Origin of the sequence: Nocardioides oleivorans (assembly GCF_004137255.1) — a bacterium.
GTDB classification, from domain to species: Bacteria; Actinomycetota; Actinomycetes; order Propionibacteriales; family Nocardioidaceae; genus Nocardioides; species Nocardioides oleivorans.
The window spans coordinates 733,165-846,814 of the sequence record NZ_SDWT01000001.1 but is presented as its reverse complement, the minus strand read 5'-3'; the positions used below and the strand labels follow the sequence as shown (position 1 = coordinate 846,814).

General features: G+C 71.8%; 108 protein-coding genes, 1 tRNA gene and 1 pseudogene (2 of these 110 running past the window's edge). 72 read left to right on the top strand and 38 right to left on the bottom strand.

The annotated features are described in order from the left end of the window. Window positions 1-599, bottom strand: partial view of an ankyrin repeat domain-containing protein gene (locus EUA93_RS04090; protein ID WP_207208599.1) — the 5' portion only. It extends 169 nt beyond the left edge of the window; 599 of the gene's 768 nt are visible here — the first part of the coding sequence; its start codon is at window positions 597-599; its stop codon lies off the left edge, out of view. 682 nt (window positions 600-1,281) lie between these two features. Between EUA93_RS04090 and EUA93_RS04080 the strand changes: the two genes are divergently transcribed. Next, a complete protein-coding gene (locus EUA93_RS04080; protein ID WP_129398951.1) occupies window positions 1,282-2,328 on the top strand; it encodes a LacI family DNA-binding transcriptional regulator in 1,047 nt (348 codons plus the stop codon). A gap of 8 nt (window positions 2,329-2,336) precedes the next feature. Beyond that, the gene (locus EUA93_RS04075; RefSeq protein ID WP_129398949.1) at window positions 2,337-2,726 is read left to right on the top strand and encodes a GFA family protein; all 390 of its coding nucleotides are present in this window, start codon (window positions 2,337-2,339) and stop codon (window positions 2,724-2,726) included. Here EUA93_RS04075 and EUA93_RS04070 read toward each other — a convergent pair. The 3 genes from EUA93_RS04070 to EUA93_RS04060 form a co-directional block, all read right to left on the bottom strand. Continuing rightward, entirely contained in the window at window positions 2,723-3,406 is a 684-nt protein-coding gene (locus tag EUA93_RS04070) for a class I SAM-dependent methyltransferase (RefSeq protein WP_129398947.1), read from the bottom strand. The two genes, EUA93_RS04075 and EUA93_RS04070, sit on opposite strands and share 4 nt — an antisense overlap. A gap of 105 nt (window positions 3,407-3,511) precedes the next feature. Further along, a complete protein-coding gene (locus tag EUA93_RS04065; RefSeq protein ID WP_129398945.1) occupies window positions 3,512-4,150 on the bottom strand; it encodes a VOC family protein in 639 nt (212 codons plus the stop codon). 81 nt (window positions 4,151-4,231) lie between these two features. Beyond that, entirely contained in the window at window positions 4,232-5,008 is a 777-nt protein-coding gene (locus EUA93_RS04060) for a DUF3109 family protein (RefSeq protein ID WP_129398943.1), read from the bottom strand. Window positions 5,009-5,034: 26 nt separating this feature from the next. On the opposite strand from EUA93_RS04060, the gene EUA93_RS04055 reads away from it, so the two are divergent. From EUA93_RS04055 to proC, 8 genes are all read left to right on the top strand, one after another. Next, window positions 5,035-5,979: a Ppx/GppA family phosphatase gene (locus EUA93_RS04055; RefSeq protein ID WP_129401070.1), complete on the top strand. Its 945-nt coding sequence runs from the start codon at window positions 5,035-5,037 to the stop codon at window positions 5,977-5,979. A 2-nt stretch (window positions 5,980-5,981) separates the two neighbouring features. Next, the gene (locus EUA93_RS04050) at window positions 5,982-6,797 is read left to right on the top strand and encodes a sugar phosphate isomerase/epimerase family protein (RefSeq protein ID WP_129398941.1); all 816 of its coding nucleotides are present in this window, start codon (window positions 5,982-5,984) and stop codon (window positions 6,795-6,797) included. Between the two features lie 10 nt (window positions 6,798-6,807). Then, entirely contained in the window at window positions 6,808-7,395 is a 588-nt protein-coding gene (locus EUA93_RS04045) for a TetR/AcrR family transcriptional regulator (protein WP_129398939.1), read from the top strand. A 116-nt stretch (window positions 7,396-7,511) separates the two neighbouring features. Beyond that, window positions 7,512-9,137, top strand: coding sequence for a peroxidase family protein (locus EUA93_RS04040; protein ID WP_129398937.1), 1,626 nt, complete (start codon window positions 7,512-7,514; stop codon window positions 9,135-9,137). A 47-nt stretch (window positions 9,138-9,184) separates the two neighbouring features. After that, window positions 9,185-9,892: an ABC transporter ATP-binding protein gene (locus EUA93_RS04035; RefSeq protein WP_129398935.1), complete on the top strand. Its 708-nt coding sequence runs from the start codon at window positions 9,185-9,187 to the stop codon at window positions 9,890-9,892. Beyond that, window positions 9,889-10,632, top strand: a complete 744-nt coding sequence (locus EUA93_RS04030) for an ABC transporter permease (RefSeq protein ID WP_129398933.1) — start codon at window positions 9,889-9,891, stop codon at window positions 10,630-10,632. Before EUA93_RS04035 ends, EUA93_RS04030 begins: the two co-directional genes overlap by 4 nt. Before the next feature lie 92 nt (window positions 10,633-10,724). Next, a complete protein-coding gene (locus EUA93_RS04025; RefSeq protein WP_242497230.1) occupies window positions 10,725-11,660 on the top strand; it encodes a proline dehydrogenase family protein in 936 nt (311 codons plus the stop codon). A 28-nt stretch (window positions 11,661-11,688) separates the two neighbouring features. Next, window positions 11,689-12,489 (top strand): pyrroline-5-carboxylate reductase, encoded by an 801-nt coding sequence (gene proC, locus EUA93_RS04020; protein WP_129398931.1) that lies wholly within the window; start codon window positions 11,689-11,691, stop codon window positions 12,487-12,489. Window positions 12,490-12,526: 37 nt separating this feature from the next. Here proC and EUA93_RS04015 read toward each other — a convergent pair whose 3' ends face one another. Genes EUA93_RS04015 through EUA93_RS04000 form a run of 4 tightly spaced genes read right to left on the bottom strand, consistent with a single transcriptional unit; the run spans window position 12,527 to window position 14,976 of the window. Beyond that, window positions 12,527-13,456, bottom strand: coding sequence for a phosphotransferase (locus EUA93_RS04015; protein WP_129398929.1), 930 nt, complete (start codon window positions 13,454-13,456; stop codon window positions 12,527-12,529). Between the two features lie 8 nt (window positions 13,457-13,464). Continuing rightward, window positions 13,465-14,145, bottom strand: a complete 681-nt coding sequence (locus tag EUA93_RS04010) for a TetR/AcrR family transcriptional regulator (RefSeq protein WP_129398927.1) — start codon at window positions 14,143-14,145, stop codon at window positions 13,465-13,467. A 10-nt stretch (window positions 14,146-14,155) separates the two neighbouring features. Then, window positions 14,156-14,557, bottom strand: coding sequence for a DCC1-like thiol-disulfide oxidoreductase family protein (locus EUA93_RS04005; protein WP_207208598.1), 402 nt, complete (start codon window positions 14,555-14,557; stop codon window positions 14,156-14,158). 5 nt (window positions 14,558-14,562) lie between these two features. Further along, on the bottom strand, window positions 14,563-14,976 hold the full coding sequence (locus tag EUA93_RS04000) for a hypothetical protein (RefSeq protein ID WP_129398925.1): 414 nt from the start codon (window positions 14,974-14,976) through the stop codon (window positions 14,563-14,565). 117 nt (window positions 14,977-15,093) lie between these two features. On the opposite strand from EUA93_RS04000, the gene EUA93_RS03995 reads away from it, so the two are divergent. The 5 genes from EUA93_RS03995 to EUA93_RS03975 all read left to right on the top strand — a co-directional run bounded on the left by EUA93_RS03995 (window position 15,094) and on the right by EUA93_RS03975 (window position 19,062). Then, a complete protein-coding gene (locus EUA93_RS03995) occupies window positions 15,094-16,275 on the top strand; it encodes an acetoin utilization protein AcuC (RefSeq protein WP_129398923.1) in 1,182 nt (393 codons plus the stop codon). 192 nt (window positions 16,276-16,467) lie between these two features. After that, window positions 16,468-16,674, top strand: a complete 207-nt coding sequence (locus tag EUA93_RS03990; protein ID WP_090969018.1) for a helix-turn-helix domain-containing protein — start codon at window positions 16,468-16,470, stop codon at window positions 16,672-16,674. A 128-nt stretch (window positions 16,675-16,802) separates the two neighbouring features. Further along, complete coding sequence (locus EUA93_RS03985; RefSeq protein ID WP_008356322.1) at window positions 16,803-16,904, top strand: 30S ribosomal protein bS22; 102 nt, start codon at window positions 16,803-16,805, stop codon at window positions 16,902-16,904. A 12-nt stretch (window positions 16,905-16,916) separates the two neighbouring features. Continuing rightward, a complete protein-coding gene (locus EUA93_RS03980) occupies window positions 16,917-17,894 on the top strand; it encodes an SDR family oxidoreductase (protein ID WP_129398921.1) in 978 nt (325 codons plus the stop codon). Then, complete coding sequence (locus EUA93_RS03975) at window positions 17,887-19,062, top strand: 1-acyl-sn-glycerol-3-phosphate acyltransferase (RefSeq protein ID WP_129398919.1); 1,176 nt, start codon at window positions 17,887-17,889, stop codon at window positions 19,060-19,062. The genes EUA93_RS03980 and EUA93_RS03975 overlap by 8 nt, the downstream gene beginning before the upstream one ends. Before the next feature lie 23 nt (window positions 19,063-19,085). Here the strand turns inward: EUA93_RS03975 and EUA93_RS03970 are convergent, their stop codons facing one another. From EUA93_RS03970 to EUA93_RS03960, 3 genes are all read right to left on the bottom strand, one after another. Further along, window positions 19,086-20,360 (bottom strand): DUF5667 domain-containing protein, encoded by a 1,275-nt coding sequence (locus EUA93_RS03970; protein ID WP_129398917.1) that lies wholly within the window; start codon window positions 20,358-20,360, stop codon window positions 19,086-19,088. Window positions 20,361-20,466: 106 nt separating this feature from the next. Further along, entirely contained in the window at window positions 20,467-21,231 is a 765-nt protein-coding gene (locus tag EUA93_RS03965) for a sigma-70 family RNA polymerase sigma factor (RefSeq protein WP_129398915.1), read from the bottom strand. 95 nt (window positions 21,232-21,326) lie between these two features. Continuing rightward, window positions 21,327-22,214 (bottom strand): HAD family hydrolase, encoded by an 888-nt coding sequence (locus tag EUA93_RS03960; protein WP_242497229.1) that lies wholly within the window; start codon window positions 22,212-22,214, stop codon window positions 21,327-21,329. Between the two features lie 31 nt (window positions 22,215-22,245). Between EUA93_RS03960 and EUA93_RS03955 the strand changes: the two genes are divergently transcribed. The 4 genes from EUA93_RS03955 to EUA93_RS03940 are packed head-to-tail and all read left to right on the top strand — an operon-like array spanning window position 22,246 to window position 25,430. Beyond that, on the top strand, window positions 22,246-23,793 hold the full coding sequence (locus EUA93_RS03955; protein ID WP_129398911.1) for a class I adenylate-forming enzyme family protein: 1,548 nt from the start codon (window positions 22,246-22,248) through the stop codon (window positions 23,791-23,793). Further along, complete coding sequence (locus tag EUA93_RS03950; RefSeq protein WP_129398909.1) at window positions 23,790-24,029, top strand: glutaredoxin family protein; 240 nt, start codon at window positions 23,790-23,792, stop codon at window positions 24,027-24,029. Before EUA93_RS03955 ends, EUA93_RS03950 begins: the two co-directional genes overlap by 4 nt. Window positions 24,030-24,047: 18 nt before the next feature. Next, entirely contained in the window at window positions 24,048-25,010 is a 963-nt protein-coding gene (locus EUA93_RS03945; protein WP_165355046.1) for an MsnO8 family LLM class oxidoreductase, read from the top strand. Window positions 25,011-25,040: 30 nt separating this feature from the next. After that, window positions 25,041-25,430 (top strand): NUDIX domain-containing protein, encoded by a 390-nt coding sequence (locus EUA93_RS03940; protein ID WP_129398905.1) that lies wholly within the window; start codon window positions 25,041-25,043, stop codon window positions 25,428-25,430. Window positions 25,431-25,436: 6 nt separating this feature from the next. On the opposite strand, the gene EUA93_RS03935 is transcribed toward EUA93_RS03940, so the two are convergent. Further along, a complete protein-coding gene (locus tag EUA93_RS03935) occupies window positions 25,437-25,670 on the bottom strand; it encodes a hypothetical protein (protein WP_129398903.1) in 234 nt (77 codons plus the stop codon). Between the two features lie 347 nt (window positions 25,671-26,017). Further along, window positions 26,018-27,412 (bottom strand): HNH endonuclease signature motif containing protein, encoded by a 1,395-nt coding sequence (locus EUA93_RS03930; RefSeq protein WP_129398901.1) that lies wholly within the window; start codon window positions 27,410-27,412, stop codon window positions 26,018-26,020. A gap of 451 nt (window positions 27,413-27,863) precedes the next feature. Between EUA93_RS03930 and EUA93_RS03925 the strand changes: the two genes are divergently transcribed. The 5 genes from EUA93_RS03925 to hemB are packed head-to-tail and all read left to right on the top strand — an operon-like array spanning window position 27,864 to window position 33,470. Then, a complete protein-coding gene (locus EUA93_RS03925) occupies window positions 27,864-28,538 on the top strand; it encodes a redox-sensing transcriptional repressor Rex (RefSeq protein WP_129398899.1) in 675 nt (224 codons plus the stop codon). Continuing rightward, entirely contained in the window at window positions 28,535-29,821 is a 1,287-nt protein-coding gene (locus EUA93_RS03920; RefSeq protein ID WP_129398897.1) for a glutamyl-tRNA reductase, read from the top strand. The genes EUA93_RS03925 and EUA93_RS03920 overlap by 4 nt, the downstream gene beginning before the upstream one ends. Beyond that, the gene (hemC, locus tag EUA93_RS03915) at window positions 29,818-30,801 is read left to right on the top strand and encodes a hydroxymethylbilane synthase (RefSeq protein ID WP_242497228.1); all 984 of its coding nucleotides are present in this window, start codon (window positions 29,818-29,820) and stop codon (window positions 30,799-30,801) included. The genes EUA93_RS03920 and hemC overlap by 4 nt, the downstream gene beginning before the upstream one ends. After that, entirely contained in the window at window positions 30,798-32,447 is a 1,650-nt protein-coding gene (locus tag EUA93_RS03910; protein WP_129398895.1) for a bifunctional uroporphyrinogen-III C-methyltransferase/uroporphyrinogen-III synthase, read from the top strand. The genes hemC and EUA93_RS03910 overlap by 4 nt, the downstream gene beginning before the upstream one ends. A gap of 27 nt (window positions 32,448-32,474) precedes the next feature. Continuing rightward, on the top strand, window positions 32,475-33,470 hold the full coding sequence (gene hemB / locus EUA93_RS03905; protein ID WP_275937855.1) for a porphobilinogen synthase: 996 nt from the start codon (window positions 32,475-32,477) through the stop codon (window positions 33,468-33,470). 235 nt (window positions 33,471-33,705) lie between these two features. Here hemB and EUA93_RS22155 read toward each other — a convergent pair whose 3' ends face one another. Continuing rightward, on the bottom strand, window positions 33,706-34,902 hold the full coding sequence (locus tag EUA93_RS22155; RefSeq protein WP_129398893.1) for a lytic transglycosylase domain-containing protein: 1,197 nt from the start codon (window positions 34,900-34,902) through the stop codon (window positions 33,706-33,708). A 181-nt stretch (window positions 34,903-35,083) separates the two neighbouring features. Here EUA93_RS22155 and hemL point away from each other — a divergent pair, with 181 nt between their 5' ends. Genes hemL through ccsB form a run of 6 tightly spaced genes read left to right on the top strand, consistent with a single transcriptional unit; the run spans window position 35,084 to window position 40,999 of the window. Then, a complete protein-coding gene (hemL, locus tag EUA93_RS03895; RefSeq protein WP_129398892.1) occupies window positions 35,084-36,412 on the top strand; it encodes a glutamate-1-semialdehyde 2,1-aminomutase in 1,329 nt (442 codons plus the stop codon). Between the two features lies 1 nt (window position 36,413). After that, the gene (locus EUA93_RS03890) at window positions 36,414-37,091 is read left to right on the top strand and encodes a histidine phosphatase family protein (protein ID WP_129398890.1); all 678 of its coding nucleotides are present in this window, start codon (window positions 36,414-36,416) and stop codon (window positions 37,089-37,091) included. After that, entirely contained in the window at window positions 37,088-37,645 is a 558-nt protein-coding gene (locus EUA93_RS03885) for a TlpA family protein disulfide reductase (protein ID WP_129398888.1), read from the top strand. The genes EUA93_RS03890 and EUA93_RS03885 overlap by 4 nt, the downstream gene beginning before the upstream one ends. Beyond that, window positions 37,642-38,388, top strand: a complete 747-nt coding sequence (locus tag EUA93_RS03880) for a cytochrome c biogenesis CcdA family protein (protein ID WP_129398886.1) — start codon at window positions 37,642-37,644, stop codon at window positions 38,386-38,388. Before EUA93_RS03885 ends, EUA93_RS03880 begins: the two co-directional genes overlap by 4 nt. Further along, on the top strand, window positions 38,385-39,992 hold the full coding sequence (resB, locus tag EUA93_RS03875) for a cytochrome c biogenesis protein ResB (protein WP_242497227.1): 1,608 nt from the start codon (window positions 38,385-38,387) through the stop codon (window positions 39,990-39,992). The genes EUA93_RS03880 and resB overlap by 4 nt, the downstream gene beginning before the upstream one ends. Beyond that, on the top strand, window positions 39,989-40,999 hold the full coding sequence (gene ccsB / locus EUA93_RS03870) for a c-type cytochrome biogenesis protein CcsB (RefSeq protein ID WP_129398882.1): 1,011 nt from the start codon (window positions 39,989-39,991) through the stop codon (window positions 40,997-40,999). Before resB ends, ccsB begins: the two co-directional genes overlap by 4 nt. Here ccsB and EUA93_RS03865 read toward each other — a convergent pair. After that, window positions 40,916-41,095, bottom strand: coding sequence for a hypothetical protein (locus EUA93_RS03865; protein ID WP_129398880.1), 180 nt, complete (start codon window positions 41,093-41,095; stop codon window positions 40,916-40,918). The two genes, ccsB and EUA93_RS03865, sit on opposite strands and share 84 nt — an antisense overlap. Before the next feature lie 37 nt (window positions 41,096-41,132). Here EUA93_RS03865 and EUA93_RS03860 point away from each other — a divergent pair, with 37 nt between their 5' ends. Next, window positions 41,133-41,396: a DUF4229 domain-containing protein gene (locus EUA93_RS03860; RefSeq protein ID WP_129398878.1), complete on the top strand. Its 264-nt coding sequence runs from the start codon at window positions 41,133-41,135 to the stop codon at window positions 41,394-41,396. A 3-nt stretch (window positions 41,397-41,399) separates the two neighbouring features. Beyond that, a complete protein-coding gene (locus tag EUA93_RS03855) occupies window positions 41,400-42,482 on the top strand; it encodes a DNA glycosylase AlkZ-like family protein (RefSeq protein WP_129398876.1) in 1,083 nt (360 codons plus the stop codon). On the opposite strand, the gene EUA93_RS03850 is transcribed toward EUA93_RS03855, so the two are convergent. The 7 genes from EUA93_RS03850 to EUA93_RS03820 all read right to left on the bottom strand — a co-directional run bounded on the left by EUA93_RS03850 (window position 42,469) and on the right by EUA93_RS03820 (window position 49,028). After that, window positions 42,469-43,725, bottom strand: a complete 1,257-nt coding sequence (locus tag EUA93_RS03850; RefSeq protein ID WP_165355045.1) for a GNAT family N-acetyltransferase — start codon at window positions 43,723-43,725, stop codon at window positions 42,469-42,471. The two genes, EUA93_RS03855 and EUA93_RS03850, sit on opposite strands and share 14 nt — an antisense overlap. Before the next feature lie 42 nt (window positions 43,726-43,767). After that, on the bottom strand, window positions 43,768-44,658 hold the full coding sequence (locus EUA93_RS03845) for a 1,4-dihydroxy-2-naphthoate polyprenyltransferase (protein WP_129398872.1): 891 nt from the start codon (window positions 44,656-44,658) through the stop codon (window positions 43,768-43,770). Next, on the bottom strand, window positions 44,642-46,024 hold the full coding sequence (locus EUA93_RS03840) for an MFS transporter (RefSeq protein ID WP_129398870.1): 1,383 nt from the start codon (window positions 46,022-46,024) through the stop codon (window positions 44,642-44,644). The genes EUA93_RS03845 and EUA93_RS03840 overlap by 17 nt, the downstream gene beginning before the upstream one ends. 173 nt (window positions 46,025-46,197) lie before the next feature. Then, window positions 46,198-46,908, bottom strand: a complete 711-nt coding sequence (locus tag EUA93_RS03835) for a variant leucine-rich repeat-containing protein (RefSeq protein WP_129398869.1) — start codon at window positions 46,906-46,908, stop codon at window positions 46,198-46,200. A gap of 195 nt (window positions 46,909-47,103) precedes the next feature. Further along, on the bottom strand, window positions 47,104-47,445 hold the full coding sequence (locus tag EUA93_RS03830) for a DUF1801 domain-containing protein (protein WP_129398867.1): 342 nt from the start codon (window positions 47,443-47,445) through the stop codon (window positions 47,104-47,106). Window positions 47,446-47,448: 3 nt separating this feature from the next. Beyond that, window positions 47,449-47,736: a DUF1330 domain-containing protein gene (locus EUA93_RS03825; RefSeq protein WP_129398865.1), complete on the bottom strand. Its 288-nt coding sequence runs from the start codon at window positions 47,734-47,736 to the stop codon at window positions 47,449-47,451. A gap of 29 nt (window positions 47,737-47,765) precedes the next feature. Next, window positions 47,766-49,028: an MFS transporter gene (locus EUA93_RS03820; RefSeq protein ID WP_129398863.1), complete on the bottom strand. Its 1,263-nt coding sequence runs from the start codon at window positions 49,026-49,028 to the stop codon at window positions 47,766-47,768. A gap of 38 nt (window positions 49,029-49,066) precedes the next feature. On the opposite strand from EUA93_RS03820, the gene EUA93_RS03815 reads away from it, so the two are divergent. From EUA93_RS03815 to menD, 3 genes are read left to right on the top strand one after another with little or no spacing between them, the layout of a single operon-like run. After that, window positions 49,067-50,089 (top strand): AMP-binding protein, encoded by a 1,023-nt coding sequence (locus EUA93_RS03815; RefSeq protein ID WP_242497226.1) that lies wholly within the window; start codon window positions 49,067-49,069, stop codon window positions 50,087-50,089. Beyond that, entirely contained in the window at window positions 50,089-51,030 is a 942-nt protein-coding gene (locus tag EUA93_RS03810) for an o-succinylbenzoate synthase (RefSeq protein WP_129398859.1), read from the top strand. The genes EUA93_RS03815 and EUA93_RS03810 overlap by 1 nt, the downstream gene beginning before the upstream one ends. After that, a complete protein-coding gene (gene menD, locus EUA93_RS03805; protein WP_129398857.1) occupies window positions 51,027-52,646 on the top strand; it encodes a 2-succinyl-5-enolpyruvyl-6-hydroxy-3-cyclohexene-1-carboxylic-acid synthase in 1,620 nt (539 codons plus the stop codon). Before EUA93_RS03810 ends, menD begins: the two co-directional genes overlap by 4 nt. Window positions 52,647-52,692: 46 nt before the next feature. Here the strand turns inward: menD and EUA93_RS03800 are convergent, their stop codons facing one another. Further along, a complete protein-coding gene (locus EUA93_RS03800) occupies window positions 52,693-53,904 on the bottom strand; it encodes a glycoside hydrolase family 16 protein (protein ID WP_165355044.1) in 1,212 nt (403 codons plus the stop codon). Between the two features lie 141 nt (window positions 53,905-54,045). Between EUA93_RS03800 and EUA93_RS03795 the strand changes: the two genes are divergently transcribed. Beyond that, window positions 54,046-54,690, top strand: a complete 645-nt coding sequence (locus tag EUA93_RS03795) for an MBL fold metallo-hydrolase (RefSeq protein ID WP_129398853.1) — start codon at window positions 54,046-54,048, stop codon at window positions 54,688-54,690. Here the strand turns inward: EUA93_RS03795 and EUA93_RS03790 are convergent. Continuing rightward, window positions 54,687-55,946 carry an isochorismate synthase gene (locus tag EUA93_RS03790; RefSeq protein ID WP_129398851.1) on the bottom strand — a complete coding sequence of 420 codons (1,260 nt, stop codon included), beginning with the start codon at window positions 55,944-55,946 and terminating at the stop codon, window positions 54,687-54,689. The genes EUA93_RS03795 and EUA93_RS03790 overlap by 4 nt on opposite strands. 140 nt (window positions 55,947-56,086) lie before the next feature. On the opposite strand from EUA93_RS03790, the gene EUA93_RS03785 reads away from it, so the two are divergent. From EUA93_RS03785 to EUA93_RS03775, 3 genes are all read left to right on the top strand, one after another. Beyond that, window positions 56,087-57,244, top strand: a complete 1,158-nt coding sequence (locus EUA93_RS03785) for an AMP-binding protein (protein WP_129398849.1) — start codon at window positions 56,087-56,089, stop codon at window positions 57,242-57,244. Between the two features lie 161 nt (window positions 57,245-57,405). Next, entirely contained in the window at window positions 57,406-58,668 is a 1,263-nt protein-coding gene (locus tag EUA93_RS03780) for an AMP-binding protein (RefSeq protein WP_129398847.1), read from the top strand. A 107-nt stretch (window positions 58,669-58,775) separates the two neighbouring features. Then, complete coding sequence (locus tag EUA93_RS03775) at window positions 58,776-59,141, top strand: hypothetical protein (RefSeq protein ID WP_129398845.1); 366 nt, start codon at window positions 58,776-58,778, stop codon at window positions 59,139-59,141. Window positions 59,142-59,168: 27 nt separating this feature from the next. Here the strand turns inward: EUA93_RS03775 and EUA93_RS03770 are convergent, their stop codons facing one another. Beyond that, a complete protein-coding gene (locus EUA93_RS03770; protein WP_129398843.1) occupies window positions 59,169-60,164 on the bottom strand; it encodes a L,D-transpeptidase family protein in 996 nt (331 codons plus the stop codon). Window positions 60,165-60,289: 125 nt separating this feature from the next. On the opposite strand from EUA93_RS03770, the gene EUA93_RS03765 reads away from it, so the two are divergent. The 16 genes from EUA93_RS03765 (at window position 60,290) to EUA93_RS03690 (ending at window position 77,818) form a co-directional block, all read left to right on the top strand. Beyond that, entirely contained in the window at window positions 60,290-60,979 is a 690-nt protein-coding gene (locus EUA93_RS03765) for a demethylmenaquinone methyltransferase (protein ID WP_129398841.1), read from the top strand. A 207-nt stretch (window positions 60,980-61,186) separates the two neighbouring features. After that, entirely contained in the window at window positions 61,187-61,546 is a 360-nt protein-coding gene (locus EUA93_RS03760; protein ID WP_090969060.1) for an NADH-quinone oxidoreductase subunit A, read from the top strand. A gap of 1 nt (window position 61,547) precedes the next feature. Then, window positions 61,548-62,102 (top strand): NuoB/complex I 20 kDa subunit family protein, encoded by a 555-nt coding sequence (locus EUA93_RS03755; RefSeq protein WP_129398839.1) that lies wholly within the window; start codon window positions 61,548-61,550, stop codon window positions 62,100-62,102. 185 nt (window positions 62,103-62,287) lie between these two features. Continuing rightward, entirely contained in the window at window positions 62,288-62,986 is a 699-nt protein-coding gene (locus EUA93_RS03750; RefSeq protein WP_129401065.1) for an NADH-quinone oxidoreductase subunit C, read from the top strand. Beyond that, the gene (locus tag EUA93_RS03745) at window positions 62,986-64,326 is read left to right on the top strand and encodes an NADH-quinone oxidoreductase subunit D (RefSeq protein ID WP_129398837.1); all 1,341 of its coding nucleotides are present in this window, start codon (window positions 62,986-62,988) and stop codon (window positions 64,324-64,326) included. Before EUA93_RS03750 ends, EUA93_RS03745 begins: the two co-directional genes overlap by 1 nt. Continuing rightward, complete coding sequence (gene nuoE / locus EUA93_RS03740; protein ID WP_129398835.1) at window positions 64,323-64,982, top strand: NADH-quinone oxidoreductase subunit NuoE; 660 nt, start codon at window positions 64,323-64,325, stop codon at window positions 64,980-64,982. Before EUA93_RS03745 ends, nuoE begins: the two co-directional genes overlap by 4 nt. After that, entirely contained in the window at window positions 64,975-66,300 is a 1,326-nt protein-coding gene (gene nuoF, locus EUA93_RS03735) for an NADH-quinone oxidoreductase subunit NuoF (RefSeq protein ID WP_129398833.1), read from the top strand. Before nuoE ends, nuoF begins: the two co-directional genes overlap by 8 nt. Further along, on the top strand, window positions 66,297-68,729 hold the full coding sequence (locus EUA93_RS03730) for an NADH-quinone oxidoreductase subunit G (RefSeq protein WP_129398831.1): 2,433 nt from the start codon (window positions 66,297-66,299) through the stop codon (window positions 68,727-68,729). The genes nuoF and EUA93_RS03730 overlap by 4 nt, the downstream gene beginning before the upstream one ends. An 11-nt stretch (window positions 68,730-68,740) precedes the next feature. Then, window positions 68,741-70,081, top strand: coding sequence for an NADH-quinone oxidoreductase subunit NuoH (nuoH, locus tag EUA93_RS03725; protein WP_129398829.1), 1,341 nt, complete (start codon window positions 68,741-68,743; stop codon window positions 70,079-70,081). Next, window positions 70,074-70,640, top strand: coding sequence for an NADH-quinone oxidoreductase subunit NuoI (gene nuoI / locus EUA93_RS03720; RefSeq protein ID WP_129398827.1), 567 nt, complete (start codon window positions 70,074-70,076; stop codon window positions 70,638-70,640). The genes nuoH and nuoI overlap by 8 nt, the downstream gene beginning before the upstream one ends. Continuing rightward, window positions 70,637-71,467 (top strand): NADH-quinone oxidoreductase subunit J, encoded by an 831-nt coding sequence (locus EUA93_RS03715; protein WP_129398825.1) that lies wholly within the window; start codon window positions 70,637-70,639, stop codon window positions 71,465-71,467. The genes nuoI and EUA93_RS03715 overlap by 4 nt, the downstream gene beginning before the upstream one ends. Beyond that, entirely contained in the window at window positions 71,464-71,757 is a 294-nt protein-coding gene (gene nuoK, locus EUA93_RS03710; RefSeq protein ID WP_056907095.1) for an NADH-quinone oxidoreductase subunit NuoK, read from the top strand. The genes EUA93_RS03715 and nuoK overlap by 4 nt, the downstream gene beginning before the upstream one ends. Before the next feature lie 97 nt (window positions 71,758-71,854). Next, window positions 71,855-73,750, top strand: a complete 1,896-nt coding sequence (nuoL, locus tag EUA93_RS03705; RefSeq protein WP_129401064.1) for an NADH-quinone oxidoreductase subunit L — start codon at window positions 71,855-71,857, stop codon at window positions 73,748-73,750. Beyond that, window positions 73,750-75,234 (top strand): NADH-quinone oxidoreductase subunit M, encoded by a 1,485-nt coding sequence (locus tag EUA93_RS03700; protein WP_129398823.1) that lies wholly within the window; start codon window positions 73,750-73,752, stop codon window positions 75,232-75,234. The genes nuoL and EUA93_RS03700 overlap by 1 nt, the downstream gene beginning before the upstream one ends. After that, complete coding sequence (gene nuoN, locus EUA93_RS03695) at window positions 75,234-76,823, top strand: NADH-quinone oxidoreductase subunit NuoN (RefSeq protein ID WP_129401063.1); 1,590 nt, start codon at window positions 75,234-75,236, stop codon at window positions 76,821-76,823. Before EUA93_RS03700 ends, nuoN begins: the two co-directional genes overlap by 1 nt. Then, entirely contained in the window at window positions 76,820-77,818 is a 999-nt protein-coding gene (locus tag EUA93_RS03690; protein WP_129398821.1) for a polyprenyl synthetase family protein, read from the top strand. The genes nuoN and EUA93_RS03690 overlap by 4 nt, the downstream gene beginning before the upstream one ends. A gap of 215 nt (window positions 77,819-78,033) precedes the next feature. Here EUA93_RS03690 and rarD read toward each other — a convergent pair whose 3' ends face one another. Next, complete coding sequence (rarD, locus tag EUA93_RS03685) at window positions 78,034-78,942, bottom strand: EamA family transporter RarD (RefSeq protein ID WP_129398820.1); 909 nt, start codon at window positions 78,940-78,942, stop codon at window positions 78,034-78,036. Window positions 78,943-79,044: 102 nt separating this feature from the next. On the opposite strand from rarD, the gene EUA93_RS03680 reads away from it, so the two are divergent. Next, window positions 79,045-79,452, top strand: a complete 408-nt coding sequence (locus EUA93_RS03680) for a hypothetical protein (RefSeq protein WP_129398818.1) — start codon at window positions 79,045-79,047, stop codon at window positions 79,450-79,452. 40 nt (window positions 79,453-79,492) lie between these two features. Here EUA93_RS03680 and EUA93_RS03675 read toward each other — a convergent pair whose 3' ends face one another. Then, window positions 79,493-80,587 (bottom strand): 2-oxoacid:ferredoxin oxidoreductase subunit beta, encoded by a 1,095-nt coding sequence (locus EUA93_RS03675; protein ID WP_420819072.1) that lies wholly within the window; start codon window positions 80,585-80,587, stop codon window positions 79,493-79,495. Window positions 80,588-80,601: 14 nt separating this feature from the next. After that, window positions 80,602-82,539 (bottom strand): 2-oxoacid:acceptor oxidoreductase subunit alpha, encoded by a 1,938-nt coding sequence (locus EUA93_RS03670; protein WP_242497225.1) that lies wholly within the window; start codon window positions 82,537-82,539, stop codon window positions 80,602-80,604. 276 nt (window positions 82,540-82,815) lie between these two features. Here EUA93_RS03670 and EUA93_RS03665 point away from each other — a divergent pair, with 276 nt between their 5' ends. The 6 genes from EUA93_RS03665 to EUA93_RS03640 all read left to right on the top strand — a co-directional run bounded on the left by EUA93_RS03665 (window position 82,816) and on the right by EUA93_RS03640 (window position 88,977). Next, window positions 82,816-84,315 (top strand): glycosyl hydrolase family 18 protein, encoded by a 1,500-nt coding sequence (locus tag EUA93_RS03665; protein WP_129398814.1) that lies wholly within the window; start codon window positions 82,816-82,818, stop codon window positions 84,313-84,315. Between the two features lie 211 nt (window positions 84,316-84,526). Further along, window positions 84,527-85,576, top strand: a complete 1,050-nt coding sequence (locus EUA93_RS03660) for a sulfate ABC transporter substrate-binding protein (RefSeq protein ID WP_129398812.1) — start codon at window positions 84,527-84,529, stop codon at window positions 85,574-85,576. Continuing rightward, on the top strand, window positions 85,576-86,445 hold the full coding sequence (gene cysT, locus EUA93_RS03655) for a sulfate ABC transporter permease subunit CysT (RefSeq protein ID WP_129398810.1): 870 nt from the start codon (window positions 85,576-85,578) through the stop codon (window positions 86,443-86,445). Before EUA93_RS03660 ends, cysT begins: the two co-directional genes overlap by 1 nt. Further along, on the top strand, window positions 86,438-87,247 hold the full coding sequence (locus tag EUA93_RS03650; protein ID WP_129398808.1) for a sulfate ABC transporter permease subunit: 810 nt from the start codon (window positions 86,438-86,440) through the stop codon (window positions 87,245-87,247). The genes cysT and EUA93_RS03650 overlap by 8 nt, the downstream gene beginning before the upstream one ends. A 33-nt stretch (window positions 87,248-87,280) precedes the next feature. Next, window positions 87,281-88,258, top strand: coding sequence for a sulfate/molybdate ABC transporter ATP-binding protein (locus EUA93_RS03645; protein ID WP_129398806.1), 978 nt, complete (start codon window positions 87,281-87,283; stop codon window positions 88,256-88,258). A 71-nt stretch (window positions 88,259-88,329) separates the two neighbouring features. Further along, window positions 88,330-88,977 carry a cobalamin B12-binding domain-containing protein gene (locus tag EUA93_RS03640; protein WP_129398805.1) on the top strand — a complete coding sequence of 216 codons (648 nt, stop codon included), beginning with the start codon at window positions 88,330-88,332 and terminating at the stop codon, window positions 88,975-88,977. On the opposite strand, the gene EUA93_RS03635 is transcribed toward EUA93_RS03640, so the two are convergent. Beyond that, window positions 88,961-89,452, bottom strand: a complete 492-nt coding sequence (locus EUA93_RS03635; protein WP_129398803.1) for a YajQ family cyclic di-GMP-binding protein — start codon at window positions 89,450-89,452, stop codon at window positions 88,961-88,963. The two genes, EUA93_RS03640 and EUA93_RS03635, sit on opposite strands and share 17 nt — an antisense overlap. 84 nt (window positions 89,453-89,536) lie before the next feature. Between EUA93_RS03635 and EUA93_RS03630 the strand changes: the two genes are divergently transcribed. From EUA93_RS03630 to EUA93_RS03615, 4 genes are all read left to right on the top strand, one after another. Then, window positions 89,537-89,618, top strand: a tRNA-Tyr gene (locus EUA93_RS03630). Window positions 89,619-89,705: 87 nt separating this feature from the next. Then, window positions 89,706-90,950: an AGE family epimerase/isomerase gene (locus EUA93_RS03625; protein WP_242497224.1), complete on the top strand. Its 1,245-nt coding sequence runs from the start codon at window positions 89,706-89,708 to the stop codon at window positions 90,948-90,950. 20 nt (window positions 90,951-90,970) lie between these two features. Further along, window positions 90,971-91,936, top strand: a complete 966-nt coding sequence (locus EUA93_RS03620) for a carbohydrate kinase family protein (protein WP_129398801.1) — start codon at window positions 90,971-90,973, stop codon at window positions 91,934-91,936. Continuing rightward, window positions 91,933-93,273, top strand: coding sequence for an MFS transporter (locus EUA93_RS03615; RefSeq protein ID WP_129398799.1), 1,341 nt, complete (start codon window positions 91,933-91,935; stop codon window positions 93,271-93,273). Before EUA93_RS03620 ends, EUA93_RS03615 begins: the two co-directional genes overlap by 4 nt. A gap of 93 nt (window positions 93,274-93,366) precedes the next feature. Here EUA93_RS03615 and EUA93_RS03610 read toward each other — a convergent pair whose 3' ends face one another. From EUA93_RS03610 to EUA93_RS03595, 4 genes are all read right to left on the bottom strand, one after another. After that, a complete protein-coding gene (locus EUA93_RS03610; protein ID WP_129398797.1) occupies window positions 93,367-93,573 on the bottom strand; it encodes a sigma factor-like helix-turn-helix DNA-binding protein in 207 nt (68 codons plus the stop codon). 88 nt (window positions 93,574-93,661) lie between these two features. After that, on the bottom strand, window positions 93,662-96,850 hold the full coding sequence (locus tag EUA93_RS22150; protein WP_129398795.1) for a M4 family metallopeptidase: 3,189 nt from the start codon (window positions 96,848-96,850) through the stop codon (window positions 93,662-93,664). Window positions 96,851-96,951: 101 nt separating this feature from the next. Further along, on the bottom strand, window positions 96,952-97,632 hold the full coding sequence (locus EUA93_RS03600; RefSeq protein ID WP_129398793.1) for a histidine phosphatase family protein: 681 nt from the start codon (window positions 97,630-97,632) through the stop codon (window positions 96,952-96,954). A gap of 22 nt (window positions 97,633-97,654) precedes the next feature. After that, window positions 97,655-98,563 carry a metallophosphoesterase gene (locus EUA93_RS03595; protein ID WP_129398791.1) on the bottom strand — a complete coding sequence of 303 codons (909 nt, stop codon included), beginning with the start codon at window positions 98,561-98,563 and terminating at the stop codon, window positions 97,655-97,657. Window positions 98,564-98,666: 103 nt separating this feature from the next. On the opposite strand from EUA93_RS03595, the pseudogene mptB reads away from it, so the two are divergent. Then, window positions 98,667-100,013 (top strand): annotated as a pseudogene (mptB, locus tag EUA93_RS21905) (polyprenol phosphomannose-dependent alpha 1,6 mannosyltransferase MptB); the annotation flags it as partial. On the opposite strand, the gene EUA93_RS03590 reads toward mptB, so the two are convergent. The 3 genes from EUA93_RS03590 to EUA93_RS21750 form a co-directional block, all read right to left on the bottom strand. Next, window positions 100,013-101,206: a glycosyltransferase gene (locus EUA93_RS03590; protein ID WP_129398789.1), complete on the bottom strand. Its 1,194-nt coding sequence runs from the start codon at window positions 101,204-101,206 to the stop codon at window positions 100,013-100,015. The pseudogene mptB and the gene EUA93_RS03590 overlap by 1 nt on opposite strands. Before the next feature lie 64 nt (window positions 101,207-101,270). Then, complete coding sequence (gene fahA, locus EUA93_RS03585) at window positions 101,271-102,485, bottom strand: fumarylacetoacetase (protein WP_338036338.1); 1,215 nt, start codon at window positions 102,483-102,485, stop codon at window positions 101,271-101,273. Continuing rightward, complete coding sequence (locus EUA93_RS21750) at window positions 102,482-103,318, bottom strand: hypothetical protein (RefSeq protein ID WP_207208597.1); 837 nt, start codon at window positions 103,316-103,318, stop codon at window positions 102,482-102,484. Before EUA93_RS21750 ends, fahA begins: the two co-directional genes overlap by 4 nt. A gap of 65 nt (window positions 103,319-103,383) precedes the next feature. On the opposite strand from EUA93_RS21750, the gene EUA93_RS03575 reads away from it, so the two are divergent. Both EUA93_RS03575 and EUA93_RS03570 read left to right on the top strand, forming a co-directional pair. Further along, window positions 103,384-104,607, top strand: coding sequence for a homogentisate 1,2-dioxygenase (locus tag EUA93_RS03575; RefSeq protein ID WP_129398788.1), 1,224 nt, complete (start codon window positions 103,384-103,386; stop codon window positions 104,605-104,607). A gap of 43 nt (window positions 104,608-104,650) precedes the next feature. Then, window positions 104,651-105,898, top strand: coding sequence for a multidrug effflux MFS transporter (locus EUA93_RS03570; protein WP_207208596.1), 1,248 nt, complete (start codon window positions 104,651-104,653; stop codon window positions 105,896-105,898). A gap of 24 nt (window positions 105,899-105,922) precedes the next feature. On the opposite strand, the gene EUA93_RS03565 is transcribed toward EUA93_RS03570, so the two are convergent. After that, window positions 105,923-107,857, bottom strand: coding sequence for an ABC transporter ATP-binding protein (locus EUA93_RS03565; protein WP_129398786.1), 1,935 nt, complete (start codon window positions 107,855-107,857; stop codon window positions 105,923-105,925). Continuing rightward, window positions 107,854-109,737: an ABC transporter transmembrane domain-containing protein gene (locus tag EUA93_RS03560; protein ID WP_129398784.1), complete on the bottom strand. Its 1,884-nt coding sequence runs from the start codon at window positions 109,735-109,737 to the stop codon at window positions 107,854-107,856. The genes EUA93_RS03565 and EUA93_RS03560 overlap by 4 nt, the downstream gene beginning before the upstream one ends. A 90-nt stretch (window positions 109,738-109,827) precedes the next feature. Here EUA93_RS03560 and EUA93_RS03555 point away from each other — a divergent pair, with 90 nt between their 5' ends. The 3 genes from EUA93_RS03555 to EUA93_RS03545 form a co-directional block, all read left to right on the top strand. Further along, window positions 109,828-112,227: an FdhF/YdeP family oxidoreductase gene (locus EUA93_RS03555; protein WP_338036337.1), complete on the top strand. Its 2,400-nt coding sequence runs from the start codon at window positions 109,828-109,830 to the stop codon at window positions 112,225-112,227. A gap of 61 nt (window positions 112,228-112,288) precedes the next feature. Then, window positions 112,289-113,206 (top strand): pirin family protein, encoded by a 918-nt coding sequence (locus tag EUA93_RS03550; protein WP_129398780.1) that lies wholly within the window; start codon window positions 112,289-112,291, stop codon window positions 113,204-113,206. Window positions 113,207-113,240: 34 nt separating this feature from the next. Next, window positions 113,241-113,650, top strand: the 5' portion of a protein-coding gene (locus EUA93_RS03545; RefSeq protein ID WP_242497223.1) for a DNA-3-methyladenine glycosylase I. 178 nt of this gene lie beyond the right edge of the window; 410 of the gene's 588 nt are visible here — the first part of the coding sequence; it begins with the start codon at window positions 113,241-113,243; its stop codon lies beyond the right edge, outside the window.

Below are 113,650 nucleotides of genomic sequence, written 5' to 3'. Positions count from 1 at the left end.
AGCGCGGTCCAGCCGAGGTCGTTGACGTGGTCGACGTCGACGGCGGTGTGCTGGAGCGCCCAGCGCACGTAGGCGACGTGGCCGCGCTCGGACGCCGGGATGATCGAGACGCCGCCGTAGCGGTTGCGCAGCGTCACGTCGGGGTCGAGCGGGAGCAGCAGCTGGCCCATCGCGACCGACCCCGTCACCCCGGTGACCAGCCACGGGGTGTCCTGCTGGACGTCGACCGCGTCGGGGTCGGCGCCGAGGCGGGCGAGCAGGTCGGCCACCTCCAGCCGGTCGTCGATGACCGCGAGCAGCAGCGGCGTACGGCGTCGCGCGTCGCGGACGTCGACCGGGGCACCGGCCCGGACGGCCAGCGCGGCTGCATCGGCGTCCCCGCGGGTCGCGGCGCGCAGCAGCTCGGCCCCCGGCTCGCGGACCGGGTCGTCGGCCCGGGCGAGGAGCCGGGCGAGCGAGGAGAGCCCGAGCTGCTCGGCGAGCTGCGAGGAGCCGGCAGCGTCGGCTCCGCCGGCCAGCAGCTCGCGCACGTCGGCGCGAGCGGCGGCCGGTTCGTTCTCGGCTGCCCGGACGGCCACGACCAGCGGGGGTTCGGTCACGTCGGGGACCTCCGAGGTGGACGAGGTGGACGAGGTGGGTGAGGTGGTCGTGGGGCTCGGGGTGGATGAGGGGGAGGGTGACGGGGCGGTGCCCGTGCCCGCCGAGCAGGCAGCCGTGGCCAGCAGCCCGACCACCGCCAGGCCCCGTCGGACAGCTCCTGCTCGCACCCGACGATCCTCCCAGCCCGACCAACCGTTCGGGCACCCCCACCGGTCCGGACCACGTTTCCACAGGGCGTGAGCCCGGCCTGTGGAGCACGTGCCGAACCTGTGGACGGAGAGCCGGTTGCTGGGGACGCAGGGGCCTCGTCGGTGGAGAGCCGGTGGAGGAGTCTGCGGAGGAGCAACCGGCGCGCGGAGACCCTTGCGCGCCGCGGCGGAAGGGGCGTAGAACTTCTCCCACGCCGCCCGGCAACGGGAGGCGGGATGGCTCGGAGACGAGGATCCACCCGGACGGACGGCTTCGGCCGGCCGACCGCCGCGACTGGGTGACGCAGGAGCGGGGATCAGCGGGGACGAGGCATCGACCGGAGGTCGTCACATGATCCGGTCACACCGAAGGGCCCTTGCGACTCATACTCGCGAGGGCCCTTCACCCGTTTGGCGGGCGTCGTGGCCGACATCGAGGCCTTATGCTCGCCTCCTTGGATCGGTCAAAGGGACCCGTCGAAGGGGGCAGCAGATGGGGCGCAGCGATCACCGGCTCGGCGGCAGCCAGCTCCCGGCCACGCCCACGACCCTCGCCGACGTCGCCGAGCGCGCAGGCGTCTCCCGCCAGACGGTCTCCAACGCGGTCAACAACCCCGACCTGCTTCGCCCCGACACGCTCGAGCGGGTGCGCCAGACGATCGCCGAGCTCGGCTACTCGCCCAACCGCGCCGCCCGCAACCTCCGCACCCGTACGTCGTCGCTGATCGGCCTGCGCTTCGCCCCGGCCCAGGAGGGCACCGCCAACGCCGCGATGGACCGCTTCGTCCACTCGCTGGTGGAGGCCAGCCAGGAGGTCGGCTACCACGTCCTGCTCTTCCCGGGTGACGACGAGGACCCGATCGGCGGCTACGACAACCTGCTCCGCTCGACCGCGGTCGACGCCTTCGTCGTGACCGACACCTACCTCGGCAACCCGCAGGCCTCCTGGCTGAGCGAGCAGCGTGCGCCGTTCGTCGCCTTCGGCCGGCCCTGGGACGACGAGGAGGCCCGCCACGTGTGGGTCGACGTCGACGGCGCCGCCGGCACCCGGCTGGCCACCCAGCACCTCATCGACCGCGGCCACACCCGCATCGCCTGGATCGGGTGGCGCAAGGACTCCCCGATCGGCGAGGACCGTCGCTCGGGCTGGCTGAAGACGATGCACGCCAACGGCCTGTCCACGACCGGCCTCGCCTCGCGCGTCGAGGACGTCGTCCACAGCGGCGCGGAGGCTGCCGCCGTACTCCTCGACGAGTCCGAGCCGACCGCCTTCGTCTGCGCGTCGGACACCCTCGCCATGGGCGTGCTCCACACGCTCTGGATCCGCCAGCTCGCGCCGGGTCGCGACATCGCGGTGGTCGGCTTCGACGACTCCCAGGTCGCCCAGGTCTTCCCGGTGGGGCTCACGTCCGTGCGGCAGCCGCTCGAGGACGTCGCGGTCGAGATCGTCAACACGCTGAGCCTGCTGCTGACCCACCAGCCGATCGACACCTGGGGCGTCCTGCTCGAGCCGACGCTCGCGATCCGCGAGTCGAGCTGAGCCCGCGCGTGGCGTCCGGCGGCTGCCTGTGCGGCGCGGTCCGCTACGAGGTCGACGGGCCGCTGCGCGACGTCTGGAACTGCCACTGCGAGCGCTGCCGCCGCTGGACCGGTCACCACCTGGCCGCCTCGGCCGCGGCTGCCTCCGACGTGACGGTCGGCGACCCGTCCGCCGTGCGGTGGTACGCCGCCGCCCCGGGCGTGCACTACGGCTCGTGCGCGACCTGCGGCTCGTCACTCTTCTGGAAGGTCGACGCAGAGCCCGGTCACCTGAGCATCGCCGCGGGCACCCTCGACCAGCCGACGGGGCTGGCCACGACGACGGCGTGGTGGGTCTCCGAGGCCGCCGACTACCACCGTCGCGCGGACGGGCTCGTCGAGCACGACCTCGAGGGCTAGTACTGCCGGAACCAGAGGTTGACCGCGTAGTCGACCGTGGTGCCGCTGTGCGAGGCCAGCGCCTCCTCGGCCGCCTCCGGCGGGAGCTCGATGCGGACGACGCTCTCGAGGTCCTCGCGCGAGGCGAAGGACCAGCCCATCTCGATCGGGCGGCGCCGCCAGCCGTGCATCGACCAGAACTGCTCGACCGCGACCGGGTCGACCTCCGGGAAGCCACGGCGGAACCAGCGGCCGAACGTCGAGCGCGTCGGGTCGTTGTCGATCACGAACGCCGTGCCCCCACGCCGTACGACCCGGTCGAGCTCGCGCAGCCCGGGCTCCGAGCCGGGGCCGAAGAAGTAGGCCCAGCGTGCGTGGGCCACGTCCACCGAGGCGCCGGCGACGGGCAGCGCCTGGGCGCCGCCCTCGAGGACGGTGACGTGGTCGAGGGACCGCGTCCGACGACGGGCGAGCGCGACCAGCGGCGGGTGCGGCTCCACGCCGACGACCTGCGTCGCGGTCGAGGCCCACAGGGGCAGGTGGAAGCCGCTGCCGCAGCCGATGTCGAGCACGCTGCGACCGGCCCAGTCGCCGAGCTCGCGCATCGCGGTGGCGATCCGGTCGTGGGGGTCGGCCGCGCGGTTCTCGAGCTCGTAGAGCTCGGGGGTGTTCCAGATGTTGGGTGAGGGTCGAGCCTTCATGTCGCGCTCTCGTGATTCCCGGTCGGCCGGGGATCAATCAACTTGTCAGGCATTGCAAAGGCCGACAACATCAGTGACCCCCGGTCAGCCGGGGATCGCTGACGATCAGATGCGGACGAGCCCGTGGGGGGTCTGCAGCTGGACCGCGACGACGCCGGGGGTGCCGTTGGGGGCGACCCACTCGACCTTCACGTCCTCGAGCGGGGCCTCGACGGTCTCGCCGAGCCACTCGCTGACCCGCTGCGGGTCGCCGGCGATCTCGAGGCAGGCGAGGGAGTAGTCGCCGGTCGCGCCGTTGCTCGGGCGCAGCTCGTCGGGCGACTGCCACTGGATGAAGAAGGGCAGCTGGGGGTCGGAGAGGAGCCCGTTGACGCCGATCTGGCGCCACAGGAGCTCGGTGCCGTCGGGGCGGTGGCGGTTGCCCTTGACCGACTCGCGGCCCAGCCGCGCCTCGATCGGGGCGATGTCGGGGACCGAGACGACCCAGCCCATCCAGCCACCGCCGAGGACCGAGCGCGCGCGCACGGCCTGGCCGAAGGGGGCCTTGTCGCTCGCCGGGTGGTCGAGCACCTCGACGATCTCCATGTAGATGTCACCCGCGAGGGGCAGGATCATGTTGCGGGTGCCGAAGCGGGGGTGCACGCCGCCGTCGATGAAGTCCGTGCCGAGCAGCCCCCCGATGCGCTGGGCGGTGCTGGCAAGTCCATCAGGTCCGGCGGCGAAGCTGACGTGGTCCAGGCGCATGCAGAGATTCTGAGCCCGTTCGCCGGAGGGCTTGACACCGGGGTCGGGTTGTCTTGACGTCGAGCGAATTGGGCGTGACGGTCATCTCGGGTCGGCGGGGTGAAGCGCGAGGACCGACCGCGACCGGACGTGTGCCTCGCAGTGCCGCGACAGCTCGTCGTACCCCTCGCGGCCCATCAGCTCGACGAGCTCGGCCTCGTGGGTGAGGAAGACCGCCTCCGCGGCGACGTGGGCCTCGGTGTTGCCGGAGCAGTACCAGTCCAGGTCGTGGCCGCCCGGACCCCAGCCGCGGCGGTCGTACTCGCCGATCGAGACCTCGGTGTACGTCGTCCCGTCCTGGCGCTCGACGTTGCGGAACTGGCGGCGGATGGGCAGCTGCCAGCACACGTCGGGCTTGGTCTCCAGCGGGTTGCGGCCCTGGCGCAGCGCGAGCCCGTGCAGGGCGCACCCGGCGCCGCCCCCGCCGCCGGCCGGCGCGAAGTCGGTGCGGTTGTGGAACACGCACGCCTGCTGGTCGTCGACCACGACCGCGAGGGTCTTGCGCTCGCCGTCCTCGTCGGTCTCGACCCAGTCCTTCCTCCGCACCGCCCGGCCGGGGTGCAGCTGCCAGTCGTCGGGCGTGAGCTCGGCGACGAACGCGGCGACGCGCTTCTCGTCGTCCTTGTCGGCGAAGTGCGCGCCCAGCGTGCAGCAGCCGACGTCGGGCGCATCGGCGTAGATCCCCTGGCAGCCCTGGCCGAAGATGCACATGTAGCTCGAGGTGAGCCAGGTCAGGTCGCAGCGGAAGACCTGGCTGTCGTCGGCGGGATCCGCGAACTCGACGTACGCGCGGGGGAACACCAGATCGACTTCAGGCACCCACCCACCCTAGTAGCGTGGCTGTCATGCGCCTGGGCGTCCTCGACATCGGATCCAACACCGGTCACCTGCTGGTGGTGGACGCGCACGGTGGCGCCGCACCGCTCCCGGCGTCCTCGCACAAGCAGCCGCTGCGCCTGGCCGAGCACCTCGACGCCGACGGTGCGGTGACCCCCGCGGGCATCGACGCCCTCACCGACTTCTGCGCCTCCGCGACCGAGATCGCCGAGGACAAGGGCTGCGAGGAGATGCTGGGCTTCGCGACCTCCGCCGTCCGCGACGCGGTCAACTCCGACGACGTCCTCGCCCACGTGGAGAAGCACAGCGGGGTCGCCCTCGAGGTGCTCTCGGGCGAGGACGAGGCGCGCCTGACCTTCCTGGCCGTACGCCGCTGGTTCGGCTGGTCGGCCGGCCGGCTGGCGGTCTTCGACATCGGTGGCGGCTCCCTCGAGATCGCCGGCGGCCCCGACGAGGCCCCCGACGTGGCGTGGTCGCTGCCGCTGGGCGCGGCCCGGATGGCGCGGATGTGGTTCCAGGGCGAACGCCCGTCCGAGGACGACATCAAGGAGCTGCGCAAGCAGGTCCGTGCCGCGATCGCCCGCGACGCCGGCCACCTGCTGCGAGGCGGCGTGCCCGACAAGGCGGCGGCCACGTCGAAGACGTTCCGGTCGCTGGCGCGCATCTGCGGCGCCGCGCCGAGCGCCGACGGACCGCTGGTCCCGCGGGTCCTGGAGCTGGCCGCGCTGTCGCAGAAGATCCCGCAGCTGATGGAGCTCTCGGCCGAGGAGCTCGCCGCCCTGCCCGGTGTCTCCCCGAGCCGCACCCACCAGATCGTCCCGGGCGCGCTCGTCGCCGAGGCGTGCATGGACATCTTCGACCTGACCGAGCTGGAGATCTGCCCGTGGGCGCTGCGTGAGGGCGTCATCCTCGAGCGGCTCGACCAGATCTCGGTCGTCACGAGGCTCCGCTGACGATGCCCGACAGCCCGTCCTCACCCGCGATCCCCACGATCGGCCTGTCCACGGCGTCGGTCTACCCCGAGTCGACCGCGCACGGCTTCGGTTGGGCGGCCTCGCTGGGCTACGACGCGGTCGAGGTGATGGTCGGCATCGACTCGCTCAGCCAGCAGGTCGACGCGGTCCGCAAGCTGAGCGACCACCACCAGATCCCGATCTGCGCGGTCCACTCACCCTGCCTGCTCTTCACGCAGCGGGTCTGGGGCACCGACCCGTGGGGCAAGCTGGAGAGGTCGGCCGAGATGGCCCACGAGGTCGGCGCCGACGTCGTGGTCGTGCACCCGCCCTTCCGCTGGCAGAAGGACTACGCCGCCGGCTTCGTCGAGGGCATCGCCTCGCTCGAGGCCCGCACCGGCATCGCGTTCGCCGTCGAGAACATGTACCCCTGGCGCGCGTCCACCCGCCGCGGCATGGAGATGTACCTCCCCGGCTGGGACCCGAGCGAGCAGGACTACGCCAACACCACGATCGACCTCTCCCACGCCGCCATCGCCCGCTCCGACGTGATCGAGATGGCCGACCGGATGGGCGAGAGCCTGCGGCACGTCCACCTCACCGACGGCACCGGCTCGGCCAAGGACGAGCACCTCGTGCCCGGTCGCGGCGTGATGGGCGCGCAGGCCTTCCTCGAGCACCTCGCCGGACAGGACTTCGCCGGCCACGTCGTGCTGGAGATCAACACCCGCCGCGCGGCCACGCGTGCCGAGCGCGAGACCGACCTGCGCGAGTCGCTCGAGTTCGCCCGCGAGCACCTGGGTGTCCCGTCCCGATGAGCCGCGCGCGATGACCACTGCGCGCGGACGCCGCCCGGGCGCCCCGGACACCCGCGCCGAGGTGCTCACCGCCGCACGGACGTCGTTCGCCGAGAAGGGCTTCCGGGGTACGACGATCCGCGCCGTCGCGGCCTCCGCGGGCGTCGACCCCGCGCTCGTGCACCACTACTTCGGCAGCAAGGACGACCTGTTCGTCGCGGCCCTCGAGATCCCCGTCGACCCCCGCGAGGTGCTGGCCCCGGTCGTGGCCGCCGGCCCCGACGGCTCCGGCGAACGACTGCTGCGCACGTTCCTCGGCGTCTGGGACGACCCCGCCGTCCAGCCCGGGCTCCTGGCGATGGTGCGCGCGCTGATCGCCGACGACGACGGCGGGCTGGTGCGCGACGCGTTCATCCCGGTGGTGGTCGGCCCGGTGCTCGCCGGGCTCGTGGCCGATCGTCCCGAGGTGCGGGTCCCGCTGGTCGCCAGCCAGCTGATGGGACTCATCGTCGCGCGCTACCTCGTCGCGCTCCCGCCGCTGGCCCGGATGCCTGCCGACGACCTCGTCGCCCGGGTCGGCCCGACCCTCCAGCACTACCTCACCGGCGACCTCCCCTAGGCGCTGCGACCGTCGGACCGGTGGTCCAGACCTCAGCAGGATCACCGATGCGCGTCCTGCGGGACGGGCGGATGGTGGGCGGACCAGCCACAGCACGTTCTTGGGAGGGATCCGCCATGGCTCCAGCATCCGACCGGCAACAGCAGGCGCCGCGCCACGGGCGCGACGCGTTCTTCATCGTGGGGGAGGGCGTCGCCGGCGACGCCCCCGACCACGCCCTCAGCGCCCGGGCCAACACGAGCGGGACCAGCGCGAGGGCGCTCGTCGCGCCGACCTTCCGCTTCTCGCGCGTCGGGCCCGTCGGCGTACGGCTCCCGGAGGCGACGCTCCGCAAGGTCGCCCTGGCGATGACCGGCGGCTCGGAGACCGACGGGAAGGTGCCGTCCGGCTACACCTACCTCGGCCAGTTCGTCGACCACGACCTCACCTTCGACGCGACGACGGTGGCGTTCGGCGACGACGTCTCGCCGGCCGACCTGCTGCAGGGGCGGTCGCCGACCCTCGACCTCGACAGCCTGTACGGCGCCGGGCCGCTCGACCCGGTCTCGGCGGGGTTCTACGAGGCCGACCGGACCCGGCTCAGGGTCGGCAGGACCACGAAGATCGGCAGCGACGTGGCCCGCGTGGGCTTCGACGTGCCGCGGGTCGGTGGCAACTCCGCCGGCCGCGACCTGGCGGACATCCCGGACCGGCGCAACGACGAGAACCTCGTCGTCGCGCAGACGCACGCCGCGATGATCCGCTTCCACAACCGGGTCGTGGCGGGGCTCGGGCCCGCCACGCCTCCCGGGGAGCGGTTCGAGAAGGCGCGGCGCAAGGTGGTGCTGCACTACCAGTGGATGCTGCGCCACGACTACCTGCCGCGGATCTGCGACGGCGCGGTCGTCAAGGACGTCTTCGCAGGAGGCCGCAAGGTCGTCGAGCCCGGCGCCGACCCGCTGAGCATGCCGACGATGCCGGTCGAGTTCTCCGTCGCGGCCTTCCGGCTCGGGCACTCGATGGTGCGCGAGGCCTACGACTGGAACGCCCGCTTCCCGAACGGCTCCGGCACGCTCGACCTGCTGTTCTTCTTCTCCGGCACCAGCGGCGGCCTCGGCGGCGACCCGACGCTGCCGTCGAACTGGATCGCCGACTGGCGCCGGCTCTACCGCTTCGCGCAGGTCGGGCACGCCGAGCTCAACCCACCCGCGGGCGAGTTCAACCTCGCGCGCCGGATCGACACCCGGCTCGTCGACCCGCTCGCGTTGCTCCCGGCGGGCTCGTTCGGCGGCAGCGTCAGCGACGAAGGCTCGATCCGGGCCAACCTCGCCTTCCGCAACCTGGTCCGCGCTCGCATGATGAAGCTCGCCAGCGGGCAGCAGATGGCAGCCCTGCTCCGCGCGAACGGCGTACCCGTCACCACCTTGACCAAGGCCCAGCTCCGTGACGGGTCGGGCGGGCGCAGCTCGGCGACCCTCGACGGGCTCACCGCGCCGCAGCGCGAGGCCTTCCTCAAGGACACGCCGCTGTGGTTCTACGTCCTGCGCGAGGCCGAGCTCAACGACGGCGTGCTCACCGGCGTCGGCGCGCGCCTGGTGGCCGAGACCTTCCACCGGGCGATGGAGGGCAGCACCTTCTCGATCGTGCGCAACACCGGCTTCCGCCCGAGTCTGGGGGAGAAGGACGGCCGGTTCCGGATGGCCGACCTCCTGCTCGTCGCCTTCGAGGGGCAGGAGGCGCTGCTCGCCCCGCTCGGGGACTGAGGCCGAGAGGGTTGACGCCGGACCGACCCCGTCGCACAATTCAACACATGATGAAAAACGTGGTGGAGGTGCACGACCTGGTCGTCGTGCGCGGAGCGCGGGAGGTGCTGCCCGGCATCAGCCTGGACGTCCCGGCGGGCGTCACCGGCCTGCTCGGGCCGAGCGGGTGCGGCAAGACCACCCTGCTGCGCAGCCTCGTCGGCGCGCAGCGGGTGCGATCGGGCAGCGTGGAGGTGCTGGGGGAGCCGGCCGGCAGCAAGGCGCTGCGCACCCGCATCGGCTACGTCACCCAGGCCGCGAGCGTCTACGACGACCTGACCGTCGCGGAGAACCTCGCGTTCTTCGCCCGGGTCCTGGGCGTCGGCAGCGACGCCGCCGGGGCCGCGGTCGAGGCGGTGGGCCTGGCCGACCACCGGTCCCAGGTGGTCGGTCGGCTCTCCGGCGGCCAGCGCAGCCGGGTGAGCCTCGCCGTCGCCCTGCTCGGTACGCCGGACCTGCTGGTGCTCGACGAGCCGACCGTCGGGCTGGACCCGGTGCTGCGGCGCGACCTGTGGGAGCTGTTCCACCGGATCGCCGACGGAGGGGCCGCCGTGCTCGTGTCGAGCCACGTGATGGACGAGGCGGAGCGGTGCCACCGGCTGCTGCTGATGCGCGAGGGCCGGATCATCGCCGACGGCTCGCCCGACGAGATCCGCGAGCGCACCGGCGCACCCGACATCGAGGGCGCCTTCCTGCACCTGGTGGGTGCGGCATGAGCCCCCGGACCACGCTCGCCGTCGCCGGCCGCGTGCTGACCCAGGTTCGTCGCGACCACCGCACGGTCGCCATGCTGCTCGTCGTCCCGTGCCTGCTGATCAGCCTGCTGTGGTGGATGTTCGACGGCCCGGGGCAGCCCGACGGGATGTTCGACCGCTTCGGACCCGGCCTGCTGGCGATGTTCCCCTTCATCGTGATGTTCCTCGTCACGAGCGTCACGACCCTGCGCGAGCGGAGCAGCGGCACCCTCGAGCGGCTGCTCACGATGCCGATGGGCAGGCTCGACTTCCTCGTCGGCTACGCCCTGGCCTTCGGCCTGCTCGCAGCGGTCCAGTCCGTGCTCGCCGTCGCGGTCAGCGTCGGACTCCTCGGCCTCGAGGTCGATGGCCCGGTCTGGCTGCTCGGCGTCGTCGCGGTCGTCGACGCGGTGCTCGGCACCGCCCTCGGCCTGCTGGTGAGCGCGTTCGCGACGACGGAGTTCCAGGCCGTGCAGTTCATGCCCGCCTTCGTGCTGCCCCAGGTCCTGCTCTGCGGGCTCTTCGTGCCGCGCGCCTCGATGCCCGACGTGCTCGAGGGGATCAGCAGCGTCCTGCCGCTGTCGTACGCCGTCGACGCGATGCAGGAGCTCGTCGCGACCGCCGACCCGGCCGAGGTGTGGCGCGACGTCCTGGTCGTGCTGGTCTTCGCGCTCGCGGCCCTCGCGCTGGGCGCCGCCACCCTGCGACGGCGTACGCCCTGACACCTGAGGACGTGGTGGACGTGTGGCAGCCGGAAAGACGTACGTGGCGTCCTCAGATGTGGCGGGAGAAAGGTCGGGCGTAGCCTTTCGGCATGTCCTTGCTCCGCCAGCCGATCCTCCTCCTCGCCCGCAGCCAGGGGGTCAAGAAGCTCGTGTCGACGATGCCCGTCTCGAGCGGGATCGTGACCAGCTACGTCCCGGGGGAGTCCACCGACGACGCCGTGCGGGCCACGTCCGGCCTGGTCGAGGACGACCTGCGGGTGACGCTCGACTACCTGGGCGAGGACACCACCGACGCCGCCCAGGCCGAGGCGACGGTCGCGGCCTACAAGGAGGTCCTGGCCGACCTCGCGTCGGAGGGGCTCGCGCCGCACGCGGAGGTCTCGGTCAAGCTCAGCGCGATCGGGCAGTTCCTCCCCGACAACGGCCACAAGGTCGCCCTGGAGAACGCCCGCGACATCTGCCGCGCGGCACGCAACGCCGGCACCACGGTCACCCTCGACATGGAGGACCACACCACCACCGACTCGACGCTGTCGATCCTGCGCGAGCTCCGCAAGGACTTCCCCGAGACCGGCGCCGTGCTCCAGGCGATGCTCCACCGCACCGAGGCCGACTGCCGGACGCTGGCCTACGAGGGCTCGCGCGTGCGGCTGTGCAAGGGCGCCTACATGGAGCCCGAGCACGTCGCCTTCCAGGACAAGGTCGACATCGACAAGTCCTACGTCCGCTGCCTCAAGGTGCTGCTCAGCGGCCAGGGCTACCCGATGATCGCTACCCACGACCCGCGGATGATCCAGATCGCCTCGTCCCTGGCGAGCCGCTTCGGCCGGCGCCCGGGCACCTACGAGTTCCAGATGCTCTACGGCATCCGCCCCGAGGAGCAGAAGCGCCTGGCTGCCGCCGGCGAGACGATGCGCGTCTACATCCCCTACGGCACCGAGTGGTACGGCTACCTCATGCGCCGGCTCGCCGAGAAGCCGCAGAACCTCGCCTTCTTCGCCCGCTCGCTGATCAGCAAGAAGTAGGCGCGCCGTCACGAAGTAGATTGGCGCCATGAGCACAGCGATCATCGGCGCCGGCGTGATGGGGGAGACCCTCCTGTCCGGACTCGTCCGAGCCGGGCGCCGGGTCGACCAGCTGATGGTCGGCGAGAAGCGGCCCGAGCGCGCCCGCGAGCTCGAGGAGCGCTACGGCGTGGCCGTGGTCTCCAACCGCGAGGCGGCCGCCAAGGCCGACACCGTCGCGCTGGTGGTCAAGCCGCAGGACATGGGCGACGTGCTCACCGAGATCGCTCCCGACCTGCGCGCCGGCCAGCTCGTCGTCTCGCTCGCGGCCGGCATCACGACCGCCTTCATCGAGTCGCACGTGCCCGAGGGCGTCGCGGTCGTGCGCGTCATGCCCAACACGCCCGCCCTCGTCGACGAGGGGATGGCCGCGATCTCGCCCGGCTCCCACTGCGACGAGTCGCACCTGGCCGAGGTCGAGTCGCTGATGTCCTCGACCGGCAAGGTGCTCCGGATCCCCGAGAAGCAGATGGACGCGGTCACCGCGATCTCCGGCTCGGGCCCGGCCTACATCTTCTTCGTCGTCGAGTCGATGATCGAGGCGGGCGTCCACCTCGGCCTGCCGCGCACTACGGCGACCGAGCTCGTCGTGCAGACCCTTGTCGGCTCGGCCGCGATGCTGCGCGAGACCGGCGACCACCCCGTCGTCCTGCGCGAGCAGGTCACCTCGCCCGGCGGCACGACCGCCTCGGCGCTGCGCGAGCTCGAGGTGCACCGCGTGCGCGCCGCGTTCCTCGCCGCCATGGAGGCCGCGCGCAACCGCTCGCGCGAGCTCGCCGAGGGTTCCTGACGGCCTCGACGACCTCGACGACCCCGCGGGGCCACCGTCACGCCTGTCCGACGGCCTCGCGCACGTCGCCGCGGCCGAGCATCGCCACGCACCAGCCGAAGTGCCCGTCGGAGAGATCGGTCCCGAAGCAGCACGCGGTCACGAGGGCGTACGCCGCACGGTAGGTCGCGAGGCGGGCCGGGTCGTGCCCGAAGGAGGACGTGAAGGCGGCGTCCAGTCGGCGCTCGACCTCCCGCGCCCGGGGACCCCACATGTCGTAGACGCTCGCCGCGACCGCGGCGTCGAAGGCCGGGTCGCCCGCGGTGCTGAGGAAGCCGAAGTCCAGCACCGCCGAGGCCCGCCCGTCCGCGACGAGCACGTTGGCCGCGATCAGGTCGCCGTGGACCAGCGTCGGAGCGGCCGGAGTGAGTGCGTGCAGGGCGGCGATCGTCCCGGCGGCGACCCGGTCGACCTCCGGGAGGGCGGCAGCCAGGGACGTCTCGCACAGCTCGGTGCGGCGGCGCACGAGGTCCGCGAGCTCGAGCTCGAAGGGCCGGGCCGGGCCGAACGCCGGCTCGCCCGGCAGCACCGGGAGCGACCGCAGCGCCGGCGACCCGGGCACCGCCGCCAGGGTGCCCAGCGCCTCGGTCATCGCGTCGACGTCGTGGGTGGTGAGGACGGGCGACGAGCCGTCTGCCTCCCAGAGCGGACGACCGGCCAGCCTCCGCTCGATCGTGACGGAGGTGCCGCCTGCGTCGAGCACGTCGTCGATGCGGGGGAGCGCGGGTCCCGGGCCGGGTGGGTCGATGGCGTCGTAGAACCCGCGCAGCAGCACCAGGTCCTCGTGCGAACGTCGCGACCACACCTTCGCGACGGTGTCGTCGGAGATCGCCACGACGACTCCCTCGATCCCGGCGCCCAGCACGCCGAGGCTCTCGAGTCCCAGCCGCTCGACGGCCGCCACCGCCTCGGCCTCCAGCTCGCGCACGCGACCCCCTACGCGCCGCGCAGCTGGCGGACCACGCCGAGCGCGTCGTCGACCAGCCCGCGCACGAGCGGCAGCCGGGTCAGCCGGACCGACCGGTCCACGAGTGGCACCACGCCGGCGACGAGGGTGCGCGTGCGTCGCTGCCCCGGGCTGTCGTCGTACACCCAGAACAGGACCACGCCCATGTGCAGGAGCCAGAGCAGGTCGGGCAGCTCCGCGCGCAGGGCGGGCGCGACCTTGAGGTCGGAGCCCTCGACCGCGCGACGGAAGAGCTCGGTGCTCGCCTCGCGCGCCGGCGCGGACTCCGGCGAGAACGGGGAGAGCGGCGAGCGCGGGTCGGCGGCGTTGCGGAAGAACTGTCCGCCGAACTCGTGGAAGGGCTCGGCCACGTCGAGGAAGGACTCCATCACCCGGCGCAGCCGCTCGGCGAACTCCGTGCTGTCGTACGCCGACCCGGCCGCGGCCGCGTGGGCGGTCTGGAGCTGGTCGTAGAACGCCTGGACCAGCTCCTCCTTGCCGGCGAAGTAGTAGTAGGCGCTGCCGAGGGAGACCCCGGCCTGGTCGGCGATCGCCCGCATGGTGGTGGCGTCGTAGCCGCCGGCCTTGAACAGGTCGAGCGCCGCGCCCACGATCGCGGCCCGCGTCTGCTCGGCCTTCGCCGATCGCCTGGCTGGCCCCTTGTCCGACACGGACGCCACCCTAGGACGTGGTCCGGCAGCACGCGTCGGTGCACGTGGTCGTGCGGTCGCGCCGCGGCAGCCCGGACATCGCGCTGCGGATGCCGGCGGCGAGGTGGGCCGCACCCCTGGCCATCGGCAGTCGCGAGGGCCGCGCGAGCGACTCTGCGAGCGAGCGGTGGGCGGTCGTGGCCCACAGGCACATGACCCAGGCGTGCGCGCCCTCCCACACCTCGCCGGAGTCGCTGACGACCGTGACCTCGACGAGGGTGCGCTCGTGGTCGAGGTCGGGGAACCGCTTGCGGGCGGCCCACGAGCCGGCCGGCACCAGGTCGATCGGCACCAGGACCGGCTGCCGCGACAGCCAGCCGCTGAAGGTGCGGCACAGCGGGCAGCCGTCGTCGTACAGCACGGTGAGGAGCACGCGCGTCAGCCCTCGTAGGCGGGCCGAGCGCCCATCACGTGCTGCGGGGGCAGGGGCGGGGTGCGGAAGCTCTCCTGGCGCACACGACGGCGGATCGAGTTGAAGACGTAGACGTTGGTGAAGTGGATGAGGCCGAGCACCACCATCACGACACCGACCTTGAGGCTCACCACCTCCATCAGGCTCGGCAGGTCGGTCACCGTCTCGCCGGTGCGCAGGTAGAGCAGCACGAAGCCGACGTTGAGCAGGTAGAAGCCGACGACCAGGAGCTTGTTGATCGCGTCGGCGAGCGCAGTGTTGTCGGCGAAGACGTCCTGCAGGAAGACGCCCCCGTTGCTCGAGAGGGTCCGGGCGACCCACACGGTGAGCGGCACCGTGATCGCGAGGTAGGTGAAGTACGAGGTGGCGGTCCAGTCCATGGTGACTCCTTTGAACGTGTTCAAAAACGATGACAGCGCCACCGTAGCGTATTTCTGAACGTGTTCATATCGGTCCGCCCGTCGGACGTGGCCCGGAGCGCGGGTAACGTCCGCCACATGGAGTGCGAGGGCCCCACGTCGGTCGTGTTCGACCAGACGCTGTGCGAGTACGACTTCGGCCCGGGCCATCCGATGTCGCCGATCCGCGTCGACCTGACCATGCGCCTGGCCGACGAGCTCGGTGTCCTCGAGGGGATCAAGCGCGTCGATGCGCCCATCGCGACCGACGCACAGCTCCTCACGGTGCACGAGCAGGGGCTGCTCGACGCCGTGATGGCGGGCGGGACGACACCCGGCTTCGAGGACTCCTCGCGCGGGCTCGGCACCGACGACGACCCGTGCTTCGCCGACATGCACACCGCCAGTGCCCACGTCGTCGGGGCCAGCATCGAGGCGTTCCGCCAGGTGTGGAGCGGGGAGTCGCTGCACTCGGTCAACATCGCCGGCGGCCTGCACCACGCGATGCCCGAGCGGGCCAGCGGCTTCTGCATCTACAACGACGTCGCGGTCGGCATCAAGCAGCTGCTCGCCGACGGCGCCGAGCGGGTGGCCTACGTCGACATCGACGTGCACCACGGCGACGGCGTCGAGAAGGTCTTCTACGACGACCCCCGCGTGCTCACGATCTCCCTGCACGAGACCGGCCAGATGCTGTTCCCCGGCACCGGCTTCCCGACCGACACGGGCGGTCCCGGCGCCGAGGGCTCGGCGGTCAACGTCGCGCTCCCGCCCGGCACCTCCGACGCGGGCTGGCTGCGCGCCTTCCACGCCGTCGTACCCCCGGTCCTGCGCGAGTTCCAGCCGCAGGTGCTCGTCACCCAGCACGGCTGCGACTCGCACATGAACGACCCGCTCGCGCACATGATGCTGAGCATCGACGGCCAGCGCGCCGCCTACCTCGCGCTCCACGAGCTCGCCCACGAGGTCGCGGGCGGCCGGTGGGTCGTCACCGGTGGCGGCGGCTACTCGGTCGTCGACGTCGTGCCGAGGGCGTGGTCGCACCTGCTCGCGATCGCGTCGGGCCGCCCCCTCGACCCCGCGACCGAGACGCCTCCGGCGTGGCGGGCGTACGTCGAGGAGGTGCTGGGCGCGACGCCGCCGCACCGCATGACGGACGGTCGGACGCCGGCCTACCGCGACTGGTCGGGCGGCTACGACCCGGACGCGTGGCTGGACCGGGCGATCAACGCCACGCGCACCGAGGTGTTCCCGCTCCACGGCCTCGATCCGCTGCCCTGAGCCCCGGCGGTCCAGACCGCGGCCGACGTCGATCGGGGCGGCGCAACTCGACACGCCGCTCGTCCCACAAGTTTCTCTGCCATTCCTCTTCCCCACGCGTCACACAAGCCCTAGTCTCAGCCGGAGCGGCACGCCTGTGACGCCGGTGGGGAAGCCGGCGCCGTCGCCGCGCAGAAGGATCGGTGCACACCCATGGCTGAGAACATCCCTGGCGACATGTCCGAGGCGCAGTTCCTGACCATTGCCGAGGTCGCGGCGAAGATGCGCGTCTCGAAGATGACGGTCTACCGGCTGGTCCACGGCGGCGAGCTGCCCGCGGTCCGGGTCGGCCGTTCGTTCCGGGTCACCGAGGACGACGTCAACGAGTACCTGCGCAAGAGCTTCTACAACGCCGGCTGACCACGCCCGACCTGGTCCGGGGCCGGCTGGTCCGAGCCCGCGGAGAGACGATTGAGCGGTCCACACGCCCGGCAAGTAGGGTGTGCGGGTCCGGCCGACGAGCGTCGGCCGAAAGGAAAGGTCTCACCGTGGGTTCTGTCATCAAGAAGCGGCGCAAGCGCATGGCCAAGAAGAAGCACCGCAAGCTGCTCAAGAAGACGCGCGTCCAGCGCCGCAAGCTCGGCAAGTAACACCCCTCGCCCATGGGACGGGTCGTGCTGGTCACCGGGATCTCCCGGGACATAGGGCGACGATTCGCGCGCGCCGCGGCCGGCGACCCGTCCATCGAGCGAGTGATCGGGGTGGACGTCGTCCCCCCGCGCGGTGACATCGGGGACGTCTCCTTCGTCCGCGCCGACATCCGCAACCCCGTGATCGCCAAGGTCCTCGCCAAGGAGGACGTCGACACCGTCGTCCACATGAGCGTGATCGCCACACCGGGCTCGGCCGGCGGGCGCGGGACGATGAAGGAGCTCAACGTCATCGGCTCCATGCAGCTCCTCGCTGCGTGCCAGAAGTCGACGACGGTGAAGCACCTCGTCGTGAAGTCGACGACCACGGTCTACGGCTCGAGCCCGCGCGACCCCGCGATGTTCACCGAGGACATGGGACCCAAGCGCCTGCCCTCCTCGGGCTACGCCAAGGACGTCTTCGAGATCGAGGGCTACGTCCGTGGCTTCGCGCGCCGCCGCCCCGACGTGGGCGTGACGATGATCCGCGCCGCCAACGTGGTCGGCCCCCACGTGTCGAGCCCCCTGACCGACTACTTCCGGCTCCCGGTCATCCCGCGGGTGCTGGGCTTCGACCCGCGCCTGCAGTTCCTCCACGAGGACGACCTCCTCCGCGTCCTGCGCCACTCCGTGCTCACCGGCATCCCCGGCACGTTCAACGTCGCCGGAGACGGGATGGTCACCCTGTCCCAGGCCGTACGCCGCCTCGGCACGCCCGCGGTCTCGATGCCGCGCTTCGCCGTCGGCCGCCTCGGCGCGACCATGCGCCAGGCCCGCCTGTCGGACTTCTCGCCCGAGCAGCTGGGGTTCCTGACCTACGGTCGGGGTGTGGACACGACCCGGATGCGCACCGTGCTCGGCTTCGAGCCGTCGTACACCTCCGCGGAGGCGTTCGCCGACTTCTGCCGCGAGCTGCGGCCGGCCGAGATGGAGGGGGCCGGACGTGGTTGAGGAGGCTCGCGACGGCACCGCGCCCGACGCCGTCGTCATCCCGATCGGCACGGGAGGCCGCCCGGGCCGCGGCTCCGGGAGCGCCCGCCCGTCGTCGGCCGCGCGCAACCTCGCACCGTCCGCCCGCAAGGCGTCGTCGGCCGGCAAGCCCGGTCCTCGCAAGCCCCCGGCGCCCCGGCGGGCCCCGAAGCAGGCGCCCGAGGCCGTCGGGCCGATCCCGGCCCCGGCCCCGCGCGTCGAGCGGATCTCCGAACGGACCTCGACCCCGGCCGGCGGGATCCCCGTCGGCGACTGGCTGGCGGCGGTCCAGGGCGCGGCGCACGAGGTCTTCGGTGCCGACTGGGAGCGTCGACTCGCCGAGCTGATGGCCTTCACGCGGCGCCGGCTCGAGGGCGACTACGAGGTCGACGACTACGGCTTCGACCGCGAGCTCACTGAGCGGTTCTTCATGGCCGCGCTCCGCCCGGTCGCGGAGAAGTGGTTCCGCCTCGAGGTGCGCGGCCTCGACAACATCCCCGCCGAGGGCGGGGCCCTGGTGGTGTCCAACCACTCCGGCACGGTGCCGCTCGACGGCCTGATGACCATGCTGACGGTGCACGACCACACCGGCCGCTTCCTGCGTCCGCTCGGCGCGGACCTCGTCTTCAAGATGCCCCTGATCAGCTCGCTCGCCCGCAAGGGCGGCGCCACGCTCGCCTGCGTCGAGGACGCCGAGCGGATGCTCGCCGGGGGCAACCTCGTCGGGGTGTGGCCCGAGGGCTTCAAGGGGATCGGCAAGCCGTTCAGCGAGCGCTACAAGCTGCAGCGCTTCGGCCGCGGTGGCTTCGTGTCCGCGGCGCTGCGCACCGGCGTACCCATCATCCCGCTCTCCGTGGTGGGCGCCGAGGAGATCTACCCGCTCGTCGGCAACGTGCCGTCGCTGGCGCGGCTGCTCGGGGTGCCCTACATCCCGATCACGCCGTTCTTCCCCTGGCTGGGCCCGCTCGGCATGGTGCCGCTCCCCTCGAAGTGGATCCTCGAGTTCGGCGAGCCGATCCGCACCGACGCCTACGACGCCGCGGAGGCGGAGGACCCGATGCTGGTCTTCAACGTCACCGACCAGGTGCGCGAGACGATCCAGCACACGCTGTTCGACCTGCTCCGCGACCGCGACGGGGTCTTCGGCTAGCAGGCTGGGGCCGGGTCACCCGGTCAGGGCAGGAGCCCGCCGGTGGCGTTGCCGAGCAGGCCGCCGGTCAGACCGTTGACGGTGCCGGTCACGTCACCGATCAGGCCACCGGTCGCGTTGTTGAGCCCACCGGTCAGGCCGCCGAGCGCGCCACCGGTCAGCCCGTCGACGGTGTTGGTCAGGTTGCCGGTGGTGTTGGTGACGGTCTCCGTCACGGTGCCGACCGGGTCGGGCTTGTCGGTGCGCGTCGGCTCCGACGTCGGCGTCGGCGTCTGCGTCGGCGTCTGCGTCGGGTTGGTGGTCGGCAGGGTCGTCGGCAGCTGGGTGGGCAGGCCCGTCGGCAGCGTCGTCGGCAGGGTGCTCGGGTCGATCGAACCCGGGGTCTGGAGCAGCTCGGGGACCTTGATGCCCTTGACGTCCTGGCCGGAGATCGGAGCGCCCTCGAGCGTGAGGTCGTCGACGTCGAGGCCCTGGAGCAGGTCCGGGACGGACGCGCCGCTCAGCAGGATCTCCGGCACCGAGACGATGCCTGCCTGGCATGCCGTGCAGGCGAAGCCGATCTCGTAGTCGAGGTCGAGGAGCGTGCGTCCAGCGGCCAGGAACTGCTCCTCGGCCTCGGCCGGGACCTGGTCCTGGAGCGAGTCGAGCCGGTCGAGGCTGGTGGCCGTGAAGTCGCGTGCCGCCTGGACGTCCTGCTCGGAGCCGCCGGAGGAGTACGACGCCAGCACGCTGCGCACGCCGTCGCCGGACTGCTCGGTGAAGGCCTCGAGCGTGGCCGGGACGAGGCGCTCGTTGCCGCCCTCGGAGGTGAGCTCCTCGAGCTCGGCGAGCCGGGTCTCGGCCTGGGCCAGCTGGAGGCGGCCGCGCGCCGCCTCGTCGGGAGCCAGGCGGACCTGGGCGGACTCGATCCCGCGCTTGACCTGGTAGAGCGACTCACCGGGCAGCGAGGACTGGGCGGCGACCGCCATGGTGGCGGTGGCGCCGACGAGCGCGACGCCACCGAGGAGGGTGGCGGCCCTGCGCTGGCGCCTGCGGTCGCCGGTCGGCATCGCGAGTCGCGACGGGACCTCGGGCTGCGCCACCAGGACGGTGTCGGCCTCGGCCATCAGGCGCTCGCGGAGGGAGGCGCTGAACTCCGCCCTGGGCGCGGCCGCGGGGAGCGCACGGAGGTCGGCGACGACCTCGAGGAGCTCGGCGAACCGAGCTGCGTCGCGCTCGGTCAGCGGCGCGTCACGGTCTGGGGAGAGGAGTCCCTCGAACTCGTCGGCCCGGCGTCGTGCCGAGAAGGCGGGTGTCATCGTGCTGGTCCTGTCTCGATGCTGGCGGATCCTCCCAGACAGGGGAACGAGCAAGGAGCGCTGGTGGTTACGGGTGCGGCCGCGGTGGCGGGTGTGAGGTGCGCCATCAGTCCCTCATCCCCTCGGGCATCAGCTTCGCCAGGTTGCGCACGCCGCGGAGCTGGAGCTGCTTGACGGCGCCGTCGGAGCGGCCGAGGGCGCGAGCGGTCTCGGAGATCGACAGGCCCTGAAGGAAGCGCATGATCAGGCACTCGCGCTGCTCGGTCGGCAGCTGGGTGAGCGCCTCGAGCAGGACCTCGTTGGTGAGGTCGGCGATCACCGCGTCCTCCGGGCCGTCGGTGGCGTCGTCGTGCGGCGTCATGTCCTCGGTGGTCATCTCGAGGCGGGTGCGCCCGGCCTTGAAGTGGTCCGTGGTGAGGTTGCGCGCGATGGTCATCAGCCACGCGCCGAAGTCCTTGCCCTGCCACCGGAAGTTGTTCATGCTCCGCAGCGCCCGGAAGAACGTGTCGGCGGTCAGGTCCTCGGCCAGCGACTGCGAGCGGGTGCGGTAGTAGAGGAAGCGGTAGACCGACGGCTGGTAGTGGTCGTAGAGGAGGCCGAACGCCTCCTTGTCCCCGGTGCGGGCCAGCTCGACGAGCGCGATCAGGCGCTCGCGCTCGGCCTCGTCGACCTCCGAGGACGCGGCGTGGTCCTCGTCGCCGAACGGCCCCGGTCCGGTGCCGGCCGCGCCGACGGTCGTGGCCTCGGACATGAGGAACCGGCCCTGGGCGGCGACCAGGGTCGCCGGCTGGGGTGCGAGGGCAGCCAGGACCGCGCGCCGAAGCGCCTCGAGTCCCTCACCGAGCGTGTGCTCGGGTCGCGGCTGTGGCATGCGGTAGCCCCTCCCAGTCACTGCTGCATCCTCCACGATAAGCGCGGGGCGGGGGCCTGTGAACCCGTGAGTAACTATGAGTTACCAAGAATTTCTCAGGGCCGCCTGCCGCGTGCCCTCACGGTCGTACCCGCGGCGACGGCGCCCGAAACGGCCCCGGCGACGGCGGCGGCGACCAGCCCGGCACGCGCGGCCTTGCGACCGGTGCGGTAGTCGCGCACGCGCCAGCCGTTGGCCCGCGCGTGGGCCCGCAGCCTCGCGTCGGGATTGATCGCGCACGGGTCGCCGACCATGGAGAGCATCGGCAGGTCGTTGGCCGAGTCGGAGTACGCCGAGCAGCGGGCGAGGTCGAGGCCCTCGCGGGCGGCGAGCGCCTTGACCGCCTCGGCCTTGGCCGGGCCGTGGAGGAGGTCGCCCACGAGCTGCCCGGTGTAGACGCCGTCGACGTGCTCGGCGACGGTGCCCATCGCCCCGGTGAGCCCGAGCCGGCGCGCGATGATCGCGGCGATCTCGATGGGCGCGGCGGTGACGAGCCAGACGCGCTGTCCCTCGTCGAGGTGCAGCTGGGCCAGTGCGCGAGTGCCGGGCCAGACCCGGTGGGCCATGGACTCGTCGAAGATCTCCTCGCCGAGCTGCTCGAGCTCGGTGGTGGTGTGCCCGGCGATGAAGGAGAGCGCTGAGTTGCGGGCGTCGGCGACGTGCTCGGGGTCCTCGACGCCCACGATCCGGAAGTAGGCCTGCTTCCAGGCCGCCTCTGCGATCTCGCGAGTGGTGAAGAACTTCCGCCGGTGCAGCCCGCGCGCGAAGTGGAAGATGCTCGCGCCCTGCATGAGCGTGTTGTCCACGTCGAAGAACGCAGCGGCAGTCGGGTCGCTCGGCGTGCGGAGCTCGTTCTCGACCTCCGCGGAGGCCGCCGCGGCCTCGCCGGCGAGGGCCGAGCGCTGCTGCAGGTTGAGGCGCCTGGGCCGCTCCGACGGGGTCACGCGCCCACAGTAGCTGTGGAAGTATCTGCCCATGCCGCGCAACGACATCTCCGCGTTCGTGGCCGAAGCGGCCGCCGACGTCCCCGACCGACAGGCCCTCGTGGAGAGCGGCGGACGCACGCTGACGTGGACGGCGCTCGAGGACGAGGTGGGCCGGATCGCCACCGGACTCGGCCTCCTGGGCATCCGCGCCGGGCAGCGCGTGATGATCGTGGTGGGCAACCGGATCGAGTTCGTCGCGAGCTACCTCGGCGTGCTGCGCGCGCAGGTCGTCGCCGTGCCGGTCAACCCCCGCTCGACCGCCGACGAGTTCGCCCGGATGCTCGTCGACTCCGGCACGCGACTCGTCATCGCCGACGAGACGTCGCTCGAGGTCGTGCGCGCAGCACTGGCCTCCCTCGACGTCGACGCGCGCCCGCGGCTGGTCGTCACCGGGGCCGATCCCGCAGAGGGTGAGGTGGCGTACGCCGGCCTCCGCGCGGACGTCGTACGGCCCGTGCCGCCGTTGCCTGACCCCGAGAAGCTGGCCGCCCTCCTCTACACCAGCGGCACCTCCGGCCGCCCGCGCGCGGCGATGCTCAGCCACCGCGCGCTGCTCGCCAACATCGAGCAGGTCGCCGCCGTCGAGCCGCCGATGATGCACGGCGACGACGTCGTGCTCGGCGTGCTGCCGCTCTTCCACGTCTACGGCCTCAACGCGGTCCTCGGCGGGGTGCTGCGCCACCGTGCGCGACTGCTGCTGGTGGAGCAGTACGACCCGCAGGCCGTGCTCGACCTGATCGACGACGAGGCGTGCAGCGTCGTGCCCATCGCGCCGGTGGTCTTCGGCCACTGGCTGCCCGACGAGCACCTCAAGGAGCGGCTCGGCCCGGTGCGCCTCGTGCTGTCGGGCTCGGCGCCGCTGGAGCCGGAGGTGATCGAGCGGTTCACCGCGATCACCGACATCCCCGTGCACCAGGGCTACGGCCTGACCGAGGCGTCGCCGGTCGTCACCAGCACCCTGTGCAGCCGCGACAACCGGCCCGGGTCGGTCGGCGCGGCGCTGCCCGGCATCGAGCTGCGGCTCGTCGACGAGACCTGGGGCCAGGTCGAGGGGGAGGACCCCGGGCAGATCCAGGTGCGCGGCGCGAACCTCTTCAGCGGCTACTGGCCCGACGGTGCGGACGGCCCCGACGACGAGGGCTGGTACGCCACCGGCGACGTCGGCTTCCTCGACGCCAGCGGCGACCTCTACCTCGTCGACCGGGTCAAGGAGCTGATCATCGTCAGCGGCTTCAACGTCTACCCCTCCGAGGTGGAGGACGTCGTCCGCGAGGTCGACGGGGTCGCCGACGCGGCCGTGATCGGCGTACCCGACGCGGAGACCGGCGAGGCCGTGGTGGCGTACGTCGTCGCGTCCCACTTCCGCGAGCACCTCGAGGAGGCCGTGCGCGCCCACGCGGTCGTCCGGCTGGCGCGCTTCAAGCAGCCCACCCGCATCGAGCTCGTCGACGAGCTGCCGTTCACCGCGACGGGCAAGGTGCAGAAGGGCCGGCTCCGCGGCTACGAGCGGCGTCGTGCGCTGGGGCTGCTGGAGTGACGGCCCGCGTCACGCTCTACTCCCGCCCGGGCTGCCACCTCTGCGACGACGCCCGCGCGGTGATCGCGCGCGTGTGCGCCGACGTCGGCGAGACCTTCGAGGAGGTCGACATCGAGTCCGACGACGGGCTCGAGGACCGGTTCGGCGAGGAGGTCCCGGTGACCTTCGTCGACGGCAAGCAGCACGACTACTGGCGCGTGGACGAGACGCGGCTGCGGAAGGCTCTGGGCGCCTGATGCGTTGAGGGAGGCGTGATGCTCTCCCTGCTGGACCGGTCGCGGACGCGCGTCGACTCCACCGACCCCGCAGCCCTGGAGGCGACGATCGCGCGGGCGGTGCACGCCGAGCAGGTCGGCTACGACCGCTTCTGGGTCGCCGAGCACCATGCGGTGCCCGGGATCGCGTCGGGTGTCCCGGCCGTGCTGCTCGCCGCCATCGGTGCGCGCACGTCACGGATCCGCCTGGGGTCGGGTGGCGTGATGCTGCCGCTCCACCAGCCGCTCGTCGTGGCCGAGCAGTTCCTCGTGCTCGAGGCGCTCCACCCCGGCCGCGTCGACCTCGGCCTGGGCCGCTCGCTGGGCTTCACCCCGCCGGTCCGTCGCGCGCTGCGGCGCGACCACGAGGACGGCGACACGTTCGAGGACGACCTGGTGGAGCTGCGCGCCTACCTCGACGGGACCTCGGACGTGACCGCTCACCCCGCGACCGGTCGTACCGTCCCGATGCACGTGCTCGCCACCGGTCGCGGGCTCGAGGTCGCCGCCCGGCGCGGCCTGCCCGTCGTGGTCGGCGGCCCGATCCTGTCGTCGCCCGACCTGGCGCCTGCGCTCGAGGGCTACCGCCGGGCGTTCGTCCCGCACCTCGAGAGCTCGCCCCGGGTGACGGTGTCGCTCGACGTGCTCGTCGCCGACGACGACGCGACCGCGCGCGAGCTCGCGCTCCCGGAGGCGTGGGCGATGGCCGTCTCGCGGCAGACCGGGGAGTTCCCGCCGCTGGAGCCGATCAAGGCGATCCGCGCGGCGTCGTGGCCCGACCAGGTGCGCCGCCGGGTCGAGGAGTCGCTCTCGCGTGCCGTGGCCGGCAGCCCCTCCTCCGTACGGCGCCAGCTCGAGGAGCTCGCCGACCGGACCGGGGCGGACGAGCTGCTCGCGAGCACGTCGACGTACGACCTCGACGCCCTGCTCGCCTCGGACCGGATGCTGCGCTCGCTGCTCTGAGCTGTCGGACGGCCCTGCTCTACTCAGGACATGGTGGAGGTCGTCGTCGGGGCGCTGGTGAGGGACGGTCGGGTCCTGCTGGTGCACCGGCGGCCCGACAAGCACGCGTTCCCCGACACCTGGGACCTCCCGGGTGGCGTCGTGGAGGCGGGGGAGTCCGAGCTGGATGCGCTCGTCCGCGAGCTCGACGAGGAGCTCGGGGTGTCGATCGATGCGTCGACGGTCTCGGCTCTGTGCGGGGTCGATCTCGGGACCGCGAGCCTCAGCGCCTGGCTCGTGCCCGATTGGGTGGGTGAGCCGCACAACGTCGCTCCCGAGGAGCACGACGACCTCGCCTGGTTCGGGCTGGAGGACCTGCCCCCGCTCGCGCATGGGCGCGTACGTGCCGCGGTGGCCGAGGCGATGCGTGAAGGTCGCTGACGTCGCTCAGTCGCCGCTGACGGCCTTAGAGCACAGGTCCCTGGCCTCGGCCACCAGCCACGGCAGCCACACGCCGTCGATCTCGTCCATGCACGACTCGAGGGTGCTGGTCGAGTTGAACTCCTCGATGTTGCGGTCGAGGTCGGCCGACGCCCACGCGTCGTACTGCTGCACCACGACGGCGTAGGCCGCGAGGAGCACGACGAGGGTGACCGCGGCGCCGACCAGGACCTTCTTCACGGGTCGATCGTCGCAGCACTTCCGAGGCTGGCGCTGGCGACAGAGGTAGCCGAGTTTGCCGGTCGGGGTCGGGGTCGGGGTAGGGGTCGTCCAGGCCCGCGGTCGACGCCAGTACCACGAGGGTTTGACCGCGGCGCCGATCACGGCCTCTTCGGGCGTCCAACCTTGCAACGCGCGTCCTCGCCGGCCGCAGCGCCAGGATTCTCACCGTGCTTCGCTGATCAGCCTCTACGTCGTCGTCACTTTGGCAGCGGAGCTGGAAGGCAGCGCCCATCGCGACCGCCGATGGCTCGGCAGGCATGCCGGTGACCCCGCCGTCGTGGTGTCTGGCGGGGTGTGGGGCGGGGTCATGGTCGCTCGGGCTCAGCTGGCTGAATCGGTCCGGTGCCCGACCTGTCGCGGCGGAAGTGGTGGCCGTGGGGGCTGGTCCACTCGAAGACACCGGGCGCGACCGTGGCGTAGCGCCAGCTGGTGTGGGTCTTGAGCCGGTGGTGGGAGCGGCACAGGGGTGCGAGGTTGTCGGACCGTGTGGGCCCGGGCTGTGGTCTGCCGTCTGCTTCGGCGTGATGGTCGTAGGCGGTGACGTGGTCGATGTCGCAGCCGCGGGCTGGTCGGGTGCAGTGGGGGAACACGCAGGTGCGGTCGCGGAGGATGACTTGTTCGCGGATGCGGTCGGGGATGTCGTAGCCGGGTGCGGTGAGGTTCGCGTTGAGGTCGATGACGGGCTTGATGGTGACCTTGGTCCGGGAGTCGCGGCACCAGGACCGGATCTGGTCGAGGAGGAGGAGCTTGTGCCGGTTCTCCGTCCGTCCGGTCGGACCGAACACCGTCCCCGCATTCGTGAGGGTGCCGTCGAGGTGGGCGTGGAGCACGAGCTCCCGTGCGGCGGGCAGCCCGTCGGCATTTTCCTGCGAGGTGGCGCCTTGGGTGTGGATCAGGTCGAGGGCGGTCTGGGTGCGGGCGAGGTTGCCGAGGGCCTTGGCGCGTCGGACGTCGAGGGTCTCGGTGGACCCGAGGGCCTTCTGGGCGGCGGCGTCGTGGGCCAGGGCGTGGTCCAGGTCGAGGCCGTCGGCGAGGTCGAGCTCGGCTTCGATGTGGAGGGTGCCGGCGTAGTGGACGTCCTGGTCGTGGACGGTCACGTGTCGGGGGTCGACGTGCAGGTAGCCGTCCTCCGGATCAGCGGCCGGATCCGGCTGGGCGAGGTCGAACCGTTTGATGGTCTCCGCGACGAGGCGGTCGAGCTGTGCGGTCCCGACGCGTCCTGCGACGGCGGCGACTTGGTCGTCGACCCATCCAGCCGCTTCACGTGTCAGTGAGGGCACCGCGTGGATGGTGGTCTCGGCCACGAGGCGGGCACGCCAGGCCGGAACGACACTGGACTGCACCTGCGCCCAGAGGCGGGGGAGGCGGTGGCGGAGCTCGAGGGCGTGACCGATGAGCTTCTTGGCCGCAACAGACGAGATCCCGAGCACGGCTCCGAGCTCGGCGACGCAGAACTCCGCCACGAGGGGGCAGCCGTCGCCCGCGATGGGCTCCTCGTGCTCAGAGCCCGGAATCGTGAACGCCGCGGCGAGGTGGATCGACTCGGGTGGGTGGAGGTCGGCCCACCGGGCGGCGACCTCCAGGAGGTCCGCGGCAGCCTGGTCCTCGGCTGCTTTGCGGGATCGAGCGAGCGCGAGCAGGGCCGTGGCGGGGAGGTCATCAACCCCCGCCTCCCGTGCCATCGAAAGTGCTTCGCTCATGTGTTCGATTATAGGTGGAAGGTCTGACAGTGACGACGGTCGGAGATGCGAGGTTCGGTCAAGAGAGGGTCTGGTCTCGTGACGGGCGCGGGGCGCCCTCCTCGACCAACGGTGGAGGGTGGGGAGCCTTGGTTTCGACACGGGCGCGGGGCGCCTTGCTCAACCAGCGGCGATCGGGGCGCCCTGCTCAACCAGCGACCGCGGTCGCCCGTGCTCGACCACCGACCGCGGGGCGCCCTGCTCGACCAGCGGTCAGCGAGGGGCGGGAGAGGGCCGCCGGGGCGACGTCCTCTACGCCCTCGGAGGCCCCGTGTGCAAGTCGGGAGCACCCCGCCACAGGTGGGTCATCTCACATGTGCTAGCCCGACGTCCGCTCGTTTTGTTCTCCCGTTCACAAACTCCTACAGTGACGGAGTCCACGCGAGGTTCGCGGGACTGGAAAGAAGCAGCTGTGACCGCACGGACCCCCGACTCTGCACGGGACATTCCCGAAGCAACTGTCGCCAGGCTTCCCGTGTACCTGCGTGCCCTGACCGGCCTCGCCGAGGGCGGCACGACCACCTGCTCCAGCGAGGAGCTCGCCGCGTCGGCGGGGGTCAACAGCGCCAAGCTGCGCAAGGACCTGTCCTACCTCGGCAGCTACGGCACCCGCGGTGTCGGCTACGACGTGGAGTACCTCCGCTACCAGATCGCCCGCGAGATCGGCGTGACCCAGGACTGGCCCGTGGTCATCGTCGGCATCGGCAACCTCGGGCACGCGCTCGCGAACTACTCCGGGTTCCGCAGCCGCGGCTTCCGGGTGGTCGCGCTGCTCGACGCCGACCCCGATCGCCACACCGACGTCGTCGCCGGCCTCGAGGTCCGCAGCTTCGAGGACCTCGAGACGATCGTCGCCGAGCACGACGTCTCCATCGGCGTGATCGCCACCCCGGCTGTCGCCGCCCAGTCGGTCGCCGACCGGATGGTCGCCTCCGGCATCACCAGCATCCTCAACTTCGCGCCGACCGTCCTGTCGGCGCCCGAGGGGGTCGACGTACGCAAGGTCGACCTGTCGATCGAGCTGCAGATCCTGGCGTACCACGAGCAGCGCAAGGCGGGGGCCATCGAGACGGAGGTCCTGTCATGAGCGTCCTGGTCGTGGGGATCTCCCACAAGTCCGCACCCGTCGGGCTCCTCGAGAAGCTCGCACTCGACCCCGACGGCGCGATCAAGCTGGTCGGTGACGTCGTCGCCGGCGAGCACGTGACCGAGGCGACCGCGATCGTGACCTGCAACCGCCTCGAGGTCTACGCCGAGGTCGACCGCTTCCACGGCAGCGTCGAGGACGTCTCCGGCCTCCTCGTCGCGCGCGCCGAGCAGCCGACCGAGGCGATGCTGCGCCACCTCTACGTGCACTACGACGAGGGCGCGGTCTCGCACCTCTTCCAGGTGGCCGCCGGCCTCGACTCGATGGTCGTCGGCGAGGGCCAGATCCTCGGCCAGACCCGCGACGCGCTGCGGATCGGCCAGGAGCACGGCACCGTCGGCCCGGCCCTCAACACCCTGTTCCAGCAGGCGCTCCGCGTCGGCAAGCGCGCCCACGCCGAGACCGACATCGACCGCGCCGCTCCCTCGCTGGTGAGCACCGCGCTCGAGCGCAGCGCCACGCCCGTCGCCGGTGCGCGCGCCGTCGTCATCGGTGCCGGGGCGATGGCCTCGCTCGCCGTCGCCCACCTCTCGCGCGGTGGCGCCGCCAGCATCTCCGTCCTCAACCGCACCGCGGCCCGCGCCGAGCGCCTCGCCCACGAGTACGGTGCCACGTCGCTGCCGCTGGAGCGCCTCGTCGACGAGCTCGCCACCGCCGACATCGTCGTGTCGTGCACGGGCGCGCCCGAGCCCCTGGTCCGGCTGGCCGACGTGGTCACCGCCCGCGGCGGCAGCGACCGTCCGGTGACGGTCATCGACCTCGCCCTGCCGCACGACGTCGACCCCAAGCTCGCCGAGCTGCCCGGCGTCGAGCTGATCAACCTCACCGGCCTCGCCGATGCGCTACGCGGCCTCGAGGCGACCGCCGGCGTCGACGACGTACGCACCATCGTCGGCCAGGAGATCGCCGCCTTCCTGGCCGTACGACGCCAGGCGAGCGTCACCCCGACCGTCGTCGCGCTGCGCTCGATGGCCACCGCCGTGGTCGACGCCGAGATGGAGCGGCTCGCCGCCCGCATGCCCGACCTGGACGAGGCCACCCGCGCCGAGGTGCTGCACACCGTGCGCCGCGTGGCCGACAAGCTGCTCCACGAGCCGACCGTCCGGGTCAAGGAGCTCGCCGACGCCGAGCCGGCCGTCTCCTACACCGCAGCGCTCGCCGAGCTGTTCCGCCTCGACCCGCAGGCCGTGGACCGCGTGACCCGGGCGGAGGGCAAGTCGTGACCCAGACACCTGCTCAGACACCTGCCCAGGCCCCGATCCGCCTCGGCACCCGTGCCTCCGCCCTCGCCACCACCCAGTCCGGCCACGTCGCCGACCTGATCCGCGAGCGCCTCGGCCGCGAGGTCGAGCTCGTCGAGGTCGCGACCGAGGGCGACGTCAGCAGCGCCCCGCTCGCCACCATGGGCGGCACCGGCGTCTTCGTCAGCGCGCTCCGCGACGCCCTGCTCGCGGGTCGCGTCGACGTCGCCGTCCACTCCCTCAAGGACCTCCCGACCGCACCCGCCGACGGCATCGCGCTCGCCGCGGTCCCGCCCCGCGAGGACCCGCGCGACGTCGTCGTGGCCCGCGACGGCCTCACCCTCGGCGAGCTGCCGGTCGGCAGCCGCCTCGGCACCGGGTCGCCGCGTCGCGTCAGCCAGCTCGCGGCGCTCGGCCTCGGCCTGGAGCTCGAGGGCATCCGCGGCAACGTCGACACCCGGATCCGCAAGGTCCGCGAGGGGCAGTACGACGCCGTGGTGCTCGCTCGTGCCGGGCTCGCGCGACTGGGCCGCCTCGACGAGGTCACCGAGGTGCTCGACCCGCTCCAGATGCTTCCCGCGCCCGGCCAGGGTGCCCTCGCGATCGAGTGCCGCAGCGACGACGAGCTCGTCACCGCGCTGGCGCAGCTCGACGACCCCTCGACCCGCGCCGCGGTCACCGCCGAGCGCGCGGTGCTGTCCACCCTCGAGGCCGGTTGCTCGGCCCCGCTGGGTGCGCTCGCCGACGTCGTCGAGGGCGACGACGGGGAGGAGCTCTGGCTGCGTGCGATCGCCCTCTCGGAGGACGGAGGACTGTCGGTGCGGATGAGCGCCAGCGGCCCCGTCGACGACGCCGCCGGACTCGGACAACGCCTCGCGAGCGAGATGCTCGCCGAGGGAGCAGCAGACCTGATGACGGCACCAAGTGAACAGGGACCACCAGTGAGGAACCAGCACGCATGACGCGAGTACAGACCCCGCAGGAGACCACCCCCGCCAACCCGGGCTGGGTGTCGTTCGTCGGCGCCGGTCCCGGTGACCCGGGCCTGCTGACGGTGCGAGCCGTGGAGCTCATCAAGACCGCCGACGTGATCGTGACCGAGGCGCCCGAGCACGTCGACCTCGTCCGGCAGCTCCTCGGGCTCGTCGAGGGCCCCGAGGGCGGCTTCGAGGGTGGCCCGGAGATCGTCGACGGCGGCTTCGGCGAGGACGGCCAGCCGCTGACCCACGCGGCGCGCGGCAAGGTCGTCGTACGCCACGGCAAGAAGCAGCGCGTGGTCCGCCTGATGACCGGCGACCCGTTCCTCTACGCCTCCGGCCCCGAGGAGGCGCAGGCCTGCGCCAAGGCCGGCGTCGGCTTCGACGTCGTGCCCGGTGTCTCCTCGGTGAGCGCGGTCCCGGCCTACGCCGGCATCCCGCTGACCACCAAGCGCCACAAGGAGATGGCCGTCGTCACCTGCGGCGACAAGGTCGACTGGAGCGCGTACGCCGACGACCGCACGCTCGTCCTGCTCTCCGGCGTCGGCAGCATCGGCGAGACCGCCGCCGCCCTCGTCGAGGCCGGCCGCTCCGCCGAGACGCCCGTCGCGGTGACCCGCGTCGGCACCACGACCGAGCAGCAGACCCTCATCTCGACCCTCGCGAACGTCGCCGGCGACATCCGGTCCGCGCGCATCGCACCGCCGGCGATCATCGTCGTCGGCGACGTGGTCGACCTGCGCCAGACCCTGTCGTGGTTCGAGACCAAGCCGCTCTTCGGCTGGCGCGCACTGGTGCCCCGCACCAAGGAGCAGGCCGGCTCGCTGTCGCGTCGCCTGCGCGAGTACGGCGCCGTGCCCGAGGAGGTGCCGACGATCTCCGTCGAGCCGCCGCGCAACCCGCTCCAGATGGACAAGGCCGTCCGCGGCCTCGTCGAGGGCCGCTACGAGTGGATCGCCTTCACCTCGGTCAACGCGGTCAAGGCGGTGCGCGAGAAGTTCGAGGAGTACGGCCTCGACGCGCGTGCCTTCTCCGGCCTCAAGATCGCCGCGGTCGGCGACAAGACCGCCCAGGCGATCGCCGACTGGGGCCTGCGTGCCGACCTGGTGCCGTCCGGCGAGCAGTCCGCCGCCGGCCTCCTCGAGGACTGGCCGCCCTTCGACGACGTGCTCGACCCGATCAACCGGGTCTTCCTGCCGCGCGCCGACATCGCCACGGAGAACCTCGTCGCCGGCCTGATCGACCTCGGTTGGGAGTGTGACGACGTCACCGCCTACCGCACCGTGCGGGCCACCCCGCCGCCGGCGCCGGTGCGCGACGCGATCAAGACCGGCAAGTTCGACGCCGTCGTCTTCACCTCGTCCTCGACCGTGCGCAACCTCGTCGGCATCGCCGGCAAGCCGCACCCGTCGACGATCATCGCGGTCATCGGCCCCGCCACGGCCAAGACGGCGGAGGAGCACGGCCTGCGGGTCGACGTGCTCGCACCGTCGCCCGACGTGGAGGTCCTCGTCGACGCGCTGGCCGACTTCGGCTCCTCGCGCCGCCTCGCGATGCTGGAGGCCGGCGAGCCGGTCACCCGCCCCAGCGAGCGCACTGCGTCCGGTCGCCGCAAGGCCCGCGCGAAGTAGTCACCACCGACGCGAGAGGATGAGCGGGTGACCGAGGAGATCGACATCCAGGCCCCGCTCATCCGACCGCGGCGGCTGCGCCGCACCCCGGCGCTGCGCCGGATGGTCGCCGAGACCCACGTGCTGCCGAGCCAGCTGGTGCTGCCGGTCTTCGTGCGCGAGGGCATCGACGAGCCGCGGCCGATCTCCACGATGCCCGGTGTCGTCCAGCACTCGCGCGACTCGCTCAAGGCAGCGGTCTCCGAGGCGGCCGAGCTCGGCCTCGGCGGCGTGATGCTCTTCGGCATCCCCGAGCACAAGGACGCCACCGGCTCCGGCGGCATCGACCCCGGCGGCGTGCTCAACCTCGCGATCACCGACGTCGTCGCGGAGGTCGGCGACCAGCTCACGGTCATGTCGGACCTGTGCCTCGACGAGTTCACCGACCACGGCCACTGCGGCGTGCTCACGCCCGACGGCGAGGTCGACAACGACCAGACGCTGGCGGCGTACGCCGAGATGGCGCTCGCCCAGGCCGCCGCGGGCGTGGACATGGTCGGCCCGAGCGGGATGATGGACGGCCAGGTCGCCGTCGTGCGCCAGGCGCTCGACGCGGCCGGGCACAGCCACGTCTCGATCATCGCCTACTCCGCGAAGTACGCCTCGGCCTTCTTCGGCCCCTTCCGCGAGGCCGTCGACTCGTCACTGACCGGCGACCGCAAGACCTACCAGCAGGACCCGGCCAACGGCATCGAGGGCGTCCGCGAGGCGCTCCTCGACGTGGAGGAGGGCGCCGACATCGTGATGGTGAAGCCGGCGCTGGCCTACCTCGACGTGATCCGCCGGGTCCGCGACGCCGTCGACATCCCGGTCGCGGCCTACAACATCTCCGGCGAGTACGCCATGGTCGAGGCCGCCGCCGCCAACGGCTGGATCGACCGCGAGGCCGCCATCGTGGAGACCCTCACCTCGATCCGCCGCGCCGGCGCCGACGTGATCCTGACCTACTGGGCCGCGGAGGCCGCGAGCCTGTTCCGCCGCTGAGCCTGGGCTCCGGTCGCACTCGCCGTCCGCCTGAGCGGTGTGTGAGCCACATTGCTGCGCTGCGGAATGTGGCTCACACACCGCCTGCGGGAGTGTCGTACGCCGACACGCGGGGAGCGGTGAGCCACCCACATTCACGACCCGCGAAATGTGGCTCACACACCGCTCAGCGGCTACGGGTTGAGCAATGCTGCTACGCAGGCGTCGAGCTGCGCACGCTGGGTCGGCGGCAGGGTCAGGGGTTCATCAGGTCGTTGATGCAGGCGTTGAGCGCCGCGAGGTCGAGCGAGGAGATCCCGGACGCCAGGCACTGCGTCGTCGCCTGGGCCACCGTCAGCACCGTCGGCACGACCGTGGGGAGCGGGATGGTCGGGATGACCGTCGGCAGCTCGGTCGGGATCTCGGTCGGCAGGCCGGTGGGTGTGTTCGTCGGCGTCTGGGTCGGCGTCTGCGTCGGTTCCTGGGTGGGCGTCTTGGTCGGCGTCTGGGTCGGCGTCGGCTTGGAGGTCGGGGTCGGCGTGGTGGTCGGCGTGGACTTGCCACCGCCCTTGCCGCCTCCCTTGCCGCCTCCCTTGCCACCGGGGCGCACGTCGGTCGAGCCCTTGGTCGGGGAGGACGAGGGGTCGGGCAGGATCACGCCGGAGGTCAGCGTCGAGGTGGGCACCGCGCTGAAGTCGCCGTCCAGGTAGGCCTGCATGATCTGCATGACCAGGTCGACGTAGGCGTTGGAGTGGTTGTAGCGGTAGATCGAGGCCCGCTGGCCCTGCTCCTGCGACAGGTCGTCGTCACCCGAGCAGAGGTAGACCGCGGTGGCGAGCGCAGCGTCGTCGACGTCCTGGGGGTTGCGGGTGCCGTCGTTGTCGCCGTCCACGCCGACGACCGCCCAGGTCGAGGGGATGAACTGCATCGGACCGACGGCGCGGTCGAAGCGGGTGTCGTCGTCGTACTGCCCGCCGTCGGTGTCCGGGATGAGCTGCGTGCCCTTCTTCCCGTTCAGGGCGACGCCGTAGATGCCCGGCGTCGCGACGCCCTGCCCGTCGAGCGAGTTGCCGGCGAACCTGCCGTGGTCGGACTCGACCCGGCCGATCGCGGCGATGAGCTCCCACGGCAGCTGGCAGGACGGGTCGGCCTTGTTGATCACGGCCTCGGCGCGCTGGTAGGCGGCGAGGGCGGCCTGCGGGATGTCGCTGGCCTTGCCGGGCGTGAGCGCGGCGGCGCGGGTGAGGGCGTCGTCGCCGACGCTGGCCGGTGCCTCGATGACCGCGGCGGGGAGGCTGGTGCCGTCGGGGAGCGTCTCGGACCCGTCGGAGTCGGCGCTCGCCGTGCCGACGCCCACGCCCGCGAGGCTCGCGGTCCAGGCGGCGGAGAGCACGGCCAGCGGCACCAGGGCGGTGGCCCGACGCACGGAGCCGAACTTCGACATGTCTTTCATCTCCCAAGTGAACTGGCGGATCAAGTCCCGTCATGATGCCCCGTGTGGGGCCCCTCACACCTGACAACGACAACTCTTCACCCCAAGTTACGCGCGGGTTACATGTGTGCCAACCCACAGGGGTCCGCCCGGGGACCGTCCCGACTGGGTCGCGCTTGCAGGCCTGCGTGACAATGAGCCAGTGACCTCCGAGACCTTCCTCTCCAGGACGGCGGCGAGCGAGGCGCTCTTCGAGCGTGCGCGCGCCGTGACGCCGGGAGGCGTCAACTCGCCCGTTCGCGCCTTCAACGCCGTCGGCGGCACCCCGCGCTTCATCACGTCCGCCTCGGGGGCCTGGCTCACCGACGCCGACGGCAACGACTACGTCGACCTGATCTGCTCGTGGGGCCCGATGCTGCTCGGTCACGCGCACCCCGACGTGCAGGCGGCCGTTGCCGGGGCGGTGGCCCGCGGTACGTCGTACGGCACCCCCACCGAGCCCGAGGTCGAGCTCGCCGAGGAGATCGTGGCGCGCACCCCCGTCGAGCGGGTCCGCTTCGTCTCGTCCGGCACCGAGGCCACCATGTCGGCGATCCGGCTGGCGCGCGGCGCGACCGGTCGCGACCTCGTCGTGAAGTTCGCCGGCTGCTACCACGGCCACGTCGACCCGCTGCTGGCCGAGGCCGGCTCCGGCGTCGCGACGCTCGCGGTGCCCGGCACCAGCGGCGTACCTGCGTCGTCGGCGGCCGAGACGCTCGTGCTCCCCTTCAACGACCGCGAGGCGGTGCTCGCCGCCTTCGAGGCGCACGGCCCCCGCATCGCGTGCCTGATCACCGAGGCCTCGCCCGGCAACATGGGCGTCGTCCCGCCGTCGCCCGGCTTCAACTCCTTCCTCTCCGAGACCTGCCGCGCCCACGGAGCCCTCTTCATCTCCGACGAGGTGATGACCGGCTTCCGCGCCACGGAGCAGGGCGGCTGGGGCCTCGACGGCGCCATCGAGGGCTGGGTGCCCGACCTGATGACCTTCGGCAAGGTGATGGGCGGCGGGTTCCCGGCCGCGGCCTTCGGCGGTCGCGCCGACCTCATGGCCCACCTCGCCCCGGAGGGCCCGGTCTACCAGGCCGGCACGCTCTCGGGGAACCCGGTGGCGACGACCGCCGGGCTCGCGACGCTCCGGCTCGCGACGCCCGAGGTCTACGCCCAGCTCGACCGGACGGCCACCACGATCCGCGACGCGGTCGCCGAGCACCTGAGGGCCGCCGGCGTGCCGCACGTGGTGCAGTCGGCCGGCACCATGTTCTCGGTGTTCTTCCGCGACGGCGCGGTCCACGACTTCGCCGAGGCCAGCCAGCAGGACACCGGGGCCTACGCGGAGTTCTTCCACTCGATGCTCAACCAGGGCGTCTACCTGCCCCCGTCGGCCTACGAGGCGTGGTTCGTCTCCGCGGCCCACGACGACCGGGCGATCTCGACGATCATCGACGCGCTCCCGGCGGCCGCCATCGCGGCCGCGGCAGCGGGAGGACACTGACATGGGCGTCGAGACGATCGTGCACCTGCTCCGCCACGGCGAGGTGCACAACCCCCAGGGCATCCTCTACGGCCGCCGCGACGGCTTCCACCTCTCCGAGCTCGGCCACCGGATGGCGCAGCGCGTCGCCGACGAGGTGGGCGACCGCGACATCGTGCACATGCGGACCTCGCCGCTCGAGCGCGCCCAGGAGACCGCGGCGCCGCTGGCCCGCGCCCGCGACCTGGCACCGGTCGTCGACCCGCGGGTCATCGAGTCGGCCAACAAGTTCGAGGGGATCAACTTCGGCGGGGGCGCGAAGACGTTCCTCAAGCACCCCCAGCTGCTCCGCCACATGTACGACCCCCGCAAGCCGTCGTGGGGCGAGCCCTACGACGAGATCGTCGGCCGGATGGTCGCCGCGATCCACGACGCCCGGGACGCAGCCGTCGGCCACGAGGCCGTCGTCGTGTCCCACCAGCTGCCGATCTGGACCACGCGCCTGTTCCTGGAGAAGCGCAGCTACCTCCACCACCCCAAGCGGCGCCAGTGCACGCTCTGCTCGCTCACCAGCATCGTCTTCGACGACGACCGGATGGTGCAGGTCCGCTACTCCGAGCCTGCCGGCGACCTGATCCCCGTGGGCGACCGCTCCGCCCCGTTCTCCTCCGGCGGCGCGGCCGAGCAGGACCACCCGTGAGGGTCGTCCGCCCGCTCGCGCTCCTCGTGTCCCTGCTCCTCCTCGCCGGGTGCTCGGGCCTGTCCGGCACCGGCGACAAGGGCTACATCACCGGTGCCGGCGTGCCGGAGGAGGTCGCCTCCGCCGACCGCGGTGATCCGGTCACGCTGACCGGCGACGACCTCGAGGGTGAGCCGGTCGACCTGGCCGACCTGCGCGGCAAGCCCGTCGTGGTCAACGTGTGGGCGTCCTGGTGCCCGCCCTGCATCGCCGAGCAGCCCGACCTCAACGAGGCCGCCGACCAGCTCGGCGACGACGTCGCCTTCGTCGGCGTCAACATCCGCGACGCCTCGCGCGACGACGCGTCGGCCTTCGTGCGCGACCTCGAGGTGGACTACCCCTCCATCTACTCCGGCGACGGTGCGGCGCTGTTCGCGTTCGCCGGCACCCTCGGCCCGCGGTCGATCCCGAGCACCGTCGTCCTCGACGCCGAGGGCCGGATCGCCGCCTCGGTGCAGGGCCGCATCCCGAGCGTGCGCACGCTGGTCGCGCTCGTGGAGGGGGCGGAGAAGTGAACGACTGGCTGCAGGACACGGCCATGTCCGGGTCGATGGTCCTGGCCCTGCCCGTGGCGCTCGCCGCGGGCCTGGTGTCCTTCTTCAGCCCGTGCGTGATCCCGCTGCTGCCCGGCTACCTCTCCTACGCCACCGGCGTCTCGGGCGCCGACCTCGAGGACGCCCGGCGAAGCCGGATGGTGCTCGGTGCGGTGCTGTTCGTGCTCGGCTTCGCCGTCGTCTTCGTGCTGCTCGGCAGCCTCACGGGCGCGGCCGGCGCCTGGCTGTTCGTGCACTACAGCCAGCTCAACATCGTCCTCGGCATCATCACGATCCTGCTCGGGGTCGCGTTCCTCGGCGGCTTCGGCTTCCTCCAGCGTGACTGGCGCGTCCACAAGGTGCCCGCCGTGGGGCTCGCCGCCGCGCCCGTCCTGGGCTTCCTCTTCGGTGTCGGCTGGACCCCGTGCGTCGGCCCGACGCTGGCCGCGATCAACGTGCTCTCGGTCAACGAGGCCACCGCGAGCCGCGGGGCCGTGCTCTCCGCGGTCTTCGCGCTCGGTCTCGGCCTGCCCTTCATCGCCGCGGCCTTCGCCTACCGCCGGATGATCGCGGCCTTCCAGGTCGTGCGTCGCCACCAGGTGCTGATCATGAGGCTCGGCGGCGCGATGATGATCGTGGTCGGGCTCCTGCTCGTCAGCGGATGGTGGGAGCGCATCGTGCAGGACCTGCAGGCCACCGTCCTCGGCTTCTGGACGCCGCTGTGACCGACCTACAGAAGCGGCCGTCCGACGACCGCCAGGCCACCGCGCTGCCCATGGACCTCAACGCCCGTGAGCTGTTCCGCTGGACGTGGCGCCAGGTCACCTCGATGCGTACGGCGCTGGTGCTGCTGCTGCTGCTCGCGCTCGCCGCCATCCCCGGCTCGGTGATCCCGCAGGAGAACATCGACTCCCTGGCCGTCACCACCTGGCGCGACAACCACCCCCGGCTCGCACCGATCTGGGACCGCCTCGACCTGTTCTCGGTCTACGGCTCGGTCTGGTTCTCCGCGATCTACATCCTGCTGATGATCTCGCTCGTCGGCTGCATCATCCCGCGCCTGTTCGTCTATGCGCGCGCCCTGCGCGCCAAGCCCCCGCAGGCGCCTCGCAACCTCCTGCGTCTGCCCGAGTCGACGTCGTACACCACCGACGAGGACGTGGACGCCGTGCTCGCCCGCGCCGCGAAGGTCCTGCGCCGGCGACGGTTCCGCGTCCTGCGCGGCGACGCGGTCTCCGCCGAGCGCGGCTACCTGCGCGAGGCCGGGAACCTGGTCTTCCACTTCGCCGTGCTGGTCGTGCTGGTCGGCGTCGCGTCGGGCAGCCTCTTCGGCTACAAGGGCGGGGTGATCCTGCTCAACGGCAAGGACTACGGCTTCTCCAACACCCTGTCGCAGTACGACGACTTCGCTCCCGGCAACCTCTTCGACCCCTCGGTGATGGAGCCGTTCTCCTTCAAGATCACCGACTTCGACGTCTCGTGGATCGCGCAGGGCGCGCGTGCCGGGATGGCCCGCGACTTCGTCGCCCACCTCGACTACAGGACCGACGAGGACGCCCCGACGGAGCAGTACGACCTCAAGGTCAACCACCCGCTCAGCATCGGCGGCACGGACATCTCCCTGATCGGCCACGGCTACGCGCCCGTCGTCACGATCCGCGACGGCGAGGGCAACATCACCAAGAGCGGACCCGCGGTCTTCCTGCCGATCAACGCGCAGACCTTCGAGTCGTTCGGCGTGATCAAGGCGCCGTTCGCCAAGCCCGAGCAGCTCGGCCTGGAAGGCACCTTCTACCCGACGTTCGCGATGGGCAAGGACGCCGACGGCAACCTCACCATGCCGGCGTCGATCTTCGGCGCGGCCGGCAACCCGCTGCTGTCGCTCCAGGTCTGGACCGGTGACGTCGGGGTCGACGACGGCGGTGCGTCGTCGGTCTACGTCCTCGACAAGAGCAACGCCACCCAGCTGCTGAAGGACGACGGCCAGCCCTTCCGGATGGACCTGCGCCCGGGCGACACCGTCACCCTCCCCGACGGGCTGGGCAGCGTGACCTTCGACGGCCTCCAGCGCTGGAACAAGATCCAGGTCAGCCGCACCCCGGGCTCGCTGGTGGCGCTGGCCGGCATGGTCGCCGCGCTGATCGGGCTGCTCGGCTCGCTCTTCATCCGTCCGCGCCGCGTCTGGGTGCGCGCCAGGCGCCGGGACGACGGCACCACCCTCGTCGAGGTCGCCCGCCTCGACCGCTCCAACGGGGCAGTCCCCGGTGAGAGCACCGAGCTCGCAGACATCGTGGAGTCCCTCCGGGCCCCGCAGAAGGAGACGTCGTGACCGACGGACAGTGGGAAGTCTTCAGCTACCAGGGCATCGAGGCCGCCTCGGTCCTCTACTTCCTGGCGATGCTCGCCTACTTCGTCGAGCTCGCCGGCCTGCGCACGCTGGCCTCCGACGAGGAGGTCGAGGACCGTCGTACGGCGATGGCGGGCCGCCTCGGCATCCTGCTGACGTCGTTCGCGGTGGCCGTGCACTTCGTGGCGCTCGTCGCGCGCGGGCTCGCCGCCGACCCCAACCGGGTGCCGTGGGGCAACATGTACGAGTTCACGATCGCGGGCACCTTCGTGGTCGCGCTCGCCTTCCTCGTCGTGACGCGGGTCTGGGGCACCGACTGGCTCGGTCCGCTGGTGACGACCTTCGTGGTCGCCGCGCTGATGGCGGCCTTCCTCGGCCTCGACGACGCGGTCCTGCCGCTCCCCGACGCGCTCAACTCCTACTGGCTCGTCATCCACGTGGTCTCCGCGGTGATCTCGACCGGCGCCTTCACGATCGGTGCGCTGCTGTCCGGGCTCTACCTGGTCAAGAGCCGCTCGACGAAGCAGACCGGCTACCTCGCGCGGCTGCCCGAGCTCCCCAAGCTCGACCGGCTGTCCTACCGGATGCACGCCTTCGGCTTCCCGGTGTGGACCTTCGCGGTGCTGATCACGGGCCCGATCTGGGCGCACCAGGCCTGGGGCGCCTACTGGAACTGGGACCCGAAGGAGGTGTGGGCGTTCATCACCTGGGTGGTCTACGCCGCCTACCTCCACGCCCGGGCCACCGCCGGCTGGCGGGGCCGCAACGCGGCCTACCTGGCGATGGTCGGCGTCGCGACGCTCTGGTTCAACTTCATCGGGATCAACTTCTTCAGCAGCTCGAGCCAGCACTCGTACGCCGAGAGCAGCGGCGCGGAGCACTCAGTGGTGCACCACCGCGCGGGCTCAGCTGTCGTCGACGTCCTTGCGCCGGTCGAGGCCACGCAGGAAGTCCGGGTCGTCGTCCGGGGCGATCAGCCGGCTCTGTGACCCGCCGGACCCACCGTCGAGGCGCCTGAGCGAGAGCCGCACCAGCGTCCACACGACGAAGGCGATCACCGCGACGACCAGCAGGACCTTCAGCATTCCTCCAATGTAGACCGCTCGACCTAAGGTGGAGGCCGTGAAGGAGTTCGTCGTCTACACCGCCATGAGGATCGCGCTGTTCCTCGCGTCGTTCGGCATCGTCGTCGGGATCATGGCGCTGCTCTTCGACGGCACCTACAACCTCCTCCTCGCGATCATCCTGGCCTTCCTGGTCTCCGGCATCGCCTCCTACTTCCTCCTCGACCGCCAGCGCGCCGCCTTCGCCGAGCGCGTCGAGGCGCGCGCCGCCCGCGCGGCGGCCGCCTTCGACGAGCGCAAGGCCCGCGAGGACGCGGACTGACCCGTGGCGGCGACGCTGGCGGTGACCCGGCAGCAGGCGCTCGCGTGGCGCCTCGGGCGCCAGCACCTGCTCGCGGGCGCCGGGGACGTCGTCGAGGTCGTCCGCACGCTGGGGGCCGTCTCGGTGTTCGGCTCCGACCCGGACCTGTCCGTGCGCCGGCGGCTGGCGGACCCGGGCTCGCCGGGCGAGGTCCGGCGGGCGCTGGCCGACGGCCGGTTGATGCGCACCTTCTCCTTCCGCGGGTCGGTGCAGGTGATGGACCCGGCCACCGCCGGTGACTACCTCGCGCTGCGCTCGGCCGGGCGGCAGTGGGCGCTGAAGAGCTGGGTCGAGCACTACCGGCTCCCCGCCGACGAGTGGCCCGACCTGCGCGCCCTCGTCCGCGAGGTCGTGGCGACCGGACCCGTGCCCCCGCAGGCGATCGCCGACGCGGTGGCCGGCGGCCGCTGGGCACACCTGGCGACCGAGTTCGCCGAGCCCAACATCACGTTGCTCAAGCCCTTCGCCTGGCAGGGCGACGTCTCCCTCGCGCCCTCGACCGAGGGCGACCTGCTGCTGCAGAGCCCAGCGGTGGCGTCGGGCTGGACCGGTGTCCCGCCGCTCGAGGAGGCCGGCCCCCGGGCCGTCCTGGCCTACCTCGACGCCTACGGTCCGACCACCCCGGAGCTCCTCGAGCAGTGGCTGGGCGGCGGCCTGAGCGCGGGACGGGCGCGGCTCACGCGCTGGTGGTCCGCCGTCGAGGACAGCCTGGTCGAGGCCGACGTCGACGGGGAGCGGCGGTGGCTCCCGGCCGACCGCGCCGACGAGCTCGCGGCCACCACACCCGCCCCGACCGTCGTGCTGCTGCCCGGCAAGGACGACTGGGTGATGGGGCCAGGCACCAAGGACACGTGGGTCGTGCCGACCGGCCATCGCACCACGATGACCCGCGGTGCCAACCCGGTCGTCGTCGGCGGGGTGGTGGCCGGCACGTGGCGGCTCGACGGCCCCGACCTGGAGGCGACCTGCTCCCCGCCCGGCCTGGCCGACGAGGTGACCCGGCTCGGCTCGCTCCTCGGGCGCGACCTGTCGCTCAGAACCCCGTGAGGTTGTAGGGCTCGTCGTCGAGGTCGGCGGCGGCACCGAGTCGTCGTACGGCATCGGGGCTGGCGTCGATGCGGCCGGCGCGGTGCAGCTGCCGGACCGGTACGCCGGCGGCGTACATCGTGCCGAGCGTCTCGGCGCTCGTCCGCACGTCGGGGTCGTCCTCGGTGGGTCGGACGTCGGCGACGCCGTCGCGGGTGGTGATCCGGAACCGGCCGGCCGCGTGGCCCTGGGCGTCGTCGACCTCGAGGACGAGCGAGTCGTCCGCGGCCCACGGACGGGCGGCGAGGGCGCGCGGGACGTCGAGCACGCGGAGCCAGAGGAAGTGCCGGTTCGCGGTCAGCTTGAGCCGGTCGACGTCCACGAGCGCCCACCGCAGCGGGTCGTCGGGATGGGCCAGGTTGAAGGTGACCTTCTTCGCCCGGTCGGTGTGGGCCAGGAAGGACCACAGGCTCAGCTGCGCGGCCGGGGCGAGCGTGATCATCTCGGCGACCTTGACGGTGTAGTCCTCGCCCCACGAGTAGATGACGAATCCGTCGACGGTGCCGTCGGGGTCGAGGTGGACGGCGGCGCGGATCTTGGTGTTGGGAGCGCCCGTCTCGAAGTCGAAGGCACCGGTGTGGATGTCCTCGTAGGCCGCCGGCCACTCGACCGAGCCGCGCTGGCGGGCGTGGAAGGCGTCGAAGACGGCCTTCACGTGCGGCCAGGCGTCGGCCGGCTCGACCATCTCGACCCGCCCCGGGTCGACGTGGGGCCGCAGGGCGAAGCCGGCCGACGTGTCGAGCTCGACCGTCTGGTTGAAGGTGGCCGGGCCGAAGCCCCAGCGGCCGTAGATCTCGGCCTCCGAGGCGGTCAGCGCCGCCATCGGGACGCCCCGGGCCACGGCGTCGGCGAGGTCGTCCTCGAGGAGCCGGCGCAGCAGCCCCTGGCGGCGGTGGGTCGCGCTCGTGGTGACGTCGGTGATCATCCGCAGCGGCAGGAGCTCGCGACCGGCGTTGAGCGTCTTGTCGAAGCTGGCGTAGGTCGCCACCGGCATGGGACCGGCGCCGAACTCGCCCTCGGGCAGCCAGGCGCCGGTGACGTTCGCGCGGTCCGCGCGGTAGTGAGTCGTCCAGCGCTTCACGACCTCGTCGTCGGGACGCGGCTCGCGGAAGCCGCGCAGGGTCGCGCCGATCCAGCCCCGGCGTCGGGCGACCGCGTCCTCGGAGTCGTCGAGGAAGTCGAGCGTCGCGAAGTCGTAGTCCACGTCCAGCACCGTAGCCAGCGGCGTCGCCGACCGGCGACGCATTTAGCCCCGGACGAGCAGCGGCACCGCGACGAGGACCGACCAGGCCAGCTCGGAGGCGCCGGTGGCCGCGAGGACCGGGATGAGCGCCGGGCCCTGCGCCCCGCCCAGCACCGCTCGCGTCGGGGCGACGGCGCGGCCGAGGAAGACGAGGCCCAGGAGCGCCCACCAGGTGGTGGCGGCGGCGATCGCGACCACTGCGGCGGCCGCGACGAGCACGAGGAAGGCGTAGAGGTAGCGGGTGCGCTCGTCACCCAGGCGCACGGCGAGCGTGCGCTTGCCGGCGACGGTGTCGGTGGGGATGTCGCGCAGGTTGTTGGCGACGAGGATCGCGCACGCCAGGGAGCCGATGCCGACCCCGGCGTAGAGCGCCGGCCACTCCCAGGTCTGCGTCAGCACGAACGTCGTACCCATCACGGCGACGAGGCCGAAGAAGACGAAGACCATGACCTCGCCGAGGCCGAGGTAGCCGTAGGGCGTCTTGCCGCCGGTGTAGAACCAGGCGGCGACGACGCACACCAGCCCGACCGCGACCAGCCACCACGCGGTGGTGGCCGCGAGGACCAGGCCGGCCACGCCCGCCACCCCGAAGGCGGCGAAGGCCGCCGTCTTCACGGCCTGCGGGGTCGCTGTACCGGACCCGACGAGCCGCATCGGGCCCACGCGGTCGGCGTCGGTGCCGCGGATGCCGTCGGAGTAGTCGTTGGCGTAGTTGACGCCGACCTGCAGCGCGAGGCTCACGACGAGGGCGAGCAGCGCCTTCCACCACGCGAGGTCCCCGAGCGGTACGCCGTCGACGAAGGCCGCGACGCCGGTGCCGGCGAGGACCGGGGCCACGGCGGCGGGGAGGGTGCGCGGCCGGGCGCCGGCGAGCCAGTCAGCGGGTGAGGTCACCGGTGGATTCTGGCAGCACGTCGACGGGCGAGACGCCCCCGGGCTCGGCGGGCTGCTCGACCATGGGCGGCCCGAGCGGCGCGGGGATCTGCACCTTCAGCGACGAGGTGGCGTCGGCGAGGACGTCGGCCGGCACGTGCTCCTCAAGGAAGCGGCGCGCCATCCGCACAGCCGGGTGCAGCCCGGCCGCCGCCAGGGTGACGAGCGCGGCGATGACGAGCCAGCCCAGCGAGCTCCAGTCCATCACCAGGAACGTGTAGAGGGCCGGTGCCCAGACCCGGCCCAGGGTGCTCATCAGCTCGGCGGCGCCCTGGTACTCCCCGCGTCGCCGCGGGTCCATCAGCTCGGCCTCGAACGTCCAGCTCGCCGCCGACAGGAACAGCTCCGCCCCTGTCAGCGTGATGTGGCCCAGGAAGAACAGGACGATCGTGAGCATGCCGAGGCTGTGGTGCGTCGTCAGCGTGATCACGCACGAGACGATGAAGAAGAGCGTCGAGACCCGGATCGCGCGCAGGCCGGTCGACAGGTCGCGCACGCTCCTGGCGGCCGCGAGCGGCAGCAGGATGCACATGACCGTGTTGGTGCCGAAGAGGAACGCGAGCACCACCCACGGCGCGTCGGTCTTCTGCACCAGCCACAGCGGGATGACGAGGTTGAGGATGACCTGGTTGGTCCACAGGGTGCCGTTGCAGAAGTTGGCGAACAGCCACCCGACGTTCTTCAGCGGACCCGGTCCCTCGACCCTGACCTTGCGCTCCTCGGTCGTCTTGAGGTCGTGCGACGCCGGTGGCAGCCGGGTGATGTTCACGGCGTTGAGCGCGAAGACGGCGGCGGTGAACCAGGGGAGCGCGGAGATCACGCTGAGCGACTCGGTCGCGAGCGCGACGCCGCCGGCCAGCGCGCCGAGGGTGAAGCCGACGTTGAGCGCGGAGTACATGTAGGCGCGCGACTCCACCCGCTCCGCGGCCGGCAGCACGTCGATCGTGTAGGCACCGTGGGCCGCGTTGCCGAGCGATCCCACGACCTCCAGCGACACCGCGAGAGCGACGTAGCCCTCGAAGGTGTCGATGAACGGCCACGAGCACACCAGCATCGCCTGGCCCGCCGAGCTGATCGCCCAGCACCGCTTCGGCCCGAACCGGTCGACGACCTTGCCCATCGGGTAGGCCGCGATGAAGGCCGCGATCCCGGCGAGGGTGAGGCCGAGGCCGACCTGCGGCCCGGTCAGGCCGACCACCTCGGTGAAGAAGACCGCCGACCCGGCCATGAACGTGCCCTCGCCCAGCGCGAACAGCAGCGACTGGGTCGAGAGACGACCCGCGAGCCGGGACGGCGGGGTGAGGTATCGGATCAGGGCGGTGAACATCGCAGGACATTGTGGCGGCTCCGCCGGACCCGCGTCCCGTCTTTTGGTCTCGCGCCTTGACGTCTTCTTTACTCTCGTTCGGCGGGGACGCAGGTCCCGTGGATCTGGCACTGTCTGGATCTGGCACTGTCGGCGTCCAGGACCGACACGGTCCACGAGGCGTGGTCTGACTGTCAGTCGATGAGATCGATCTCGCCGAGGAACGCCGTGAAGTCGCGCGGGCGCGCCAGCTGGGCCTTCGCTTGACTGGCGTTCATCTCGTCGGGATCCTCAGCGATCTTGCGTGCCAGGTCCAGCCGCTCGGGGTTGTCGACGAGAACTGACCACCGGACCACGGAGGATCGGTCGTCCGCCATACGGCTGAGCGTCTCTGGTCGCAGCCTTCGACATCCCGCCGCCGTTGCGCGGACCTGGGCGATCGGATCCGACGCCAGCATCTCGGTGTCGGCCTCGCTCAGCGTCGGATTGAGAAGGATGGTCGAGCGAACAGCCGGATGCGGGTCCCGCGCCAGCGCTGCCACCACGCTCGCATCCTGTGTCACCTCAGCCAGTCGCTCACGCACGGTGTGCATGGGGTCGCGGAGCACGCGTTGGGCGCCGACCGCGTCGAGGTCGTCGCGCTGTGCCGCGCGCCCACGCACGTCGGCGTCGGACGCCGCCAGAGCGATGGCGAGAGCGTGCGGACCGGGATTCTCAGCGACCGCGAACCGCACGGCCCACGTCTCGTCCCGCACCAGGACGTCGAGGACCTCGACGGACGTGGATGGGTTCGTGGCGACGGCCTGTCGCACCTGGGGGGACGTGTCCGAGGCGAGCTCGTGGAGCGTCTGAGCCGTCGTGCTCCGGTCGGCTGCGACGCGGGCGCGCTCGTTGATGCTGGGCACGGCCCCAGTCTGACAGGGCCCGGACCCCCACATCGCCCGCGCCACGGGTGCGCCGGGGTCGCAAGGCGCGCTACCCAGCTGACTCAGTCTGCAGGTCCGTCGGAGCGTGCACGGAGACGTGCTCGGGCGCGACCGCGTCGGTGAGCCAGACGTAGGACAGCCTCTTCGACGCGCGGACGTCGTCAGGCTGCACCGTCACGCCCGGTTCAGCTCGACCGCGGCCCGGACGAGTGACACGAAGGCGTCCTCGTCGAGGTCGTCACCCTCGAAGACGTCGACGGCCCGGCGCGTGCCGGCGTCGAGGCTGGCGTTGAAGACGCCGGCGGGGTCGTCGAGGGAGGCGCCGCGGGCGAAGGTGACCTTCACCTTGTCCTTGTAGGTCTCGACGGTGCAGATGAGCCCGTCGAGGGCGAACGTGGGGACGCCGTCAGGGTTGGAGGCCTTGCGCCACTTGGCCTCCTCCTCGACCCCCGGCGCGCCCTGGCCGATCAAGCCGCGGAGGTGGTCGACGACGTCGGTGCGCCAGTCGCCGGCCACGGGTCAGGCTCCGGGGACGACGCGCATGTCGCGGTCGGCGCCACCGTCGAGGGCGCGGAGCGCCTCCTGGTAGGCCTCGCTGTCGTGCGCGGCCACGGCGGCCTCGACCGAGGGGAACTCGATGACCACGGTGCGGGTGGTCTCACCCTTCTCGAAGGTCGCCTCGGGCATCCCGCGGACCAGGAAGGTGCCGCCGGCGGCGGTGAGGGCCGGGCCCGCGATCGCGGCGTAGGCCGCCACCTTGTCGGGGTCGTGCACGGCCTTGTAGGTGGTGATCCAGTACGCGCTCATGCCGTCGAGACTACGACGTGGGGCGCCGGTCAGGACGCGGACCCGTGACGCGCGAGATAGCGCTCCGCGGCACGCGCGGACGGCCCCATCGTCAGGGTCGCGACGACGACGATCGCGGCGATCGTGAGCCAGCCGAGCGAGCCGTGCTCCATCGCCAGGAACGTGAAGAGGGCGGGCGCCCAGACCGAGCCGAGGGTGCCGCCGATGTGCGCCGCGCCCTGGTACTCCGCGCGCTGGTCGACGTCGGTCAGCTCCGACATGTAGCCCCAGTGGCCGGCCGACTGGAACAGCTCGGCGCCCGTCACCGTGACGTGGCCGAGCCAGACCAGCGCGATCGTCGCCCAGCCGATCGTGTCGTGGGTGACGAGCACGATGCCGCAGGAGAGGACGAAGAACCCCGCGGAGATGTACGACGCCCGCAGCGACCGAGCTACCGAGTCGATCCCGCGCGCAGCGGCGACCTGGAGCAGGACGGCCATCACCGTGTTGGTGCCGAACAGCCAGGCGAGCAGCACCCGCGGGGCGTCGGTCTCCTCGACGAGCCAGAGCGGGATCACGATGTTGAGCAGCACCTGGTTGGTGCCGAGCACCCCGTCGCCGGTCATGAGCGCGACGAACGCGCGGTTCTTCAGCGCGGCCGGCTTGATCACGGCCTCCTCGGCGGCGACCGGTTCCTTCGCGGGCGGGTCGGGCAGCCGGGTGATCCAGAAGGCGTTGCCCAGCAGGATGACGCCGGTCAGGATCGGCACCGCACGCACGACGGCGTCGCTGTTGGTCGCCAGCGCGAGGCCGCCGATGAGGGCGCCGAGGGTGAAGCCGATGTTGAGCGCGGCCCGCATGAAGGCCTGCGACTGCACGCGCTCCTCGCGGGTGAACACGTCGATCGTGTAGGCGCCGCGCCCGCTCCAGCCAGCCTGGCTGACCACCTCGAGCAGCACCATCATCACGAGGAACGCAGCGAAGCCGGTGATCAGCGGCCACACGAGGTAGAGCAGCGCGGTGAGCGCCGCACCGATCGCCCAGATGCGCTTCGTGCCGACCTTGTCGGCCAGCTTGCCGGCAGGCACGGCGAAGAAGAAGGACGCGACCCCGGCGACCGTGAGGCCGACCCCGACCTGGGCCGCGGAGAGCCCGACGATCTGCGTGAAGAAGACCGCGGACCCGGTGAGGAAGGTGCCCTCGCCGATGGCGAAGAGGATCGACTGGACCGACAGCGACCGGGCGAGGGGCGACGGTGGCAGCTGCCGTTGCCACCACGTCTGCGGCTTCTCGCCGGCCTGCGTCTCACCCATCGCCGGTCATGCTCCCAGAGGGGACTAGCGTGAGTCGCGTGAGTTTCCTGCGACCGTCCGACGACCCCGCGGTCGCGGTCCGGCAGCTGGCGCAGTGGCTCGCGGCCGACGACCCGGAGCCGCTGCTCATCGAGACGTCCGGCTCCACCGGCCGCCCCAAGGGGGTCGTCCTCCCGCGCTCGGCCGTGCTGGCCAGCGTCACCGCGTCGGCCCGCCGGCTCGGGGCCTCGGGCCGCTGGCTGCTCGCGCTCCCGTCGTCGTACGTCGCCGGGGTGCAGGTGGTGGTGCGCTCCCTCGTCGCCGGTCACGAGCCCGTCGTCGTGGAGGGTCTCGACCTCGTCGCGGCGGTCGGCGCGAGCCCCGACGACGCCCCGGTCTTCACCTCGCTCGTGCCGACCCAGCTGCACCGCGTCCTCGACGACCCCACGCAGGTCGCGGCGCTCGCGCGCTGCCACACCGTGCTCGTCGGCGGCGGCGGCATCGACCCCGCGCTCCGCCACCGCGCGGAGGAGGCCGGCATCCACGTGGTCACGACCTACGGCTCGTCGGAGACCGCCGGCGGCTGCGTCTACGACGGCCTGCCGCTCGACGGCGTCGGCGTCACGATCGCCGCGGACGGGCGGGTCCGGCTCGCCGGGCCGACCCTGTTCAGCCACTACCTCGACGACCCCGGGCTGACCGCCGAGACGCTGGTCGACGGGTGGTTCCTCACCTCCGACGCGGGCCGGCTCGACGAGGACGGGCGGCTGCGGGTGCTCGGCCGCATCGACGACGTCGTGATCAGCGGAGGGGTGAAGGTCCCGCTGCCCGCCGTCGCCCGGCGGCTGCGCGAGCACCCGTCGGTCGAGCAGGCCGAGGTGCTGGGCGTGCCCGACGACGAGTGGGGCCAGCGGCTGGTCGCCGTCGTCGTCGGCGGGGCCGTCCCGGACGCCGAGCTGCGGGACTGGGTCGGTGAGGTCCACCCGCGCTCGTGGGCGCCGCGCGAGGTCCGCCGGGTCGACGCGCTGCCGCTGCTCGCCAACGGCAAGGTCGACCGGCAGGCGTTGAGGAGCAGCCTGTGATGCACGTCTTCTCCATCCCGCTCCGCACGAGGTTCCGCGGCATCACCGTCCGCGAGGGCCTGCTCGTCCGCGGTGAGGCCGGCTGGGGCGAGTGGTCGCCCTTCCTGGAGTACGACGACGCCGTCTCCCGCCCGTGGCTGGCCTGCGCCCGGGAGGCCGCGGACGTGGGCTGGCCGGCACCGGTGCGCGACGTCGTACCCGTCAACGTGACCGTGCCCGCCACCGACCCCGAGCGCGCCCACGCCATCGTCACCGCCGGCGGCTGCCGCACCGCCAAGGTCAAGGTCGCCGAGAGCGGACAGGTGCTCGCCGACGACCTCGCGCGCCTCGAGGCGGTCCGCGACGCGCTCGGGCCCGGTGGGCTGGTCCGGGTGGACGCCAACGGTGGGTGGGACGTCGACGAGGCGGTGCGCGCCATCGCCGCGCTCGACCGCGCCGCCGGTGGACTCGAGTACGTCGAGCAGCCGGTCGCGAGCGTCGAGGACCTCGCCGTCGTACGTCGCCGGGTGCAGGTGCCGATCGCCGCGGACGAGTCGATCCGGCGGGCCGAGGACCCCTACCGGGTGCGCGACCTCGAGGCGGCGGACATCGCCGTGCTGAAGGTCCAGCCCCTGGGCGGGGTCCGTGCGTGCCTGCGGATCGCCGAGGACATCGGGCTCCCCGTGGTGGTGTCGAGCGCCGTCGAGTCGAGCGTCGGCATCGCCGCCGGCGTCGCGCTGGCCGCAGCGCTGCCCGAGCTGCACCACGCATGCGGGCTGGCGACGGTCCAGCTGCTCACCGACGACGTCGCCGTCGACCCGCTGCTGCCCGTGGACGGGCTGCTGCCCGTCGCCCGGCCCGAGGTCGACGAGGCCGCGCTGGCCCGGCTCGCGGCGCCCGCCGACCGGGTCGCCCACTGGACCCGGAGGCTCGCCTCGGTAGGGCAGGATCGGGCCTCGTGACCAACCCCTCGACCGAGCTCGCCCGCGCCGTGGTGACGGCGCTCCGCGGTGCCGGCGTGCGCGAGGTCGTGGTCGCGCCCGGCTCGCGCAACGCCCCGCTGTCCTTCGCGCTCTACGACGCCTCGCTGGCCGGTGGGCTGCGCCTGCACACCCGGATCGACGAGCGGACCGCCGCCTTCCTCGCGCTCGGCCTCGCGAAGATCCGCCGTGAGGCGGCCGCCGTCGTCTGCACCTCCGGCACCGCCGCGGCCAACCTGCTCCCGGCCGTGATGGAGGCCGCCCACGCCGGAGTGCCGCTCGTGGTCGTGACGGCCGACCGTCCGGCCCGGCTGCGCGGCACCGACGCCAACCAGACCACCGACCAGGTCGACCTCTTCGCGAGCTTCGCGCCGACGCTCGACGTCACGTCGGGCGAAGGCGGGCCCGACCTCGACGAGCTGCTCGCGTTCGTGCGCCGCCACCGCCACCGCAGTCCGCTCCACCTCAACGTCCAGCTCGACGACCCCCTGCTCCCCGACGACGACGGGTGGGACGGAGGGGAGGCCCCCGAGTGGGTCGACCTCGACCTCGGCCCGACGCAGACCCAGCACGTGCTCGCGATGGGTCCCCGCACGGTCGTCGTGGCCGGTGACGACGCCGGACCGTTCGCCCGCAACCTCGCCGAGCGCGCAGGCTGGCCGCTGCTCGCCGAGCCCTCCAGCGGGTCGCGCACGGGCGACCACGCGATCCGCACCTACCGGCTCCTCCTGTCCGGCGAGCTCGGCGCCCGCGTCGAGCGCGCCGTCGTCCTCGGGCACCCGACGCTCTCGCGGCCGGTCGCCCGGCTCCTCGGTCGCCCCGACGTCGAGGTGGTCTCGGCCACCCACCGGGGCACGTGGTCCGAGCGGCCGTTCCCCGTCGCGCACGAGGCCGACCACCTCCTGCTCGACGGCACCGACGACCCCGCGTGGCTCGAGGAGTGGCGGGAGGCCGACCGCACGACGGGCCGCGCCCTCGACGCGCTGCTCGCGGCCGAGCCCGACCTGACCCCGCACGAGGTGGCCGGTGCGGTGAGCAGGGCGTTGCCGCCCGGCGGGCTGCTCTTCCTCGGCGCCTCCAACCCGGTGCGCGACCTCGACCTGATGGCCGCCCGCTACGAGGTCGGTGCCCGGCGCTTCGTGGCGGCCAACCGCGGCCTGGCCGGCATCGACGGCACGATCAGCAGCGCGATCGGCGCCGCGCTGGGCCGGCCACAGTCGACGCGCTCGATCGCGCTGATGGGCGACGTGACCTTCCTGCACGACAGCACCGGGCTCGTCATCGGCCCGCGCGAGGAGCGGCCGGACCTGACGATCGTCGTGGTCAACGACGACGGTGGCTCGATCTTCGCCACGCTCGAGCAGGGGGCGCCGGCGTACGCCGACCGCTTCGACACGCTCTTCGGCACCCCGCACGGCGTCGACGTCGCGAGCCTGTGCGCCGCGATGCGCGTGCCGCACCTGCGCGTCGACGGGCTGCCCGGGCTGGAGCAGGCGCTGGCGATGCCCAACGGCGGCATCGAGGTGGTCGAGGTGCGCGTGCGCCGCGACAACCGACGCGAGCTGGACGAAAAGATCCGCGCCCTGGTCCTGCCCTGAGATCAGGGAGGACCAGGGCGCGGGCCGTGGTGAAGCGGTCAGTCGATCAGGGCTGCGGGGTCTCCCACACGCGGACCCAGTCGACGTCCATGCTCTGCGGCAGCTTCGAGTCCTTCATCTCCAGCGCCTCGTAGTCCGAGGCGAGCATGCTGAGGATGAGGTACTGCTGGGCCTTCGAGACGCGGGCCGACGTGCGCCAGGTCTCCTTGCCGTCGATGTACATGCTGATCGCCTTGGGCGTCCACTGGACCGAGAACACGTGGTAGTTCTTCGACCAGCCGTCCTTCTTGTTCTTCAGGAACGACTCGGAGTTCTTGATCCACGAGCCGGTCTTGATCAGGCGCTGGCCCTTGTACCAGTGGATGAAGCTGGTGAGGCCGCCCTGCGGGTGCTTGTCGCCGAAGTACTCGATGACGTCGATCTCGTGGCCGTCGCTGCCCGGCTGGTTCTCGCCGATCGGCTGGAGCCAGAAGCTGGCGTGCTGGCCGCGCGACTGCTGCATCTTGATGCGCGCGGCAGCCACGCCGTAGCGGAAGCTGAACGCGTCGGCGGTGCCGACGTGACCGTTGAGGCGGTAGGAGATCTTCTGCTTCTTCTTGCGCGAGACCGCGGTGCACTTGTCGCTGCGCGACTTGTCCTTGATGACGCTCAGGCGCAGGGTGCCGCCGCCGACCTTGACGGCCTCGGGCGAGCCCTTGGAGCACAGGCGCTTGCTCTGCGCCTCGTAGTCCTGGCCGCGCATGCTCCAGACGGGGGACAGGACGCTTCCGGAGAACTCGTCGGTGAAGGTCGGGGTGACCCACGCCGAGGTGTCCTGGCTCTTGCTCGAGACCTTCTTGAGGTTGCCGAGCTTGTTGGCGGTGACGCGGTAGGTCAGCGGGAGGCCGCCCTTGGACACGTTGGCGCGGAAGTAGGCCTTGCCGGACTTCTCCTGCTTGGCCGTGCCGGCCTTCTTCCACTTCGAGCCCTGCTGGACCTCGAGGGTGACCTTGCGGCCGACCTTCACGGGCTTGAGAGTCGCGATGACCGAGCCCTTGGCGGCGTTCGCGCTGGCGGGGCGCTTGCCCTGCTGGACGATTTGCGGGAGCACCTCCAGCGAGATCTTCTGACCGGCCTTCTTGGTGAAGACCGACGACTTCGCTGCGGCCTGCGCCGACGGGTCGGAGTCGTTGGCCGAGCCGATCTCGGTCGTCAGGAGCAGGGACGCGGGCAGGAGCAGCGCGGCGACGCTGCCTGCTAGCACGCGGCGTGCAGACATGTGAACTCTCTTCGTCTCGGGTGCGATTGGCATGGATCCCCCGGGGCACTCTCCACCCGTCAGAGGCGCGACCACCATAACCGCGGACCCCATGCGTCACACATTCATCAGCGAAATCGCCGCAGTCCTAGGCTGGGCGTCATGCGGATCACGAAGTTCGGCCATGCCTGCGTGCGGATCCAGGGCGAGGGCGGCGTGGTCGTCATCGACCCGGGGAGCTTCAGCGAGGCCGAGGCGATCGACGGCGCCGATGCGGTGCTGCTGACCCACGAGCACGCCGACCACGTCCACCCCGACCACCTGCGGCGCTCCGACGCGCCGATCTGGACGATCGCCGCGGTGGAGCGGATGCTGCGCGAGCAGGCACCCGACGTGGCCGAGCGGGTGACCGTCCTACGCCCGGGCGACCGGCTCGAGGTCGCGGGGACCTCGGTGGAGGTGGTCGGCGAGAAGCACGCGGTGATCCACCCCGACTACGACCGCTTCGACAACTCCGGCTACCTCCTCGAGTCCGGGGGCAGCAGCGTCTACCACCCGGGCGACTCGCTGACCGTGCCGCCGCGGGCGGTCGACGTGCTGCTCGCCCCGGTGAGCGGCCCCTGGCTCAAGATCAGCGAGGCGATCGACTTCGCCCGCCAGGTCGGCGCCCCGACCTCCCTGGGCATCCACGAGCGGGTCTACAGCGACGTCGGTGTCGCCATGGCCGCCACCCACTTCCGCAACCTGCTGCCCGAGGGCCAGGCGTTCGAGCTCCGCGAGACCGGCCAGGACCTCCAGCAGGCCTAGGGGGTGTCGGCGCCCAGCGCGTCGCGCACCGGCACGAACTTGGCCTGCGACTCGGCGAGCTCGGCCTCGGGGTCGGAGCTGGCCACGATGCCGCAGCCGGCGAAGAGGCGTACGCCGTCCTCGGTGACCATCGCGGACCGCAGGGCGATGCCCCACTCGCCGTCGCCGTCGCCGTCCATCCAGCCGACCGGACCGGCGTAGCGGTCGCGAGCCATGCCCTCGATCTCGGAGATGAGCCGCGTCGCGACCGGTGTCGGGGTGCCGCCCACGGCCGCCGACGGGTGCAGCGACTCGGCGAGCTGGAGCGAGGTGGCGAGGTCGTGGACGACGCCGTTCACGTCGGTGGCCAGGTGCATCACGTTGGGCAGGTGCAGCACGAACGGCGCCTCGGGCACGCTCATCGACGAGCAGTGCGGCTCGAGGGCGTCGGCGACCGAGCGCACGGCGTACTCGTGCTCCTCCAGGTCCTTCGACGACCGGGCGAGGGTGGCGGCGAGGGCGAGGTCGCGCTCGTCGTCGCCCGTGCGCCGGATGGTCCCGGCCAGCACGCGCGAGGTCACCAGGCCACGCTCGCGACGCACCAGCATCTCGGGGGTCGCGCCGAAGAGGCCGTCGACGTGGAACGTCCAGCACATCTCGTAGCTCTCGGCGAGGCGGCGCAGCGGCCAGCGGACGTCGAGCGGCTCGTCGGTGGTGGCGATGAGGTCGCGGGCCAGGACGACCTTCTCCAGGTCGCCGGCAGCGATCCGGTCGACCGCGTCGGCCACGACCGACATCCACTCCTCGCCGTTGCGGGCGCCGTCGGAGAAGACCAGGCCGACGGGCGGCGAGGGCCGGTCCGTGGGCGCGAGGTCGGGCGCGTCGACCGACACCGTCGTCAGCCAGGTGCGGTCGCCGCGGCGACCGACGACGACCTGGGGGATGACCAGCACGGAGTCGCCCGGCTCGTCGGCGAAGGCGAAGGCGCCGAAGCAGACCAGCCCGGTGCCCGGCTCGCCCACGTGGTCCTCGACGTCGGCGCGGGCCACGGTCTCCGACCACCACTTCACCGCGTCGCTGAACCGGGTCGGTCCCGACGTCTCGAGCCGTGCGGCGACGCCCCAGCCGACGAGGCCCTCGCCACGACGCAGCCAGCTGACCGGGTCCTGCTGCGGCAGCAGGTCGAGGAGCGGCAGGTCCGCCTGGTCCACCGGGATGGTGCGCACGACGAGCGGGGCGGCTTGACCCGCCTGCGGGGCGGACGAGGGGGGCGTCACGAGGGGAGAGCGTACGCCGGGGTTCCCCGCCTCCGGGGTGCAGATGGGCGAAACCGTGAACAGCGCCACAGGTCCTGCCCTACTTTCGGCGGATACACCAGGAGCAGAAGGAGCCGCAAGTGCCTGTTCAGCCTTCGCCGTTGGCGCGTCTGGAGCGCCACGCGCGCAGTCGTGCCCTGGACGTGGCGGTCGCCGAGCAGCGCGGGGACTCGTGGGCCTCGCTGACCTGGAACGAGCTCTACCGCCGCACGATCGACGGCGCCGCCGGGATGATCGAGGCCGGGGTGAACCCCGGACAGGTCGTCGTCATCCGCGTGCCCACGGGGATCCGCCAGGTCGAGCTCGAGCTGGCCACGCGCGTCGCGGGCGCCGTACCGCTCCTGCTCCCCGAGCACATGGACCCCGTCGAGGTCGGTCGCCTGCTCGACGAGATCGAGGTGCGCCTGGTGATCGTCGACGACGACAGCCGCCTGGCGCTGCTGCAGCAGGCGGGCCTGATGGAGGCCCAGCTCTTCGAGTGCGACGACCGGTCGTGGGAACGGCTGCGCGGGATGGGCCTCGAGCGCCGCAAGCGCCAGCCCGACCTGCTCGCGTGGGTCGCCACCGCTCGCGCCGGAGCGTCCTCGGGCGCCGTGCTCGGCCTGCCCCGCGAGAAGGGCCCCTCCTGGCTCTTCCGCCCGGAGTCCTCCGGCACGCTGGCGGACCTCGTGGGCGACGACGTCGCCGTGCTGACCGGCGAGGCGACCGACCGCTTCACGACCGTGGTCCGCGACGCGCACCTGACCAGTGGCTGCTCCCTCGTGTGGGTCGAGCGCCCCGACCAGCTCGGGGCCGCGCTCGCGCGCTGGTCTCCCACGCACGTGCTGCTCGACCACGCCGCCGCCCGCGACCTCGAGCACCTGCTCGAGCACGCGACCATCGACGGCGCCCCGTGGCACGCGACCCCGCTGGAGGTCCTCGAGGCCACCAGCGCCCGCGTCGCTGAGGCGAGGATGGGCTCGAGGACGCGCAGGCTGGCCGACGAGGTCGTGGGCCTCGCGCCGTGGTTCGGCGGTCGGGTGCGCGTGCTGGCGCTCGACGCCCGCGTGAACCGGACGATCAGCGGGCTCGCGACGACGCTGGGCCACCGGCTCGGCCGGATCGCGCACCACCCGGCCGTCCGGCTGGAGCTGGCCGCCGAGCACGCCGTGGTGGCCGTGCCGGCCGCGCCGGTCGCCCAGGTGGTCGACGCACACCTCCCGCGACGCGGCGGCGGTCGCAGCGACCTGGACGCCGCCTTCTCGCTCGCCGGGTCCTGAGGAGCGCCGACGACGGTCCGTGACGGCCGTCTCACGACCTGAGAACTGGTTCCACGAGTGATGCACAGGCGGCGAACGCGTAGGTAAAAGCCCCCAGACAGGGGTTGCAGTTCCCCGAGAATAGTGGTTGTCCGTTCAACCAGTCGAGGGAGGGGGTCCCGATGGCTTTCGTCGCACACGCTCGAGCCTCGGCGCTCCCGACGCACGACGAGGCGGTGCTCCCGCCGTCGCCGCTGCGGCGGCTGTCGGCCCTCGCGGAGACGCGCGGAGACGACATCGCGTTCCTCGTCGCCACCGCTGCGGGGGTCGAGGCGCGGTCGTGGAAGCAGGTCGAGACGACCGCCCAGCGCGCCGCCGCCGGCCTGATCCGCAGCGGCATGCGCACCGACCAGGTCGTGCTGTCCCTCCTGCCCTCGGCACACCCGCACCCCGAGCTCGAGATCGCCCTGCGCGCGATCGGCGCCGTCGTCATCCACGTCTCGCCGCTGGCGAGGTCCGAGGACCTCGTCCGCGAGCTGTCCGGCGTCGACGTGCGCCTCGTCGTGTCGCAGGACGAGGCCGAGCTCGACCGCCTGGCCGGCCTGCGCTTCCCGTCCGCCGAGATGCTCGACCTCGGCGACGACTCGTGGAGCCGGCTCCTCGCGCTTGGCGCCGAGCGCCTGGTGATGGACCCCGACGTCGTCCACCGGCTCGATCGCGTCGTCGACCCCGAGGGCACGGTGGCGCGGCTGCTCCCGCCCGGCGCGGTGCTGTCCCGCGTCGCGTCCGAGGTCGAGGCACCGGTCGACCACGACGCGCTGCTCCCGCGCGACGGCGTGACCCTCCTCGTCGGCGAGCACGTCGACGCCTTCGTCCACCTCGTCCGCGATGCCCACCTGGCCACCGGCGGCACGCTGGCCCACATGGCCTCGCCGGCCGGGCTCACCGAGGCGCTCGACGCCCTCCGTCCCGCGGCCCTCGCCCTGGCACCGGGTGCTGCCTCCGCGCTCACCGATGTCGTGTCCAACGTGACCGTCCCCGGGGCCCGGCGCCTGCGGCCGGCGCGCGCCCGGGCAGCCAACGCCGTGGCGCTGCGCGCCTGGCTCGGTGCCGGCCTGGAGCACGTCGTCGCCGCTGACCTGCCCGAGGTCGTGCGCGACTTGCTGCGCGCCTGCGACGTCGAGGTCGTCGGCGTCGCGCCACGCGACCTGCTTCCTCCCGACCTGCCCGAGCCCGCACCGGTCGTGATCGGTGACGTGGCCGACCTGCCGCGCCGCTCGCGCGGTGAGCCGGGCAGCGACTTCGGGCTCCGGCTCGAGCAGCCGATCCGGATCGTCGACGAACCCGAGGAGTCGGCCTTCGTGCTGCCCTCGCTCCCGCTCTTCGGCGGCGAGTCGTTCCTCGACAAGCTGCTGATGCAGCAGGCCCGCGAGGCCGAGCAATGACCGAGCGGCACCGTCCGGGCCTCGTGGCCCGGCTCCGGTCCCGCCGCTCCCACCCAGAACCTCCCGACCACAGCGGCCGGGACGAACACCGAGAAGAAGGAACTGAAATGACGAACGTTGACGTGATCCTCAAGGAAGCCGTGCAGATCGACGGCGCGGTCGCCGCACTCCTCGTGGACTACCAGTCGGGCATGGCCCTGGGCCAGGCCGGCGACGCCTCCGTGATGAACCTCGACGTCGCCGCCGCCGGCAACACCGACGTCGTCCGCGCCAAGATGCGCACGATGGAGAGCCTCGGCCTCAACGACACCATCGACGACATCCTGATCACGCTGGGCCAGGCCTACCACCTGATCAACCTGCCCAAGAGCCACCCGGGCCTGTTCATCTACCTGGTGCTCGACAAGAGCAAGGCCAACCTCGCGATGGCGCGCCACAAGCTGGCCACGCTGTCCAACCAGATCGAGATCTGAGCGAACCCCTCGGGCCGCTGTGACCGGTCAGGATCGGTAGACGATCACCTCGTCGCCGATCCTGACCTGGTCGAACAGCCACTGCACGGCCGCGTAGTCGCGCACGTTGACGCAACCGTGCGAGGCGCCGTTGTAGCCGTTGGCGGCGAAGTCGGGGGAGTAGTGCACGGCCTGCCCGCCCGAGAAGAACATCGCGAACGGCATCGAGGTGCCGTAGAGGCTCGAGACGTGGTCGCGCGACTTGCGGTAGACGGCGAACTCGCCCTCGCGGGTCGGAAGCTCGTCGGAGCCGAAGCGCACCTCGACCGTCCTCAGCACCACCCCGTCGACCACCCAGCGCAGTGAGCGCGAGGTCTTGTCGACGCACATCGCCCGCCCCGTCGTGCAGCGCGGGTCGAGCGCCGGACCGGCCGGCACGATGTTGAAGAGCTCGGCCTTCGTCGGCTCCCGGGTCATGTCCTTGAGCCGGGTGAGGGTGCGCCGGTCGACCTGGCCGGTGACCGGGATCCTCCGTTTCGCCTGGAAGCCCTCGACCGCGGCGACGGTCGTGCCGGTGAAGCGGCCGGTCACCTCGGCGTCGTACCACTGCAGCTGCTTGAGGCGTGCCTGCACCTGGCGCACCCACATGCCCCGGTCGCCGCGCTCGAGCAGCGGCCGTCCGGGCGTGTAGACGTTGTGGAGCGCGTCGGACGTCGGCTCCGTCGTCCTGGCGACGACCTTGGTCCACGTGCGCTCGTCGACGACGCCGTCCGCCGTCCACCCGCGACGCCGCTGGAAGGTGGCCACGCCGTCACGCGTCTCGGTGTCGAAGCGGTTCGTGACCACCTCGGAGTGGAGGTCGAGCTGGTGGAGCCGGCTCTGCAGGACCCGCACCCGCCAGCCGGTGTCGCCGATCCGCATCGGGGCGAACTCACGGGCCGAGGCCCCGGCCGTGGCGGCGTACGACGACGTGGGCGCGGTGAGCGCCGTGGCGGCGCACAGCAGTGCGAGCAGCAGCACGAGCGCAGGCTGGCGGCGTGACATGTGGTTCCTCCCCCGGGGAAAGCCATCGACGGACTCAGTCTAGGGACGCGCACCGACGCCTCCGGGTTGCGTCCGGGCCGCACCCACGTTGGGTCCGACGGGCACCGGACGCCTACGCTCAGCGCGTGGCCCGCGCAGAGCTCGACAAGCAACCGACCGACGTTCGTCGCATGTTCGACACCGTGGCCAAGCGCTACGACCTCACCAACGACCTGATGACGGCCGGCATCCAGCGCAGCTGGCGGCGCTCGATGGTCGACGCGGTCGACCCGCAGCGCGGCGACCTGGTGCTCGACCTCGCCGCCGGCACCGGCTGCTCCAGCGAGCCGTTCTACACGCGCGGCGCGACCGCCGTGCCCTGCGACTTCTCGGTCGGGATGCTGCGGCAGGGGAAGAAGGACCGGCCGTTGCTGCCCTTCGTGGCCGGAGACGGCACCCGCCTGCCCTTCCTCGACGAGACGTTCGACGCCGTGACCATCTCCTACGGCCTGCGCAACTTCGTGGACCCGGTCGCGGGGCTGCGGGAGATGCGCCGCGTGACCCGTCCCGGCGGGCGGCTCGTGGTCTGCGAGTTCAGCCGCCCGACCAACGGCGCGTTCCGCACCGTCTACCTCGACGGCTTCATGAGGGCACTGCCCAGGATCGCCTCGGTGACCGCCAGCGCCTCCGACGCCTACGTCTACCTCGCCGAGTCGATCCGCGCCTGGCCCGACCAGGCCGGGCTCGCCGACCTGATGGTGGAGGCCGGCTGGCAGGCGCCGGAGTGGCGCAACCTGACCGGCGGGATCGTCGCCCTCCACCGCGCCACGGCCTGAGGCCCGCGACGACGCCCGGCACGAATTAGGGCACATCCACATTGCCTAAATGCGCAGGTCAGCGCGGCAATGCACCGGTCCGCCCCCCTGCGTGACCTACGCGACATCGCGGGTCTACAGTGTGGTCTGCGCCACTCGTGAAGCCATTCACAAGGTCACATTCTCGCTGACCGGCGCAGGAACACCTGGTGCACCGGAAGGGAAGCGATGGACCTCTACACGCCGATCCTGGCGCTGGCGCTCATTGCGACGGGCTTCGCGGTCTTCTCCGTGATCATGAGCGCGTTCATCGGCCCCAAGCGCTACAACCGGGCGAAGCTCGACTCCTACGAGTGCGGCATCGAGCCGACGCCGCAGCCGGTCGGCGGGGGCCGCTTCCCGGTCAAGTACTTCATCACCGCGATGCTCTTCATCGTCTTCGACATCGAGATCATCTTCCTGTACCCGTGGGCCGTCCACTTCGACCAGATGGCCCTCTTCGGCCTCGTCGAGATGGTCCTCTTCATCGCAACCGTGTTCGTGGCCTACGCCTACGTGTGGCGCCGCGGAGGATTGGACTGGGACTGACATGGGTCTCGAGGAGAAGCTGCCGTCCGGCGTCCTGCTGACCACCGTCGAGGGGGTCGCCGGCTACATGCGCAAGGCGTCCTTCTGGCCGGCGACCTTCGGCCTGGCCTGCTGCGCCATCGAGATGATGACCAGCGGCGGCCCGAAGTACGACCTCGGGCGCTTCGGCATGGAGGTCTTCCGGGCCAGCCCGCGCCAGGCCGACCTGATGATCGTGGCCGGCCGCGTGAGCCAGAAGATGGCCCCGGTCCTGCGCCAGATCTACGACCAGATGCCCGAGCCCAAGTGGGTGCTCGCGATGGGTGTCTGCGCCTCCTCCGGCGGCATGTTCAACAACTACGCCGTCGTCCAGGGCGTCGACCACGTCGTCCCCGTCGACATGTACCTCCCCGGCTGCCCGCCCCGCCCGGAGATGCTGATCGACGCGATCCTCAAGCTCCACGACCAGGTGCAGCAGACCAAGCTGGGCGTGAACCGCAAGAACGAGATCGAGGAGCTCGAGACCGCCGCCCTGCGCGCGCTCCCGACCTCGGAGATGAAGGGGCTGCTGCGGTGAGCGAGAAGCCTGACGGCAAGCCCGACGAGAAGGCAGCGGGCGAGGCCAGGGACGAGTCGGACGACAAGACCGACGCCAACGAGTCCGCACGCCCCTCCGAGGAGAAGAACCTCGAGGCGGCCAAGGCCGAGACCGGCACCGGAGGCGGGGTCGAGCAGCCCGCCGAGGAGCAGTCGCCGGAGAACGTGCCCGCCCCGACCGGCGAGGTGCGCTCGGTCGGCGAGCGCCACGGCATGTTCGGCGTCAAGGGCTCCGGCGACACCTCCGGCTACGGCGGGCTCGTCAGCGCGAAGGTCTTCCCGGCCCCGTCGGCGAAGCCCTACGGCCCTTCGACCGACTCAGGGGGGACCGGTTGGTTCGACGAGGTCGCGGGTGCGCTGGAGGCGCGGCTCGAGGCGACCGAGCTGACCACCGCGATCGAGAGCGTCGTGGTGCACCGCGGCGAGATCACCTTCCACGTGCGCCGCGAGGACCTGCCGTTCGTCGCGCAGATGCTCCGCGACGACGACGCACTGCGCTTCGAGTTCTGCTCCGGTGTCAGCGGGGTCCACTACCCCGACGACACCGGTCGCGAGCTGCACGCGGTCTACCACTTCACGTCGATGACCCACAACCGGCGCATCCGCGTCGAGGTCTCGGCTCCCGACAGCGACCCGCACGTCCCGAGCCTGGTGAGCATCTACCCGACGCTCGACTGGCACGAGCGCGAGACCTGGGACATGTTCGGGATCGTCTTCGACGGCCACCCGGCCCTGACCCGGGTGCTCATGCCCGACGACTGGCCGGGACACCCGCAGCGCAAGGACTACCCGCTCGGCGGCATCCCCGTCGAGTACAAGGGCGGGTCGATCCCGCCGCCGGACCAGCGGAGGTCGTACAACTGATGGTCACCGAACAGGACTTCTACGCAGCGCCCGGCGACACCAGCCAGGGCAAGGTCTTCACCGTCACCGGCCAGGACTGGGACTCGATCACCCAGAGCATCGGCGAGTCCGCCGAGGAGCGGGTCGTGGTCAACATGGGTCCGCAGCACCCGTCGACGCACGGCGTGCTCCGGCTGATCCTCGAGCTCGAGGGCGAGACGGTCACCGAGGCCCGGTGCGGCATCGGCTACCTCCACACCGGCATCGAGAAGAACATGGAGTACCGCTCCTGGGTGCAGGGCACGACCTTCTGCACCCGGATGGACTACCTCTCCCCGTTCTACAACGAGACCGCCTACGTGCTCGGCGTCGAGCGGCTGCTCGACATCGAGGACGACATCCCGGAGAAGGCGCAGGTGATGCGCGTCCTGCTGATGGAGCTCAACCGCATCTCCTCCCACCTGGTCTGCATCGCCACCGGCGGCATGGAGATCGGCGCGCTGACCGTCATGACGATCGGCTTCCGCGAGCGCGAGCTGGTCCTCGACCTCTTCGAGCTGATCACCGGCCTCCGGATGAACCACGCGTTCGTCCGTCCCGGCGGCGTCGCCCAGGACCTGCCGCCCGGCGCGCTCGACGAGATCCGTGACTTCATCGCGCTGATGAAGAAGCGCCTGCCGGAATACGCAGCGCTCTGCAACGCGAACCCGATCTTCAAGGGTCGCCTCGTCGACGTCGGGCACCTCGACCTGGCCGGGTGCATGGCCCTCGGCCTCACCGGCCCGGTGCTCCGCTCGACCGGCTACGCCTGGGACCTGCGCAAGACGCAGCCCTACAGCGGCTACGAGGACTACGACTTCGAGGTCCAGACCTGGGACACCTGCGACTCCTACGGTCGCTTCCGGATCCGGCTCAACGAGATGTGGGAGTCGCTGAAGATCGTCGAGCAGGCGGCCGACCGCCTCGCCGGCCTCGAGGGTGCCCCGGTCATGGTGGGCGACAAGAAGATCGCCTGGCCGAGCCAGCTCGCCATCGGCAGCGACGGCATGGGCAACAGCCTCGACCACATCCGCCACATCATGGGCGAGTCGATGGAGGCGCTGATCCACCACTTCAAGCTGGTCACCGAGGGCTTCCGGGTCCCGGCGGGCCAGGCCTACGTGCCGATCGAGTCGCCGCGCGGCGAGCTGGGCGCCCACGTCGTCTCCGACGGCGGTACGCGTCCCTTCCGCGCGCACTTCCGCGACCCGTCGTTCACCAACCTGCAGGCCACGAGCGTGATGAGCGAGGGCGGCATGGTCTCCGACGTCATCGTCGCCATCGCCTCCATCGACCCCGTGATGGGAGGAGTCGACCGATGAGCCTCGACGAGAAGACCTGGGGCGAGCTGCGCGAGGTCGCGGCCCGCTACCCCGAGGCCCGCTCCGGGCTCCTGCCGATGCTGCACCTCGTGCAGTCGGTGGAGGGCCGGGTCACGCCGGAGGGCATCGAGGCGTGCGCCGAGATCCTCGGCATCAGCGCCGCCGAGGTCAACGGCGTCGCAACCTTCTACACGATGTACAAGCGCAAGCCGGTCGGCGACTACCACGTCGGCGTGTGCACCAACACGCTCTGCGCGGTGATGGGCGGCGACCTGATCTTCGAGCGGCTCAAGGACCACCTCGACGTCGGCAACGACGAGACGTCCGAGGACGGCAAGATCACCCTCGAGCACATCGAGTGCAACGCGGCCTGCGACTACGCCCCGGTGATGATGGTCAACTGGGAGTTCATGGACAACCAGACGCCGGAGTCCGCGGTCCAGGTCGTCGACGACCTCCGCTCCGGGGCCGAGGTCCACTCCACGCGCGGGCCGCGGCTGTGCACGTGGCGCGAGGCCGAGCGCGTGCTCGCCGGGTTCCCCGACGACCGCGCCGACGAGGGGCCCACCGCGGGTCCCGCCTCCGTCGTCGGCCTGAAGATCGCCCGGGAGAACGGCTGGACCTCGGGCGCCGAGAAGGGGGAGAGCAATGGCTGACACGTTGACCCCGGTCCTCACGGACAACTGGGACGCCGAGCGCGCCTGGACGCTGGCGGCGTACGAGGAGCGCGGTGGCTACGCCGCCCTCGACAAGGCCTTCGCGATGGCGCCCGACGACGTGATCAACACCGTCAAGGAGTCGGGCCTGCGCGGTCGCGGCGGTGCCGGCTTCCCCACCGGCATGAAGTGGGGCTTCATCCCCCAGGACAACCCGAAGCCGAAGTACCTCGTGGTCAACGCCGACGAGTCGGAGCCGGGCACCTGCAAGGACATCCCGCTGATGATGGCGAGCCCGCACACGCTGGTGGAGGGCGTGATCGTCAGCTCCTACGCCATCCGCGCCAACACCGCCTTCATCTACGTCCGCGGCGAGGTGCTGCACGTGGTCCGCCGCCTCCAGCGCGCGGTCCAGGAGGCCTACCTCGCCGGTCACCTCGGCAAGGACATCCACGGCTCGGGCTTCGACCTCGACCTGATCGTGCACGCCGGCGCCGGCGCCTACATCTGCGGCGAGGAGACGGCGCTGCTCGAGGGCCTCGAGGGCCGTCGCGGGCAGCCCCGCCTGCGCCCGCCGTTCCCCGCCGTGGCCGGCCTCTACGCCAGCCCGACGGTCATCAACAACGTCGAGTCCATCGCGTCGGTGCCGAGCATCATCGTCAACGGCGCGCCCTGGTTCGCCGGGATGGGCACCGAGAAGTCGCAGGGCTTCGGCATCTTCAGCCTGTCGGGCCACGTGAAGACCCCGGGCCAGTACGAAGCCCCGCTGGGGATCACCCTGCGCCAGCTCATCGACCTGGCCGGGGGCATGCGCGAGGGCCACGAGCTGAAGTTCTGGACGCCCGGCGGATCGAGCACCCCGCTCCTCACGCCCGAGCACCTCGACATGCCGCTCGACTTCGAGTCGGTCGGCGCGGCGGGCTCGATGCTCGGCACCCGCGCGCTGCAGCTCTTCGACGAGACGACCTGCGTCGTCCGCGCCGTCCTGCGGTGGACCGAGTTCTACAAGCACGAGTCGTGCGGCAAGTGCACGCCGTGTCGCGAGGGCACGTGGTGGCTGACCCAGACGCTGGCCAGGCTGGAGAAGGGCCAGGGCAGCGAGTCGGACCTCGACCTGCTGCTCGACCAGTGCGACAACATCCTGGGCCGCTCGTTCTGCGCCCTCGGCGACGGTGCCACGAGCCCGATCTCGAGCTCGATCCAGCACTTCCGCGACGAGTACCTCGCGCACCTGACCCACGGCGGCTGCCCGTTCGACCCCGCCGCCTCGACCGCCTTCCCCTCCAGCACCAGCGCACCTGTGGGAGCCGACGCATGACGACGACCGACAAGGCGCCCGACACGGTCGACACCGACCTCGTCACGCTGACCATCGACGGCGTGCAGGTGAGCGTCCCGAAGGACACCCTGGTGATCCGCGCGGCCGAGCAGGTCGGCGTACAGATCCCGCGGTTCTGCGACCACCCGCTGCTCGACCCGGTCGGTGCCTGCCGCCAGTGCCTGGTCGACATCCCTGACGCCGGCAACGGCCGCGGCTTCCCCAAGCCGCAGGCGTCGTGCACGCTCCCCGTCGCCGAGGGCATGGTCGTCAACACCCAGGCGACCAGCGAGGTGGCCGACAAGGCGCAGCAGGGCGTGATGGAGTTCCTGCTGATCAACCACCCGCTCGACTGCCCGGTCTGCGACAAGGGTGGCGAGTGCCCCCTGCAGAACCAGGCGATGAGCAACGGCCGCGGCGAGAGCCGCTTCGCCGAGTCCGGTGGCGTCAAGCGCACCTTCCCCAAGCCGATCAACATCTCCGCGCAGGTCCTCCTCGACCGCGAGCGCTGCGTGCTGTGCGCCCGCTGCACCCGCTTCTCCGAGCAGGTCGCCGGCGACCCGTTCATCGCGCTCGCCGAGCGGGGCGCGCTCCAGCAGGTCGCGATCTACGAGCGCGAGCCCTACGAGAGCTACTTCTCCGGCAACGCGATCCAGATCTGCCCGGTGGGCGCGCTCACCTCCGCCGACTACCGCTTCCGCTCGCGCCCGTTCGACCTGGTCTCCACCCCCGGCGTCGCCGAGCACGACGCCTGCGGCGCGGCGATCCGGGTCGACCACCGTCGCGGCAAGGTGATGCGTCGCCTCGCCGGCAACGACGCGGACGTCAACGAGGAGTGGATCAGCGACAAGGACCGGTTCGCGTTCCGCTACGCGACGACCGACGACCGGATCACCTACCCGCAGGTCCGTGAAGACGGCGAGCTCCGCCCGGCCTCGTGGCCGGAGGCCTTCGCCGTCGCCGCCCGTGGCCTCCGTGCGGCCGGCGCCGGTGCCGTCCTGACCGGCGGCCGCCTGACCGCCGAGGACGCCTACGCCTACGGCAAGTTCGCCCGGGTCGCGCTCGGCACCAACGACGTCGACTTCCGCGCCCGTCCGCACACCGCAGAGGAGGCCTCCTTCCTCGCCGCGCAGGTGGCGCTGTCGGGCGGCGTGACCTACGCCGACCTCGAGACCGCGCCGGTCGTGGTGCTGCTCGGCCTCGAGCCCGAGGACGAGGCGGCGACGATCTTCCTGCGACTGCGCAAGGCGGCCCGCAAGGGTCGTACGCAGGTGGTGTCCGTGGCGCCCTTCACCTCGCGCGGCCTGCGCAAGATGAACGGTCGCCTGGTCCCGGCGGTGCCCGGCACCGAGGCCGAGGTGATCTCCTCGCTCAAGGACGCCGAGCACGGCGTCACCAAGGACGCCGTGATCCTGGTCGGCGAGCGGCTCGCGCAGACCCACGGCGCCCTCACCGCGGCCAGCCAGCTCGCGGCCACCACCGGCGCCCGGCTGGCCTGGGTGCCGCGACGTGCCGGTGACCGCGGTGCGGTCGAGACGGGCGCGCTGCCCAACCTGCTTCCCGGTGGCCGTCCTGCCGACGACAAGGAGGCCCGTGTCGACGTGGCCGCCGCATGGGGCGTCGACGCGCTCCCCAGCCGGGCCGGTCGCGACGGCAACGCGATCGTCGCGGCGCTGGTCAAGGGCGACCTCGGCGGCCTCGTGGTCGGCGGCGTCGACCCCGACGACACCGGCGACCCCGCCGCCTTCCGCGCCGCCCTCGACGCTGCCGGTTTCGTGGTCAGCCTCGAGCTGCGCGAGACCGACGTGACCCGTGCCGCCGACGTCGTGCTGCCGGTGGCGCCGGTGACCGACAAGACCGGCTGGTTCGTGACCTGGGACGCGCGCGTGCGCGAGTTCGACGCGGTCTTCACCAACCCTGCCTCGCTGCCCGACCTGCGGCTGCTGGCCGGCATCGCGGAGGAGATGGGGACGCCGCTCGGCTTCCGCACCGTCGGCGAGGTCCGCGCCGAGATGCAGGCCCTCGGCCCGTGGGACGGTGCCCGCCCCTCGGTCGACCCCGGCAAGGCGCCCCGGCCCCCGAAGGCGCCGAGGAAGGGCGAGACCGCCTTCGCGCTCGCCACCTGGAAGCAGCTGGTCGACCTCGGCTCGATGCAGGACGGCGAGGTCCACCTCCGCGCCACCGCCCGCACGCCGGTCGCCCGCCTCAGCCAGGCGTCGTACGACGCCGTGCTCGGCATGGTGGCTCCCGCCGACGGCGAGCAGCTGGTCACCGTCACCGGCGACCGCGGCAGCCTCACGCTGCCGGCGGTGGTCGCCGACCTGCCCGACGACGTGGTCTGGGTCCCGGCCCGGTCCGTCGGTCGCGGCGTCCTCGCCGAGCTCGCCTCGCCCGGCAGCCCGGTCACCGTGAAGGGAGCCTCGCAGTGAGCCTCGCAGTCATGAGCGTCCTGCCGCTCGCGGCGGACCTGCCCGAGACCGACCTGGCGAAGTTCGGCCAGGACCCCTGGTGGGTCATCGTGCTCAAGGCCGTCCTGATCTTCCTGGTCCTGGTGCTGCTGACCCTCTTCAACATCTGGTTCGAGCGCCGCGTCGTGGCCCGCATGCAGCACCGCGTCGGCCCCAACGTGCACGGTCCCTTCGGCCTGCTGCAGTCCCTGGCCGACGGCGTGAAGCTGGCGCTGAAGGAGGACATCGTCCCGAAGGCGGCCGACAAGGTCGTGTTCCTCATCGCGCCGGTCGTCGCCACCGTGCCGGCGTTCGTCACCTGGGCGGTCATCCCGTTCGGCCCCGAGGTGAACTTCTTCGGGCACCGGACCCCGCTCCAGCTCACCGACATGCCGGTCGCCGTGCTCTTCATGATGGCGATCGCCTCGATCGGCATCTACGGCATCGTCCTCGGCGGCTGGTCGTCCGGGTCGACCTACTCGCTCCTCGGCGGCCTGCGCTCGAGCGCGCAGATGATCTCCTACGAGGTCGCCATGGGCCTCGCGCTCGTCGCGGTCTTCCTCTACGCCGGGTCGATGTCGACCTCGGAGATCGTCGCCGCGCAGGACCGCCTCTGGTTCGGCCTGATCCTGCTGCCGTCGTTCGTCATCTACGTCATCTCGATGGTCGGCGAGACCAACCGCGCCCCCTTCGACCTCCCCGAGGCCGAGGGCGAGCTGGTCGGCGGCTTCCACACCGAGTACTCCAGCCTGAAGTTCGCGCTGTTCTTCCTGGCCGAGTACATCAACCTCGCCACCGTCTCGGCGATCGCCACCACGCTGTTCCTCGGCGGCTGGGCTGCTCCCTGGGGCGTCGAGCAGCTCTGGGACGGCGCCAACAGCGGCTACTGGCCGGTGCTGTGGTTCTTCGGCAAGGTCTTCCTCTTCATCTTCCTGTTCGTCTGGCTGCGCGGCTCGCTGCCCCGCATGCGCTACGACCAGTTCATGGCGCTCGGCTGGAAGATCCTGATCCCGGTCTCGCTGGCCTGGATCGTCGCCGTCGCGACCATCCGCGTCATCTCGCTCGAGGGCAACATCAACCGCAGCTACCTCGTGGCCGCGATCGCCGTCCTGCTGGTCCTCACCGTCGGCCTGATGTTCCTGGGCGACGGCAAGGACAAGGAGGACGAGGTCGAGGTGGGCGAGGAGCCGCACGACGCGTTCGCGGGCGGCTTCCCCGTCCCGCCGATGCCGGCGGGAGGCGCCGTACGCGGTGCCGCCGCGCCGCTGACGTTCGCCACGTCTCCCACCGGCCGCACCACCGTCACCGCTGCAGCGGAGGAGAACCATGAGTGAGTCCCAGCCGTCCGGCGAGGGGTCGAAGGGCATCAAGGAGTCCCTCTGGGACCCGATCGCCGGTTTCGGCGTCACCTTCCGGACGATGTTCAAGAAGGTCGTCACCGAGCAGTACCCGTTCGAGAAGATGCCGACGGCTCCGCGCTTCCACGGCCGCCACCAGCTCAACCGCTGGCCCGACGGCCTCGAGAAGTGCATCGGCTGCGAGCTGTGCGCCTGGGCCTGCCCGGCCGACGCGATCTACGTCGAGGGTGCCTCCAACAGCGACCTCGAGGACGCCGACGGCAACAGCCAGCGCTTCAGCCCCGGCGAGCGCTACGGCCGCGTCTACCAGATCAACTACCTGCGCTGCATCCTGTGCGGGCTCTGCATCGAGGCGTGCCCGACGCGTGCGCTGACGATGACGAACGAGTACGAGCTCGCCGACAACAACCGCGCCGACCTGATCTACGAGAAGTCCGACCTGCTGGCGCCGCTCCTGCCCGGCATGGAGCAGCCGCCCCACCCGATGCGCCTCGGTGACGACGAGGGCGACTACTACAGGGGGACGACACGATGACCTTCTGGATCCTCGCCCCGATCATGGTGGTCGCCGCGCTCGGCATCCTGTTCGTCCGCAAGGCCGTCCACGCGGCGCTGCTGCTCGCCGTCGTGATGATCAGCCTGGCGTTCCTCTACGCGGCGATGGACGCGCCGTTCCTCTTCGCGGTGCAGATCATCGTCTACACCGGCGCGATCCTCATGCTGTTCCTCTTCGTGATGATGCTGATCGGCGTCGACGCCTCCGACTCGGTCGTGGAGACCATCCGCGGGCAGCGCGTCATGGCCGTCGTGCTGGGCCTGGTCTTCGGCAGCGTGCTCGTGATCGGCATCAGCCAGGTCACGCTCGGCACGGTCGTCGGCCTCGACGAGGCCAACACCGGCGGCAACGTCCCGGCGATCGCCAACATCCTCTTCTCCAAGTACGTCTTCGCCTTCGAGGCCACCAGTGCGCTGCTGATCACCGCCGCGCTCGGCGCCATGGTGCTCGCCCACCGCGAGCGGCTCACGCCGAAGGCGACGCAGGCCGATCTCGCCGCCCAGCGGATCCGCGACTTCGGCGAGCACGGCAAGCACCCGGGCCCGCTGCCCTCGCCGGGTGTCTACGCCCGCCACAACGCGGTCGACACCCCGGCCCTGCTGCCGGACGGCACCGCCTCCGAGTCGTCGGTCTCCCGGGTGCTCGCCGCGCGCGGCACCGTCCGCTCGGCCCCCGCGCTGGCCGACGACATCGACGACGTACGCCGCCAGCTGGCCGGTCTCGACGGGCACAGCGACCCGACGCAGATGCCCGAGACGTCCGGCAAGGCCGGTGCCCCGGCCACGACGACGGAGGACGAGAAGTGACCCAGTACGTCGTGCTCTCGGCGATCCTGTTCACGATCGGCTGCGTGGGTGTGCTCACCCGGCGCAACGCCATCGTGGTGTTCATGTGCGTCGAGCTGATGCTCAACGCCTGCAACCTCGCGTTCGTCGCCTTCGCCCGCCAGCACGGCAACCTCGACGGCCAGATCACCGCCTTCTTCGTGATGGTCGTGGCCGCAGCCGAGGTCGTGATCGGGCTCGCGATCATCATGACCATCTTCCGCACCCGACGCTCGGCCTCGGTCGACGACGCCAGCCTGCTGAAGTACTGAGGGAGCAATCGTGAACCTGTTGTCCCACTCGGTCCTCCTCGCTGCCGAGTCCCCGGCGCACGCCCCGGTGGTCGCGCCCGACACCGGTGCCGGCGGCGTGTTCGACCTGCTGTGGCTGGTCATCGCGCTGCCGCTGCTCGGTGCCTTCCTGCTGCTCGGGGTCGCACCGTTCCTGCCGACGTCGCTGAAGCAGACCGTCGACAAGCGCGGCCACCTGCTCGGCACCGCGATGGCGGTCCTGTCCTTCGTGCTCAGCCTGACCCTGTTCATCTCGCTGCTCGGCCGTGACGCCGAGCAGCGGCAGGTCGGCCAGCACCTGTGGACCTGGTTCGAGACCGGCCAGCTGAGCGTCGGCATGGACCTGCTCTACGACCAGCTCTCCGCGCTGTTCCTGCTGCTGATCACGGGTGTCGGCTCGCTCATCCACGTCTACGCCATCGGCTACATGGAGCACGACGAGCGTCGTCGCCGCTTCTTCGGCTACCTCAACCTCTTCGTCGCGGCCATGCTCACGCTGATCCTCTCGGCGAACTTCGTGGGCCTCTTCCTCGGCTGGGAGGGCGTCGGCCTGGCGTCGTACCTCCTCATCGGCTTCTGGCAGCACAAGCCGTCGGCGGCCAGGGCGGCCAAGAAGGCCTTCGTCATCAACCGCGTCGGCGACATCGGCCTGACGCTGGCGATCGCGCTGATGTTCGCGACCTACGGCACCACCGACTTCGGCGGCGTCAGCGAGCTCGCCTCGCAGGCCGACCAGGGCACCCTCAACGCCCTCGGCCTGCTGCTCCTGCTCGGCGCCTGCGGCAAGTCGGCCCAGGTGCCGCTGCAGGCCTGGCTGCTCGACGCGATGGAGGGCCCGACCCCGGTCTCGGCCCTCATCCACGCGGCCACCATGGTCACCGCCGGCGTCTACCTCGTCGTCCGCTCGAACTTCATCTACGAGCTCACGCCGGTCGCGCAGACCGCGGTCGTCGTCGTCGCCACCGTCACGCTGCTGTGGGGTGCCGTCCTCGGCTGCGCCAAGGACGACATCAAGAAGGCGCTCGCCGGCTCCACGATGAGCCAGATCGGCTACATGATGCTGGCCGCCGGCCTCGGCCCGGTCGGCTACCCGTTCGCGATCTTCCACCTGCTCACGCACGGCTTCTTCAAGGCCAACATGTTCCTCGGCGCCGGCTCGGTCATGCACGGCATGGACGACGACGTCGACATGCGCCACTACGGCGCGCTGCGCAAGACGATGCCCGTCACCTTCCTGACGTTCGCGATGGGCTACCTCGCCATCGTCGGGTTCCCCGGCTTCTCGGGCTTCTGGTCCAAGGACCGGATCATCGAGTCGGCGCTGGCCGACAACCTGGTGATCGGCCTGCTCGCCATGCTCGGCGCCGGCGTCACGGGCTTCTACATGACCCGGCTGATGCTGATGACGTTCTTCGGCGAGAAGCGCTGGAAGCAGGACCTGCACCCCCACGAGTCGCCGAAGGTGATGACCGTCCCGCTGATGGTGCTCGCCGCGCTCTCGGTGCTCGGTGGCCTGCTGCTCCTCGGCGACTGGATCGTCACCTGGCTCGAGCCGGTCACCGGCCACGCCGAGCACCACGAGCCGCCGCTCCCGGCGATCGTGATCACCCTGATGATCACCGCCGTGGTCGCGATCGGTGTCGCGGCCGCCTGGTTCCTCGTCGGCAAGCGCGACATCCCGCGCGAGGCACCTCAGGACGTCTCCTTCGCCACGAGGGCCGCGCGCGCCGACCTCTACGGTGACGCGATCAACGACGCGGTCGTCGTACGTCCCGGGGCCGGGCTCGTCGGCGGCCTGCTGACCCTCGATCGCGGCGGGATCGACGGTGCCGTGATGGGCGGCGCTGCCGCCGTCGGTGGCATCTCGAGCACCCTGCGACGCGTCCAGAACGGCTTCGTCCGCTCCTACGCCCTGTCCCTCCTCGGTGGCGCCCTGCTGGTCGTCCTCGCTCTCCTGGCGGTGAACCTCGGATGATGCTCACAGTCCTGATCCTGCTGCCGCTCCTCGGCGCGCTCGTGGTCGCCTTCGTGCCGCGCGCGCAGGTGCGCCCGGTGGGACTCGCGTTCGGCCTCGCCTCGCTGGTCTACGGCCTGGTCGTCGCCAGCCGGTACGACGTCGACGGCGGCATGCAGATGACCGAGACCCACACCTGGATCGAGGCCATGGGCGTGCACTACGCGCTCGGCCTCGACGGGCTCGGGCTGATGATGGTGCTGCTGACCGTGGCGATCGTCCCGCCGGTGATGCTGGCCTCGTGGAAGGAGAGCGAGTCTCCCGCGGGCGGGGGAGCGCGCTCCTTCTTCGCCTGGGTCCTGGCGCTCGAGGCCATGTCGCTCGCGGTCTACACCGCCACCGACGTGCTCCTGTTCTACGTCGTCTTCGAGGCCACGCTGATCCCGGCCTACTTCCTGATCGGCGGCTTCGGCCGCTCGGGCCGCGGCCGCGCGGCGACGAAGTTCCTCATCTACCAGCTCGCCGGCGGGCTCATCCTGCTCGCGTCGGTGGTCGGGCTCTACGTCGTCTCCGCCGACGCCGGCAACCCGAGCTTCCTGATCAGCGACCTGGCCGCGCTCGACATCGACCCGATCACCCAGCGCTGGCTGTTCGTCGGCTTCTTCGTCGCCTTCGCGATCAAGGCCCCGATCTTCCCGTTCCACACCTGGCTGGCCGACACGAGCGAGAAGGCGACGCCGAGCACCTCGGTGCTGCTGGTCTGCGTGCTCGACAAGATCGGCACCTTCGGCATGCTGCGCTTCTGCCTCGGCCTGCTGCCCGACGCCTCGCAGTGGGCGACGCCCGTCGTCGTGACGCTGGCGCTGATCTCGATCGTCTACGGCGCGCTGATCGCCATCGGCCAGGACGACGTCCTGCGCCTGATCGGCCTCACGTCGCTGTCGCACTTCGGCTTCATCGTGCTGGGCATCTTCGTCTTCAACGCCACGGGCGGCACGGGCGCGGTCCTCTACATGGTCAACCACGGCATCGCGACGGCACTGATGTTCCTGGTCGCCGGCTTCCTCATCAACCGCACCGGTACGACCCTGATCAGCGAGATGGGCGGCGTCGAGAAGCACGCGCCGATCCTCGCCGGGTCGTTCCTCATCGGTGGGCTCGCCGCCTGCGGCCTGCCCGGCCTGTCGCCGTTCGTCTCCGAGGTGATGGTCATCATCGCCGCCTTCGACCACCACTGGCTGGTCGGCTCGGTGTCGGTCCTGGCGATCGTGCTGGCCGCGATCTACGCGCTCTGGATGTACCAGCGCACGATGACCGGCCCCGACCTCGAGGGCTCCGCCCCCGTGGCCGACCTCGACCGGCGTGAGGTCGGCATCGTCGCGCCGCTCGTGCTGGCGCTCGTGCTCTTCGGCTTCTTCCCGATGCCGCTGCTCGACGTCATCAATCCCTTCGTCCACGACTCGCTGACGAGTGTGGGCATCAGCCTGGAGGGTGGTCACCAGTGATCGACTTCGTGAAGCCGAGCATCGACTACTTCGAGCTCTCGCCCCTGCTGATCGTCTTCGCCGTCGCCTGCCTCGGCGTGGTCGTCGAGGCCTTCCTGCCGCGCGCCCTGCGCTACCGCGCGCAGGTCGTGCTCTCGCTCGTGGGCCTCGTGGCCGCGCTGGTCGGCGTCGTCCTCGTGGCGCGCGCCGTGGCGACGTACGACGACGGGGCCGCGCGCGGCATCCTCGCGGTCGGCGGCACTGTCGCCATCGACGGCCCGAGCCTGTTCATCTGGGGGCTGGTCCTCGCCCTGGCGATCGCCGGCGTGCTGCTCTTCGCCGAGCGCCACCTCGACGGCGGGGTGTCGGCGTTCGCCGGCCAGGCCGCCGCCGTGCCGGGCACCGACGCCGAGACCGCCGCGATCGCGGCGCAGCGCGAGCACACCGAGGTCTACCCGCTGATGATGTTCGCGGTGTTCGGGATGATGCTGTTCCCCGCGTCGAACGACCTGCTGACGATGTTCGTCGGCCTCGAGGTCCTCTCGCTCCCGCTCTACCTGCTCAGCGGACTGGCGCGACGTCGGCGCCTGCTGAGCCAGGAGGCGGCGCTGAAGTACTTCCTGCTCGGCGCCTTCTCGTCCGGCTTCTTCCTCTACGGCGCCGCGCTGCTCTACGGGTACGCCGGCTCCATGGACTTCGCCGCGATCAACGAGGCCGTGCGCAACGACGTCGGCAACAACAGCCTGCTCCTCATCGGCACCGGCCTGCTGTCGGTCGGCCTGCTCTTCAAGGTCGGCGCCGTCCCGTTCCAGGCCTGGACGCCCGACGTCTACCAGGGCGCCCCGACCCCGGTGGTCGCCTTCATGGCCGCCGGCACGAAGGTCGCCGCCTTCGGTGCGCTGCTGCGTCTCTTCTACGTCGCCCTCGGCGCCGACCGCTGGTCGTGGCAGCCGATGCTGTGGGTGATCGCTGTGCTCTCGATGTTCGTCGGCGCGATCCTCGCGATGACCCAGAGCGACATCAAGCGACTGCTGGCCTACTCCTCGGTCGCGCACACCGGCTTCATCCTCGTCGGCGTGATCGGCCTCCAGGGGTCCGACCAGCTGGCGTCCGGCGAGATCACCTCGCTCCAGGCCGTGCTCTTCTACCTCGCCACCTACGGCTTCGCGACCGTCGGTGCCTTCGCCGTGGTCAGCCTCGTGCGCGACAGCGGCGGCGAGACGACCGCGCTCGCCCGGTGGGCGGGGCTCGGCAAGGAGTCGCCGCTGGTGGCGGCGGTCTTCGCCTTCTTCCTGCTCGCCTTGGCCGGCATCCCCCTCACGGCCGGCTTCGTCGGCAAGCTCGCCGTCTTCTCGGTCGCGCTGGCGGCCGGCGCCTGGCCGGTCGTCGTGGCCGCGATCGCCGCGAGCATCCTGGCGGTGGCGCTCTACGTCCGGGTGATCAAGGTGATGTTCTTCGACGAGCCCGTCGGCGACGGGCCGAGCGTGGCGTACCCCTCCGTGATGACCGCGACCACCATCGCCGTGGGTGCGGCGGTGACCCTCGTCCTGGGCATCGTGCCGGGGCCGGTTCTCGATCTCGCGGCCGTTGCTGGAGAATTCATCAGGTGACCGACTCGCCCCTCGCACTGCCTGTCGTCGACGCCGACCTCGAGCGTCGGCTCGTCGAGCGGCTCGCGCACATCGACGAGCTGCTCGAGGGGCACTGCCAGGGCCGGACGCCCTACGTCTCGCAGGCGGCCACGCACTTGATGATGGCCGGCGGCAAGCGCTTCCGCCCGCTGCTGGTGCTGCTCGCCGCCGAGACCGGCACGCACCCCGAGTCGGAGGAGGTGGAGACCGCGGCCTGCGTCGTGGAGCTCACCCACGTCGCCTCGCTCTACCACGACGACGTCATGGACGAGGCCGACCTGCGCCGCGGTGCCGACACGGCCAACGCGCGCTGGGACAACCTGGTCGCGATCCTCACCGGCGACTTCCTGTTCGGCCGCTCCTCCGAGCTCACCGCCGACCTCGGCCCCGACGCCGTACGCATCCAGGCGCGGACGTTCACCCGGCTCGTCGAGGGCCAGATCCTCGAGACCGTGAAGCCCGGGCCGGGCGAGGATCCGCTCGCGCACTACCTCGAGGTCGTGGCCGGCAAGACCGGGTCGCTGATCGCCACGTCCGCGCGCTACGGCGCGATGTTCGGTGGCGCCCGGCCCGAGGTCGTCGAGGCGCTGCGCGCCTACGGCGAGATCGTCGGCTCGGCCTTCCAGCTCTCCGACGACATCCTCGACATCGCCTCCGAGTCCGACACCTCCGGCAAGACGCCCGGCACCGACCTCCGCGAGGGCGTGCCGACCCTGCCGGTCCTGATGGCCCAGGCCTCGACCGACCCCGCCGACGAGCGCCTGCTGTCGCTCCTCGGCCGCCCGCTGACCGACGACGCCGAGCACGCCGAGGCCCTGGCGCTGCTGCGGGCGCACCCGGCCATGGTCCAGGCCCGCGACTACGTCATCGGCCAGGCGGCGCAGGCCAAGAAGCACCTCGAGGTCCTCGACCCCGGCCCGGTGCGCACGGCCCTCGAGTCCTTCGCCGACGTGGTCGCCACCCGCTCCTCGTGACCGGCCGTCGGGCGGTGAGTGACCCACTTCCCGACCGCGTGGAATGTGGCTCACACACCGCTCGAACCCGGATCAAGCCCGGGCGGTGAGTGACCCACTTTCCGGCCGCGTGGAATGTGGCTCACACACCGCTCGAGCCCGGATCAGGCCGCGGGCGGTGAGTGACCCACTTCTCGACCACGTGGAATGTGGCTCACACACCGCTCAAACCCGGATCAGGCGGCGCTGGCCTGCGCGATCAGCCGCAGGTGCCGGCGGCGGTGGTTGACGGTCTCGACGGTGAAGACCACCAGCGCGACCCAGACGAGGGCGAAGCCGATCCAGCGGCTGGCCGGCATCTCCTCGTGGAAGACCAGGATGCCGAGGGCGAACTGGATGGTCGGCGCGAAGTACTGCAGCAGCCCGAGCGAGACCATCGAGACCCGGATCGCCGCCGCGCCGAAGAGCATGAGCGGGATGGCGGTGACGATCCCGGTCGTGGTGAGGAGCAGCGCGTGCCCGAGGCCGTGCGACGCGAAGCTCGACTGCCCCGCGGCGCTCAGCCACACGACGTACGCCAGCGCGAGGGGCGCCATGACCAGCGTCTCCAGCGTGATGCTCTCGACGGCCTCGACGGCCGCCGTCTTCTTCGCGAGGCCGTAGGCGGCGAAGCTCAGCGCCAGGACGAGGGCGATCCAGGGCGGGCGCCCGTAGTCGACGGTCAGCACCCCGACCGCCACGAACGCGATCCCCATCGCGACCCACTGGAGGCGACGGAGCCGCTCGCCCAGCACCAGCACGCCGAGCAGGACGGTGACGAGCGGGTTGATGAAGTAGCCGAGCGACGTCTCCACGACGCGTCCGTTGTCGACGCCCCAGATGTAGGTGCCCCAGTTGATCGTGATGAGGACGGCGGCACCCGAGATGAGGAGGACCTTGCGGCGCTCGCGCAGGAGGTCGCGGAAGCTGCCGGTCCTGCGCCACGCGACGAGCACCACGACCATCGTCAGCAGCGACCAGAGCAACCGGTGCGCGAGGATCTCGACCGCGCCGCCCGGCTCGAGCAGGGCCCAGTAGACCGGGAGGGTCCCCCAGAGGATGTACGCCAGTGCGCCGAGCAGGAGTCCGCGGCGGTTGTCTGGCACTCCCGGAGTGTAGGGCCGCGTCGTCGCCTAACATGGGCACGTCTCCGGGGTCGGGACCCCGGGACAGGTCAGCACGTCATCGTCTCTCGAGGGGGAATCACCATGCGGGTCTTCCGCACCGTCCTGGCAGCGCTCGTTGCCGCACTGCTCGTCATCGGTGCGCTCAGCACCGGAGCCACCGCCGGCTCGTCGCCCAAGCGCATCATCGAGGAGGCGCGACCGGGCGACCACCAGGTCTCCTACAACGCGTTCAAGCTCCGCGGCACGGTCATGGAGCCGCAGGCCGACGGCACGCTGCTGCCCTACGTCGGCAAGGTGAAGATCCTCAAGAAGGCGTGCGGCACCTGCAAGTGGAAGACCGCCAAGAAGGTCAAGACCAACGACCGCGGCATCTTCAAGACCCGCATCTTCGCCCCCGAGAAGGGACGCTGGAAGTGGCGCTCGAAGGTCGACCACTCCAACGGCTTCGGCAACACCAAGGGCAAGGTCTGGACGCTCTACTTCGACTGACGGCCTGACGGGTCCTCCGGCCCCTCCTGCGAGGAGAGGGTCAGAGGATCGTCCAGGTGTCACCGCCGCCGATCAGCGCCGCCAACCGGGCGGACTGGTCGGCGGCGTTGTTCCCGGCCGCGGTGGCGGCCATCGCCACCTGCTCGCGCGCCGCGTCGTCGTAGGTCGTGCGCTCGACCTGGCGGAAGATGCCGATGGGCGTCTGGTTGAGGTAGCCCATGTCGGTCAGGCGCGAGATCGCGAAGGCCTGCGAGGGGTCGGCGTTGTGGGCGTCGTGGACCAGCAGCTGCTCGGCCGGCACGTCGGCGGTCGCGACGATCGCGACCCCGCCCGAGGCGTGGTCGCGGACCAGGCCCTTGGCGCCGCCCGAGAACGTGATCGGCTCGCCGTGCACCAGCGGGATGATCGCGTCGCCCTTCGTGTCCGGCGACTTGATCGCGTCGAAGGCGCCGTCGTTGAAGATCGGGCAGTTCTGGTAGATCTCGACCAGCGAGGTGCCGCGGTGGGCGGCGGCGGCGGCGAGGACCGCGGTGAGGTGCTTGCGGTCGGAGTCGATGGTGCGGGCGACGAAGGACGCCTCCGCACCGAGCGCCAGCGAGACGGGGTTGAACGGGTGGTCGACCGATCCCATCGGGGTCGACTTGGTGACCTTGCCGGTCTCGGAGGTGGGGGAGTACTGGCCCTTGGTGAGGCCGTAGATGCGGTTGTTGAACAGCAGGATCGTCATGTTGACGTTGCGGCGCAGGGCGTGGATGAGGTGGTTGCCGCCGATGGAGAGGGCGTCGCCGTCGCCGGTGACGACCCACACCGAGAGGTCCTCGCGGGCGGTGGCGATGCCGGTGGCGATCGAGGGCGCACGTCCGTGGATGGAGTGCATGCCGTAGGTGTCGAGGTAGTAGGGGAAGCGGCTGGAGCAGCCGATGCCGGAGACGAAGACGATGTTCTCGCGGCGGAGCCCGAGGTCGGGCAGGAAGGACTGGACGGCCTTGAGGACGGCGTAGTCGCCGCAGCCGGGGCACCAGCGGACCTCCTGGTCGGAGGTGAAGTCCTTGCCGGTCTGCGGCTGGTCGTCGTCGGTGAGGGACGGGACGAGCTCGGTGCCGGAACGGAGGCCGGGGAGGCCGAGGTCCGTCAGGGGAGTGGTGGCCATCAGATGTGCTCCTTCTGGGTGGGCTCGCCCCACACGCCGAGATCGATGTCGATGCCCTCGGCCTGGCCGACCAGCTCGCCGATCGCGTGGGCGAGCTCGGTGGCCTTGAGCGGCAGGCCCCGGACGTGGTTGTAGCCGACGGCGTCGACGAGGTACTTCGCCCGCAACAGCAGGGAGAGCTGGCCGAGGTTCATCTCGGGGACGAGCACCTTGTCGTAGCCCTTGAGGACCTCGCCGAGGTTGGACGGGAACGGGTTGAGGTGCCGCAGGTGCGCCTGCGCGACCTGGTAGCCGGCCTTGCGGACACGCCGTACGCCGGCGCCGATGGGGCCGTAGGTCGAGCCCCAGCCCAGGACGAGGACCTTCGCGCCCTGTCCGTCCGGGCCCGACGGGTCGTCGACCTCGACGAGCGGGATCGAGTCGGCGATCCGGTCGACCTTGGCTTGGCGGGTGCGGACCATGAAGTCGTGGTTGGCCGGGTCGTAGGAGATGTTGCCGTGCCCGTCGCCCTTCTCGAGCCCGCCGATGCGGTGCTCGAGGCCGGGCGTGCCGGGGATCGCCCACGGCCGGGCGAGGGTCTCGTCGTCGCGGAGGTAGGGCCAGAACTCCGCGTCGTCGCCCTCACCGTGGTTCGTGCGGGTGGCGAAGTCGGGGTCGATCACGGGGAGCTCGTCGACGGCCGGCACGCGCCAGGGCTCCGAGCCGTTGGCGAGGTAGCCGTCGGAGAGCAGGAGCACCGGCGTGCGGTAGGTGACCGCGATCCGGGTGGCCTCGACGGCCGCGGCGAAGCAGTCGCCGGGGGACTGGGGAGCCACGATCGGCACCGGGGCCTCGCCGTTGCGCCCGAACATCGCCTGCAGCAGGTCGGCCTGCTCGGTCTTGGTGGGCAGGCCGGTGGACGGGCCGCCGCGCTGCACGTCGACGACGACGAGCGGGAGCTCGGTCATCACCGCGAGGCCGATGGCCTCCGACTTCAGCGCCACACCGGGCCCGGAGGTCGACGTCACGCCGAGGTGGCCGGCGTACGACGCACCGATGGCGGCGCCGACGCCGGCGATCTCGTCCTCGGCCTGGAACGTCGTGACGCCGAAGGACTTGTGCTTCGACAGCTCGTGGAGGATGTCGGAGGCCGGGGTGATCGGGTAGGTGCCGAGGAACACCGGGAGACCGGCCTGCACGCCGCCGGCGACGAGCCCGTAGGCCAGCGCGAGGTTGCCGGTGATGTTGCGGTAGGTGCCGGGGGGCATGACGGCCGGCTTGATCTCGTACTGCACGGCGAAGGCCTCGGTCGTCTCCCCGAAGTTCCAGCCGGCCTTGAACGCTGCGACGTTGGCGTCGCGGATGTCGGGCACCTTGGCGAACCGCTTGGCGAGGAAGGTCGTCGTCGGGTCGGTCGGGCGGCCGTACATCCACGACAGCAGGCCGAGGGCGAACATGTTCTTCGCGCGCGAGGCGTCCTTGCGCGACAGCCCGAACTCCTTGACCGCCTCGACGGTCATGCCGGTGAGGTCGACGGTGTGCAGGGAGTACGCGTCGAGGGTGTCGCCGTCGAGCGGGTTGTCCTGGTAGCCGGCCTTGGCCAGGTTGCGCGCGGTGAAGTCGTGGGTGTCGACGATGATCGTCGCGCCGTGGTGGAGGTCGCCGAGGTTGGCGCGCAGCGCGGCGGGGTTCATCGCCACGAGCACGTCGGGCGCGTCGCCGGCGGTGAGGATGTCGTGGTCGGCGAAGTGCACCTGGAACGAGGAGACTCCCGGGAGCGTGCCCTGGGGGGCTCGGATCTCGGCCGGGAAGTTCGGGAGCGTCACCAGGTCGTTGCCGAACGCGGCCGTCTCCTGGGTGAACCGGTCGCCGGTGAGCTGCATGCCGTCGCCCGAGTCGCCGGCGAACCGGATGATGACGCGGTCGAGCTGCTTGACCTCTTTCTCTGGTGCTACCACAAGGTAAGACGATAGCCGTCGGTGCCGCCTCGTCCGGGTCTTCCTGCCCAGTGGGACGGGCGGCTTCGTCCCACCATCCGAGACGCGGCGCCGAGTGATCCGCAGCGGTCGCGTTGTGGCCCCGCAGGCCGGTGACCTGCTCGTTTGTTAGTTGACCGTACGAATCACGTCCGGGTAATTGGTAAGGGGATCTAACGAACCTCTTGTGACCCGGCTCACCCTGTCCCTACGGTCAGACGACCGGGCGTGCCGCGCCCCATCCACTCGGGAGGATCCATGTTGTCCCTGCTCGCCCATCGACTCCGGACGCCGCGCGCCGCAGGCCTGCTGGCCGCGGGCGTCGCCGCCGCGGTCCTGCTGCCGTTCGCGCTCGCCGCGCCGGCCTCCACGCTCGCCCCCGCCGCACCGGCCGCGGCCGCCGCGTGCACCGCTCCCGCGTGGGCCTCGTCGGCCGTCTACACCGCCGGCGGCCAGGTGACCCACGCCGGTCACACGTGGCGCGCCAAGTGGTGGACCCAGAACGAGACGCCCGGCACGACCGGCCAGTGGGGCGTGTGGGAGGACCTCGGCGCCTGCGGTGGCACGACGACGCCACCGACGACCCCGCCCACCACGACTCCGCCGACGACCCCGCCGACGACCAACCCGCCCACGACGAGCCCGAGTGGCAAGAAGGTGATCGGCTACTTCACCAACTGGGGCACCTACGCCCGCAACTTCCACGCCAAGAACCTCGACACCAACGGCTCGGCGGGCAAGCTGACCCACATCCTCTACGCCTTCGGCAACGTGCAGAACGGGCGCTGCACGGTCGGTGACTCCTACGCCGACTACGAGAAGGCCTACACCGCCGACCAGAGCGTCGACGGCGTCGCCGACACGTGGGACCAGAGCCTGCGCGGGAACTTCAACCAGCTGCGCAAGCTCAAGGCGAAGTACCCCCACCTCAAGGTCATCTGGTCGTTCGGCGGCTGGACCTGGTCAGGCGGGTTCACCCAGGCGGCGCAGGACCCGCAGGCGTTCGCGTCCTCGTGCCGCGCGCTGGTCGAGGACCCGCGCTGGGCCGATGTGTTCGACGGCATCGACATCGACTGGGAGTACCCCAACTCGTGCGGGCTGTCCTGCGACGCCAGTGGCACGCAGGCCTTCCCGCGGTTGATGCAGGCGCTCCGCGGAGCCTTCGGCAACGACCTGGTCACCGCGGCCATCACCGCCGACGGCACCACCGGCGGCAAGATCGAGAAGGGTGGCTACGGGGACGCGGCGCAGTACGTCGACTGGTACATGCCGATGACCTACGACTACTTCGGCGCCTTCGCGGCGCAGGGCCCGACGGCACCGCACTCACCGCTGACGTCCTACGCCGGCATCCCGACGCAGGGCTTCGACTCGAGCACCGCGATCGCCAAGCTCAAGTCCCTCGGCATCCCGTCCTCCAAGCTGCTCCTCGGCCTCGGCTTCTACGGCCGCGGCTGGACGGGTGTGTCCCAGTCGGCCCCCGGTGGGTCGGCCACCGGCCCGGCGCCCGGCACCTATGAGCAGGGCATCGAGGACTACAAGGTGCTCAAGCAGCGTTGCCCGGCGACCGGCACGGTCGGCGGCACGGCCTACGCCAAGTGCGGCGACCAGTGGTGGAGCTACGACACCCCGGCCACGATCGGCTCGAAGATGGCCTATGCCAAGACGCAGGGCCTGGCCGGCGCGTTCTTCTGGGAGCTGTCGGGCGACACCTCCAACGGTGAGCTCATCACGGCGGTGAGCAACGGCCTGAGCTGAGGCACGACCACGCCGCTCGGGACGGCGTACGACGGGCCGGAGGCGGCGATCGCCTCCGGCCCGTCGGTGCGTCCGGGGCGCGTGCCGGCGTGGTCGTGCGGACAGGTCTGGACAGGTGACCCACGACACGGTGGACCAATGTCAGCCCGGTCCATAAAGTCATGTATGTTTCTCGACATTGCTCACCGATCAAGAAAGTCGAGTACCCCTCATGCAAAACCGTTCACGTGCCGCTCTTGCGGCCGCCCTGGTCGGTGCCCTCGCCACCCTGTCCGCCTGCGGTGGCGGCTCGGGCTCGGGCAGTGACGACAGCACCGCGCTCCGCCTGAGTGGGTTCTCGATCCTCGAGACGGCCAACGAGGGCATCTTCGAGGACTTCCAGGCCACCGACGAGGGCGCGGACGTCGAGTTCGAGCCGTCCTACGGTGCCTCGGGCGACCAGAGCCGCGCCGTGGCCGACGGCTCGAAGGCCGACGTCGTGCACTTCTCCCTCGAGACCGACATCACCCGCCTCGTCGACGCCGACCTCGTGGCCGACGACTGGAAGGACAACGCCACCAACGGCATCGCGACCTCCTCGGTCGTCGTGTTCGTCGTCCGCAGCGGCAACCCGGACAACATCCAGACCTGGGACGACCTGGTGAAGCCGGGCGTCGAGGTCATCACGCCCAACCCGGGCTCGTCCGGCTCGGCGCGCTGGAACATCCTCGCCGCGTGGGCGCACGCCACGGGCGGCCAGGACGACGAGGCCGCCGGTCGCGACTTCATCACCAAGCTGCTCAACAACGTCATCGCGCTGCCCTCCAGCGGCCGCGAGGCGACCACCGCCTTCACCGACGGCTCGGGCGACGTCCTCCTCTCCTACGAGAACGAGGCGATCCTGGCCAAGCAGAACGGTGCGGACCTCGACTACGTCGTCCCCGACGACACGCTGCTGATCGAGAACCCCGCCGCGGTCACGGTCGACGCGCCACAGGCCGCGTCCGACTTCCTGTCGTTCCTCACCGGCCCCGAGGCGCAGGCGGACTACGCGTCCTTCGGCTTCCGTCCCGTCGTCGACGGCGTCGACATCCCCGAGGTCGAGGGCGCCAACGACCCGAGCGACCCGTTCCCGACGCCCGGCACGCTCTACACCATCGACGACAACTTCGGTGGCTGGGCCGACGCCGCCCCGAAGTACTTCGGCACCGGTGAAGAGGGCGACGTCCTCGGCATCATCACCGAGCTCCAGCAGAAGACCGGCCAGGAGGGCGAGGAGTAATGTCAGCCGCCCTCACCGGGGCGACGATCGACACCGGTCCGGCCTCCCCCAGGGGAGGCCGGACCCGGCGCACGACGGCCCGGAACACGCTCACCCCCGGGGCGGGCGTCGGACTCGGCCTGGCCATGATCTGGTTCAGCGTGCTCGTGCTCCTGCCGCTGTCCGCGATCGTGGCCCGCGCCGCCGCCGGCGGCTGGAGCCAGTACTTCACCGTGCTGCAGAACCCGCAGACCTGGAACGCCGTCCAGCTCACCGTGACGCAGTCGGTGATCGTCACCCTGATCAACGTCGTCGTCGGCACGGTCATCGCCTGGGTCCTCGTCCGCGACCGGTTCTGGGGCCAGAGGCTCCTCAACGTCATCATCGACATCCCGTTCGCGCTGCCCACCGTCGTGGCGGGCCTGGTGCTCCTCGGCCTCTACGGGCCCAACAGCCCGATCGGGGTGCAGTGGGCCTTCACGCCCAACGCGGTCACGCTCGCCCTCGCCTTCGTGACGCTTCCCTTCATCGTCCGGACCGTGCAGCCGGTGCTCGAGGAGCTCGACACCGACGTGGAGCAGGCCGCGGCCTCGCTCGGCGCCAGCCGGGCCACCATCTTCCGGCGGATCATCTTCCCGAGCCTGGTGCCGGCCATCGCCTCGGGCGCGGCCCTGAGCTTCGCTCGCGCGATCTCCGAGTACGGCTCGCTGGTGCTGCTCAGCGGCAACCGGCCGAACGACACCGAGGTCGTGTCGGTGCGCGTGCTGTCCTTCATCGAGAACGGCAACTACTCGTCCGCCGCGGCGCTGGCCTCGGTGATGCTCTTCATCGCCCTGCTGGTGATCGTCGCGCTGGACATCTTGCAGAGGAGGGTGGCTCGACGTGGTTAGCACCTCGACCCCGACCAAGTGGATCCTGCGGCTCGTCGCCGTCGGCTACGTCTTCTTCCTCGTCGCCTGGCCGGTCGGCCTCCTCGTCCAGCGCACCTTCGAGGGTGGTCTGACCAACCTCGTGGACGCACTCAGCGACGAGGACGTCGTGACGGCCCTCGTGCTGACCGGCAAGGTCGCCGGTGCCGCGGTGCTGATCAACCTCGTCTTCGGCGTGACCATCTCGCTGCTGCTGGTCCGCTACCAGTTTCCCGGCAAGCGGGTGCTCTCCGCGCTGGTCGACGTACCGCTCTCGGTCTCACCGGTCGTCGTCGGACTGGCCCTCGTGCTCGTCTACAACGGCCGCGACGGCTGGCTCGGGCAGGGGCTGGAGGAGGGTGGCATCTCCGTCATCTTCGCCACCCCCGGCCTGGTCATGGCGACCTGCTTCGTCGCTCTCCCGCTCGTGATCCGCGAGGTCGTCCCGGTCCTCACCGAGATCGGTGACGAGCAGGAGCAGGCCGCTCGCAGTCTCGGCGCCAACGGTCGGCAGACCTTCCTGCGGATCACCCTGCCCAGCATCAAGTGGGCGGTCGTGTACGGCGTCGTGCTGAGCCTGGCGCGCTCCGTCGGTGAGTTCGGCGCGGTCAAGGTCGTCTCCGACAACGTCGCCGGCAAGACCCAGACGGCCACCCTGGCGGTCGAGAAGAGCTACCAGAACTTCGCCCAGGGCCAGGCGTACGCCATCTCGTTCCTGCTCGTCATGGTCTGTGTCGCCAGCCTGATCGTGGTCGCCCTCCTCCGTCCCAAAGTCCATGACTGAGCGCCCGCGCGCTCGCACCCGAAAGGTCACCCCATGAGCATCGAAGTGACAGGGCTGAACAAGAAGTTCGGCGACTTCGTCGCGCTGGATGACGTCAACGTCTCGATCCCGACCGGACAGCTCACCGCGCTGCTCGGGCCCAGCGGCGGCGGCAAGTCGACCCTCCTGCGCATCATCGCCGGCCTCGAGAAGGCCGACTCCGGCGCCATCAGCATCGAGGGCGTCGACGCCACGACCCTGCCGCCGCAGAAGCGCAACGTCGGCTTCGTCTTCCAGCACTACGCGGTCTTCAAGCACATGACCGTCGCGAAGAACGTCGCCTTCGGCCTCGAGATCCGCAAGCGCCCCAAGGACGAGATCGCCCACCGCGTCGACGAGCTGCTCAAGCTCGTGCACCTGTCGCAGTTCGCCCACCGGCTGCCCTCGCAGCTCTCCGGCGGCCAGCGCCAGCGCATGGCGCTCGCCCGCGCGCTCGCCGTGGAGCCCTCGGTCCTGCTGCTCGACGAGCCCTTCGGCGCGCTCGACGCCAAGGTCCGCAAGGAGCTGCGCGAGTGGCTGCGCCGGCTCCACGACGACGTGCACGTCACCACCGTCTTCGTGACGCACGACCAGGAGGAGGCCCTCGAGGTCGCCGACGAGATCGTCGTCATCAACGAGGGCCGCGTCGAGCAGGTCGGCACGCCCGACCAGCTCTACGACGAGCCGGCCAACGACTTCGTGATGTCGTTCCTGGGTGAGGTGACCCACCTCGGAGGCGTCTCGCTGCGGCCCCACGACATCGAGATCGAGACCGCACCGACGCTGGCTGGTGCCGTCGAGGGGACCATCTCGCGGATGATCCGGATCGGCTTCGAGGTGCGCCTGACCGTCCTCACCGTCGACGGCGACGAGGTGTCGGTCGTCGCCACCCGCACCCACGCACGCGCGCTCGGGCTCGAGGAGGGCGCCAACGTGTGGCTCACCCCGGCCGCCGGCGCGACCGTGGTCCCGCGGATGGCGGTCGCCGGCTGAGGCTCGCCCGGAAGGGTGGAGTTTCCCGGGCAAGGACCCCGGCGGTGCGCGGGTGGCGCTAGCGTTCGCCCGTGGAGATCGCGACCCAACCCCGCGACGGGCTCTGGGCGGCGGTCGACTCCTTCGACGCCGAGGCCGCCGAGCTCGAGCTGAAGCGTCTCTTCCACGGCATCCCGCTGTCGGGCGCGGTCGCGACGGTCGTCCTGCCCTTCCTGCGCGACGTCGGCGACCGCTGGGAGCGAGGGGTGCTCTCGGTCGCGCACGAGCACTTCGTCAGCGAGCTGGTGCGCCGCCAGCTGGTCACGGCGTCGAGCGAGCGGTCGATCGGGACCGGCCAGGACACGGCACCCGTGGTGGTGCTGGCCTGTCCTGCCGGCGAGCGGCACGACATGGTCCTGCTCTGCGTCGCGCTGATGCTGGGCGAGCGGGGCGTGCGCGTCCGCTACCTCGGCGCGGACACCCCCATCGGGGCGATCGCCACCGCGGCCCGGGCCGCCCGCGCCGCCGCGGTGGTGGTGGCCGGCACGCGGTCCACCGTCTTCACCTCGCACACCTCGGCGCTGCTCAGGCTGGCCGACGACCGCCCGCTCTTCATCGCCGGGCCGGGGGCCGACGAGCGCACCGCCGAGGAGGTCGGAGCCATGGCCCTGACCGACGACCCCGTGCGCGCGGTGGCCGTGCTCGTCGGTGAGCTGGCCCGCGTCAGCGGTAGTTGGTGAACTGCACCGCGAACTCGTAGTCCTGCGACTTCACCAGCTGCTGCACGGCCTGGAGGTCGTCGCGCTTCTTCGACGACACCCGGAGCTCGTCGCCCTGGATCTGCGCCTTGACGCCCTTGGGGCCCTCGTCGCGGATGAGCTTGGAGATCTTCTTGGCGTCCTCGGAGGTGATGCCCTCCTTGAGCGCGATGTCGATCTTCGAGACCTGGCCGGACTGGCGCGGCTCGGAGGTGTCGAGGATCTTCAGGCTCTGGTTGCGCTTGATCAGCTTGTCCTGGAAGACGCTCAGGACCGCGCTGGCCCGGTCGTCGGCGGACGCGGTGATCTCGATCGCCGCCTCGCCCTTCCACTCGATGGAGGCGCCGGTGCCCTTGAAGTCGAAGCGGTTGGCGATCTCGCGGGCGGCCTGGCTCAGGGCGTTGTCGACCTCCTGGCGGTCCAGCTTGCTCACGATGTCGAAGCTCGAGTCAGCCATTTCTTGTGCCTCCTAGTGGGGGCTCAGCGAGCGCCCCGGCGATTCGTGGTGAAGTCCGTGCCTTGCTATTGTTCCGCACGGCCCGGCAGGTTGCCCGAGCGGCCAAAGGGAGCTGACTGTAAATCAGCCGGCATTGCCTACAGAGGTTCGAATCCTCTACCTGCCACTGGACGGATCCCGCTCCAGTCGCGAGACCCCCGCACAGTGTGCGGGGGTCTCGTGCGTTGCGGCACGAGACTGGTTGACTGCCGGGGTGAGCCACCCGATCTCCTCGACCGCCTCGGTGCCCTTCGGTCCTGACGACGCCTGGCTCGACGCCGAGTGCCGTCGCCTCCTCGACTTCGGCCGCCGGGTCGTCCACTCGATCGGTGGCGCCGCCTGGCTCGACGACGACGGCGCTCCCGACCTCTCCCGCCCCGTGCACACCTGGATCACCAGCCGGATGGTCCACGTCTTCGGGCTGGGCGCGCTGATGGGCGTCGAGGGCAGCGCGTCGATCGCGACCGCGGCGCTCGCCGGGTTGCGTACGACGTTGCGCGACCCGGAGGACGGCGGGTGGTTCGGGTCGGTCGACGCCACCGGCGCACCGGTCGAGGAGGCCAAGGCGTGCTATGCCCACGCGTTCGTCATGCTCGCCGGTTCGACCGCCGTGGTGGCCGGCCTGCCCGGCGCCACGCCGCTGCTGGAGGAGGCGACCGACGTCTTCCTCGAGCGGTTCTGGGACGACTCGCTCGGCCGGGTCGTCGACGAGTGGGACCGCGCGTGGACCGCGCCCGCCCCCTACCGCGGGCTCAACTCCAGCATGCACTCCGTCGAGGCGATGCTCGCCGTCGGTGACGCCACGGGCGACCGGGCGTGGCACGACCGGGCCGGCCGGATCTCGGAGATGGTGGTCGACCTCGCCGCGGCCCACGACGGCCGCTTGCCCGAGCACTTCGGCCCGGACTGGTCGGTCGACCTCGAGCTCAACCGCGACCGGCCCGACGACCCGTTCAAGCCCTACGGCGCGACCGTCGGGCACGGCCTCGAGTGGGCGCGGCTCCTGCTCCACGTCGAGGCGACGCTCGGCGACGCCGCGCCGGCCGGGCTGCTCGACACGTCGCGGTCGCTCTTCGAGCGCGCGGTGACCGACGGCTGGGACGTGGACGGCGCGCCGGGGTTCGTCTACACGACCGACTGGTCGGGTGAGCCGGTCGTCCGCACCCGGATGCACTGGGTCGCGGCCGAGGGGATCGCGGCCGCGGCCTCGCTCCACCGGCGTACGGGCGAGGAGGGCTTCGCCCTGCAGCACGCCGAGTGGTGGGACCACGTCGTCGAGCACTTCCGTGACACCGCCCGCGGCTCGTGGCACCACGAGCTCGACACCGCCAACCGCCCCGCCGCCACCGTGTGGCCGGGCAAGCCGGACCTCTACCACGCGGTCCAGGCGACGCTGCTGCCCCGGCGCCCGCTGGCGCCCAGTCTCGCGAGCGCGGTCGCGCTGTCGCCGCCGGCCTGACGGGCGGCATGATGGGCGCCATGACCCGGGACACGACGGACGCCACGGCACGGGTGCTCGTCGTCGGCGAGGCGCTCGTCGACGTCGTGCCCGACCGGGACGGGATGCCGCGCGACCTGCCCGGCGGCAGCCCGGCCAACGTCGCCATCGCGCTGGGCCGGCTGGGTCGCGACGTACGCCTCGTGACCCTGCTCGGCGACGACGAACGCGGTGCCGTGGTGCGGGCGTGGCTCGAGTCGAGCGGCGTCACCGTGCTCGCGCAGCCCACCGGGTCCGGCCGCACCTCCAGCGCCGCGGTCACGCTCGACGACTCCGGCGCCGCGTCCTACGTGTTCGACCTCGACTGGGAGCTCCCGGCCGTGCCCGACGAGGACTGCGACGTGCTGCACGTCGGGTCGATCGCGACGGTGCTCGCACCCGGTGCCGACGCGGTCCTGGCCACCTTCCGCGCCCACCGGGGCCGTGCGCTCCTCTCGCTCGACCCCAACGCCCGCCCGGCGATCACCCCCGACCGCGCCGACCCGGTCGCCCGCGTCGAGGAGCTGGTGGCCCTCGCCGACGTCGTGAAGGTCAGCGACGAGGACCTCCACTGGCTCCACCCCGACGCCGACCCGGTCACCACCGCAGCCCGCTGGGCGGAGTCGGGCCCGGCCCTAGTCGTGGTCACCCGCGGCGGCGAGGGCGCGGTCGTCGTACGCCCGGGCGGCGCGCCGCTCGAGGTCCCCGGGGTCCCCGTCACCGTGGCCGACACGGTCGGCGCGGGCGACACCTTCAGCGGCGTGCTGCTCGACGCGCTCCTCGCCCTGGGCGTCGCGGGTGCCGACAGCGGCGCCGCGATCCGTGCCCTCTCGGACCGCGAGGTGCTCGAGGCCGTCAGCATCGCGGGCATCGGCGCAGCCATCAACGTCTCCCGGCCGGGCGCCGACCCGCCGTCGCGCGCCGAGCTCGACGCCGCCCTGGGGCGGCCCGGAGCGGGCGAGGAGTGACCACCGAGCAGGTCCATGACATCGGGAGGAGACGCGCCTGGGTGATCTGGGGGGTCGCGCTCGCGGTCTACGTGCTCGCGGTCTTCCACCGCAGCTCGCTCGGCGTCGCCGGCATCATCGCGGCCGACCGGTTCCACATCAGCGCGACCAGCCTGGCGACGTTCACGGTCCTCCAGCTCGTGGTGTACGCCGGCATGCAGGTGCCGGTGGGCGTCCTGCTCGACCGCTTCGGCTCGCGCGCGATGCTGCTCGGCGGCCTGGTGCTGATGACCGCGGGGCAGTTCGCCTTCGCCTTCGCGGGCTCCTTCCCCGCCGCCGTCGCCGCGCGGGCCGCGGTCGGTGCGGGCGACGCGATGGTCTTCATCAGCGTCATCCGCCTGGTCACGGTGTGGTTCCTGGTGCGCCAGGCGCCGATGGTCACCCAGGTCACCGGGCTCACCGGCCAGCTCGGCGCGATCGCCGCGGCCGGCCCGCTGTCGTACCTCCTCCACGAGCTCGGCTGGACCCGCGCCTTCGCGACGACGTCGAGCCTCGGGCTCGTGCTCGTCGTGGCGGTGGCGCTGCTCGTGAAGGACTCGCCCTACCGCAGCGACGAGGTCGTCGCGATCAAGCTGCGCGCGCTGGCGCTGTCGGTGCGGACGGTCTGGGGCAACCCCGGCACCCGGCTGGGGATGTGGTCGCACTTCACCTCGCAGTTCTCCGCCACCGTCTTCGCGCTGCTGTGGGGCTACCCGTTCCTCGTGCAGGGGCTCGGCTGGTCGACCGGCGGTGCGAGCACCCTGCTGATGGCGATGACCGCGTGGGCCGTGGTCAGCGGTCTGGTGACCGCGCGCCTGGTGGCCCGGCTGCCGTACTACCGCTCGTGGATCGTGATCGGCATCGTCCTCGCGATGGTCGTGGCGTGGACCGCCGTGCTGCTCTGGCCCGGGGTCGCGCCGCACTGGCTCGTCGTGGTGATGGCCTTCGCGACGGCCAGCGGGGGACCTGCGGCGATGGTCGGCTTCGACCTCGCGCGCTCCTTCAACCCCACCCACGAGACCGGCCGCGCCAACGGGCTGGTCAACATCGGCGGCTTCACCGCCTCGCTGCTCACGATGGCCCTCATCGGCGTCGTGCTCGACCTGTCGGCCTCCGGCGGGATGGGCTCCTACTCGCTCGGCGACTTCAAGCTCGCGCTCTCGGTGCAGTACCTCTTCTGGGCCTTCGGGGTCTTCCAGACGCTCCGCTACCGCCGCCGCGGCATCGACCACCTCGCCCGGCTCCACCCGGGCGCGATCGACCAGATGAGGGCGGGCCGGCCCTTCGTGCACCCGGGGATCGGGACCGAGGGCGTCTGAGGGTGCGGGATCCCCGGCTGACCGGGGATCACTCAACATGTCGGCCCTTGCAACGCCTGACAAGTCCAGTGATTGACGGACAACCCGGCGGTGTCAGCCGACCTTGCGGTACTTCCGGTGCATGGTCTGCCGGGTCACGCCGAGCAGGGTGCCGATCTCGGCCCAGCTGAGGCCGCCGTTGCGCGCCCGGCGTACGGCGACCTCCTCGCGCCGCGACAGGTCCTTCTTCGCCTCCCGGACGGCAGCGAGCTCGTGGAAGATGCCGCCGTCGTCGCCGGTGTCCACCGATGTCCTGGTCATGGTGTCAGCATATGCTGACGATCCTGACGGGCACACGACGGAGGGCCCCGACGCGATGCGTCGAGGCCCTCCGTCGGAGCGGTGTCGGTCAGTCCTTCACGCGCAACCTGGCGTCGTCGCTGCTCTTCTTGAAGTTCCTGGAGCCGAGGTACGTCACGACGACCTTGTGCTTGCCCTTCTTGAACGCGGCCTCGACCTTCAGCACGGCGCGGCCGTCCTTGAGCCTGACCGTGTCGAGCTTCTTGCCGTCCAGCGTGATCCTGACCTCGCCCCGGGGATCTCCGGCGCGCGACTTCACCTTCGCGATGACCTTGAAGGTGTCGCCGCGCTCGACCTTGGCCGGCTTGAGCGTGACCTTCGTGCGGGTGTCGTCCTTGCCGGCCGTCGGCGGCGTCGGCGGCGTGGTCGGCGGCGCGTTCTTCTCGCACACCTGGACCTTGACGTTGTCGACGTACCAGCCCTCGACGCCGTTGCAGCCGTCGCGACCCATGTCGAAGCGGAACTTCAACGAAGCACCCGGGACCGCGCCGGGGATGGCAGCGAGGTTGACGATCGAGGTGCCCCACGAGCCGGTGGGCTCGCCGCCGTCGGTGCCGGTGAAGGCGACCTCACCGCCCATCGGGTTGGTGTTGTCCTCGTCCGCGGTCGCGAGCCGGGCGCCCGGGGCGTTGAAGACGTAGGCCTCGGTCGGCACGACGGCGAAGGGGCCGCCGTTGACGCTGACCTTGACGTTGGCGCCGTCGTAGTCGATCTCGGTCGCCACGTAGTGGTCGAACGTGAGTCGTGGAGCGGTCCCGGTCGGGTAGGTGACGGCCGGGCTGATCAGGCCGTTGCGGCCCGAGATGTCGGCGGCGTCGGCCAGGCAGCTGCCCGTCGTCGGGTCGGGGCCGAAGGCGACACCGCCGGCGTGGCCGCCGGGCGCGGACGTGCTCGCCGTCCAGGGGACGCCCTTCGCGCCCTTGCCGGCGTTGACGACGTCCTCGTCCTGGGTCCAGCCTGCGAGGCCGTCCTCGAAGTCCTCGCTCCAGGTGACCTTGCTCGTGAAGCCCTCGCCGCAGAGTGCGGGGGTGTTCTTCGCGAGCAGCGGGCCGAAGTTGCACTGGACCGGGTCCTTGGCCAGCTCGACGGCCTCGGACGCCTTCTGCACGGCGGCGCAGTCGCCCGTCGTGATCGGGTCGGCGAGGGCGGGGACGGCTTGGCTGCCCCCGGTCGGGCTGCTGCCGATCGTGACCTCGTTGATGTCCTGGCCGACCAGGTCCGTGCAGGACGCGGCGAGGGCGTCGGCGAGGTCGGCGAAGTCCGACGTCGGCGTGAGGTACTCGAGCTGGGCCTGCCAGAAGATGTTGGCCGCCTTGTCGAGACCGATCGCCGGGACGGTCACGCCGTTGTAGGTGCTGCCGTCGACGAGCAGGGCGTAGGCGTGGTTGACGACGCCCGAGTTGGTGTGGACGCCACCGCTGTCGGCGGTGTCGCAGTAGTACTCCTCGTCCGAGACCTTGCCCGGGTCGCCGTAGCAGTTCGGGTTCCACATGTCGCGGATGGCGCCGCCGAAGGCGGGGTCGCCCTCACCGGACAGCCAGCGGTAGGAGTCGTCGTTCGCCGTCGTGGCCGCCGTCACGCTGACCGTGCTCGTCCCGGCAGTCTTGAACCGGGTGCCGGAGTCGCCGTCGACCTGCAGGGCCGGGATGGTGAACGTCGCACCCGGCATGTCCCACGGGGCGAAGGCCGGGTCGCCACCGAAGATGATCCCCTCGGCACCGGCAGAGACGGCGTTGTCCGCCACGCCCTCGTAGTAGTCCGCGAGGCTGCTCGCGTCGCACCCGGTGTCGAGGTTCTCGTCCACGAAGACCCAGTTGCCGTCGATCGCGGCGGCGTTGGTGAAGGGTGAGCAGCCGTCGGTCGGCACGTCGCCGTTGGGCAGGTCCTGGGCATCGAGGCCCACGACGACCTGCGGGGTGAGGACGTCGGTCGTGAAGGCTGGGCCACCGGAGGCCGCGACGGCCTCGCAGGGACCGGCGACGCCCGCCGGCGCAGTGATCTCGACGGAGATCAGGGCGGGGGTGTAGACCGAGCAGTCGCCCTCGACGCGCTTGGTGTCGGGGGTCTCGTTGTAGCGGTCGTTGGTCATGTCGACCGTCTCACCCCAGATGTCGGAGTAGGCCTCGTTCATCGCGCCGGACTGCCACTGGTAGATCAGGCCCGAGGTGAACTCGGTGTAGGCGTGGCCCCACTCGTGGGACACGGTGTCGTCGGAGCTCACCCCGGTGCAGTAGTTGGTGGTCTCGCCGTTCCAGTTGGCGTTGGGGCAGTTGATCGACGGGTCGTTGTTGACGGTGCGCATCTTCGCGCCCAGGCCGTCGTAGCTGTCGCGGCCGAACGTGTTCATGAACATCCAGTAGGTCTCACCCGCGCCGGACACCTCGTTGGCCTGGTCTTCGTCGAGCCCGCCGGGGAAGGGGTCGCCTTCCTCCCAGACGAGGTTCGCCGGGGCATCTGACTCCTCGTAGACCTCGCGGCTGAGGTTGTGCGCGATCATCGACCAGCGGTTGACCGGCTTGCCCGTGCGGGCGTCGAGGATGACGGTCTCGCGCACGTCGCTCCGGTTGCTCACCTCGACGACCCACGTGAGCACGGACGCGCCCTCGATGCCGCGGGTGGTGCCCATCCGGTAGACCATCAGGTCGTTGGCGACGGCCTCGAGACCCTCCACCTGACCCGCGGTCCGCTTGTCGGACGGCGCTGCGCCGACCAGGCGGACGGCCCGCGCGGCGGCGTCGGCACGGCTGATCGTCGGGGTGACGTCGAGGTCGAGACCGGGGACCGCGAAGCCGTTGACGGCGGTCAGGTCACCCTGCGAGTCGACGTGGGCGCGCAGCTCGCCGGCGAAGACCGGGACGCCGCGGTAGCTCTGGACGTACTCGACCGTCCAGCCGCCGCGGGCCTTGCGGACCGCGGTCTGCTGCAGCTCGCCGCGACGGGCGCCGAAGGCAGTCGCGTAGGTGTCGAGGTAGGCGCCTGCCTTGGCGGCTGCCTGCGTCGCGGTGCGCGCGGTGGCGGACGGGAGGAGGTCGCCGTCGGCGGTCCGGACGAAGCCGACCCGCCCCGTCGCGCTCTCCTCGGAGATCCGGACGGTGCCGCGCGCCTCCTGCTTGATCTGCTGCACGATCGAGGGCGCGGCCCGGGGGGCAGGGGGCGCGGCGAGTGCCTGGACGGTGGGTACGGCGGCCAGACCGGCCCCGAGCAGTGCAAGGCTGAGACCCTGCTTGAGCAGTTTCACTGGGTGCTTCCTCCCGACAGGTGGCCCCCCGGAGAGGGATCTCCGAGGTCGCTGTCGCGCACCCTACTCAGAAGGAGGCCTCTCGGGGACCCCCCGAGAAGTCAGCCGATCTCCCCGTCCCCGTCGGAGTCGAGGTCGCCGGTGGGGTCGGGAGCGGAGTCGTCCTCGAGGTAGTCACCACCGACCGGGTGGCCCTGCCAGGACACGAGGGTCCAGCCGGCGTCGAAGTCGCCGTCGAGGACGATGAGGGCGGTGTTGTGGAGCGGTTCGGTGGCCGGGGGAGCGTCGGGCGCGGGCTCCATCCTCGACGAGGTCCACGTGCGGAGCGCGGCGCCGTGGCTGACCAGCAGGGCAGACGAGTGGCCGGCGTCGACGATCTGCCGCACCGCGGCGTCGTACCGTGCCAGGAACTCCTCACCCGTCTCGCCGCCGGGCATCCGGGCGGCGAGGTCGCCCTCGAGCCAGGTCGCGACGGTGCCGATGTAGCCGGCGACGGCGTCGTGGTCGTTGCGCATCTCGAAGTCGCCGGCGTCGATCTCCTCGATGCCGTCGAGCTGGGTCGGGACCAGCGCGCGCTCGTCGGCGGTCGGGGCGGCGGTCTGGTGCGTGCGCACGCGGCTGGAGACGTAGATCGCGTCGAGGTGCTCGTCGGCGAGCGCCCGGGCGGCGGCGACGGCCTGGGCGCGACCGAGGTCGGTGAGGTCGACGCCCGGGTGGGCGGTGTCGAGCGCGCCGGAGACGTTGGCGTGGGTCTGGCCGTGGCGCATGAGGAGGAGTCGCAAGGGAGGGCTTTCCGGGGAGGGGTCAGTTGTTGAACTGGGAGGTCTTGGACGAGGCGAGCTCGAAGGCCTGGTCGAGCGGCACGGTCTCGAGGGCCTCGGTGATGTCCGTGCCGACGTGGCTCACCTCCGCGCCGCGCTCGAGCGGGACGAGGGTGTGCACCAGGCGGTCGTCGTAGGCGTGCACCATGGTGAACGCCTGGTTGGCGTCGACGCCGGAGACGAAGCGGTCGACCGGCGCCGGGTCGCTGGTGTAGCAGCTGGCCGAGGTCACCGAGACCGGTACGCCGGCGAAGGTCGACCACGTCGCGAGGTGGAGGTGACCGGCCAGGATGCCGCGCACGTCGGTGCCGGTGACGACGTCGGCCAGCGCCTGCTGGTCGTGCAGCTCGATCAGCTCGGCGGCCCGCAGCATCGGCACGGGCAGGGGCGGGTGGTGCATGGCCAGGAGGGTGCCGTGCTCGGCCGGGGTGGCCAGCTCGGCGGCGAGCCACTCCAGCTGGGCGGGCTCGAGCACCCCGTGGTGGTAGCCCGGGACGCTGGTGTCGAGGGCGATGATCCGGAGCCCGTCGACGTCGTGGACGCGGTCCTGGAAGCCGTCGTCGTCGGAGTCGTAGAGCCCGCGGGCGTAGGGCGCGCGCTCGTCGTGGTTGCCCATCGTCCAGACCACGACGGCGCCCATCTCGGCCGCGGCCGGCTCGACGATCGAGCGGAGGGTGGCGTACGCGTCGGGCTCGGCCTGGTCGGCCAGGTCGCCGGTGAAGACGAGCGCCTGCGGGACCGGCCGCACCGCGGCGAGGCGCTCCAGGGCACGGTGGAGGTTGGCGACGTTGTCCACGACGCCGTAGTGCAGCCCACCGCCGCCGATCAGGTGCGGGTCGGAGAGGTGGGCGATCGCGTGCCGCGGGGCGGCGTACTGGCCGAGCTGTCTCACGGAACTCACCCTAAAGTGCGGCGAAAGGGCGCGGCGAAGGGATTGTCCGGGCGTTCATCCGGGCGTCGACCCGCGGTCGGCGAGCGCTCCTACCGTCCGCTTCGTGGTGTCTCGTGGAGTCGTGGGGAGCGTCCTGGTCCTGCTGGGTGGGCTGGTCGTGGCGACGATCCCGCCGAGCGCTGCCGTCGCCGAGGTCGACCTGCTCCAGGTGCTGCGCGGGTCCCCGTGGGGGCGGATGGCCGGCCTGGTCGTCGTGCTGGTCGGCCTGGGCATGCTCGCCTCCGCCTGGCTGCACCTGTGCCGCGACTGCGCGCGCGCCGCCGGCCCCGGGCAGGCGGGCATGCTCGTCCGGGTCCGCAACGCGACCGTCCTCTGGTCGCTCCCGCTGCTCGTCGCCCCGCCACTCTTCTCCCGCGACGGCTGGTCCTACGCCGCGCAGGGGATGCTCGCGCACCGCGGGATCTCGCCCTACGACTACGGCCCCTGGAGCCTGGTCGGCCCGCGCTCGATCCCCGGCCCGCTCACCGAGGGGGTCGACCCACGGTGGATGGCGACCCCGGCGCCCTATGGCCCGGTCCCGCTGATCGGCGGCGACGTGGCGTCCGGCCTCACCGCCGACCCGTGGCTGCTCGTCGTGGCACACCGGGCCATGGCGCTGGTCGGGCTGCTGCTGCTCGCCTGGGCCGTGCCGCGGCTGGCCCGCTGGTGCGGCGCCAACCCCGCGCTCGCCTCCTGCCTCGTCCTGGCCTCGCCGCTGATGGTGTCCAACGGCATCGCCGGGCTGCACAACGACCTGCTGATGGTGGGCCTGATGGCGGCCGCGCTGGTCGTCGCCCGCGAGCACCACTGGGCCGCGGGCGCCGTCCTCGGTGGCCTGGCGGCCGGCGTCAAGCTCCCCGGTGGCCTGGTCTGCGTCGCCGTCGTCCTGGTCACCCTGCCCGCCACGGCCTCGGTCGTCGTGCGCCTGCACCACACGCTGCGGGTCGCCGTCGTCGCCGTGACGGCGCTCGTGCTTCCGGGGATCGCCTGGGGCCTGGGCATCGGCTGGCTCGGCGCCCTCGCGGTCCCCGGCACCGTGAACACCCCGCTCTCCATCCCCACGGTCGTGGGCGGCTGGTTCGACCTGGTCTCCCAGCTCGTCGGGCTCGGCACGCCCGACGAGACGTTCCTCGACCTCGTCCGCCTCGTCGCGCAGGTCGGCATCGTCGCGGTGACCGCGTGGGTGCTCCTGACCCGGCCGACCGGCGACCGTGGCGAGGCGGTGCGCTCGCTCGCGCTCGTGATGGCCGCGACCGTGGCGCTCAGCCCGGTCGTCCACCTCTGGTACTTCCTGTGGTTCGTCCCGTTCGTCGCGGTCCTGCGGCTGGGCCGCGCCGCGACGGCCGCTCTGGTCGCGCTCTCGCTCGTCGCCGGGCTGGTCGCGCCGATGGACTCCTCGCTGCACGGCGCCTACCTGGCGATCGTGATCGGCTCCCTGGTCGTGGCCGCTGCGGCCGCGCTGCTGCTGATCACCCGGCGGGCCCGCGAGCGGCTGGCCGGCATCGCCACCGACGAGTGGACCGCCAGCATCGACTCCACCGTCGCCGACCACGGGTAGCGCTCGGCGCGCGCCCGGGCTGCTGCGCGGCGGTACGCCGTCGGGCGGGCCGCGACCTCCAGCACCGCGTCGGCCAGGGCTGCCGGCTCGGGTGCTCCCCACGCGCCCGAGGAGGCGTCGACCAGCTCGCGTGCGCCGCCGCGGTCTGCCGTCACCACCGGGGTCCCGGAAGCCAGGGCCTCGAGGACGGCGAGACCGAACGTCTCTCCCGGGCACACGCTGAGCGCGACGTCGGCGTGGGCCAGCGCGCGGCTGAGGCGGGCGGGCGAGTCGACGTACCCCCGGAACCGGACGGGCGCATCGCCCGCGATCGCCTCGAGCTCGTCGCGGTGCGGGCCGACGCCGTAGACGTCCATCCGCACCGGGACGCCGCGGCGGTGCAGCTCCACCGCGGTCGCGACCGCGAGGTGCGGGCTCTTCTCGCGCGACAGCCGGCCGGCGTGGACGAGCCGAAGCTCCTCGCCGGCACCTCGCCGCGGGCCGCGCGCGTGGGGGCGGAACGTGTCGAGGTCGACCCCGAGCGGCACCCGCACGACGGGGCAGCCTGCCGCGTCGGCGACGTCCTGGAACTCCTGCCGGGCGTACTCCGAGGTCACCACGACCGTGTCGACGCTGCGCACGAGGAGCCGGTTGAGCAGGCCGATCGAGACCTTGGACGTGGTGTCGAGGCCGGTGCGGAGGGCGAGCATGTCGCCGAGCCGCTCGTGCGAGAGCAGGACGGAGCCGACGCCGTTGCGGCGCGCCCACCGCGCGACCGGCAGGAGGGTGAGCTTGTCGCTCAGCTCGACGGACGTGGGCTCCCACTGCTCGAGCACCTCGGTGACCCGCCACGGCTCGACGATCAGCCGGTAGCCGCCGCCGACCCGCGGCGCCCGCAGCTGGACGACGTCGCCCAGCGGGGTCGACGTACGGGCGTCCTCCGGGCCGGGTACGACGAGCAGGCGCCGGCACCCTGCCTCGACGTAGCCGCTGCCCAAGGCGCGCAGCGCGGTGCGCATGCCCCCCGACGCGGGTCCCACGAAGTTGGCCAGCTGGGCGATGCGCATGCTGCGCACGGTGGCGCAGCGAGGTGAACGGACCCTGACCTGTGGCTGGATCTCAGGGGACGGGTCAGCGGGCCGGCAGGATCCGCCCGGTCACCTCGCCGAGCGAGATCCGCCCGCCGCCGGTGCCCGGTGCGGTGTAGCGCAGGGTCACCTCGTCGCCGTCCTCGAGGAACGTGCGCTCGCGCCCGGCCACCGTGAACGGCTCCTTCCCACCCCAGCCCAGCTCGAGCAGCGAGCCGCGCTGCCCCGGCTCGGCGCCGGAGATCGTGCCCGATCCCCAGAGGTCGCCGGTGCGCACGCTGGCGCCGTTGACCGTCGTGTGGGCGAGCATCTGCGCGGGCGACCAGTACATCGAGCGGTAGGGCGGTCGGGAGACGACCTCGCCGTCGAGCACCACCTCGACCTCGATGTCGAGACCCGCGGGCCCGTCGACGCGGAGGTAGTCGAGGACCTCCGGGTCCTGCCCGGGCAGGTCGGTCCACGCCGCGTCGAGGGCGGCGAGCGGCGTGACCCAGGCACTGATCGACGTCGCGAACGACTTGCCGAGGAACGGGCCGAGCGGGACGTACTCCCAGGCCTGGACGTCGCGCGCCGACCAGTCGTTGAGCCCCACCACGCCGAAGGTGTGGCGCGCGAAGTCGGCCGTGGCGACCCGGTCGCCCATCGCCGAGGGCACGCCGACGACGAAGCCGAGCTCGGCCTCGATGTCGAGCCGCCCCGAGGGGCCGTACGACGGCGACGCATCGGTGGGCGCCTTGCGCTGGCCGGACGGCCGGACGATGTCCGTGCCCGAGACGACGACCGTGCCGGAGCGGCCGTGGTAGCCGACCGGGAGGTGCTTCCAGTTCGGCAGCAGCGGCTCCTGGTCGGGCCGGAAGATGCGGCCGACGTTGGAGGCGTGGTGCTCGGAGGCGTAGAAGTCGACGTAGTCGCCGACGGTGAACGGCAGCCGCATCGTCACCGAGTCCACGTGCGCCAGCGCCGGCTCGACCAGGTCGCGCTCGGCCTCGCCGGTCAGCAGCCCGGTGACCCACGCGCGGGTCGACGCCCAGACCTCGGGGCCGGCCGCCATGAACGGGTTGAGCGTCGGCTGGTCGAAGAGGGCGTGGGTGTCGACCATGTCGGCGGCCGCGACGACGCTCAGGTCGAGGACCTGGTCGCCGATCCGGACCGCGACGCGCGGGCGCTCGCCGGAGCGCGCGAAGACGCCGTAGGGGAGGTGGTCGACGTCGAAGCCGGAGCCGGCGGCTCCCTCGACCCAGGTCGTCAGCGTGGTCACGGTGCCTCCAGCAGTCCGAGGGAGATGAGGTCGTCGAGCGGCTCGGTCACCGAGCACGACCCGAAGGAGGTGAACCACCTCCGGGCGCTCGGGAGGTCGGTCGCCGCCAGTGCGGCGCCGTCGCGCTGCTCCAGGGCGTCGGTCGCGTCGGCGACGGAACCGCCGTCCCAGAGCACCTGGGTCGCGACCAGCACGTTGAGGAAGCCGTGCGCGCCGCCGCCCTCGGGCTCGTGGCGGACCGCGCGGTGCAGCCCGGCCGTCGCCTTGAACCTGACCTCGCGGTCGAGCGCCGCGTCGATCCAGGTCGCGACCGTCGGGGCGTCCGGGACGAGGTCGTGGTCGACGTTGCCCAGGCGCAGCTTCAGCCGGTGGTCGTAGGCGGCGACCTCGTCGGCCGCCGCGAGCCAGGCGGCGCTCGCCGGCCCGGGGAGCTCGATGAAGATCGGCACGTCGAGGTCGGCGGCACGGGCGGCGGCGTCGATCCGTCGTACGTTGCCGACCGGGTCGTCGACGTCACGGACCGCGATCTCGACGGCCGCGACCTCGAGGCCGAGGCGAGCGGCCGCTCCCAGCGGTCCGGCGAGCTGGCCCGCGCCGCCGGTCACCACCACCGACAGCGGGGCGCCGAACCCGCGCACGAGCGGGAGGTCGGTGTCGCGGAGCACGAAGCTGCCGACGAGGTCGGCGTACCACTCCTCCCGGCGCGCGCCGAACGCCGCCGTGGCGTCGTGGAGGGGCGCGTTCCCGGGCGGGAAGATCGCGGCGTCGTCGACGAGCGAGCGCCAGGCCTCCGGGAGCGGGTCGGGACGGACAGGTGCGTCAGGGGGAGCCACGGGTCTACTCTAGCCACCAGATAGCGGACACTTGTGTCCGATAATCGGATGACGGAGAGGTCAGGATGGCCCACTACCGAGCACTCGGACGGCTGCCCCGCCAGCGCCACACCCAGCTGCGCGACGACGACGGCCACCTCTACCGCGAGGAGCTGATGGGCGAGGAGGGCTTCTCGTCCGACTCGTCGCTGCTCTACCGCCGCGGCGTGCCCAGCGCGATCACCAACAGCGAGGTCTGGGAGCTGCCCGACCAGTCGCGCACGCCCAACCACCCGCTCAAGCCACGCCACCTCAGGCTGCACGACCTCGACTTCCCCGACTCCGGGGGAGGGGCCTGCCCGGTCGAGGGTCGCCGCCTGGTGCTCGGCAACAACGACGTCCGGATCACCTACGTCGTCACCGGCACGGAGCCCTCGCCGCTCTACCGCAACGCCATCGGCGACGAGTGCGTCTTCGTCGAGTCGGGCACCGGCACCGTCGAGACCGTCTTCGGGGTCGTGCCCTACCGCGCCGGCGACTACGTGGTCGTGCCGCGCGCGACCGACCACCGCTGGGTGCCGGCCGAGCCGTCGCGGCTCTACGCCATCGAGGCCAACAGCCACATCCACCCGCCCAAGCGCTACCTCTCCCGCTTCGGACAGCTGCTCGAGCACGCGCCCTACTGCGAGCGCGACCTGCACGGCCCGGCCGAGACCTTCCGGGCCGAGGGCACCGACGTCGAGGTGCTGGTCAAGCACCGCACCAGCGCGGGCATCGTCGGCACGCGGATGACGTACGCCACCCACCCCTTCGATGTCGTCGGCTGGGACGGCTGCCTCTACCCCTACACGTTCAACATCGAGGACTACATGCCGATCACCGGCAAGGTCCACCAGCCGCCGCCGGTGCACCAGGTCTTCGAGGGCTGGAACTTCGTGATCTGCAACTTCCTGCCCCGCAAGGTCGACTACCACGACCTCGCGATCCCGGTGCCGTACTACCACTCCAACGTCGACTCCGACGAGGTCATGTTCTACGTCGGCGGCGACTACGAGGCGCGGAAGGGCTCGGGGATCGGCCTCGGCTCGATCAGCCTGCACCCCGGTGGCCACGCGCACGGTCCGCAGCCGAGCGCGATCGAGGCGAGCCTGGGCGTGCACTACTTCGACGAGTCGGCCGTCATGGTCGACACGTTCGCGCCGCTCGAGCTCGGCGAGGGCGGTCGCGCGGTCGAGGACCCGGCCTATGCCTGGACGTGGGCCGGTCGCGGGCCGCAGGGCGGCGACGACGCGGTGTTCAGCAACAGCTGAGACCGGCCGCGGGCTAACCCATGTCCGCGACTAGACTTTCGAGGTGACCGCCACCGACTCCTCCCAGGACCGGGCGGTCGCCTCCCGGGCGGTCGTGCTGATCCCCGTCGTCCTCGCGCTCCTGTCGATGATCGGGCCGTTCAGCATCGACACGCCGTTCCCGGCGTTCACGCAGATGGGCGAGGCGCTCGACGTCCCCTCGCACGAGCTCCAGCTCGTCGTCACCGCCTACATGCTGGCCTTCGCGACGATGAGCCTGTTCCATGGTCCGCTGTCCGACGCGATCGGTCGTCGTCCGGTGATCATGGGCTCGCTCGTGGTGTACGCCGTCGCGTCGGTCGCGTGCGCGTTCGCGCCGACCCTCGAGCTGCTGCTCGTCGGCCGGGTCGTGCAGGGTCTCGCCGCCGGCGGCTCGACGATCGTCAGCCGCACGGTGATCCGCGACCTGTTCGACGGCCCGCAGGCCCAGCGGATGATGAGCCAGGTCGCGGTGATCTTCGGCGTGGCGCCCGCCATCGCCCCGATCATCGGCGGGCTGCTGATCCAGGTCGGACCGTGGGAGACGGTCTTCTGGTTCATGGCCCTGATGGCCGTGCTGCTGATCGTGCTGTCGGTCGCCCTCCTGCCGGAGAGCCACCCGCCCGAGCGGCGCGTGCCGCTCCGCGTCGGCGAGATCTTCCGCGGCCTCGGCGAGGTCGCGCGGGTGCCGGCCTTCCACCGGATGACCTGGGCCGCGACGCTCGTCTTCGGCGCGCAGTTCCTCTACATCGGCGGCGCCTCGATCTTCGTGGTCGACCTGCTCGGCGAGGGCGAGCTCGACTTCTGGAAGCTCTTCGTCCCGATGATCGGCGGCATGGTGATCGGGTCGGTCGCCAGCGGCCGCTTCGGGCGCAGCGTCACCAGCTCGGAGCTGGTCACCGTGGGCTACGCGGTCAGCACGGTCGGCGCCGTCGTCGGCATCGTCGTCGCCCTCACGCCGGCCGGTGAGGTGCTGCCTTGGGCGGTCGTCGGCATCTCGCTCGTGGCGTTCGGCAACGGCCTGGCCTTCCCGAACATCCAGCTCCTGATGCTCGACCTCGTGCCCGCGCGCCGCGGCGCGGTGATGTCGGCGTCGTCCTTCGTCACGCTCGTCTTCAACGCGATCAGCGCCGCCGTGCTGGCGCCGTACGCCGGCCGGTCGGTGCTCGGCTTCGCGATCGCCGCCGCCGGGTGCGTGCTGCTCGGCTGGGGCTTCTGGACCTGGAACCGGCTCGCCCTGCGCCGAGCCCACACGCTCGCCACCTCGGGATAGGACGCGGTGGCCGATGGATCTCCGTCAGGAGGTCCAGGCCCGCCAGAGGTCGGCGTACTCCCCGTCGAGCGCGATCAGCTCGTCGTGGCTGCCGAGCTCGACGATCCGCCCGTCCATCACGACCGCGATCCGGTCGGCGTCGTGCGCGGTGTGCAGCCGGTGCGCGATGGCCACGACCGTGCGCCCGGTGAGCAGGTTGTTCATCGAGCCCTCGAGGGTGCGGGCGGTGCGCGGGTCGATGAGCGAGGTCGCCTCGTCGAGCACGAGGGTGTGCGGGTCGGCGATGATGAGCCGCGCCAGCGCCACCTGCTGGGCCTGCGCCGGGGTGAGGGCGAAGCGGCCCGAGCCGATCATCGTGTCGAGGCCGTCGGGCAGGCGCTCGACCCACGCCAGGGAACCGACGGCGCGCAGCGCGTCGCGGACGGCGTCGTCGGAGGAGTCCTCGCGGGCCAGCACGATGTTGTCGCGCACGGTGCCGATGAAGACGTGGTGCTCCTGGGTGACCAGCGCGACCTCGGTCCGCAGCACCTCCAGCGGCAGGTCGACGAGGTCGACCCCGCCGACGCGGGCCGAGCCGGTGCGCGGCCGGTTGATGCCGGCCAGCAGCCGTCCGAGGGTCGACTTGCCCGACCCGCTGGGACCGACCACGGCCAGCCGCTCGCCGGTGCCCAGCCGGAGGTCCACGCCGTGCAGCACGTCGTGGCCCTCGCGGTAGGCGAAGCGCAGGTCCGCAGCCACCAGCTCGGCGCCGTCGGGGAGCCGGTCGCCGGGCTCGCGGTCCGGCGGCACCTCGGCGATGCCGAGCAGGCGGCTGGTCGACGCGGCGCCCACCTGGAGGCGGTCGACCTCCCCGATCACGGCGTCGAGCGGCTCGCCCAGCGCGACGACGTACAGCATCGCGGCGGTGATCTGCCCGAGGTCGACCCAGCCCCGGCTGTAGCCGTAGGCGCCGACGACGAGGGTGACGACCTGGGGCACCTGGAAGGCCCCGTTCAACGCGGCGAAGAGCACGTTGCGCAGGGTCATGCTGTAGCGCTCGGCCTGCGACGAGACCTCGATGTCGTCCTCGCCGGCGCGCACCCGCCCGGCGGACAGGCCCAGCGCCTCGACGGTGCGGGCGCCCTCGACGGTCTCGGTGAGGGTGGTGTTGATCCGGGAGTACGTCGCCCCCTCGGTGATGTACGCCTTGGGTGCGCGTCGCAGGTAGGTGCGGACCGCGGGCGTGCAGAGCGCGAAGACGAGCAGGGCCGGCAGCGCGAGCACGAGCGAGTTGAGCAGCATCGCGACGACCGAGAGCACGACCGTCAGCAGCGAGATCAGCAGCCGCGGCACCCCCCACTGCACCGAGCGCGCCATGGTGCCGACGTCGCGGGTGACGCGGGTGACCAGGTCGCCGGTGCTCGCGCTCTCGACCCGCCCGACGGGCAGGCGCAGGATCGTGCCGACGACGTACTCGCGGGCCGAGGCGAGCAGGTCCTGGCCGAAGTACGTCGAGGTTCGCTGGGCGGCGAAGGTGAAGAGCGCTTGCAGCACCACGACCCCGACCACGGTGAGCGCGAGCGAGTCGAGCCCGGTGACGCCGGTGCCCTGCGACTGGACGCGGTTGACCAGCTCGCCGAGCAGGCGGGGCACGACGAGGGCGGACCCGGCGGCCAGCGCGTTGAGCACGACCAGCAGGACGAAGCTCCGCCTGCGGCTGCGCACCAGGTCGCCGAAGAAGGCCAGCACCGCCCGGTTCCCCGACACGGGCCAGCCGCGGACGGGGTTGCGCGAGGCGAGGTAGACGTCCTCGGCCCGCTGGCGGCGCAGGTCGTGGCGCTGCCACAGGGCCCGGTTGCGGGCACGGACGCCGCCGTCGGTCGGCGGGCGCAGCTCGTCCGGGACCACCGGCGGGTCGGCCGACCGGTCGCGCCAGGTCTGCGCCGAGGTGGCCAGGAGGTCGGGTGCCGTCGAGGTCACCGAGCCACCTCCTCGTCGTCGAGGGCGCGGGCGACCACGTGCCGGTAGTCGTCGTTGCCCGCGAGCAGGTCCGGGTGGGTGCCCTCGGCCACGACCGTGCCGTCGTGGAGCAGCACGACGTGGTCCGCGTGGTGCAGCCACAGCGGCGACACCGTCGTGACGACGGTCGTGCGCCCGCTGCGGGTCTGGGCGACGCGCTCGGCCACCCGGGCCTCGGTGTGCGCGTCGACGGCGGAGGTGGGCTCGACCAGGACGAGGACCGGCGGGTCGGCGGCGACCGCGCGGGCCAGGACGACGCGCTGGCGCTGGCCCCCGGAGAGCCCGCGACCGCGCTCGTCGAGCTGTCCCTGCCAGCCCTCCGGGAGGGCGTCGTACACGTCCTCGGCGTTGGCGACCCGCAGCGCGTGCTCGGCCTGCTCACGGGTGAGCCGGCCGTGCGGGTCGATCGCGTCCTGGAGGGTCCCCGCGAAGACCTGGCTGCCGGTGTCGCTCACGAGCACCTGGCGGCGTACGTCGGCGAGGCGGGCGCTGGCCAGGTCGACCCCGCCCAGCGTGACGCCCCACGCACGTGTGGCCCGCTCCTCGTCCAGGGCGGCGATGCGGGCGCGCTCCTGCGCCCGGGCGGCGCGGGCACGTCGTGCGGCCCGGCCCTTCACGCCCTCCTCGTCCTCGGCGGGGGCGGGCTCGGTGTCGGCCGGCAGGTAGCGACCGAGGCGGTCGGCCAGGGCGGCGCTCTGCTCCGGCACGGCGCTGACCACGACGGTCAGCACCCCCGGACGTACGTCGAGCCCGCTGGCGTCGTCGTGGAGGCCGGCGGTGCCGTCGAGGACCACCGGCTCCGCAGGGTCGCGCCACGGGGGTCGCTGCTCGAAGGTCGCGATCGCCTTGCGCGCGCTCACGAGGGCGCGGGTCGTCTTCTGCGCGAACTCGAAGAAGGTCCGGATCGGGCCGACCATGAACAGGCCGTAGCCGAGGAAGGTGATCAGCTCGCCGACGGTGAGCGCGCCCGCCTGGACCTGCCGGGTGCCCAGCCAGACGAGCGCGACCAGGAAGACGCCGGAGAGCAGGACGCCGACGGCCTCGACCACCGCCTGCCACACGCCCGCCGCGACTCCGGCCCGGCGCGCCGACTGCGACTGCCGGTCGTAGTTGGCGCCGAAGGTCTGCTCGCCGCCGATGCCGCGCAGGATCCGCAGCCCGGCCACGATGTCGGTGGCCAGCGAGGTCAGGTCGGAGGTGCGGGAGCGCTCGATCTCCTGGCGCCGGTGGAGGGGGCGCAGCAGCGGCAGCGCGGCGCCGACCAGGACGGGTGCGGCCACCAGCGTGAGCACGCCGAGCTGCCACGACATCGTCAGCACGATGAACGCCACGGTGAGGTACGACGCCAGCTGGCCGGCCGTGCGCGCCACGATCTCGGTGAGGGCGCCGAACTCGTCGGAGTCGCTCGACGCGACGCTGAGCACCTCGCCGGTGGGGGAGCGCCGGGGCAGCACGTGCCCCATCTGCGCCACCTTGCGGGTGACCATCTCGAGGGTGCCGTAGAGGCCGACGAGCCAGCTGCGGACCACGAGCGTGTGGGAGACGACCCCGAAGACCGCACCGACCACGACCACGCCGAGGAGCAGCGCCGCCCAGCCGAGCAGGGCGGGCACCGATCCACCGACGATGCCCTGGTCGACGGCCCGGCCGAAGATCCACGGCCCGAGCGTCATCGGCAGGAACCAGAGCGCGTAGCACAGCGACGACAGCGCGATCAGGGCCTTCTGCTGCCCCAGGACCCAGCGGAGGAACGCCGACGGCGACCGGGTGTCGGGGTCCGGTGTGGGTGCGTCGTCGGTTCCGGTGAAGAACGTCGCGATCCGGGGAGGGAAGTCCTGCATGACGTGACGACCCTAGGCGGCGGGACCGCGATCCCACGAAGCATTAACGCCTCTGTCGCTCCGCTGGGGCGAGGAGGCAGGATGGGGGAGGTGACGCGGCTGACGAAGAAGGTGACCGACCGCCTGCGAGGCGTTCCCGAGATCGACCCGGTCGAGGACGACCCGGAGGTGGACGGCTCGGCCCACGCGGCCGCCGGCGTGACGGCCGTGGCCGTCGCCATGCGCCGCGCGGTCGGCCAGATGGGCCCCGTCCGCACCGCGCAGACACTGCTGAAGATCAACCAGGTCGACGGCTTCGACTGCCAGGGCTGCGCCTGGCCCGACCCGGACGCCGGTCACCGCCACGCGGCCGAGTTCTGCGAGAACGGCGCGAAGGCCGTCGCCGAGGAGGCGACCAAGGAGCTGCTCGACCGCGACTTCTTCGCCCGGCACTCGATCGCCGACCTCGCCGGCAAGTCGGAGTACTGGCTCGGCAAGCAGGGCCGGATCACCGAGCCGATGGTCCTGCGTGCCGGCGCCACCCACTACGAGCCGATCTCGTGGGACGACGCCTTCGCGACCGTCGGGCGGCACCTCAACGCGCTCGACGACCCCGACCAGGCGGTGTTCTACACCTCCGGCAAGGTCTCCAACGAGGCCGCCTTCGCCTTCCAGCTCTTCGTCCGCTCCTTCGGCACCAACAACATGCCCGACTGCTCGAACATGTGCCACGAGTCGAGCGGCACCGCGCTCGTGGAGACGATCGGCATCGGCAAGGGGTCGGTCAGCCTCGACGACATCCACCAGGCCAAGCTCCTCGTGGTCGTCGGGCAGAACCCCGGCACCAACCACCCCCGGATGCTGAGCGCGCTCGAGGAGGCGAAGGGCAACGGGGCGAAGATCATCTCGATCAACCCGCTGCAGGAGGCCGGCCTCGTCCGCTTCAAGAACCCGCAGCACGCCAAGGGCGTGGTCGGTGGCGGCACGGCGCTCTCCGACCTGCACCTGCCGGTGCGCATCAACGGCGACCTCGCCCTCTTCCAGGCGATCGGTCACCTCCTCGTCGAGTGGGACGCGCTCGACCACGAGTTCCTGGCCGAGCACGCCACCGGCCTGGAGGACTACGTCGCCCACGTCGCCGACCTCGACTGGGAGCAGGTCGAGCGGGCCACCGGGCTGACGCGTGCCCAGATCACCGAGGCGGCGACGTACTTCCGCGACTCCCCGGCGACCATCACCTGCTGGGCGATGGGCATCACCCAGCACCGCAACGCCGTCGGCACGATCAAGGAGATCGTCAACCTCGCCCTCCTGCAGGGCAACATCGGCAAGCCGGGGGCGGGGGTGTGCCCCGTGCGCGGCCACTCCAACGTCCAGGGCGACCGCACCATGGGCATCTGGGAGCGCGTGCCCGACCACTTCCTCGACCGGCTCGACGCGGAGTTCTCCATCACCTCGCCGCGCAAGCACGGCCACGACACGGTCGCGGCGATCCACGCGCTCGAGGACGGCGAGGCCCGCGTCTTCTTCGCGATGGGCGGCAACTTCGTCGGTGCCAGCCCGGACACCGAGGTCACCGAGAAGGCGATGCGCAACGCCGCGCTGACCGTGCAGGTCTCCACCAAGCTCAACCGCTCGCACGTCGTCACCGGTGGCGAGGCGCTCATCCTGCCGGCCCTCGGTCGCAGCGAGAAGGACATGACCGGTGGTCGCGAGCAGCGGGTCACCGTCGAGGACTCGATGTCGGCCGTGCACGCCTCGAAGGGCCCGCTGAAGCCGGCCTCGCCGCACCTGCGCTCGGAGGTCGACATCGTCTGCTCGACCGCCCTCGCGACCCTCGGGGCCGACCACGTCGTGCCGTGGGCCGCCCTGAGGGCCGACTACACCGAGATCCGTCGCCGGATCGCTCGCGTGGTCCCGGGCTGCGACGACTACGACCGCCGCGTCGACACGCCAGGCGGCTTCGTGCTGCCGCACCCGCCGCGCGACAGCCGCACGTTCACCACGACCTCCGGGAAGGCGGTGCTCAGCGTGACGCCGGTCGAGGTGCTCCAGGTGCCCGAGGGCCGGCTGATCCTCCAGACGCTGCGCTCGCACGACCAGTTCAACACCACGATCTACGGCCTCGACGACCGCTACCGCGGCATCAAGAACGGTCGCCGGGTGGTGTTCGTGCACCCCGACGACGTCGCCGCGCTGGGCTGGTCCGAGGGCGACGTCGTCGACCTGGTGGGCGAGTGGACCGACCCGCGCACGGGCGACTACAGCGAGCGGGTCGCCCGCGACTTCCGCATCGTCGGCTACGACCAGCCCCGCGGTTGCGCGGCCGCCTACTACCCCGAGACCAACCCGCTCGTCCCGCTCGACCACACGGCCGAGGGCAGCCGCACGCCGGCGTCGAAGTCGCTCGTCGTCCGGCTCGCGGAGCGCGGCACGTGGCACGCCGGGGGCGAGGCGAGCGACAGCGGCGGCGCCGGCCGCAGCGACGTACGGCCCCACCACCTGAGCTGAGCCCGGCCATCTCCGTGGACTCCGCCACACGGATTCGCCGGGGCGGGTACGGTGGCGTGCGATGACCCCGCACATCGACGTGCTCACCTCGCGCGAGGTCCCTCTGGGCGGTCCCCGGGCCATGCGCGTACGCCGCACGCTCCCGCAGCGCCACCGCTCGCTCATCGGTGCGTGGTGCTTCGTCGACCACTACGGCCCCGACGAGGTCACCGAGACGGGTGGCATGGTCGTCGCGCCGCACCCGCACACCGGGCTTCAGACCGCGAGCTGGCTCTTCGAGGGCGAGATCGAGCACCGCGACTCGGCCGGCAACCACGCGACCGTCCGCCCCGGCGAGCTCAACCTGATGACCGCGGGTCGGGGGATCAGCCACTCCGAGGTCTCCACCGCCGGCACCGAGGTGCTGCACGGCGCCCAGCTGTGGATCGCGCTGCCCGACGGCAGCCGCGACACCGACCCGACCTTCGAGCACTTCGCGCCGAGGCCGGTGCGCGGGCCGGGCTGGGAGGCGCGGGTGTTCCTCGGCTCGCTGCTCGGGGCCGAGTCCCCGGTCACCACCCACACGCCCCTGCTCGGCGCGGAGCTGATGCTCGCGACCGGCAAGACGCTCGAGATCGAGGTCGACGAGGGCTTCGAGCACGGCGTGATGCTCGACGTCGGTCTCGTCTCCGTCGACGACGTCGAGCTCAAGCCCAGCGACCTGGCCTACGTCGCCACGGGCCGTACGACCCTCACCATCACCGCGCTCGAGGAGTCGCGGATGCTGGTGCTCGGGGGTCCGCCGTTCGGCGAGGCCATCGTGATGTGGTGGAACTTCATCGGTCGCACCCACGACGAGATCGTCGGCTACCGCGAGGAGTGGCAGGCGCAGCTCGCCGACGGCCGGCAGGTCGACGGACGCTTCGGCGTGGTCGACCTCGACATGGACTCCATCCCGGCGCCCGAGATGCCCAACGTCCGCCTCAAGCTCCGGCACTGACGCCCCTGTCGGTGGCGTGCGCGAGGATGCCTGCGTGGACACCGGAATCGGCCCCGTCGTCGGCGACGACGGCATCCCTCGCTGTCCGTGGGGGGCGAGCTCGGACGTCTACGTCGCCTACCACGACACCGAGTGGGGCGTGCGCGTCGCGGGCGAGGCCGCGCACCTCGAGCGGCTCACGCTGGAGGCGTTCCAGTCCGGTCTCTCCTGGCTGACGATCCTCAACAAGCGGCCCCGCTTCCGCGAGGTGTTCGCCGGGTTCGACGCCGACACGGTCGCGGCCTACGGCCCACGTGACGTCGAGCGGCTGATGGCCGACACCGGCATCGTGCGCAACCTCCGCAAGGTCGAGGCCGCGATCACCAACGCCCGCGCCACCGTCGCCCTGCGCGACCGGGGCGGGCTCGAGGACCTCATCTGGTCCTTCCGGCCCGAGCCGGGCCC

Coding starts and splice junctions, on each gene's coding strand:
- EUA93_RS04080 (WP_129398951.1), top strand. CDS start 1,282: ATGGGGCGCAGCGATCACCGGCTCGGCGGCAGCCAGCTCCCGGCCACG.
- EUA93_RS04070 (WP_129398947.1), bottom strand. CDS start 3,406: ATGAAGGCTCGACCCTCACCCAACATCTGGAACACCCCCGAGCTCTAC.
- EUA93_RS04065 (WP_129398945.1), bottom strand. CDS start 4,150: ATGCGCCTGGACCACGTCAGCTTCGCCGCCGGACCTGATGGACTTGCC.
- EUA93_RS04055 (WP_129401070.1), top strand. CDS start 5,035: ATGCGCCTGGGCGTCCTCGACATCGGATCCAACACCGGTCACCTGCTG.
- EUA93_RS04050 (WP_129398941.1), top strand. CDS start 5,982: ATGCCCGACAGCCCGTCCTCACCCGCGATCCCCACGATCGGCCTGTCC.
- EUA93_RS04045 (WP_129398939.1), top strand. CDS start 6,808: ATGACCACTGCGCGCGGACGCCGCCCGGGCGCCCCGGACACCCGCGCC.
- EUA93_RS04040 (WP_129398937.1), top strand. CDS start 7,512: ATGGCTCCAGCATCCGACCGGCAACAGCAGGCGCCGCGCCACGGGCGC.
- EUA93_RS04035 (WP_129398935.1), top strand. CDS start 9,185: ATGATGAAAAACGTGGTGGAGGTGCACGACCTGGTCGTCGTGCGCGGA.
- EUA93_RS04030 (WP_129398933.1), top strand. CDS start 9,889: ATGAGCCCCCGGACCACGCTCGCCGTCGCCGGCCGCGTGCTGACCCAG.
- EUA93_RS04025 (WP_242497230.1), top strand. CDS start 10,725: ATGTCCTTGCTCCGCCAGCCGATCCTCCTCCTCGCCCGCAGCCAGGGG.
- proC (WP_129398931.1), top strand. CDS start 11,689: ATGAGCACAGCGATCATCGGCGCCGGCGTGATGGGGGAGACCCTCCTG.
- EUA93_RS04000 (WP_129398925.1), bottom strand. CDS start 14,976: ATGGACTGGACCGCCACCTCGTACTTCACCTACCTCGCGATCACGGTG.
- EUA93_RS03995 (WP_129398923.1), top strand. CDS start 15,094: ATGGAGTGCGAGGGCCCCACGTCGGTCGTGTTCGACCAGACGCTGTGC.
- EUA93_RS03990 (WP_090969018.1), top strand. CDS start 16,468: ATGGCTGAGAACATCCCTGGCGACATGTCCGAGGCGCAGTTCCTGACC.
- EUA93_RS03980 (WP_129398921.1), top strand. CDS start 16,917: ATGGGACGGGTCGTGCTGGTCACCGGGATCTCCCGGGACATAGGGCGA.
- EUA93_RS03970 (WP_129398917.1), bottom strand. CDS start 20,360: ATGACACCCGCCTTCTCGGCACGACGCCGGGCCGACGAGTTCGAGGGA.
- EUA93_RS03965 (WP_129398915.1), bottom strand. CDS start 21,231: ATGCCACAGCCGCGACCCGAGCACACGCTCGGTGAGGGACTCGAGGCG.
- EUA93_RS03955 (WP_129398911.1), top strand. CDS start 22,246: ATGCCGCGCAACGACATCTCCGCGTTCGTGGCCGAAGCGGCCGCCGAC.
- EUA93_RS03945 (WP_165355046.1), top strand. CDS start 24,048: ATGCTCTCCCTGCTGGACCGGTCGCGGACGCGCGTCGACTCCACCGAC.
- EUA93_RS03940 (WP_129398905.1), top strand. CDS start 25,041: ATGGTGGAGGTCGTCGTCGGGGCGCTGGTGAGGGACGGTCGGGTCCTG.
- EUA93_RS03930 (WP_129398901.1), bottom strand. CDS start 27,412: ATGAGCGAAGCACTTTCGATGGCACGGGAGGCGGGGGTTGATGACCTC.
- EUA93_RS03920 (WP_129398897.1), top strand. CDS start 28,535: ATGAGCGTCCTGGTCGTGGGGATCTCCCACAAGTCCGCACCCGTCGGG.
- EUA93_RS03910 (WP_129398895.1), top strand. CDS start 30,798: ATGACGCGAGTACAGACCCCGCAGGAGACCACCCCCGCCAACCCGGGC.
- EUA93_RS22155 (WP_129398893.1), bottom strand. CDS start 34,902: ATGAAAGACATGTCGAAGTTCGGCTCCGTGCGTCGGGCCACCGCCCTG.
- EUA93_RS03890 (WP_129398890.1), top strand. CDS start 36,414: ATGGGCGTCGAGACGATCGTGCACCTGCTCCGCCACGGCGAGGTGCAC.
- EUA93_RS03865 (WP_129398880.1), bottom strand. CDS start 41,095: ATGCTGAAGGTCCTGCTGGTCGTCGCGGTGATCGCCTTCGTCGTGTGG.
- EUA93_RS03840 (WP_129398870.1), bottom strand. CDS start 46,024: ATGTTCACCGCCCTGATCCGATACCTCACCCCGCCGTCCCGGCTCGCG.
- EUA93_RS03825 (WP_129398865.1), bottom strand. CDS start 47,736: ATGAGCGCGTACTGGATCACCACCTACAAGGCCGTGCACGACCCCGAC.
- EUA93_RS03820 (WP_129398863.1), bottom strand. CDS start 49,028: ATGGGTGAGACGCAGGCCGGCGAGAAGCCGCAGACGTGGTGGCAACGG.
- EUA93_RS03810 (WP_129398859.1), top strand. CDS start 50,089: ATGCACGTCTTCTCCATCCCGCTCCGCACGAGGTTCCGCGGCATCACC.
- EUA93_RS03800 (WP_165355044.1), bottom strand. CDS start 53,904: ATGTCTGCACGCCGCGTGCTAGCAGGCAGCGTCGCCGCGCTGCTCCTG.
- EUA93_RS03795 (WP_129398853.1), top strand. CDS start 54,046: ATGCGGATCACGAAGTTCGGCCATGCCTGCGTGCGGATCCAGGGCGAG.
- EUA93_RS03780 (WP_129398847.1), top strand. CDS start 57,406: ATGGCTTTCGTCGCACACGCTCGAGCCTCGGCGCTCCCGACGCACGAC.
- EUA93_RS03775 (WP_129398845.1), top strand. CDS start 58,776: ATGACGAACGTTGACGTGATCCTCAAGGAAGCCGTGCAGATCGACGGC.
- EUA93_RS03770 (WP_129398843.1), bottom strand. CDS start 60,164: ATGTCACGCCGCCAGCCTGCGCTCGTGCTGCTGCTCGCACTGCTGTGC.
- EUA93_RS03760 (WP_090969060.1), top strand. CDS start 61,187: ATGGACCTCTACACGCCGATCCTGGCGCTGGCGCTCATTGCGACGGGC.
- EUA93_RS03755 (WP_129398839.1), top strand. CDS start 61,548: ATGGGTCTCGAGGAGAAGCTGCCGTCCGGCGTCCTGCTGACCACCGTC.
- EUA93_RS03745 (WP_129398837.1), top strand. CDS start 62,986: ATGGTCACCGAACAGGACTTCTACGCAGCGCCCGGCGACACCAGCCAG.
- nuoE (WP_129398835.1), top strand. CDS start 64,323: ATGAGCCTCGACGAGAAGACCTGGGGCGAGCTGCGCGAGGTCGCGGCC.
- nuoF (WP_129398833.1), top strand. CDS start 64,975: ATGGCTGACACGTTGACCCCGGTCCTCACGGACAACTGGGACGCCGAG.
- EUA93_RS03730 (WP_129398831.1), top strand. CDS start 66,297: ATGACGACGACCGACAAGGCGCCCGACACGGTCGACACCGACCTCGTC.
- nuoH (WP_129398829.1), top strand. CDS start 68,741: ATGAGCGTCCTGCCGCTCGCGGCGGACCTGCCCGAGACCGACCTGGCG.
- nuoI (WP_129398827.1), top strand. CDS start 70,074: ATGAGTGAGTCCCAGCCGTCCGGCGAGGGGTCGAAGGGCATCAAGGAG.
- EUA93_RS03715 (WP_129398825.1), top strand. CDS start 70,637: ATGACCTTCTGGATCCTCGCCCCGATCATGGTGGTCGCCGCGCTCGGC.
- EUA93_RS03700 (WP_129398823.1), top strand. CDS start 73,750: ATGCTCACAGTCCTGATCCTGCTGCCGCTCCTCGGCGCGCTCGTGGTC.
- EUA93_RS03680 (WP_129398818.1), top strand. CDS start 79,045: ATGCGGGTCTTCCGCACCGTCCTGGCAGCGCTCGTTGCCGCACTGCTC.
- EUA93_RS03665 (WP_129398814.1), top strand. CDS start 82,816: ATGTTGTCCCTGCTCGCCCATCGACTCCGGACGCCGCGCGCCGCAGGC.
- EUA93_RS03660 (WP_129398812.1), top strand. CDS start 84,527: ATGCAAAACCGTTCACGTGCCGCTCTTGCGGCCGCCCTGGTCGGTGCC.
- cysT (WP_129398810.1), top strand. CDS start 85,576: ATGTCAGCCGCCCTCACCGGGGCGACGATCGACACCGGTCCGGCCTCC.
- EUA93_RS03645 (WP_129398806.1), top strand. CDS start 87,281: ATGAGCATCGAAGTGACAGGGCTGAACAAGAAGTTCGGCGACTTCGTC.
- EUA93_RS03635 (WP_129398803.1), bottom strand. CDS start 89,452: ATGGCTGACTCGAGCTTCGACATCGTGAGCAAGCTGGACCGCCAGGAG.
- EUA93_RS03620 (WP_129398801.1), top strand. CDS start 90,971: ATGACCCGGGACACGACGGACGCCACGGCACGGGTGCTCGTCGTCGGC.
- EUA93_RS03610 (WP_129398797.1), bottom strand. CDS start 93,573: ATGACCAGGACATCGGTGGACACCGGCGACGACGGCGGCATCTTCCAC.
- EUA93_RS03590 (WP_129398789.1), bottom strand. CDS start 101,206: ATGCGCATCGCCCAGCTGGCCAACTTCGTGGGACCCGCGTCGGGGGGC.
- EUA93_RS03575 (WP_129398788.1), top strand. CDS start 103,384: ATGGCCCACTACCGAGCACTCGGACGGCTGCCCCGCCAGCGCCACACC.
- EUA93_RS03560 (WP_129398784.1), bottom strand. CDS start 109,737: ATGCAGGACTTCCCTCCCCGGATCGCGACGTTCTTCACCGGAACCGAC.
- EUA93_RS03550 (WP_129398780.1), top strand. CDS start 112,289: ATGACCCCGCACATCGACGTGCTCACCTCGCGCGAGGTCCCTCTGGGC.